At 62.4% G+C, this 115,343-nt stretch carries 100 protein-coding genes, 2 tRNA genes and 1 pseudogene (2 of these 103 cut by a window edge); 47 read left to right on the top strand and 56 right to left on the bottom strand.

Annotated features, from left to right (window positions below):
• The 7 genes from ACTU46_RS08865 to ACTU46_RS08835 form a co-directional block, all read left to right on the top strand.
• On the top strand, positions 1–542 hold the final stretch of the coding sequence (locus ACTU46_RS08865; protein ID WP_443381005.1) for an FtsW/RodA/SpoVE family cell cycle protein. The gene continues 889 nt to the left of window position 1, outside the view; the window shows 542 of its 1,431 coding nt (coding positions 890–1,431); its start codon lies beyond the left edge, outside the window; it ends in the stop codon at positions 540–542.
• Positions 543–1,997 carry a penicillin-binding transpeptidase domain-containing protein gene (locus tag ACTU46_RS08860; RefSeq protein ID WP_443381003.1) on the top strand — a complete coding sequence of 485 codons (1,455 nt, stop codon included), beginning with the start codon at positions 543–545 and terminating at the stop codon, positions 1,995–1,997.
• Between the two features lie 8 nt (positions 1,998–2,005).
• Entirely contained in the window at positions 2,006–3,613 is a 1,608-nt protein-coding gene (locus ACTU46_RS08855) for a protein kinase domain-containing protein (protein WP_443381276.1), read from the top strand.
• Positions 3,610–5,613 carry a Stk1 family PASTA domain-containing Ser/Thr kinase gene (gene pknB / locus ACTU46_RS08850; RefSeq protein WP_443381001.1) on the top strand — a complete coding sequence of 668 codons (2,004 nt, stop codon included), beginning with the start codon at positions 3,610–3,612 and terminating at the stop codon, positions 5,611–5,613. The genes ACTU46_RS08855 and pknB overlap by 4 nt, the downstream gene beginning before the upstream one ends.
• 316 nt (positions 5,614–5,929) lie before the next feature.
• The gene (gene crgA / locus ACTU46_RS08845) at positions 5,930–6,199 is read left to right on the top strand and encodes a cell division protein CrgA (RefSeq protein ID WP_443380999.1); all 270 of its coding nucleotides are present in this window, start codon (positions 5,930–5,932) and stop codon (positions 6,197–6,199) included.
• A 507-nt stretch (positions 6,200–6,706) separates the two neighbouring features.
• Positions 6,707–7,066: a WhiB family transcriptional regulator gene (locus ACTU46_RS08840; protein WP_443380997.1), complete on the top strand. Its 360-nt coding sequence runs from the start codon at positions 6,707–6,709 to the stop codon at positions 7,064–7,066.
• A 372-nt stretch (positions 7,067–7,438) separates the two neighbouring features.
• Positions 7,439–8,188 (top strand): phosphate signaling complex PhoU family protein, encoded by a 750-nt coding sequence (locus ACTU46_RS08835; protein ID WP_443380995.1) that lies wholly within the window; start codon positions 7,439–7,441, stop codon positions 8,186–8,188.
• Between the two features lie 927 nt (positions 8,189–9,115).
• Here ACTU46_RS08835 and ACTU46_RS08830 read toward each other — a convergent pair.
• The 4 genes from ACTU46_RS08830 to ACTU46_RS08815 all read right to left on the bottom strand — a co-directional run bounded on the left by ACTU46_RS08830 (position 9,116) and on the right by ACTU46_RS08815 (position 14,085).
• Positions 9,116–9,802: a rhomboid family intramembrane serine protease gene (locus tag ACTU46_RS08830; RefSeq protein ID WP_443380994.1), complete on the bottom strand. Its 687-nt coding sequence runs from the start codon at positions 9,800–9,802 to the stop codon at positions 9,116–9,118.
• 138 nt (positions 9,803–9,940) lie between these two features.
• Positions 9,941–10,465: a peptidylprolyl isomerase gene (locus ACTU46_RS08825; protein ID WP_443380993.1), complete on the bottom strand. Its 525-nt coding sequence runs from the start codon at positions 10,463–10,465 to the stop codon at positions 9,941–9,943.
• Positions 10,466–10,589: 124 nt separating this feature from the next.
• Positions 10,590–12,929, bottom strand: a complete 2,340-nt coding sequence (gene metE / locus ACTU46_RS08820) for a 5-methyltetrahydropteroyltriglutamate--homocysteine S-methyltransferase (RefSeq protein ID WP_443380991.1) — start codon at positions 12,927–12,929, stop codon at positions 10,590–10,592.
• Positions 12,930–13,050: 121 nt separating this feature from the next.
• A complete protein-coding gene (locus ACTU46_RS08815; protein ID WP_443381274.1) occupies positions 13,051–14,085 on the bottom strand; it encodes a methylenetetrahydrofolate reductase in 1,035 nt (344 codons plus the stop codon).
• Between the two features lie 514 nt (positions 14,086–14,599).
• Here ACTU46_RS08815 and ACTU46_RS08810 point away from each other — a divergent pair.
• On the top strand, positions 14,600–15,421 hold the full coding sequence (locus ACTU46_RS08810; RefSeq protein ID WP_443380989.1) for a hypothetical protein: 822 nt from the start codon (positions 14,600–14,602) through the stop codon (positions 15,419–15,421).
• A gap of 104 nt (positions 15,422–15,525) precedes the next feature.
• On the opposite strand, the gene ACTU46_RS08805 is transcribed toward ACTU46_RS08810, so the two are convergent.
• Positions 15,526–17,385, bottom strand: a complete 1,860-nt coding sequence (locus ACTU46_RS08805) for an FAD-dependent oxidoreductase (RefSeq protein WP_443380987.1) — start codon at positions 17,383–17,385, stop codon at positions 15,526–15,528.
• A 258-nt stretch (positions 17,386–17,643) separates the two neighbouring features.
• Positions 17,644–18,657 (bottom strand): helix-turn-helix domain-containing protein, encoded by a 1,014-nt coding sequence (locus ACTU46_RS08800; RefSeq protein WP_443380985.1) that lies wholly within the window; start codon positions 18,655–18,657, stop codon positions 17,644–17,646.
• A 214-nt stretch (positions 18,658–18,871) separates the two neighbouring features.
• Between ACTU46_RS08800 and ACTU46_RS08795 the strand changes: the two genes are divergently transcribed.
• Positions 18,872–19,921 (top strand): hypothetical protein, encoded by a 1,050-nt coding sequence (locus ACTU46_RS08795; protein ID WP_443380983.1) that lies wholly within the window; start codon positions 18,872–18,874, stop codon positions 19,919–19,921.
• Between the two features lie 114 nt (positions 19,922–20,035).
• Here ACTU46_RS08795 and ACTU46_RS08790 read toward each other — a convergent pair.
• The 3 genes from ACTU46_RS08790 to ACTU46_RS08780 all read right to left on the bottom strand — a co-directional run bounded on the left by ACTU46_RS08790 (position 20,036) and on the right by ACTU46_RS08780 (position 21,720).
• Positions 20,036–20,108, bottom strand: a tRNA-Ala gene (locus tag ACTU46_RS08790).
• A gap of 7 nt (positions 20,109–20,115) precedes the next feature.
• Positions 20,116–20,192 (bottom strand) — tRNA-Ile (locus tag ACTU46_RS08785).
• Between the two features lie 127 nt (positions 20,193–20,319).
• Positions 20,320–21,720 carry an aldehyde dehydrogenase family protein gene (locus tag ACTU46_RS08780; protein ID WP_443380981.1) on the bottom strand — a complete coding sequence of 467 codons (1,401 nt, stop codon included), beginning with the start codon at positions 21,718–21,720 and terminating at the stop codon, positions 20,320–20,322.
• A gap of 201 nt (positions 21,721–21,921) precedes the next feature.
• Here ACTU46_RS08780 and ACTU46_RS08775 point away from each other — a divergent pair, with 201 nt between their 5' ends.
• Positions 21,922–22,857 (top strand): AraC-like ligand-binding domain-containing protein, encoded by a 936-nt coding sequence (locus ACTU46_RS08775; protein WP_443380979.1) that lies wholly within the window; start codon positions 21,922–21,924, stop codon positions 22,855–22,857.
• Positions 22,858–22,872: 15 nt separating this feature from the next.
• Here ACTU46_RS08775 and ACTU46_RS08770 read toward each other — a convergent pair whose 3' ends face one another.
• From ACTU46_RS08770 to gyrA, 5 genes are all read right to left on the bottom strand, one after another.
• The gene (locus ACTU46_RS08770) at positions 22,873–24,183 is read right to left on the bottom strand and encodes a flavin monoamine oxidase family protein (RefSeq protein WP_443380977.1); all 1,311 of its coding nucleotides are present in this window, start codon (positions 24,181–24,183) and stop codon (positions 22,873–22,875) included.
• 31 nt (positions 24,184–24,214) lie between these two features.
• Positions 24,215–25,702, bottom strand: coding sequence for an APC family permease (locus tag ACTU46_RS08765; RefSeq protein ID WP_443380975.1), 1,488 nt, complete (start codon positions 25,700–25,702; stop codon positions 24,215–24,217).
• Positions 25,703–25,970: 268 nt separating this feature from the next.
• Positions 25,971–27,944 (bottom strand): bifunctional metallophosphatase/5'-nucleotidase, encoded by a 1,974-nt coding sequence (locus ACTU46_RS08760; protein WP_443380973.1) that lies wholly within the window; start codon positions 27,942–27,944, stop codon positions 25,971–25,973.
• Positions 27,945–28,193: 249 nt separating this feature from the next.
• Complete coding sequence (locus tag ACTU46_RS08755; RefSeq protein WP_443380972.1) at positions 28,194–28,544, bottom strand: DUF3566 domain-containing protein; 351 nt, start codon at positions 28,542–28,544, stop codon at positions 28,194–28,196.
• A 2-nt stretch (positions 28,545–28,546) separates the two neighbouring features.
• Entirely contained in the window at positions 28,547–31,150 is a 2,604-nt protein-coding gene (gyrA, locus tag ACTU46_RS08750) for a DNA gyrase subunit A (RefSeq protein ID WP_443380970.1), read from the bottom strand.
• A gap of 133 nt (positions 31,151–31,283) precedes the next feature.
• On the opposite strand from gyrA, the gene ACTU46_RS08745 reads away from it, so the two are divergent.
• From ACTU46_RS08745 to ACTU46_RS08730, 4 genes are all read left to right on the top strand, one after another.
• The gene (locus ACTU46_RS08745) at positions 31,284–31,520 is read left to right on the top strand and encodes a CopG family transcriptional regulator (protein WP_443380968.1); all 237 of its coding nucleotides are present in this window, start codon (positions 31,284–31,286) and stop codon (positions 31,518–31,520) included.
• Positions 31,517–31,807 carry a TetR family transcriptional regulator gene (locus ACTU46_RS08740; RefSeq protein ID WP_443380966.1) on the top strand — a complete coding sequence of 97 codons (291 nt, stop codon included), beginning with the start codon at positions 31,517–31,519 and terminating at the stop codon, positions 31,805–31,807. The genes ACTU46_RS08745 and ACTU46_RS08740 overlap by 4 nt, the downstream gene beginning before the upstream one ends.
• Positions 31,808–32,144: 337 nt before the next feature.
• Positions 32,145–32,609, top strand: coding sequence for a DUF6918 family protein (locus ACTU46_RS08735; RefSeq protein WP_443380964.1), 465 nt, complete (start codon positions 32,145–32,147; stop codon positions 32,607–32,609).
• Between the two features lie 12 nt (positions 32,610–32,621).
• Complete coding sequence (locus ACTU46_RS08730) at positions 32,622–32,774, top strand: hypothetical protein (protein WP_443380963.1); 153 nt, start codon at positions 32,622–32,624, stop codon at positions 32,772–32,774.
• On the opposite strand, the gene ACTU46_RS08725 is transcribed toward ACTU46_RS08730, so the two are convergent.
• The 6 genes from ACTU46_RS08725 to dnaA all read right to left on the bottom strand — a co-directional run bounded on the left by ACTU46_RS08725 (position 32,771) and on the right by dnaA (position 41,591).
• Positions 32,771–33,640, bottom strand: coding sequence for an alpha/beta fold hydrolase (locus tag ACTU46_RS08725; protein ID WP_443381271.1), 870 nt, complete (start codon positions 33,638–33,640; stop codon positions 32,771–32,773). The two genes, ACTU46_RS08730 and ACTU46_RS08725, sit on opposite strands and share 4 nt — an antisense overlap.
• 87 nt (positions 33,641–33,727) lie before the next feature.
• Positions 33,728–35,773 carry a DNA topoisomerase (ATP-hydrolyzing) subunit B gene (gene gyrB / locus ACTU46_RS08720; RefSeq protein ID WP_443380961.1) on the bottom strand — a complete coding sequence of 682 codons (2,046 nt, stop codon included), beginning with the start codon at positions 35,771–35,773 and terminating at the stop codon, positions 33,728–33,730.
• Positions 35,774–35,999: 226 nt separating this feature from the next.
• On the bottom strand, positions 36,000–36,647 hold the full coding sequence (locus tag ACTU46_RS08715; RefSeq protein ID WP_443380959.1) for a DciA family protein: 648 nt from the start codon (positions 36,645–36,647) through the stop codon (positions 36,000–36,002).
• A complete protein-coding gene (gene recF, locus ACTU46_RS08710; RefSeq protein ID WP_443380957.1) occupies positions 36,619–37,839 on the bottom strand; it encodes a DNA replication/repair protein RecF in 1,221 nt (406 codons plus the stop codon). Before recF ends, ACTU46_RS08715 begins: the two co-directional genes overlap by 29 nt.
• A gap of 84 nt (positions 37,840–37,923) precedes the next feature.
• Positions 37,924–39,126, bottom strand: a complete 1,203-nt coding sequence (gene dnaN, locus ACTU46_RS08705) for a DNA polymerase III subunit beta (protein ID WP_443380955.1) — start codon at positions 39,124–39,126, stop codon at positions 37,924–37,926.
• 734 nt (positions 39,127–39,860) lie between these two features.
• Positions 39,861–41,591 (bottom strand): chromosomal replication initiator protein DnaA, encoded by a 1,731-nt coding sequence (dnaA, locus tag ACTU46_RS08700; protein WP_443380953.1) that lies wholly within the window; start codon positions 41,589–41,591, stop codon positions 39,861–39,863.
• An 895-nt stretch (positions 41,592–42,486) separates the two neighbouring features.
• Between dnaA and rpmH the strand changes: the two genes are divergently transcribed.
• The 9 genes from rpmH (at position 42,487) to ACTU46_RS08655 (ending at position 48,461) form a co-directional block, all read left to right on the top strand.
• On the top strand, positions 42,487–42,630 hold the full coding sequence (gene rpmH / locus ACTU46_RS08695; protein WP_443380952.1) for a 50S ribosomal protein L34: 144 nt from the start codon (positions 42,487–42,489) through the stop codon (positions 42,628–42,630).
• Between the two features lie 27 nt (positions 42,631–42,657).
• On the top strand, positions 42,658–43,026 hold the full coding sequence (rnpA, locus tag ACTU46_RS08690) for a ribonuclease P protein component (protein WP_443380950.1): 369 nt from the start codon (positions 42,658–42,660) through the stop codon (positions 43,024–43,026).
• Between the two features lie 49 nt (positions 43,027–43,075).
• Positions 43,076–43,288 carry a membrane protein insertion efficiency factor YidD gene (yidD, locus tag ACTU46_RS08685; protein ID WP_443380948.1) on the top strand — a complete coding sequence of 71 codons (213 nt, stop codon included), beginning with the start codon at positions 43,076–43,078 and terminating at the stop codon, positions 43,286–43,288.
• A 75-nt stretch (positions 43,289–43,363) separates the two neighbouring features.
• Positions 43,364–44,347 (top strand): membrane protein insertase YidC, encoded by a 984-nt coding sequence (gene yidC, locus ACTU46_RS08680; RefSeq protein ID WP_443380946.1) that lies wholly within the window; start codon positions 43,364–43,366, stop codon positions 44,345–44,347.
• 139 nt (positions 44,348–44,486) lie between these two features.
• Complete coding sequence (rsmG, locus tag ACTU46_RS08675; protein WP_443380944.1) at positions 44,487–45,152, top strand: 16S rRNA (guanine(527)-N(7))-methyltransferase RsmG; 666 nt, start codon at positions 44,487–44,489, stop codon at positions 45,150–45,152.
• 147 nt (positions 45,153–45,299) lie between these two features.
• The gene (locus tag ACTU46_RS08670) at positions 45,300–46,340 is read left to right on the top strand and encodes a ParA family protein (RefSeq protein WP_443380942.1); all 1,041 of its coding nucleotides are present in this window, start codon (positions 45,300–45,302) and stop codon (positions 46,338–46,340) included.
• A 32-nt stretch (positions 46,341–46,372) separates the two neighbouring features.
• Positions 46,373–47,584, top strand: a complete 1,212-nt coding sequence (locus ACTU46_RS08665; protein WP_443380940.1) for a ParB/RepB/Spo0J family partition protein — start codon at positions 46,373–46,375, stop codon at positions 47,582–47,584.
• A gap of 16 nt (positions 47,585–47,600) precedes the next feature.
• Entirely contained in the window at positions 47,601–48,272 is a 672-nt protein-coding gene (locus tag ACTU46_RS08660) for a hypothetical protein (protein ID WP_443380938.1), read from the top strand.
• A gap of 24 nt (positions 48,273–48,296) precedes the next feature.
• Entirely contained in the window at positions 48,297–48,461 is a 165-nt protein-coding gene (locus tag ACTU46_RS08655) for a VOC family protein (protein ID WP_443380936.1), read from the top strand.
• A gap of 19 nt (positions 48,462–48,480) precedes the next feature.
• Here the strand turns inward: ACTU46_RS08655 and ACTU46_RS08650 are convergent, their stop codons facing one another.
• The 7 genes from ACTU46_RS08650 to ACTU46_RS08620 all read right to left on the bottom strand — a co-directional run bounded on the left by ACTU46_RS08650 (position 48,481) and on the right by ACTU46_RS08620 (position 59,229).
• On the bottom strand, positions 48,481–49,662 hold the full coding sequence (locus ACTU46_RS08650) for an N-acetylmuramoyl-L-alanine amidase (RefSeq protein ID WP_443380934.1): 1,182 nt from the start codon (positions 49,660–49,662) through the stop codon (positions 48,481–48,483).
• Positions 49,663–49,754: 92 nt separating this feature from the next.
• A complete protein-coding gene (trxA, locus tag ACTU46_RS08645; protein ID WP_443380932.1) occupies positions 49,755–50,078 on the bottom strand; it encodes a thioredoxin in 324 nt (107 codons plus the stop codon).
• A 51-nt stretch (positions 50,079–50,129) separates the two neighbouring features.
• Positions 50,130–51,071: a thioredoxin-disulfide reductase gene (gene trxB, locus ACTU46_RS08640; RefSeq protein ID WP_443380930.1), complete on the bottom strand. Its 942-nt coding sequence runs from the start codon at positions 51,069–51,071 to the stop codon at positions 50,130–50,132.
• Positions 51,072–51,212: 141 nt separating this feature from the next.
• Positions 51,213–51,779, bottom strand: coding sequence for a sigma-70 family RNA polymerase sigma factor (locus ACTU46_RS08635; RefSeq protein WP_443380928.1), 567 nt, complete (start codon positions 51,777–51,779; stop codon positions 51,213–51,215).
• Positions 51,780–51,894: 115 nt separating this feature from the next.
• Entirely contained in the window at positions 51,895–55,344 is a 3,450-nt protein-coding gene (gene murJ / locus ACTU46_RS08630) for a murein biosynthesis integral membrane protein MurJ (RefSeq protein ID WP_443380926.1), read from the bottom strand.
• 85 nt (positions 55,345–55,429) lie between these two features.
• Complete coding sequence (locus ACTU46_RS08625) at positions 55,430–58,222, bottom strand: hypothetical protein (RefSeq protein ID WP_443380924.1); 2,793 nt, start codon at positions 58,220–58,222, stop codon at positions 55,430–55,432.
• Entirely contained in the window at positions 58,219–59,229 is a 1,011-nt protein-coding gene (locus ACTU46_RS08620) for an NUDIX hydrolase (RefSeq protein ID WP_443380922.1), read from the bottom strand. Before ACTU46_RS08620 ends, ACTU46_RS08625 begins: the two co-directional genes overlap by 4 nt.
• A 158-nt stretch (positions 59,230–59,387) precedes the next feature.
• Here ACTU46_RS08620 and ACTU46_RS08615 point away from each other — a divergent pair, with 158 nt between their 5' ends.
• From ACTU46_RS08615 to ACTU46_RS08595, 5 genes are all read left to right on the top strand, one after another.
• A complete protein-coding gene (locus ACTU46_RS08615; protein ID WP_443380920.1) occupies positions 59,388–60,872 on the top strand; it encodes a CCA tRNA nucleotidyltransferase in 1,485 nt (494 codons plus the stop codon).
• A gap of 30 nt (positions 60,873–60,902) precedes the next feature.
• Positions 60,903–61,508: a YqgE/AlgH family protein gene (locus tag ACTU46_RS08610; RefSeq protein ID WP_443380918.1), complete on the top strand. Its 606-nt coding sequence runs from the start codon at positions 60,903–60,905 to the stop codon at positions 61,506–61,508.
• A complete protein-coding gene (locus ACTU46_RS08605; RefSeq protein ID WP_443380916.1) occupies positions 61,508–62,242 on the top strand; it encodes an AzlC family ABC transporter permease in 735 nt (244 codons plus the stop codon). Before ACTU46_RS08610 ends, ACTU46_RS08605 begins: the two co-directional genes overlap by 1 nt.
• A 5-nt stretch (positions 62,243–62,247) precedes the next feature.
• Positions 62,248–62,595, top strand: coding sequence for a branched-chain amino acid transporter permease (locus tag ACTU46_RS08600; protein WP_443381268.1), 348 nt, complete (start codon positions 62,248–62,250; stop codon positions 62,593–62,595).
• Between the two features lie 62 nt (positions 62,596–62,657).
• A complete protein-coding gene (locus ACTU46_RS08595; RefSeq protein ID WP_443380914.1) occupies positions 62,658–63,050 on the top strand; it encodes an META domain-containing protein in 393 nt (130 codons plus the stop codon).
• Between the two features lie 31 nt (positions 63,051–63,081).
• Here the strand turns inward: ACTU46_RS08595 and ACTU46_RS08590 are convergent, their stop codons facing one another.
• The 6 genes from ACTU46_RS08590 to ACTU46_RS08565 form a co-directional block, all read right to left on the bottom strand.
• The gene (locus ACTU46_RS08590; RefSeq protein WP_443380913.1) at positions 63,082–63,402 is read right to left on the bottom strand and encodes a hypothetical protein; all 321 of its coding nucleotides are present in this window, start codon (positions 63,400–63,402) and stop codon (positions 63,082–63,084) included.
• Between the two features lie 94 nt (positions 63,403–63,496).
• Positions 63,497–64,495: a bile acid:sodium symporter family protein gene (locus ACTU46_RS08585; RefSeq protein WP_443380911.1), complete on the bottom strand. Its 999-nt coding sequence runs from the start codon at positions 64,493–64,495 to the stop codon at positions 63,497–63,499.
• Positions 64,496–64,564: 69 nt separating this feature from the next.
• A complete protein-coding gene (locus tag ACTU46_RS08580; protein WP_443380909.1) occupies positions 64,565–66,097 on the bottom strand; it encodes a tripartite tricarboxylate transporter permease in 1,533 nt (510 codons plus the stop codon).
• The gene (locus ACTU46_RS08575) at positions 66,097–66,660 is read right to left on the bottom strand and encodes a tripartite tricarboxylate transporter TctB family protein (RefSeq protein ID WP_443380907.1); all 564 of its coding nucleotides are present in this window, start codon (positions 66,658–66,660) and stop codon (positions 66,097–66,099) included. The genes ACTU46_RS08580 and ACTU46_RS08575 overlap by 1 nt, the downstream gene beginning before the upstream one ends.
• Positions 66,661–66,691: 31 nt before the next feature.
• Positions 66,692–67,705, bottom strand: coding sequence for a tripartite tricarboxylate transporter substrate binding protein (locus tag ACTU46_RS08570; protein WP_443380905.1), 1,014 nt, complete (start codon positions 67,703–67,705; stop codon positions 66,692–66,694).
• A gap of 255 nt (positions 67,706–67,960) precedes the next feature.
• Positions 67,961–68,641 carry a GntR family transcriptional regulator gene (locus ACTU46_RS08565; protein WP_443380903.1) on the bottom strand — a complete coding sequence of 227 codons (681 nt, stop codon included), beginning with the start codon at positions 68,639–68,641 and terminating at the stop codon, positions 67,961–67,963.
• 182 nt (positions 68,642–68,823) lie between these two features.
• On the opposite strand from ACTU46_RS08565, the gene acnA reads away from it, so the two are divergent.
• The 3 genes from acnA to ACTU46_RS08550 all read left to right on the top strand — a co-directional run bounded on the left by acnA (position 68,824) and on the right by ACTU46_RS08550 (position 73,791).
• Positions 68,824–71,430 carry an aconitate hydratase AcnA gene (gene acnA, locus ACTU46_RS08560; protein ID WP_443380902.1) on the top strand — a complete coding sequence of 869 codons (2,607 nt, stop codon included), beginning with the start codon at positions 68,824–68,826 and terminating at the stop codon, positions 71,428–71,430.
• Between the two features lie 93 nt (positions 71,431–71,523).
• A complete protein-coding gene (gene rraA, locus ACTU46_RS08555; protein WP_443380900.1) occupies positions 71,524–71,985 on the top strand; it encodes a ribonuclease E activity regulator RraA in 462 nt (153 codons plus the stop codon).
• A 480-nt stretch (positions 71,986–72,465) separates the two neighbouring features.
• Positions 72,466–73,791: an HNH endonuclease signature motif containing protein gene (locus ACTU46_RS08550; RefSeq protein ID WP_443380898.1), complete on the top strand. Its 1,326-nt coding sequence runs from the start codon at positions 72,466–72,468 to the stop codon at positions 73,789–73,791.
• 10 nt (positions 73,792–73,801) lie between these two features.
• Here ACTU46_RS08550 and ACTU46_RS08545 read toward each other — a convergent pair whose 3' ends face one another.
• The 9 genes from ACTU46_RS08545 to ACTU46_RS08505 form a co-directional block, all read right to left on the bottom strand.
• Complete coding sequence (locus ACTU46_RS08545; RefSeq protein WP_443380896.1) at positions 73,802–74,149, bottom strand: Rieske (2Fe-2S) protein; 348 nt, start codon at positions 74,147–74,149, stop codon at positions 73,802–73,804.
• Between the two features lie 315 nt (positions 74,150–74,464).
• The gene (locus tag ACTU46_RS08540) at positions 74,465–75,058 is read right to left on the bottom strand and encodes a hypothetical protein (RefSeq protein WP_443380894.1); all 594 of its coding nucleotides are present in this window, start codon (positions 75,056–75,058) and stop codon (positions 74,465–74,467) included.
• 179 nt (positions 75,059–75,237) lie between these two features.
• On the bottom strand, positions 75,238–76,077 hold the full coding sequence (trpA, locus tag ACTU46_RS08535) for a tryptophan synthase subunit alpha (RefSeq protein ID WP_443380893.1): 840 nt from the start codon (positions 76,075–76,077) through the stop codon (positions 75,238–75,240).
• 3 nt (positions 76,078–76,080) lie between these two features.
• Positions 76,081–77,343, bottom strand: a complete 1,263-nt coding sequence (gene trpB, locus ACTU46_RS08530; protein WP_443380891.1) for a tryptophan synthase subunit beta — start codon at positions 77,341–77,343, stop codon at positions 76,081–76,083.
• Positions 77,344–77,350: 7 nt separating this feature from the next.
• A complete protein-coding gene (gene trpCF / locus ACTU46_RS08525; protein ID WP_443380890.1) occupies positions 77,351–78,811 on the bottom strand; it encodes a bifunctional indole-3-glycerol-phosphate synthase TrpC/phosphoribosylanthranilate isomerase TrpF in 1,461 nt (486 codons plus the stop codon).
• Entirely contained in the window at positions 78,801–79,829 is a 1,029-nt protein-coding gene (gene trpD, locus ACTU46_RS08520) for an anthranilate phosphoribosyltransferase (protein WP_443380888.1), read from the bottom strand. Before trpD ends, trpCF begins: the two co-directional genes overlap by 11 nt.
• Positions 79,830–79,835: 6 nt before the next feature.
• Complete coding sequence (locus tag ACTU46_RS08515) at positions 79,836–80,483, bottom strand: anthranilate synthase component II (RefSeq protein ID WP_443380887.1); 648 nt, start codon at positions 80,481–80,483, stop codon at positions 79,836–79,838.
• Positions 80,480–82,069 (bottom strand): anthranilate synthase component 1, encoded by a 1,590-nt coding sequence (locus ACTU46_RS08510; RefSeq protein ID WP_443380885.1) that lies wholly within the window; start codon positions 82,067–82,069, stop codon positions 80,480–80,482. The genes ACTU46_RS08515 and ACTU46_RS08510 overlap by 4 nt, the downstream gene beginning before the upstream one ends.
• Positions 82,070–82,409: 340 nt before the next feature.
• On the bottom strand, positions 82,410–82,889 hold the full coding sequence (locus tag ACTU46_RS08505; protein ID WP_443380883.1) for an SdpI family protein: 480 nt from the start codon (positions 82,887–82,889) through the stop codon (positions 82,410–82,412).
• 346 nt (positions 82,890–83,235) lie between these two features.
• On the opposite strand from ACTU46_RS08505, the gene ACTU46_RS08500 reads away from it, so the two are divergent.
• The gene (locus ACTU46_RS08500; RefSeq protein ID WP_443380882.1) at positions 83,236–84,537 is read left to right on the top strand and encodes a dicarboxylate/amino acid:cation symporter; all 1,302 of its coding nucleotides are present in this window, start codon (positions 83,236–83,238) and stop codon (positions 84,535–84,537) included.
• A 74-nt stretch (positions 84,538–84,611) separates the two neighbouring features.
• On the opposite strand, the gene ACTU46_RS08495 is transcribed toward ACTU46_RS08500, so the two are convergent.
• Positions 84,612–84,839: a hypothetical protein gene (locus ACTU46_RS08495; protein WP_443380880.1), complete on the bottom strand. Its 228-nt coding sequence runs from the start codon at positions 84,837–84,839 to the stop codon at positions 84,612–84,614.
• Between ACTU46_RS08495 and ACTU46_RS08490 the strand changes: the two are divergent.
• The 6 genes and pseudogenes from ACTU46_RS08490 to ACTU46_RS08465 all read left to right on the top strand — a co-directional run.
• A pseudogene (locus tag ACTU46_RS08490) lies at positions 84,815–84,985 on the top strand (2-oxo-hepta-3-ene-1,7-dioate hydratase); the annotation flags it as partial. The gene ACTU46_RS08495 and the pseudogene ACTU46_RS08490 sit on opposite strands and share 25 nt — an antisense overlap.
• The gene (locus tag ACTU46_RS08485) at positions 84,970–85,368 is read left to right on the top strand and encodes an aldolase/citrate lyase family protein (protein WP_443380879.1); all 399 of its coding nucleotides are present in this window, start codon (positions 84,970–84,972) and stop codon (positions 85,366–85,368) included. The pseudogene ACTU46_RS08490 and the gene ACTU46_RS08485, both read left to right, overlap by 16 nt.
• Positions 85,337–85,576 (top strand): hypothetical protein, encoded by a 240-nt coding sequence (locus ACTU46_RS08480; protein ID WP_443380877.1) that lies wholly within the window; start codon positions 85,337–85,339, stop codon positions 85,574–85,576. The genes ACTU46_RS08485 and ACTU46_RS08480 overlap by 32 nt, the downstream gene beginning before the upstream one ends.
• A gap of 3 nt (positions 85,577–85,579) precedes the next feature.
• Entirely contained in the window at positions 85,580–87,055 is a 1,476-nt protein-coding gene (locus ACTU46_RS08475; protein ID WP_443380875.1) for an NAD-dependent succinate-semialdehyde dehydrogenase, read from the top strand.
• A 146-nt stretch (positions 87,056–87,201) separates the two neighbouring features.
• Positions 87,202–88,620 carry an aldehyde dehydrogenase family protein gene (locus ACTU46_RS08470; protein ID WP_443380873.1) on the top strand — a complete coding sequence of 473 codons (1,419 nt, stop codon included), beginning with the start codon at positions 87,202–87,204 and terminating at the stop codon, positions 88,618–88,620.
• Between the two features lie 274 nt (positions 88,621–88,894).
• Positions 88,895–90,118: an NAD(P)/FAD-dependent oxidoreductase gene (locus ACTU46_RS08465; protein ID WP_443380871.1), complete on the top strand. Its 1,224-nt coding sequence runs from the start codon at positions 88,895–88,897 to the stop codon at positions 90,116–90,118.
• 23 nt (positions 90,119–90,141) lie between these two features.
• Here the strand turns inward: ACTU46_RS08465 and ACTU46_RS08460 are convergent, their stop codons facing one another.
• Positions 90,142–90,744 carry a TetR/AcrR family transcriptional regulator gene (locus ACTU46_RS08460; RefSeq protein ID WP_443380869.1) on the bottom strand — a complete coding sequence of 201 codons (603 nt, stop codon included), beginning with the start codon at positions 90,742–90,744 and terminating at the stop codon, positions 90,142–90,144.
• 98 nt (positions 90,745–90,842) lie between these two features.
• Here ACTU46_RS08460 and ACTU46_RS08455 point away from each other — a divergent pair, with 98 nt between their 5' ends.
• Both ACTU46_RS08455 and ACTU46_RS08450 read left to right on the top strand, forming a co-directional pair.
• The gene (locus ACTU46_RS08455; RefSeq protein WP_443380867.1) at positions 90,843–91,280 is read left to right on the top strand and encodes a DUF1772 domain-containing protein; all 438 of its coding nucleotides are present in this window, start codon (positions 90,843–90,845) and stop codon (positions 91,278–91,280) included.
• A gap of 31 nt (positions 91,281–91,311) precedes the next feature.
• Positions 91,312–91,746: a hypothetical protein gene (locus ACTU46_RS08450; protein WP_443380865.1), complete on the top strand. Its 435-nt coding sequence runs from the start codon at positions 91,312–91,314 to the stop codon at positions 91,744–91,746.
• Here ACTU46_RS08450 and ACTU46_RS08445 read toward each other — a convergent pair.
• Positions 91,743–92,126: a YbaN family protein gene (locus ACTU46_RS08445; RefSeq protein WP_443380863.1), complete on the bottom strand. Its 384-nt coding sequence runs from the start codon at positions 92,124–92,126 to the stop codon at positions 91,743–91,745. The genes ACTU46_RS08450 and ACTU46_RS08445 overlap by 4 nt on opposite strands.
• Before the next feature lie 120 nt (positions 92,127–92,246).
• On the opposite strand from ACTU46_RS08445, the gene ACTU46_RS08440 reads away from it, so the two are divergent.
• Positions 92,247–94,043 (top strand): SulP family inorganic anion transporter, encoded by a 1,797-nt coding sequence (locus ACTU46_RS08440; RefSeq protein WP_443380861.1) that lies wholly within the window; start codon positions 92,247–92,249, stop codon positions 94,041–94,043.
• Positions 94,044–94,082: 39 nt separating this feature from the next.
• Positions 94,083–94,280 carry a DUF4177 domain-containing protein gene (locus ACTU46_RS08435; RefSeq protein ID WP_443381265.1) on the top strand — a complete coding sequence of 66 codons (198 nt, stop codon included), beginning with the start codon at positions 94,083–94,085 and terminating at the stop codon, positions 94,278–94,280.
• On the opposite strand, the gene ACTU46_RS08430 is transcribed toward ACTU46_RS08435, so the two are convergent.
• Positions 94,281–95,615, bottom strand: coding sequence for a dihydrolipoyl dehydrogenase family protein (locus ACTU46_RS08430; RefSeq protein ID WP_443380859.1), 1,335 nt, complete (start codon positions 95,613–95,615; stop codon positions 94,281–94,283).
• Between the two features lie 130 nt (positions 95,616–95,745).
• Here ACTU46_RS08430 and ACTU46_RS08425 point away from each other — a divergent pair, with 130 nt between their 5' ends.
• Complete coding sequence (locus tag ACTU46_RS08425; protein ID WP_443380858.1) at positions 95,746–96,069, top strand: Rieske (2Fe-2S) protein; 324 nt, start codon at positions 95,746–95,748, stop codon at positions 96,067–96,069.
• Positions 96,070–96,664: 595 nt separating this feature from the next.
• On the opposite strand, the gene ACTU46_RS08420 is transcribed toward ACTU46_RS08425, so the two are convergent.
• Positions 96,665–98,356: an RNA-binding domain-containing protein gene (locus tag ACTU46_RS08420; protein ID WP_443380856.1), complete on the bottom strand. Its 1,692-nt coding sequence runs from the start codon at positions 98,354–98,356 to the stop codon at positions 96,665–96,667.
• Between the two features lie 229 nt (positions 98,357–98,585).
• Here ACTU46_RS08420 and leuS point away from each other — a divergent pair, with 229 nt between their 5' ends.
• Both leuS and ACTU46_RS08410 read left to right on the top strand, forming a co-directional pair.
• Positions 98,586–101,465 carry a leucine--tRNA ligase gene (leuS, locus tag ACTU46_RS08415; protein ID WP_443380855.1) on the top strand — a complete coding sequence of 960 codons (2,880 nt, stop codon included), beginning with the start codon at positions 98,586–98,588 and terminating at the stop codon, positions 101,463–101,465.
• A 175-nt stretch (positions 101,466–101,640) separates the two neighbouring features.
• A complete protein-coding gene (locus tag ACTU46_RS08410; RefSeq protein ID WP_443380853.1) occupies positions 101,641–102,201 on the top strand; it encodes a VanZ family protein in 561 nt (186 codons plus the stop codon).
• A gap of 73 nt (positions 102,202–102,274) precedes the next feature.
• Here ACTU46_RS08410 and ACTU46_RS08405 read toward each other — a convergent pair whose 3' ends face one another.
• The 5 genes from ACTU46_RS08405 to ACTU46_RS08385 form a co-directional block, all read right to left on the bottom strand.
• On the bottom strand, positions 102,275–103,213 hold the full coding sequence (locus ACTU46_RS08405) for a hypothetical protein (protein WP_443380852.1): 939 nt from the start codon (positions 103,211–103,213) through the stop codon (positions 102,275–102,277).
• Between the two features lie 117 nt (positions 103,214–103,330).
• Positions 103,331–104,206, bottom strand: coding sequence for a DUF5808 domain-containing protein (locus ACTU46_RS08400; protein WP_443380850.1), 876 nt, complete (start codon positions 104,204–104,206; stop codon positions 103,331–103,333).
• Positions 104,207–104,242: 36 nt separating this feature from the next.
• A complete protein-coding gene (locus ACTU46_RS08395; protein WP_443380848.1) occupies positions 104,243–104,578 on the bottom strand; it encodes a PadR family transcriptional regulator in 336 nt (111 codons plus the stop codon).
• Positions 104,579–104,769: 191 nt separating this feature from the next.
• Positions 104,770–106,287, bottom strand: coding sequence for a SulP family inorganic anion transporter (locus tag ACTU46_RS08390; RefSeq protein ID WP_443380846.1), 1,518 nt, complete (start codon positions 106,285–106,287; stop codon positions 104,770–104,772).
• Positions 106,288–106,438: 151 nt separating this feature from the next.
• Positions 106,439–107,887 (bottom strand): IS1096 element passenger TnpR family protein, encoded by a 1,449-nt coding sequence (locus ACTU46_RS08385; protein ID WP_443380844.1) that lies wholly within the window; start codon positions 107,885–107,887, stop codon positions 106,439–106,441.
• Positions 107,888–108,062: 175 nt separating this feature from the next.
• On the opposite strand from ACTU46_RS08385, the gene ACTU46_RS08380 reads away from it, so the two are divergent.
• Positions 108,063–109,571, top strand: coding sequence for a gluconokinase (locus ACTU46_RS08380; RefSeq protein WP_443380843.1), 1,509 nt, complete (start codon positions 108,063–108,065; stop codon positions 109,569–109,571).
• Positions 109,572–110,030: 459 nt separating this feature from the next.
• Here ACTU46_RS08380 and ACTU46_RS08375 read toward each other — a convergent pair whose 3' ends face one another.
• Both ACTU46_RS08375 and ACTU46_RS08370 read right to left on the bottom strand, forming a co-directional pair.
• Positions 110,031–111,854: an RNA-binding domain-containing protein gene (locus ACTU46_RS08375; protein WP_443380841.1), complete on the bottom strand. Its 1,824-nt coding sequence runs from the start codon at positions 111,852–111,854 to the stop codon at positions 110,031–110,033.
• A gap of 197 nt (positions 111,855–112,051) precedes the next feature.
• Positions 112,052–113,176 carry an MFS transporter gene (locus ACTU46_RS08370; protein WP_443381262.1) on the bottom strand — a complete coding sequence of 375 codons (1,125 nt, stop codon included), beginning with the start codon at positions 113,174–113,176 and terminating at the stop codon, positions 112,052–112,054.
• 262 nt (positions 113,177–113,438) lie between these two features.
• Between ACTU46_RS08370 and ACTU46_RS08365 the strand changes: the two genes are divergently transcribed.
• Positions 113,439–113,798: a cupin gene (locus tag ACTU46_RS08365; protein ID WP_443380840.1), complete on the top strand. Its 360-nt coding sequence runs from the start codon at positions 113,439–113,441 to the stop codon at positions 113,796–113,798.
• A gap of 139 nt (positions 113,799–113,937) precedes the next feature.
• Here the strand turns inward: ACTU46_RS08365 and ACTU46_RS08360 are convergent, their stop codons facing one another.
• Together ACTU46_RS08360 and ACTU46_RS08355 are read right to left on the bottom strand one after the other, a co-directional pair.
• On the bottom strand, positions 113,938–114,942 hold the full coding sequence (locus ACTU46_RS08360) for an ArsO family NAD(P)H-dependent flavin-containing monooxygenase (protein ID WP_443380839.1): 1,005 nt from the start codon (positions 114,940–114,942) through the stop codon (positions 113,938–113,940).
• 66 nt (positions 114,943–115,008) lie between these two features.
• Positions 115,009–115,343, bottom strand: the 3' portion of a protein-coding gene (locus tag ACTU46_RS08355; protein ID WP_443380837.1) for a response regulator. It continues 271 nt past the right edge of the window; 335 of the gene's 606 nt are visible here — the last part of the coding sequence; its start codon lies off the right edge, out of view — the gene reads right to left on this strand; it ends in the stop codon at positions 115,009–115,011.

The raw sequence follows: 115,343 nt of genomic DNA, 5'->3' as shown, positions 1-115,343 counted from the left end.
AGGCGCTATTCGGGATGTCCTGGGGCGGGGTCACCGGTACCGGTCTGGGGCAGGGTTATCCGGAGCAGGTACCGGTCGCACACTCGGATTTCATCCTCGCCGCCGTCGGTGAGGAGCTGGGTCTGATCGGCCTGGCTGCGGTCCTGATTCTTTTTGCGCTCCTGGTCTCCCGTGGTTTCCGCACCGCCCTGACGGTGAAGGATTCCTATGGCAAGCTGCTGGCTTCCGGTCTCTCGCTGACGGTTTCGATCCAGGTGTTCGTGGTCGTCGCCGGTGTCACTGCGTTGATGCCGATGACCGGTCTGACCACGCCCTTCATGTCGCAGGGTGGTTCTTCCCTGATGGCGAACTACATCCTGGTGGGACTGCTGCTGCGGATCTCGCATTCGGCCAGGCGTCCCGCTGATGAGGTGCCACCGCCGCCGAGCCTGGTTGGCAACGCCGCCCTGGTATCCGGTGAGCCAGAGACCGGACTCTTCCAACAGGTGCCGGCTAATCCGAATGGCAGTCCGAATAATCAACCGAGAGGACAGGTGAGTTAGGTGAATCGTTCGATTCGTTTCGTCACCTTTTTCTCGCTCCTCCTGACCCTGATTCTGCTGGTGAACGTCACCGTGGTGCAGGCCTTCCGCGAGGATGAGTACGCCGATAACGCCCTGAACCACCGTGGCTTCCTGGAGATGAAGACCCAGCCGCGCGGTCAGCTCACCGCCGGTGGTGAGGTGTTGGCTTCCTCCTGGTCGGATGAGGAGGGGATCTTCCACCGCACCTATGATGCGAACCATCCCACCGCTTGGGGCCCGATCACGGGCTATCTCTCGGATATCTACGGGGCCTCCGGTCTTGAGGCCAGCCAGAATGATTTGCTCAATGGCACGGATTCCTCCCTGGCCACTACCAAGTGGCTGGACACCCTCACGGGTAAGGAGAACACCGGTGCCAATGTGGAAACGACGCTGATCCCAGCGGTCCAGGAAGCCGCCTATAATGCGCTGACGGAGAATGGTTACCAGGGCGCGGTGGTTGCCATGCAGCCCTCCACCGGCGCGATCCTCGGGATGGCGTCCACCCCGGGCTATGACCCGAATAAGATCATCAACCCGGCGACCGCGGAGAGCGCTTGGTCGGAGCTCAACAGTGATCCGAATAATCCGCTGCTCAATAACGCGACCCAGGAGACCCTACCGCCGGGCTCGATCTTCAAGATCATCACCACTGCGGCCGGGTTGCAGCATGGCTACACCCCGGATTCCTCCTTGACCGGGGCCGCCTCCATCACGCTGCCAAACACCACCACTGAGCTGACGAACTACGCCGCGCAGAGCTGTGCCGGTGGTGGTCAGGTGACCCTGCAGACCGCTTTCGCGCTGTCCTGCAACACCGCTTTCGCGGAGATGTCGGTGGATATCGGGGCGGATGCGCTGCGTGAGGCAGCCGCTGCCTTCGGTGTCGGTGAGCAATATGATATCGGGCTGCCCACCTCCCCGGGTTCGCTCGGTGAGATTGCCGATGATGCCTCGCTGGCACAGTCCTCCATCGGTCAGCGCGATGTGACCATGTCCGCGCTGCAGGCCGCGGTGATGGCCTCGGTGGTGGCCAATGACGGTGTCCGGATGGCACCTCACCTGGTGTCCCGGATCACCGGTTCGGATCTACAGGAGCTGCGCTCCATTGATCCGGAGGAGCTGAACCAGGCGCTCGATGAGGGCACCGCGAATACTCTGAAGGATCTGATGCTCGCTTCGGAGCGCAACACCTCCGGTTTCACCGGGCAGGACATCGCCTCCAAGACCGGAACCGCCGAGCACGGCGGGGAGGGCACCCCGCCGCACACCTGGTACGTGGCCTTCGGCCCGAGCGAGGATGCCGACGTCGCGGTCGCGGTCGTCGTTAAGAATGGTGGCGGCATGGGTTCCAGCGCCACCGGCGGCGCCGTGGCCTCCCCCATCGGACGCGAGGTCCTCAATGTCGCCTTGAGGAATCTTCCCGGGGAATGAGCGAATCAATGAACAATGACAACCCCGAAAATCTCGGAGCGGACACCACCGGCCGAGACCGTCTCCAGCGACTGATCGGCGAGGATTACCAGCTGCAGTGGATCATCGGTCACGGCGGCATGTCCACGGTCTGGCTGGCCGATGATGTGGTCAATGAGCGCGAGGTCGCCATCAAGGTGCTGCGCCCGGAGTTCTCCGATAACCGGGAATTCCTCGTCCGCTTCCGCAATGAGGCGATCGCCGCGGAATCCATCAAGTCCGAGAATGTGGTGCGCACCTATGACTTCCGGGAGATCCCGGATCCGGCGGGCCACACCTTCTGTTTCATCGCGATGGAATACGTCCGCGGCGAGTCGCTGGCGGACCTGCTCTCCCGCGAGGGCACGCTGCATGAGGCCCTGGCCCTGGATGTGATGGAGCAGGCCGCGCACGGCCTTTCGGTGATCCACCGGATGGGTCTGGTGCACCGCGACATCAAGCCGGGCAATCTGATGGTCACCCAGAACGGTCAGGTCAAGATCACCGACTTCGGCATCGCCAAGGCGGCGGCCGCGGTGCCGCTGACCCGGACCGGCATGGTGGTGGGTACGGCGCAGTACGTCTCCCCGGAGCAGGCGCAGGGCCAGACCGTCAGTGCCTCCTCGGATGTGTACTCCCTCGGGGTGGTCGGCTACGAGATGCTCTCCGGCACCCGTCCCTTCACCGGTGACTCCTCGGTCTCGGTGGTGATCGCGCATATCAATCAGGCCCCGCCCGCGCTGGCGACCTCGGTCACCGCGCAGGCCCGGGAACTGATCGGCATCTCGCTGCGGAAGGACCCGAACACCCGCTTCGCGGATGGCAATGAGCTGGCGCTGGCGGTGGCAGCGGTGCGCAACGGCAACCGGCCGCCGCAGCCGAAATCCGCAGCGATGACGCAGCGCGCCCCGGAGCCCTCCCCCAGCGCCTCGACGGTCGCGCTGGGCCATGTCGCCCAGCCGACGATGGTGGGTGCCGCGGCCATGGCTGGCCCCCGGCAGGCGGCCCCGGCGGCCATCCCGCCGAAGCAGCCCACGAAGAAACCGGGCGGTGGCGGCGGCTTCCTCACCGGTGTGCTCATCGCGGCAGGACTGTCGGCGGCCGCGGCCGGGGGAATCTACCTCGCCTCCAACGGTGCCTTCAGCCGGGATGATCAGCCCGAGCCGACCCCCTCCCCGGAGATCGTGACGGAATATGTCACCCCGACCGAGGAACCAGATCCCGCCACCCTGCCGGACTGGAACCCCCTCCCCGAGACGAGGAGCACTGAGCGGCCGCCGAACACGACCACGGAAACCACCCCGGGCAGCAGCCCCACAGAGCCGAGTACCCCGGGGAGTTCCTCAGGCAGTTCCTCAGATGTTCCCCCGCCTTCCCTTGAAACCCTGACCCCTTCAACCGCGCCGCCGCCCGCCACCCCCGGTAACGGAACCGGTGGTGGCAACGACGAACCCCCAGGTGCCGGCACTCCGGAGCCACCACAGAGCGCCCCGGAAATTCCGGCCCCTACTTTCTCGCCCAATGAACCGGGCTTGACCACTCCCGACCCGGATCTTCTCGGCGGGTTGACTGATACGACGGAAGGCGGTGCACTGTGAGCATGACCATCGGTGACCGTTATGAACTGGGCGAGAACATCGGCAACGGTGGCATGTCCCAGGTATACGCCGCACACGATACGTTGATCGGTCGCGGCGTGGCGGTGAAGATGCTGCGCGTGGAACTCGCCCGGGACACCAACTTCCGGGAACGTTTCCGCCGTGAGGCCCAGAACTCGGGTCGGCTGAATCACCCCACGATCGTCGCGGTCTATGACACCGGTGAAACCCAGATCGATGACATCGCGGTGCCCTTCATCGTCATGGAACGCGTCCATGGCCGCACGCTTCGCGACGTCGTGCGCGAGGACGGCCCGCTCAGCCCGGCCGATGCGGCCGCGATACTCAGCCCGGTCTGTGACGCCCTGCAGACCTCTCATAATGCGGGCATCATCCACCGCGACATCAAGCCCGCGAACATCATGATCACCAACACCGGTGCGGTGAAGGTGATGGACTTCGGTATCGCCCGCGCCCTGGATGACAACACCTCGGCGATGACCCAGACCTCCGCGGTGATCGGTACCGCCCAGTACCTCTCTCCCGAGCAGGCACGGGGTAAACCCGCCGATGCCCGTTCAGATATTTATGCGCTGGGTTGTGTGCTCTACGAGATCATCACCGGACGCCCGCCCTTCGAGGGGGAAACCCCCTTCGCGGTGGCCTACCAGCACGTCCAGGAGGATCCGACCCCGCCCTCCGAGCTGATCAGCGGACTCAACCCCACCGAGTCGATCAATGTTGATGCAGTGGTGCTCACCGCCATGGCCAAGCACCCGGCCGACCGTTATCAGGACGCCACCGAAATGGGTGCGGACCTGGAACTGCTCAGCCGCAATGCGGTGACCAAGGCGGCGCGCACCCATCTGTCCCCGGATGCCGGTGGCACCGCCACGGATCTCCCTGCCACCCGTGCCTCGGTGGAAGAACATCCCACCATCGTTGCCCCGGTGGCCGGCGCGGTGGCTGCCGGGGGGCGTCGTCAAGCGCCCGAGGGCCGGCAGGACCCCGTGAAGCGCAAGAACCGCTGGCTGGCGACGGTTGCGGCCCTGCTGACCGTGGTCTCGCTCAGCCTCGTCGCCGCCTTCACTTGGGACGCCTTCCGCCCCACGGATAGCAACGGCAGCACCTCTGTGGAATCGAATCTGGTCACCGTCCCCGATGTGATCAACCAACCCGAGGACAATGCCACCTCCGTCATCGAGGAACTCGGACTCGTCGTTGACGTGGTCGAGGAACCCAGCCCCGAGATCGTGGCGGGCAATGTCATCCGGGTGAACCCGGCCGTCGGCTCCCAACTGCAGACCGGCACCCACGTCATGCTCGTGGTCTCCACCGGCGAGGAAATGACCACCGTTCCCGATATCACCGGGCTGACCACCGAAGCCGCCGCCCAGACGCTTGCTGATTCCGGCCTCGAACTCGACCCCACCGTGCGGGAAGATACCAGCGACACCATCGCCACCGGCCTGGTCATCGAGCAAAACCCGCCGATCGGTACGGAACTGTCCAAGGGATCCAGGGTCTCGATCACCGTCTCCACCGGTGCCGAGCAGATCCGGATACCTTCCCTGTCCGGCATGCAATGGACCCAGGCGGAACAGACCCTGACCTCCCTCGGCTTCACCCCGCAAGCCGAGTACCTCGACTCTGAGGAAGCCGAAGGCACCGTGCTCAGCGTCAACGGGGAAGGCAGCGAACTGCCCCGCGGCTCTGTCATCACCGTTCAGGTGTCCAACGGCCAGCTGATCGACATGCCCGACATCACCCGCCTGGATCAGACCGCCGCGCTCAGTGCCCTGCGCGCTGCCGGCTGGGAGGCCCCCGAGTCTTCCCTGGTCGCTGGTGAGCCGGTTTCCACCGGTGCGCTGGTGGACCGTGGGTTGGTCGCGGTGAGTGAGCCGACGGAGAACCAAACCATCCGCAAGGACCAGATGATCAATGTCCGCTACTACGAGTTCGATCTCAATGTCCTCAACCCGATTCGTGACATTCCTTGAAGCGTGCCTTTCGAGGTACCGCCTGAGTTAAGGCTCTGAGTTGGAGAGTTAAAGCGGCCAGCGCCGGAAAGTTTCCGGGGCTGGCCGCTTTTTCTTCGGCCCGGCGGGTGACCCCGGTGCTGGGTGAGCTGGGGAACAATCCCCCGGGGAGACGCTGCACCGGGGGCATGAGCTGCTAGGATTTGGTCAGGAAAGTGTGCACTACCCTCGCCCTCAGCTGGGCGCAGCTCCTCCTTCCCTGGTGTCATGGGGAAGAGTTGCAGTTGAGGAAGGTGCACCCAGCACAGACCGATCCAGATCCACGAAGGTGTGAACAATGCCCAAGGCGAAAATCTCCAAGAACTCGGTGCCCCAAGCCTCGAGTGGAACGGCTAACCGCACCCCGGTCAAGATCAACACCGGTGGTACCCCGATGTGGTACAAGGTGATCATGTTCGGCCTGATCCTGCTGGGCCTGGTCTGGCTGATCGTCAACTACCTCGCCGGCGAGCAGATCCAGTTCATGCTGGAGCTCGGCGCCTGGAACTACGGTATCGGTTTCGGACTGTTCATCATCGGCCTGCTGATGACCATGGGCTGGCGCTAGTTTTTAGTGCTGGTGCAGCATGAGCGGATCCCGGGGCAGGTGCCCTGGGATCCGCTCATTTCTGCTTCACACCTTCGTCGACGCGGTGGTGCCTCCGCTCAGTCCCCATCCTGGGTCCTGCTTATCGACGGATCGCGGTTGACCAGGCTAGGTTGACCAGGCTCGGATGGTGCCCCTGGCGAGCTGATGCTCGAGCATGATCGGCAGCGGTCCAGTGGTGGGCTGATCACGGCTGAAGGTGCCTAGGGCCTGATCCAGCGGGTAGTGGCCGTCGAAGCAGGCGGAGCACGGCTCTTCCGGTGATTGCTCGGTGGCGTCGAGATCTCCCAGGTCGGCCCATGCTACCGCTCAAGAACACCACGATTTCGCCTCACCGGCGCACCTTCTCACTCCGAAACATGTGACCCCTTTTGGGTGGCTTAGGTTAGTTTATGCAAAATTTATGGATATACTTAATTCTTTGCATGGCAAAAGCATCTTGAAATTGATCACTGCGAGGAGGATCAGATGACAACGTCACTACATCGTGTCAGCCAGAGCACCGCCCCCCTGCCGAAGAAGTCGGCACAGTCAGACGGTCAGAACATTTCCCACAGCCGAGAGGACTGGATCACCAAGGCCAAGTGCCGCCAAGGCGATCCCGATGCACTTTTTGTACGTGGAGCACAGCAGCGCAAGGCTGCAGCGCTCTGCCGGCACTGCCCGGCATTGGATCAATGTCGGGCCATCGCCCTGGATAACCGAGAGGAATTCGGCGTCTGGGGCGGCATGACCGAGCGGCAACGACGTGCCCTACTGCGGAAAAATAGGCACATCGACAACTGGGCAAACTACTTCGCCGACGGAGGCCAGATCACCGGCATCTAAGCCCCACCGTGTCTATGAATCCAGGAGCTACCGGATGGGAACCTGAGGGTTCCTCGATGCGGGTCCCGCACAGTCCCCATGGGAGCGAGCCGATTCAAGTCCATCGGAAGCAACTCTCAACTCAGGATCAAGCAGCCTGATCGACCAGTAAATTACCCTCGGAAAATCCAGGGAATAGCAGGGTTTACCCAGTTCAGGCCGGCTACGCGCGCCCGATCAACACGCCGGGACCCTTGCCCACCGGGGACCCCCGGAACCTAACCCCACCACATGGTCGAACCACTGAAACCATCAGGAATCAATCATCTAGTACGGGTGTGTTAAAGATTACTTACCCAGCGGAATAGGCGTACCGTTCCTATAGTCGGTTCTATGCGTGCCACCTATCACGAACAACTTGACGACTTTGCCCACGACCTCATCATCATGTCTGATCTGGTCCGCAGCATCATGGCCAAAGCCTCTGATGCCCTCCTGCGCGGATCCCTGGAGTCCGCCGAAACTGCCCTTTCCCTCTCCGAGAAACTCCCCGCCATCCGCACCCGCTGCGATCAGCGTGCAGTCGACCTCTTCGCCCTGGAAAGCCCGCTGGGCCGGGACCTGCGCCAGGTCATCTCCTCCATCTATATCGTCGAAAATCTCGATCGCATGGCAGCGCTGGCGATGCATATCGCAGAGTCTGCCCGTCGACGTCACCCAGACATAGCAATTCCGGACGCCTTGACCGGTTATTTCGAGGAGTTCACCCGTCTGACCCAGGACATGGCGGATAAAATTCATGACCTCCTGATTGCTCCGGACGCCGATATTGCGATCGCACTTTCCTTGGACGATGACGCAGTCGATGATCTCGACGCACACCTGATGACCTTGCTGACCCAACGCAGCTGGCCACACACCACCCGTCAGGCGGTGGACACCGCTCTCCTGGTCCGGTTCTACGAACGTTATGCCGACCATTGCGTCAGCGTAGCCACCCGCCTCGTTTACCTGACCACGGGACTTCAGCCCGAGGAGTACCTGGCCAGACGTGAACAGGCTCAGGCCGAAGCTGACGTCCAGGCCCGTTTCAAGATATTGGAACAACAGTTCTACCGCGGCAAGCCCAGCTTCGAGCAGTAGAATCCACCCTCCAATCCAATCTACGAACTAAAAATGCTCCCCTTTCGGGGAGCATTTTTTTACACCCATCACGATCTATCCGCAGAACCGGCACTACGCCTCAGAAATAGGCGCGCAGACCCGATCTCACAACTGTCGGGGCCAAAAGAAATATTGGGGAACCGCGGGTCAGCGGTCAGCGTATTTGGCCCCTGAAGTGATGAATCATCTTTTCGATCATCGCCGCCTCATCGACCGCAACATGAGAATGATCGTCATCGCCAGACTGCACACCGGCACGGATCAGCCCAGACACCCATGAGCAGGAATGACATGAATTCATGTCATTCGGGCACCAACTGCTCCCCCGGTTACCGGTTTCCCCACCTATTTGATAGTGCTTCTCCCCTAAGTGCTTCCAGATTTATCCACAGCCAAAACGTCTCCAGAAGCTACTGCTGTGAACTTTCCAGGGCACGCGAAGCACCCCTGCCCCGGCTCTGTCACCCGCTTCCCACCGATTCCCACTCAAGACTCGACTATTTCCACCTGCTCCCACTGATTCCCACATCACAGACCCGCAAGTTATCCACAGGCTGTGGAGAAGTCTGTGAATGGTTCTCTTTTGGGCGAGTTTTCCACAGTCTCCACAGGCTGTGGATAACTCTGTGCACAACTTTTGGATTTGGCACAAATGTTCTATTCGCTCTACATAGTGCCTGTTATTTGTCATTTGCTTCGAAGGTGGCTGGGAAAGGGCCGGTAAATTACAAGTTTGTAATTATCCACAGTGTGGACAACTTCTGTGGACAACTCTTCGCCGGCGTCAACGGTGGAGAACCGGTGGACAACACGCCGAGGTTATCCCCAGGCTCTTTCATAGTGTGAGGTAGACCGCAAAAAGGCCGGGCTTCCGCCCGGCCACTGTAAATGCTGTAAAGCTCCTTCTTAGACCTGGAAGGGGACTCCGCCAATCATGATTCCCTTCCATCCCATCACCAGTCCGATCACCAGGAAGAGCACTCCGGCGATACCGAGCTGTTGCACCCGATGCGAGCGGGACAACAGAATCACGGCCATCACCACCCCCGTGAGTAAGCCACCGAGGTGCCCCCAAAAAGATACCGAGGTGGCGACGAAGGTGTAGCCGACATTGACCAGGATCATGACGATCGGGGCACGCAGGTCCACTCCCCGTCGGATGCACACCGTGACAAAGACCGCCATCAGGGCATAGAGCGCACCGGAAGCCCCGGCGGTGGGGCTGAGCGGATCCAGCCAGAGGATCGCCGCCGCCGCCCCGATGCCTCCGGCGAACAGGATCGTGGCATAGAGCCCCCGTCCGAAGAAGCCCTCCACTTCCCTGCCCATGAGCACGAGCAAAAAGAGATTGACAAAGAGGTGTCCGAGGTCGAGGTGGAGGAGCATCGAGCCCACGGCACGCAGCGGGCCCAGGTTCTCGCTGAGCACCGATGGTCCCCAGAGGATCCAGGAATTCCCCAGGGATGAGTCAGCGAGACTATTGAGCAGCGAGCGCGATTGGAGGGCGGTCGCCGCATAAACCAGCAGGATGATCAGGGTGAACAGAGATGTCACCGGGGCTTGCCGGGTATAGCGGGTCAACCAGTCGCTCACAGGTCTTCGGTCCTTTCTCAAGAGGTGCCCACCCCGGAGATGATAGGAATGAGGCATGAAAATGGCCCACGTCCCGGGTCGAAGTTCATGTGAACTTCGCCGGGCCCGTGGGCCAGAATTACAGGGAGTTGTGGGAGATTACTCCGAGATCGTCACGGACTCGATGATGACCGGCTCAACCGGACGGTCCATGCGGTCGGTGCCGGCGAGGCCGATGGCGTCGACAACCTTGCGGGACTCCGCGTCAGTGACCTCACCGAAGATGGTGTGGGCATTGTTCAGGTGCGGGGTCGGGCCCAGGGTGATGAAGAACTGGGAACCGTTGGTGCCCGGGCCGGCGTTAGCCATAGCCATCTTGTAGGGGGCGTCGAAGCGCAGCTCCGGGTGGAACTCATCGGCGAACATGTAGCCCGGGCCGCCACGGCCGGTGCCGGTGGGGTCGCCGCCCTGGAGCATGAAGCCGCTGATCACGCGGTGGAAGACAGCGCCGTCGTAGAACGGGCCTTCGTTGCCGCCCTTGGCGTTCTCGGTCTTGTACTCCTTGGAGCCGTCGGCCAGGCCGACGAAGTTCTCCACGGTCTTGGGTGCGTGGTTACCGAAGAGCTCGATGATGATGTCACCACGGTTGGTGTGCAGAGTCGCAGTTGCGGTCTTCAAAGTCATACGTTCCATAGTAGTTAAGTCCCACCGATACCGCTGCAGGACCACCACACAACCTGGCGGGGGCACCAGAATCTGAGGTTCTGGTGCCCCCCTTGAACGGAGTGCTCCTTAGATATTGGAGGCCTTAGTTGTAGACAGCTTCCTTCAGCGGCACATTCTCCAGGACATGGTCACGGGCGATCACCAGGTTACGCAGAGAGGCCTCAACCTCCTCATAGCCACGGGTCTTCAGGCCACAATCCGGGTTCACCCAGAGGCGTTCGGCCGGGACATGCTGGGCGGCTGCGGTGAGCAGCTCCACCAGTTCGGTGACCTCCGGGACTCGCGGGGAGTGGATGTCATAGATGCCGGGGCCGATGCCGGAGGTGAACTTCTCCTCAATATCGCCGAGCAGTTCCATCTTGGAACGGGCGGCCTCGATGGAGGTGACATCGGCATCGAGGTCGTTGATGGCCTCGATGATCTGGCCGAATTCGGAGTAGCACAGGTGGGTGTGAATCTGGGTCTCCGGCTGGGCGTCGACGGCCAGCAGCCGGAAGGATCGCACGGCCCAGTCCAGGTAGGACTGGCGGTTCTCGGCGCGCAGCGGCAGCAGCTCCCGCAGGGCGGGCTCATCGATCTGGATGATCTTGATGCCGGCTTCCTCGAGGTCACGGACCTCATCGGCCAGGGCGACGCCGAGCTGGTCGGCGGAGGTGGACAGCGGGACGTCGTCACGCACGAAGGACCAGGCCAGGATGGTCACCGGGCCGGTGAGCATCCCCTTGACCGGCTTCTCGCTCAGGGAGTCGGCGAACTGGGTCCATTCGACGGTCATCGCCGCCGGGCGGGAGACATCACCGAAGAGCACCGGCGGGCGGGTGCACCGGGAGCCGTAGGACTGAACCCAACCGTTCTCGGTGACCACGAAGCCGTCGAGTAGCTCCGCGAAGTACTGGACCATGTCGTTGCGCTCGGGTTCACCGTGCACGAGTACATCGAAGCCGAGGCGTTCCTGTAGGTCAATGACCTTGCGGATCTCATCCTTGAGGGATTCATTGTAGGCGGCCTCATCGATGCGACCGGCGGTGAAGTCCGCCCGGGATTTGCGCACCTCCTGGGTCTGTGGGAAGGAACCGATGGTGGTGGTCGGTAGCTTCGGCAGGTTCAGGGACTTCTGGGCCGCAACGCGCTCGGGGAAGGCGGGCTGACGGGTGACCTGGCCCTCCGGCAGTGCGGCGGTGCGCTTTTCGACGGCCGCGTTATGCACGCGGGTCGACTCGGTGCGGGTGCGCACGGCGCGGTCGGAGCGGGCGAAGGCCTCACCGGCGGCGGTGGTGCCCTGGCGCAGTGCGGTGTTCAACGCGACCACCTCGCCGATCTTCTCATCGGCGAAGGAGAGCCAACCCGCGACATCGACCGGGAGCTTGGTTTCGGCGGCGACGGTATGCGGCACGTGCAGCAGGGACACCGAGGAGGATACCGAGACCTCGAGATCAGCGTGGTTGATCTGCTCCAGTACTGTCAGCCGATCTCGCAGATCAGCGGCCCAGATATTGCGGCCATCGATGACACCTGCGACCACGCGGGTGCCCGGGTTCACGGCTGCGATGATGCGCTCAAGGTAGTCCGGGGCATCCTTGAGGGTCTGCGGTGCCAGGTCCACGCCGAGTGCCTCGGGGCGGACATCGGCCAGCGCCTGCAGGCCGGCATTGAGGGAACCGTAGGGTGCGGAGAGGAAGACCGCAGGACGCTCGGCATCGCCGTCCAGCAGGGTGGTATAGGTCTGTCGGGCCAGCTCAGCCAGCTCTTCGTCGGTGGCTACCCCGAGATCGGCCACCAGCGCCGGCTCCTCGATCTGAACCCACTCGATACCGGCCTCAGCCAGGGCCTTGAGGATCTCCGCATAGACCTTGGTCAGGGCCGGAAGGTGATCCAACGGCACGGTGGTGGCGCCCTCCGCCTGCTTGGACAGGGCAAGCAGGGTGACCGGGCCGACCAGGAAGGGGCGGACCTTATGGCCAGCTTCGGCGGCCTCGTTGAACAGATCCAGCAGTCGCTGCGGCCGGGCGAGGTAGTCCTCGTCATCGCCGACCTCAGGCACCAGGTAGTGGTAGTTGGTGTCGAACCACTTGGTCATTTCCAGCGGGGCGCGCGTGGAGTTCCCACGGGCGAGGGTGAAGTACTCATCCAGCTCAACCTCGGCGACATCGCCGCCGAGCAGGCCGACGGTGACTGCGGTCTCGAGCACGTGGTCATAGGGGGCGGCATCCGCGGGGATGGCGTAATCCTCATTCAGTCCCAGGTCAGCGAGGCGGCCCCAGTTGTTCAGCCGCAGGCTGTGGGCGGCCGAGGTGAAGGTCTCGGCGTCGATACGGCCCTTCCACAAAGACTCCAGCGCCTTCTTCAGCTCGCGGTCCGGCCCGACGCGCGGGTAGCCCTCGATGGTGGCCTTCGGGAATTGGACGTGCTTGATTGTAGACATGACAGATGTGCCCTTTCGCAAAATGTAGGTTCAGTCGCGGCTTTGGTACAGCCGTGATAAAAGTCGATTGTCGACTGTGAACTGCTTTTCGCGGGGGCTCCCGGTACTTGGTTCAGCTTCGCTACCGGCGCTTGGCGCGCGGGGCGATTCCTATCCGGTCCAGCAGTTCTACGGTGATATCTGGCCGGTTGAAGGTGTAGAGGTGCAGACTCTCGGTATCGGCCGAGAGCAGTGTTCTCGCCAGGTCAGCGGTTGCCTGCATGCCGATTTCATACTCGCCCTCCGGGGTATCGGCGGCCGCCAGTCGAGACATCAGTCGCTGGGGCACATTCAGTCCGGAGAGCCCGCTCATTCGGCGCAACCGCTGCACGCTCGTGATCGGGACGATCCCGGGGATCAGTGGAATACTCACCCCGGCCAACCTGGCCCGTTCCCGGAACCGGATGAAGTCCTCGGCCTCGAAGAAGAGCTGGGTGATGGCGAAATCTGCGCCGCAGCGCTGCTTGGCCAGCAACACATCGATGTCTTCGTCGTGGCTGTGGGATTCAGCGTGCCCCGAGGGGTACGCCGCCACCCCTACCGCAAGTCGGCCAGCGCCGAAGCGGGCGGCCTGACGCTTCTCCACATCGCGGATCAGGCGGACCAGCTCATTGGCGTAGCCCAGATGACCGGGATCGGGCCCGGTCTGCCCTGCCGGGTAATCACCGCGCAGGGCCAGGAAACCCCGGACTCCGGCGTCGACCAGATTGTTGATCCAGCCGACGAGCTCCTGGGTGGGGCCGGCAGTGCAGGTCAGGTGTGCCAGCGGGCGCATCCGGGTGGTCTGGTCGATCTGGGAGATGAAGTTGGCGGTGCCCGCCAGCCAGCTGGAACGCTGGGAGCTGGTCACGGCCAGGTAGTCCGGGTTGTAGGACTCGAGGGTGGTGAGCAGGGTGTCGATCTTGGCCTGATCCGCGCCATCACGCGGGGGCATGACCTCAAAGGAGAGCGAGGTGCGGTGCCGGGCACCGGGTTCGCGGCCGAGCAGGTCAGTGGGATCGAGGGCGGGAATATGGTGCCCGGAATCTTCGCTGAGGGTGAAGAGCTCATCATCCAACGGGGCCGACGCGGAAACACGGGTGGTGCGGGTGAAGGAGATTTTTTCCTCACCCAGCATGGATGCGCGACTCTGGTCTGTAATGGGATTCAGCGTCGGGACGTAGCTGCTCATCGGTGCCTCCTCAAGGGTTTCTCGCGTCTTTGGGCTTGACTCCCGAGGGGTTCGGGGCAAGTGACTGCAAGGGCGTTGAGGAGGCTTCCTGTGCCGCAGTTGATTGAAATTGAATCTAGCAACCTGAGGGGGCAGCCCCGCAAGACCCTGCAAAAATATGACCTAAATATAAATGGCTTGAGCTGGTATTTTTAAGTGCCCGATAGGTGAATATAATTCGAATATCTAGGGTCTTAGATAGTGAAAAATGGACCAAGCTGTTCACTATTTTCTGTCAACATTGTGAACCCTCTGGAAACCTCTCCTGCACCACATTCGCCCGCCTGCCCGGATGCTTTTCAGACCTCAAAGACAACTCCCAGGAAGTCGCCAGCAATATTCCCTCGCGTTCTTCGCTCAAATGGCTAATCTGGAAGGCACGCCCGAATAATGAAGATTCGCCGACACCCTAGGGAGAGTCATGAACACCAGCACGCTCAAGGTTGCCCTGTCCGCCGCCGACACCGCATGGAACCAGTTCAAGAAATACCGCGACGAGAAGGCCCTGGAAACCTACGACCGCCTCTCTACCGCAGCTGAGTCCGTCGGCGGCATCGACGGTCTCCGCGAACGCGGCAGCGAGCTTCTCGACGACTCCCGCCGCGAAGCCGGCAACGTGACCAAGGCCGCCCGCAGCCGCCTGGAGAAGGCCCTCGCCGAGGCCACCGAGAAGGGCCAGGAGCTCAGCTCGGATGCCCGCCAGGCACGCACCGCAGGCCAGAAGAAGGCCGGGCAGGTGACCAAGAAGGCCCGCAAACAGGCCGAGCAGCGCGCCGCCACGCTCAAGGCCAAAGCGGCGAAGGCCGCCGGCAAGAAGGAGAAGGGCGGGAACAAGTTCCTGATCTTCGGCCTGCTCACCACACTGCTCGCCGCCGCTGGTGGAGCTGCCTTCTGGTACCTGCGCAAGAACAAGGAAACCCCGGGCACCAACCCCCCGGAGGTCAAGGAATACGTTCTCAAGACCAAGCCCGAGGCCACCTTGGTCTACTCCACCGAGACCCCGGAGGGCGAGGAGCCGGCCAGCGGCAAGCTGCTCTCCGAGGAGGAGCTGCTGGCTTCCCTCGATGACCAGCTCTCCAAGCACCGCATCGACGAGGACGCTGATGAGGCAGAAGATGTCGAGGAAGCAGCCGAGGAGATCACCGAAGCCACCGCTGCAGATGATCTCCCGGAGAAGGGCGAGGAGCTGCAGGCCGAGTACGACAAGAAGAATGCCCCGCAGCGCGATCAGGGCGAGAAGTAACCGCTCCAGCTGACGTAGAAAAGCACACCCCGGCAATGTTGCCGGGGTGTGCTTTCGTTGTGGCATAACCGTGTTAGCGGGGTACTGGGCCAGACCAGTGCTAGCTACTTGAGCAATACGGCGGTGTTGCTCAGCTCCGCCAGTTGCGCCTCAGTGAGCTTCTCCTCGGCACCACGGCTGAGAATTGAGGTCAGTACCGCAGCCAGAGCCTGTTTCGGCTCTGCAACCAGGTGGTGGGCACGCCAGCCGATGTGCTTGTCCGGGCGGACCAGGATCACACCATCCTCGCCGACCTCACGCTGGCGCAGCCAGTCACCGTAGAGGTCCTGGTGTTGCTCGCCTTCGCCGATGACCACCGCCTTGAGTTCAATGCCGAGCTCGGTGGCGAGTTCCACTGCCGCCTCCGCCCAGGGGCGTCCGGTGATGCCGGTGAAGACCGTGAATCCGGTTCCGGTGGCGATGTCGTGGGTGGACTGCTTGTGCCGGGCGTCGCCGATCCAGGCGTGCGGCAGGCGCAGACCCGGGTAGGTCGACTTCTGGTGGTGCAGCTGCGGATCCTCACTCAGAGCCGGGCGGCCACCGCCGTCGCAGACCACCGCGGTGGAGTCATAGAACTGGCCGATCTCGGTGCCCTGGGCATTGAACTCGTGGTCCTTGTTGTCCAGCGCCTGGCGCAGCGCGAGGCGTCGCGCAGCACCCTCCGGGGTCGGCTCCTTGCGCAACTTGAGCAGCTCAGTGAATTCCTCATCGGTCTTTGCCTCGGTGACACCGAGGGCATCAAAGATCGGCTTGTACTCGCGGCTGGAGCCGTTGGCACGAGCGACAATCTGCTTCGCGATGGGTGCCCGCTCGGTGGAGTAGGTCTCCAGCAGCTCCTGACCGGCCTGCCCCTTGATCACCGCTGCCAGCTTCCAGCTCAGGTTGTAGGCGTCCTGGATGGAGGTGTTGGACCCCAGGCCGTGGCTCGGCGGATGGCGGTGGGCGGCGTCGCCGGCAATGAAGACCCGGCCGTTCTGCATGTAGGTCGCCCACATCTCATTGTTGCCCCACAGCGAGTATCCGGTGATCTCCAGCTCCAGGTCAGGGATACCGATCAGGTTGCGCACGATTGACTTGGCCTCTGCATCATCAAGCACCGGCTCGGGGCCGTTGATATCGAAGCCCCAGCACACCAACCACTCACTCCACGGCTTCACACAGCGGACCAGGCCGGCGCCAAGTCCGCCGATATTGGAACCCGGGTGGAAGACCCAGTAGAGGATCGAGGGACGGTGGGCAACCAGGTGTGCCAGATCAGCCTTGAAGGTGATGTTCATCGAACCACCGATGTCCATCTTCCCTTCGAAGGGGATGTTGATATCCTCCGCGATCTGCGAGCGGGCACCATCGGCACCGATCAGGTACTTGGCCCGGATGGTGTACTCATGGCCGCTCAGGCGGTTGCGAACCTGCACGCTGACACCCTCATCATCCTGGGTGTGGGAGAGGTACTCGGTGGAGAACTGGGTCTGGGTGCCGCGCTTGGTGGCATTTTCCAGCATGATCGGCTCGAGCAGGGTCTGCGGGATATCGCAGGGCATGGCCGGGGAGGCCAGCTCATAATCGGCACGACGGTCCGGGCGCAGTCCCCAGGTGGGTCGGCGACCAATCTCCTCACCGGCGACGGACTCACAGTAGACGGTGTCACCCATCAGCTCGTGCGGGGTGGCCTCGGCCAGGACCTGCTCCTCAATGCCGGCATCACGCAGGATCTCCATGGTGCGCTGGTTGGTGATGTGCGCCCGCGGGGTGTTCGCGGTCCAGCGGTACTTGGTGATCATGATGTTGTCCACCCCCTGGTTGGACAGGAAGAGTGCCGCGGAAGCACCCGCCGGGCCGGAACCGACGATCAGTACATCGGTGGTGACAACCTCATTGTCCTTCGGTGCTTCGGTGGCGGTAATTCCGTCATTGAAAACAGGCATGATGTGCTCCCCTTGATCTTTGAGCGGCATGGCTGCTGCTCAGTGGATAATTATCGATGTCCTACTGCCGGTTCCGGTGGGCTTCGGTGGCCTTGTCCGTTTCGGCGTTGACATGAAGGTATCCGGGATCACAATGTTTTTGAGTCCTGGGTCACAATCTTGTCCGGCGCAGGCAAAAAGGCGTCCGGCTGGGGATAGAACAGTGGAATCAGCACGTTTTCACACCGGATCCACGGGGGATTTCCGGTCCGTCATGGCCTATCCGCCGAGGTGCTGACGCTGGGATTCCTTGCGCCACTGCAGCGGGGTCAGGCTATAACGCTCCCGGAAGGTCCGGCTGAAATGGCTGGGAGAGACAAAGCCGAAGCGGTGTCCGATCTCCGCCACCGAGAGCCCGTCCTGCTCCACCGAGGACAGCGCACGGTGTGCCAGTTCCAGCCGTTTGCCCAGAATATAGCGGCCCACAGTGGTTCCGGCCTCGGAAAAGATCCGGCTCAGCTGCCTTTCACTGATACCCACCGCAGCTGCGATCTGGGCGGGGCTGAGGTCGCGGTCATTGAGATTGAACTCAATATGGTTGCGCGCAGCAGCGATCAGACCACTTTCACTGCTGGCGGACTCCCCCAGAATCAGCCGCACCAGCCCCAATGCCTCCTCCTCGACACCGGGCAGCGACGTTGCCGCGGGTGCGGTATGCGTCAGGTGTTGTGGTTTTCCCGCCGCAATACCATCAAGGGTGCTCTGGACCAGCTGTGCCAGAGCCTGCTCCCCCTGACCACCACCAGGGCTGAAATCGAACACCGCCGGAAGCTCCGGGCCCTTCCCCTCGACCATCTCGGCATAGCGGGCCTTGGGAATGGTGAGCACCAGTTCCCGGAAGCCATGGTTGAAGCCACGGAGAAACGGGCGGTCAGCGTCATAGACCAGCGCTTGTCCAGGCTTGAGGGAGATATGTCCCCCACGGTGGAAGAAGAAGGCCTCCCCCTCGGTGGCAAAGAAGATCGCGATCACGCCGGTGGGATGGTCCCCGATGAAGGCTTCGGTGCGTTCCACGATCTGCGAGGAACCGAAGACACTGGCCATCCGCACCGAGGGTAGATGGAGATTCGTCTCCTCCGCCTGCATCGGGCGTTCATCAATGGTCCGGATATCCAGGGGGATCAGGGCCCGGGCATTGTGCCCCTCCCACAGTTGGACCCGACTATCGGGCACGATCCCGCGGGTGGTGAACCGCAGGATCTTCGCGGGGTCAATTTCCGGCTGCTTGGACATGGTGAAACCACCCTAGTTCCTCCGGCACAGAGATCACATCTCCGCTACAGAATTGCTTCGGGTGATAGGTAATCGGGCCGCCACAACATTGATTAGGTAACTTTATTGCGGTACGCCCATCGGATTCTTTTATCTGGACATTACAAAACCCTGTTCCCGGGAATTCCCGATGGACCCTGATTCCTCAGGGCCCACCTGAAAGGACCAGTTCTGCATGAGACGCCGGATCCCCGCTCTACTCGGAGCGAGCCTGTTGTTAACCGGTTGCGCCACAGAACAGTCCCGCAACAGCGATGATGAGGCCCAGGCCACCAACACGCTTAACGACGCCGCGGGGGTCACCGCCGCGGCGGAACTCGCCCTCGGCACCTGGGCACCCGCTGACTGTCCGGCCGACCAACCCTGCGATGTGGAATTCCGGGTCACCGACATCCTCGTTGCCGAGACCTGCGAGTTCGGTCTCAAACCCGATGCCGAACCACTCCCCGACAACACCTGGGTGATCACCGTCTACACCGAAGCCAAGGCCGGGCTCACCTTCGACGGTAAACCGCACATGTTCCCCAGCCCGGAAGTGATCGATACCTCCGGGAAGGTCCAGCCAGCCTCCTATGACCAGCCCTGCGCGGACAATCCCGCTCACGCCGGCTTCGATTACCTGCTGACCGGCATCGACGAGAACTCCGAGGGCAAGTACGCCGATATCCTCGCCATCCCCGCGCATTCCGAGGCCCTACTCTTTGAGGGACACCGGATCACCCTGCCCGGCGCTGGCGAGTCCAGTGGCATGGCAACTCCGGCGGAGCCTTCGAGTGAGGGTTCTTCCGTCAGCGGTGATTCCGTTCCTGCGGAGGGCCCCGGGGCCGCTGCCGGGGGTTCCTCAGCGGGTGACCCCTATGCCGTCGGTGAATGTGCCGCTGATGGCACCGCCTTATTCAGCGATGGCCAACGACGCGCTGTGGCCGGTTGCGCTTCCGGCTCCGTTCCCAGTGCCGGATCCGGGGAGGATCTCCCCTACCGTTGTGCGGATTCCGGACGCCAAGTTGAGGATCCCGCTGACTGCTCAACGACGCCCTCCACCACGAACACCCCCAGGCCGCCGCAGACCACCACTACCGCACCGGCACCGACCACCATCGCCCCATCGAACCCGGGACGCTTCCCCAGCGAGTTCGAGAAGGAACTCTGGACCGCCTGTGCCAATGGTGAAGTCACCGACAAGTTGGTGTGCGACACCATGTACCAGCAGTACGGGCGGCCTTAAGAGGCACAGATCAGCCCGCTGGGGTTGGTGCACCGTTTGCACACCATTTGACCCCGGAAACCACAAAGGCCGGTTACCTCGCACAGTGTTTGTGCTGGTAACCGGCCTAAATTGTGGAGCATAGGAGAATCGAACTCCTGACCTCCTGCTTGCAAAGCAGGTGCTCTACCAATTGAGCTAATGCCCCATGTTCCTGGTGGGCCTAGCAAGAATCGAACTTGCGACCTCATCGTTATCAGCGATGCGCTCTAACCGACTGAGCTATAGGCCCTGGGAACGAGATAGAATATTACCCAGTACTCGACATCTTAAGCAAATCGCCTGCTAAAAGCACGTTTTTTGCGCTCCTTAAACCGCTTTGGATCATCTGCCGTTCATCTTGCGCCGGGACAACTGAATCAGCCGTTGTAGACCTTGGGCACGGCCACAGCTTTGAGCCCTTCAACGCCGAATTCCAGACCATATCCGGACTGTTTGATACCGCCGAAGGGAATGCGCGGATCCGGGACTGCATGGCTGTTGATCCACACGGTGCCTGCCTTGACTCGCTTGGCTACGTCAAGCGCCCGCTCGCGGTCTGCGGACCACACTGAGGCACCGAGTCCTACATCCAGCGAGTTCGCCCACTCCACGGCCTCATCAAGTTCGCGGTAGCGGATGATCGGTAGTGCGGGACCGAACTGTTCCTCCACCACCAGAACGTTTTGAGGATCAATATCCGCGACGATGGTGGCTGGGTAGAAGTTGCCCGGGCCATCGGTAGGGTCACCCCCGGTGAGGATGCGTGCTCCACTGTCTCGCGCGGCGTCGACAAGCCGGGTGACAATGTCATACTGCTGCCGGTTCTGCAGCGGACCCAGGACGTTGTTCTCGTCTGTTCCCTGTCCCATCGGCGTGTTCCGGGCGATCTCTGCGAGTGCCTGGCTGACTTCCTCGTAGATGTTGTCTGCCACGTAGACACGTTTGATGGCTGCACAGGTCTGGCCGGTGTTGATGAATGCTCCCCAGAACAGATCCTCAGCGATGGCCTTGGGATCGCAGTCATCAAGCACGATCGCGGCGTCGTTCCCGCCCAGCTCAAGGGTCAGGCGCTTCAGGGTTCCTGAACTGGCTGCTGCGATGGCCTGACCGGTGCGGGTGGAACCGGTGAACATGATCTTTCCGATGTCCTCATGCTCACTGATCCGGGCCCCAATCTCACGACCGCCGGACACCACCTGGAGTACCCCTTCGGGGAGCACCGTATTGAGAATGTGGCCCAGCGCCAACACGCTCAAGGGGGTGTATTCAGAAGGTTTGACCACCACGGTATTTCCCATCCGAAGCGAGGGAGCAACCTGCCAAATTGTGATCATCAGCGGCCAGTTCCACGGTCCGATCGCCCCGACCACCCCAATGGGTTCATAGGAGAGGGTGGCGTGCGTTTTCCCATCATCAACCAGCGTCTCCTGAGGTGTCTTCAAACCAGCGGTGGCGCGCAGCCAGTCACTGCTCTGGGATACCTCCAGCCGGGCATTTGGTCCGTTGAGGGGCTTTCCGGATTCCCGGCTGAGCAACAACGCCAGGGCTTCGGCATTCTCATCTAGTACATCGGCGGCAGCGTTGAGCAGCCGGGATCGCTCCTCATGCCCCCGATCTGCCCAAGCCTGTTGAACGGCGAGGGCCTTGGCCACCGCAGCATCGAGATCCATGTCATTCTGCGCTGGGGCGTAACCAATAGTCTCATCTGTCGCGGGGTCCGTGATGGCTCGTCCAGTCGGGTCCGTGGCGCCGATTGACTCGAGAAGGTGCTGGTACATGGTGAAGAACTCCTTGTCAGATTATTGCTCCCGAAGCTATCGCGGCGCCGAGATTAACTTCATCGTGTCAGCTGGAGGGTGTAAGTAATTGCTTTAGCGCGCGGCCTAGTTGTTCCCCAGTGTGCGGTGGATCACCTATGGTGAGGGGGCTTTCAGTTCCACCTCCGCCTCAGTAACCCAGCGCATCAGTAGGAGTCCACGATGGAATCCGGGCAGGCATACAACTTCACCGAATGGCGTCGATTGGTCTCGGCCAGTTTCAGTAACGTCCGGGCGGTGTACCCCGCACCGAATTTCCGCGGCATGGCACGCCATCAGCAGCTCGGTGAAGTTGAACTTTTCGACATGGATTCAGATGCCCACACAGTGATCCATTCCGAGAACATCCTGCCGGATTCCCAGGCCTCCAGGTGCAAGCTGAGTCTCCAGTTGGCGGGTACAGCCACCCTCCTCCAAGACGGACGATCCTGCGAAATGAACCCCGGTGACCTGGCGCTCTACACCGTGGAACGACCCTATAGCCTGGTGTTCAAGGAGCCTCAGCGCAGCTTGGTGGTCTACTTTCCACGGAGGTTCCTGCACCTGCGCGATGATCAACTCGACCTGGTGACCGCCATTCCGGTGTCCCGGTATGAAGGGCTCGGCAAGGTGGCGGTCCCCCTCTTTGAACAGCTCGCCGGAAACCTCGATGAATTGCAGGGGCAGCACGCGGAGTCGCTGATGCAGACCTCCTTCGACCTTCTGGTCACCGTTCTCGCCGACCATATCCAGCGGATGGGGAAAGAGTCGGCGGAGGCCTCACCGCTTTTCCGACAGGCCAGCAACTACATCGAGATTAATCTCGATGACCCGGATCTTTCCCCGAGCTCCATCGCCGATGCCCTCTATGTATCGGTGCGGAGCCTACACACCCATTTCTCTGCTATGGGCACCACCGTGTCCACCTACATCAGGACCTGCCGACTGACCGCCATTCACGCGGACCTGGCTAACCCCACGATGAAAGATGTCCCGGTTCATGTGATTAGCACCCGGCACGGACTTCTGGATGCTTCTCATGTATCCAAGGCGTTCCGCGCCGAGTACGGGGAATCCCCACGGTCATTCCGGGCCCGGCGTACCGCGGAGAAGCGCTGAGCCCGGCGCGCTGGCCTATGCCAGATCCCGGACCAGGCCACGGGCCGTGGTCATCCCCATTTCGATGGCTCCGTCCACGCATACCCCACGCCAACCGTTGGCCAAGTCTGAGCTCGCGAAGCGGAGTCTGGTTCCGGTGTCCCGGAAGTGATGCCAGCCATCAGTGAACTGGCCTTTCTTCAGGGTGGCCCAGGCTTGACCGCTCCAGACGTCGCTGACCCAGTCATGCCCGGTGCAATCGATCACCTCCAGATCATCACGCCACTGATTCATAATGCGCTGGCCGCACGCCGGGTCATCGAAGTCGAACCTGTCATGCTGTGCACCGAATCCGACAATGATGGTGGAATCGTCTTCAGTGAACACCTCCGATTTGAGCACGCTGACGGTGGCCGGCTGCGGTGCCATGGCGGTGAAACTGTGATGGCCGTTGACTTTGATCCAGATTTTTCCACCTGTGGAGTTCCACTTCTGCTCGATCACCCGACGCATCGGCTCCGGTAGCGGCGGATCGCACTCGATATTTCCCAGGGCCCCGACCGGGACCGTCAGCACAACGGCATCGGCCTGCAACTTCTCCCCGTTCGCCAGCGAAACCTCCGCAGCGGTGTCGGTATGTTTAATGGCGGTGACCGGGGTGGATAGCCGGATCGGGCACGTCAGGTCTGCGGCGATGCTCTCATAGAGCCCCTTCATGCCGTTGACCAGTTTGAACTGCAGCGTCTGGGAATCAACCGCCTCCATCCGGTGATCACAGAGCGCGGCCCACTGTTTTGCCATGAGTGAGGATCCTTGATGAGGGTCACCGATATATCCGCCGGACCAGTAGGCCTCGCAGAGTTCTCTCTCCTCCTGCGAGAAATCACCGCCGGCCAGCTCATCCAGCGGCGAGCGGTGGTCGGCGGCGATGAAGGCTTCCCGCACTGCCGGATCCGCCAGCGCGGAGAGCGGTTCATAGGGGTTGGGGAAGAATTCTCTCGAGCCTTGGTAGATTTTTTCCATCGCGCGCGCCCGACGGCCGTCCATCTCGGCCTCCGAGCCCCGGTGCACCTGGCCCCCACTCACCCAGAAGGCCTCCGCCGGGGCCGGGCTCTCATAGATCTTCTGCCCGTAGCGGGTGATCTCGGACCAGACGTGCGGTTGGTGCCAGTGGACCCAGGTCGCACCCATCTCAAGTTTGGTCCCCATCCGATGATCGGTCCAGGCCCGGCCCCCGATGCGATCCCGTGCCTCCACGATCTCCACGTCGATGCCTGCCAGCTGCAGTTCACGGGCGGCTACAAGTCCGGCGAAACCGGCTCCGATGACGATGACCTTCTTGCTCATGTATCTCTCCTTTGTGTGGTGTTCAGGGTCTCTAGCGAATGATCGAGGTGGCGGATGCGGGGGTCGGTTCCGCTTCTGCGGCAGCTCTGTCCTCATCGCCCGGGATGGTGTGAATGTCGGTGTACCGGTCAAAACGCAGGGACCACAGGGCTCCCAGGACACCGCTGCCGATGATGATGCCCGGCATGATGAACACCATGGCCCGGGGTGATTCCTCACCGATCATGAGATCGAAGTTGAAGAGGATGAGTACGGCGACACCAACCAAGGACACGGCGGCCAGGGAGGGTGCGATGATCCTGGTAAATACACTGAATCCGTGGTGGTTCTTCCGGAACCAGACCAGCACGGCAATCGAGGTCACCGCCATGAGGAAGACCAGGCCAAAGGCCGCTGCGGTGGAGAACCAGGTGAACAGGGTGATCACCGGGTAGAGCTCCCCGAGTTCGGAGTTGACACCGGCCAGGGCGAATACCACCACGACCATCACCCCGACCACGGACTGTGCGATCGAGCCGCCGACCGGGGCACCGTTGTTGCCGAGTCTGCCCAGAATCCCCGGCAGCACCTTCGCTCGCCCCAGCGCGAAGAAGTAGCGGGCGGAGGCATTGTGGAACGCCACCAGGGCCGCGAAGATACTGGTGACGAACAGCAGGTGCGCTACATCAGAGAGCATCGGCGAATATCCGGACAACCACACGAATACCAGGTCAGGGCCATAGGTTCGGGCTTCATCAATGATCACTGAGGGTCCGACGCCCATGGCCAACGCCCAGGTGGACACGCCGTAGAAGACCGCGATGATCGCCACCGCGATATAGGTGGCACGGGCCACGGTGTGCTTGGGGTCCTTGGTCTCCTCGGAGTAGATCGCCCCGGACTCGAAGCCCATGAAGGCCGCGATGGAGAAGGCCAGTAGGACGCCGACGCCGGGGGCCATGAAATCTTCCGGACGCAGCGATGCAGTGCTGATCCCCTCTGGGGCGTTGAGGAGCGCTATCACCATCACCACGATGACCACGAGGAACTCCAGGGAGACGAGCACGCCAAGGATCTTGGCGGAGAAATCGACATTCTTCACCCCGAGCAGTGCCACCAGGAGCCAGCCGATCGCCCCCATCAGCCACCAGGGCAACTGCACGGAGGTCCAGGTGAAGATCGCCGCAGACAGCGAAAATCCGAAGAGTCCGTAGAGACCGGCCTGCAGCATGTTATAGGTGACCAGCGCCAGGAGCGCGGCAGCGATCCCCTGCCGTGGTCCCAGTCCCTGGGAGATGTAGGCGTAGAAGGCACCGGCATTATGGATGCGGGAACTCATCGCTGCATAGCCGACCGCGAAGAGAATGAGAATGACACCGAGCACCAGGTAGCTCAGCGGCAGGCCCAGCAGCCCGGAGACCGCGAAGTTGGTCGGTGCGCCGCCAGCCAACACCGTCAATGGTGCGGAAGCCGCAATGATCATGAAAACGAGAGCTGTGGTTCCAAGCTGCCAGCGTTTCAAGGTTGTCCGGTCACTCATGGGGAAACCTCCGTGTGAATTGTCAGAAATACCAACTGCAGCCCAGTATGACCTAGAACACAGTTGGATACTTTGCCTGCAGCGCAGCTGACTTGGTGGTGCGGGTGTTACCCACCTTTTTCCCCGCCGGTGACCGCGCACCAGGGCCCGGCGCGGCGTCGATAAGCGGTGTCCTGGCAGGAAAAATCCCCGGTTCAGCACGCTGCTGAACCGGGGAGGGGTGAAGAGAATCAGGTTTTCTGTCCGGGGTCTCCCGGGCGGAAATACCTTAGATCAGGCCGATGATCCGGTCCTGCAGCTGGCGCAGGATGGCCGGGTCGAGCCAGGAGACCAGGCCGAGGGCACCGACGATCCCGGCGATGACACCGAGGACCCCGCTGAGGGCCGAAGCACCCACCACCGAGGAACCAGCCACCGGCTGCTCAACACTGGTGACGGTGACGGGCATGGAGATGTCGGTGCCAGCGTCGGTGGTGACCACCAGCTCCTGCTCCCCGGAGAGACCGGCCGGAACGTTGAGGGTGACCGTGGCGGTGCCGGCCTCACCGAACCCGGGTGCACCGAGGGTCGGGTCGATGGCAGCGGTGGCCATCTCATCCCCGAGGGAGACGGTGACGGTGGTGGCGGTATCGCCCTGGGTGAACCTCAGGCCAGCCAGTTCCAGGGTGATCGCCTCCCCGGCGCGGTACTCGCCGGAGGGGGTGATCGAGATATGGGCCTGGCCGGTGCGCGGGGTGATCTCAGTGTTGGCCAGGTAGCCGATGGTGGACTGGACATCAATGAGGCCGGTCTGGGCGGGAGCGGTGCCCCGGGTCAGTGCGGTCATCCCCTCGTTGCCGGAGAGCAGGTAGAGCGAGGCCGCGACGACGTAATCCTTGGCTGGGTCGAGCGGTGCGCCGTCAATGGTCACGGAGGTGATGCGATCACCGATCTCGCGGTTGATGTCATAGGTGTAGGAGACGTTGTCCGACACACCCAGCCCGGCGACCGGCCGGTCCGCGTTGTCCTTCCACTGCTGCTCCAGCGCATCCTTGAAATCCGCGCCCTTGAGGGTGACGTAGGAATCCTCCCCGGCGAAGGGCTGGATCTCGAAAGCCTCGGCATAGGTGACCTCACCGGCTGCCAGGTCCCCGCGCAGGCCACCGACGTTCATCAGGCCGATGTCGGCGGTCACCGAGGTGTTGTTGCTGATGGACCAGCGCACTGCTTCAGCGACCAGGTTGGCCAGCTGGGCCTCCGCACCGTAGTTGGTGCCGGACTCGGTGCCCTCGTCCTTGCCGCGGTAGAAGTCCGTCGGGATGGTGGCCACGACCTCCTTGCCCGCTTCGCCGGCGGCGAGCTCGGCTGCGGCGACGATCTCAGCGATGACCGGGTCCGGGTTATCGCAGGCGTTGATGCCAGCTACGTCGAGAACCTTGGCCTCGTCGACGGTCAGTTCGCCGGTGCTGTGGTTGAAGCTGAGATCCACATCGGAGAGCGCGTGGCCGTAGAAGCCGGACTGCATGATCAGCGGACCGGTATCGCTGCTGGGTTCACGGACCAGGTGGGTGTGGCCGGCGAAGACCACGTCGACATTCTCCGACCATTCCACGTCACCGGCGACCCCCTCGTGGAAGAGCGCGACCACGACATCCGCAGTGCCCTCTTCGACGAGCTGATCAGCCAGTTCGTTGGTCGTGGCCACCGGATCAGCGAAGGTGATTCCCTCGATACCTTCGGTGTTGACCAGCATCGGGGTCTCCGGGGAGACGGTGCCGATGAAGGCGACCTTCACGCCGTCGAGCTCGCTGATCCCGTAGGGCGCCAGGGCCGGGGTCCCGCCTTCGACATTGGCACCCAGGTACTCGAAGTCGGCCTTCTCGGCCACCCGGCCGGTGAGGTCCGCATACCCCTTATCGAACTCGTGGTTGCCCACCGCGGAGAAGTCCAGGCCCATCTGGTTCAGGGCCTCGAGGGTCGGCTCATCACCCAGGATCGAAGAGGCGAAGGGAGTGCCGCCGATGTTGTCGCCGGAGGAGACGAAGGACTGCGGCCGGTCACCGGCGGCGGCGTCGACGGCGCACTTGAGCATGGCCGCTCCGGGGTGTGCCCCAGAAGGAGAGATGTAGCCGTGGAAATCGGTGATATTGGTGATGTTGAACTGGGCGAGGTCTTCCTGCGCGTGGGCGAGGGACACCCCGAACACACTGACGGCGGCGACAGTGGCGGCAGCGACGGAACGCCGCAAACCAAGAACGGACACAAAAGCTCCTAAGATAAGTATTACTACTGACTGGCGCTTCTTGGTTTACCCTGGTTAGCCGGGTTCCGCTCGGCTGGTCATCATAAGTTCACCTGGGGTTCCGCCACTGAAACTAACGACGCCCCGGCGAGCGCGGAAGAACACGGCGCGGCGTCGAAAAGCAGCACTCCCTGGCCCCCGGAATGCCAACGGGCCCCGGGGAAGCTTTCATGCTTCCCTGGGGCCCGCCGGCCGTGCTCAAGAGGTGTATTACTCCTCGTCTACACCCTCCTGGAGGGTGACGGTGATCCCGCCGAAGAGATCGACGAGGCCGTTGTAGATGATGGCGACCAACGGGGCGAGCACCGAGATCATGATGGCGCCGATGGCGCCGACCAGTGCTGCGATGGAGATGACCATGCCGAAGCCGATGGCCTGATCACCGCCGACACCTGCGACCACTGAGTTCAGCTGATCCCAGATGCCGAAGGCCTGCATTCCGAAGAAGAGGATGGCAACACAGAGGATCCACGCCACCAGTCCGACGAGGGACATGGCTAATGCGACCCGGAAGGCCGAAAGTGCGGATACCCGGGTGATGGCGACTTCTCGTGTTGCCATGTTTAGCTCTCCTCGTCCTCGGTGACAGTCTCGTTGGAGTCTAGTTCAGTCGGCGCATTGTCACCGGTCTTCTTGGCGGCGCGTTCCGCGGGGCCGTCAAGATCGCCCTTGGCCACTGCCTCAGCAGTCTCCTCGCCCTCCCCTTCGACATTCTTGTCGATGGCGAGCACCTGGACGTCCTTCTCCAGGTTGACCAGACGCACACCCATGGTTGCCCGCGAAGACGGGCGGATCTGGTTGACCTCGGTGCGGATGACACCGCCGGCGGAGGTGATGGCGAAGATCTCGTCATCATCGTCCACCGCGAGGGCACCGATGAGCTTGCCGCGCTTCGGGGTGTACTTGAAGGTGACCACGCCCATGCCACCACGGCCCTGGGCGTTGTACTCCTCCATGGAGGTGCGCTTGCCGTAGCCGCCGGAGGTGGCCACGAGCAGGTACTCGCCGTCACGGACCACACACATGGCCAGCAACTGGTCCTCCTCGCGGAAGCGCATTCCCTTCACACCGGCGGTGGCGCGGCCCATCGGGCGGAGCTGATCATCGCTGGCGGTGAAACGGATCGACTGGCCTTCTTCAGAGACCAGCAGCAGATCATCATCATCGCTGCAGAGTGCGGCGCCGATGAGGCGGTCGCCCTCGTTGAGGTTGATGGCGATGAGCCCGGCCGAACGGGCGGACTCGTAGTCGGTCAGACGCGACTTCTTCACCCGGCCCTGCTGGGTGGCCAGCACCAGGTAGGGGGCATCCTCATAGGACTGGATCTGGATGACCTGCGCGATGCGCTCCTCCGGCTGGAACTCCAGCAGGTTGGCCACGTGCTGGCCGCGGGCGGTGCGGGAGGCCTCGGGCAGCTCAAAGGCCTTGAGGCGGTAGACCCGGCCGAAGTTGGTGAAGAAGAGGATCCAGTCGTGGGTGGAGCTGACGAAGAAGTGGCGGACCACGTCGTCCTGCTTCAGCTCAGCACCGCGGACGCCCTTGCCGCCGCGCTTCTGCGAGCGGTAGGCATCGACCTTGGTGCGCTTGGCGTAGCCGGTGGAGGTGATGGTCACCACCACGTTCTCACGGGCGATGAGGTCCTCCTCAGAGACATCGCCGGTGGCGTGGATCAGCTGGGTGAGACGCTCATCGCCGAACTTCTCCACGATCACGGTGAGCTCATCGTGGACGATCTTGCGCTGGCGCTCGGGGCGGGCGAGGATGTCCTTCAGGTCAGCGATCTTGAGCTCGATCTCGGCGAGCTCATCGACGATCTTCTGGCGCTCCAGGGCCGCCAGGCGGCGCAGCTGCATGGCCAGGACCGCATCGGCCTGGATCTCATCGACGTCGAGAAGCGTCATCAATCCGGTCTGGGCATCCTCCACCTTGGAGGAACGACGGATCAGGGCAATGACCTCATCGAGCATGTCCAGGGCCTTCACCAGGCCGCGGAGGATGTGGGCGCGCTTCTCGGCCTCATCCAGGCGGTACTGGGTACGACGGACGATAACCTCGATCTGGTGCGCCACATAGTGACGCAGCATCTGGTCCAGCCGCAAGGTACGCGGCACCCCATCAACGATGGAGAGCATGTTCGCGCCGAAGTTGGTCTGCAGCTGGGAGTGCTTGTAGAGGTTGTTGAGCACCACCCGCGGCACGGCATCACGCTTGAGGGTGACCACGATGCGCATGCCAACACGGTCGGAGGACTCGTCCTCGATCTTGGAGATGCCGGCGAGCTTGCCGTTGGTGACCTGCTCGGCGATATTGGCGATGAGATTATCCGGGTTGACCTGGTAGGGCAGCTCGGTGATCACGATGGTCTGGCGGCTGCCCTGTTCTTCAATGGCGGTCACCCCGCGCATCCGGATGGAGCCGCGGCCGGTGGTGTAGGCATCGCGGATGCCCTGGTCACCGACGATGAGGCCGGAGGTCGGGAAGTCCGGGCCCTTAACGAAGCTCATGCAGGCCTCGAGGGCCTCCTTCTCATCCGCGTTCGGGTTCGCCAGCAGCCAGAAGATGGCGTCGGAGAGCTCACGAAGGTTATGCGGCGGGATATTGGTGGCCATACCGACGGCGATGCCGCTGGAGCCGTTCATCAGCAGGTTGGGCACGCGCGAGGGCAACACATCCGGCTCAAGGGTCTTGCCATCGTAGTTCGGCGAGAAATTGACGGCATTCTCGCGGATGTCACGGACCATTTCCATGGCGATCGGAGTCAGACGGCACTCCGTATAACGCATGGCGGCGGGGCCATCATTACCGCGGGAACCGAAGTTACCCTGTCCCTCAATCAGTGGGTAACGCATATTCCACGGCTGCGCCAGACGCACTAGGGTGTCATAGATGGCGGAGTCGCCGTGCGGGTGGAACTGACCCATGGTGTCGGCCACCGGGCGGGAGCTCTTCACGAAGCTGCGCTCAGGGCGGTAGCCGGAATCGTACATCGCGTAGACGATGCGGCGGTGGACCGGCTTCATGCCGTCACGGACCTCCGGCAGGGCGCGACCCACGATCACCGACATCGCATAGTCGATGTAGCTGGTCTGCATCTCCTCATTGATGTCAATGGGGAAAATGCGGTCGAAGAGGTCGCCGCCGCCACCTTCGTTATTGTCGTCGCTCATAATTACCTTTTCCTCAGTTGAAGCGGGCCTAGATTGCCCCCATCCTACTCCCCCAACGCCAGAAACAAGGCCCTGAGGGCTATAAGGCCGCGCCCACCCGAGAAATAGGTATCAGAGTGATACCATCTCGCCCATGGCTATGACACTCAGACTGACCCCGGAACAGGATCGCGCCCTGACCCTGCTTGCCCAGGCCCAGGGAAGCAGCAAACAGGAGGCCGCGATCCGCGCCATTCTCAGTGCTGCCACCCGCACGCTTGCCGACGCCGAGGTCGAGGATCTGGCCCGCCAGATCCTGCCCGACTACGCTGCGGCACAACGCCGGGTACGCACCACCAGAGCCCTGTACGGCACGCGGGAGCAGCAATGAGCCCACAGCTCCGGCTGCGCGGCTTCAGCGCGACCCAACTCTTGGCGGTAGCCGACCAGGTGGCGGCGGAGTTTGGCACACATGTAATAGACCTGGCGGCCTTGGCCGCCGCTGCTGCCACCACCACCGCGGACATCTCCGGGGTCCGGATCCATCAGAGCCTCGAGGGGGCTGGCCAGTCCCTGCACCGCAGCATTCTGGCGCTTGAACCACTGGCCTCCCACAACCGGGAACTGGCTGAGGTGGCCTGCCTGGTGCTCACTGAACTGAATCGGGATGAGCGCTAGCCAGCGATCCCACCCGAGCATCCATCGGCGTTTCCCCTTGGCCGACTCCCCTAGGGTGTGTAACATTTGTGGTTGTTGTGACTGCAGTGAATGAGTGAGATTGTTTTCTGCGGTGGAAGAGTCACAACCGGGTATACCCCATTGTTGAGTTCACCAGCCATATTGGTGTGCCCGACAATGGGGTTCCTGCCTCGAGATGGCTCTCCGCACCAGCATGGGGACAGCACCTCGGCAGTAGCCTCCACTAGACTCAGATCGAATCGGCGTGCCCCTCGACATCGAATGGTGGCCGCGCTGCAATTTCTGCGATACCGCCCGATCTGAAAGGCCCCATCCCATGAGCAACCTCTCTTCTTCACTGACCGGCGCCAACCGCGAAGCCGTGGTCAAGGACCTGGCCGAATTCACCGAGCGCACCATCAGCGAACAATCCGGCGTGACCGGAATCGCTGTCAAGGGTGCTTATGCCGGTGTCCAGAAAATCCGCCCGGATGTCCTCACCAAGGCGCTCGACCGTTTCCTCCCGGATCTGGCGGAGTCACTGCAGCCGCACTGGGATGACTACACCACCGCTGGAGGTGGCCAGTCCGGGACCACCGGAACCTTTGGTGTCTTCCTGGAGAATCGCCGCGATGATGTCGCCGATTCCCTGTTGACCTCCGCCGACCGCAACGCCGACAAGCTCGACAACGGCGCCCTGGTCAAGGCCTACCGCGCCGTCCGCGGCCGCGGCGAGAAGATCCTGGCCAAGAATGTCGCCGGCCTGGGCACCGTCATTGAGAAGCACGCCACCGGGAATTAAGCCAGCCTGTCATTGCAGCTGATCATCGGCATGATGCGGGAACAGCACGATGGTCCGGGAAATCTCCGGATCCAGCGGGCAGAGCGCAATATCCTGCGCAATGCCGCCTGCCAGGTCGCCCTGCATGAGCTGTGGGGTGATCCGCTGGGGACCCTGAACCACTAGAGCTTCTCGGCCACGAACCGCTCAAATCGCGCAGCCACGATCTGCGGCTGTCGGGCCCACCGGTTATGCCCCAGGTCCCCGGCCAATTCCTCGATGAGCAGGTCCGCTGAGGGCAGCTGCTCCGCCAGGGCTTGGGCCGAGGGCCGCGGGCAGTCCAGATCATTGCGAAAATAGCACAGCTGTATCGGAGCCGTGACCTGAGCCAGGGCGGCCGGGTAGTCCAGATCTGCACCGGTGAGTCCGGCGAAGGTGTTTCGATGCGCCAGCTGACGCCACTCCCACATATGGGTGCCGGACTGTCGGCCGTAGCCCACCGGATCCCAGCCCAGGACCTTTCCGGGCCAGAATCCCAGGAATCCGCCCACCGTGCCCAACAACACCGTGCCCAGCCAGAGTCGCCGCCGCATCGGCTTCGGGAACGCCACCAGCTGGGGTGAGCCACTACCCACCCCGAACATGCCGCGGACATTGAGCTCGGTAGCCTCCGGACGAGAGAGGAAGAGCGCGCCGATCTGGCCGCCCATGGAATGCGTGAGTAGCACGGTCGGATGATCCATCGGCAGGCCCAGGGAGGTCTTGGCGGCCCGGATGGCCCGCGGATAATCCACCGCAGCCAGGTCGTGATAGCCCCAGGCGGCGCTTCTCGACGCCCGGGCGGTGCTGGCCCCCTGGCCGCGCAGCTCCCCGACAGCCACCGGAAAACCACGGGCGGCCAGTTCACCGGCGATGGGACGGTAATAGCGGGCACCCATGCCAAAACCCGGCCAGAGCATCACCAGCGGCCGATCAGCTCCCGGGTGAAGCAGTACCGGACTGGTGGCCCCTGCCGGCAGTCCCACCTCAACGACCATGACCTCGTCCTTCATCGGCACAAGCACTCCTCGTTGTCGTTCTCAACCACAGCGACGCCCGTCCCCTGCGGCAGGGGACGGGCGTCGATAAGCACAGGCGTACTAGATGTCTAGGAAGCGGACATCCTTGGCCTTGCGGGTGATGAAGCTGCGGCGGGCCGCAACATCATCGCCCATGAGCACGGAGAAGAGCTCATCGGCACGCTGGGCATCGACCAGGTCCACCCGGCGCAGGATGCGGGTGCTGGGGTCCAGGGTGGTCTCCCAGAGCTCATTAGCGTTCATCTCACCGAGACCCTTGTAGCGCTGGATGCCGTCTTCGGTGTTGATCTTCCAGCCCTTCGCCAGGCCTTCCTTGAGCTCCTCATCACGCTCGGCATCGGAGTAGGCGAAGCCCGGAGTCCGCTTGGACCACTTGAGCTTGTACAGCGGCGGGTTCGCCAGGAAGACATGGCCTTCCTCAACCAGGTCCGGCATGAAGCGGAAGAGCAGGGTCAGCAGCAGGGTCGCAATGTGCTGGCCATCGACATCGGCATCGGCCATCAGCACAATCTTGTGATAGCGCAGCTTCTTGAGGTCGAACTCATCATGAATACCGGTACCCAGGGCCGTGATGATGGCCTGGACCTCGGCGTTTTTCAGCGCACGGTCCAGCCGGACCTTCTCCACGTTGAGGATCTTGCCGCGCAGCGGAAGAATCGCCTGGTACATGGAGTCACGGCCGCCCTTGGCCGAACCACCGGCGGAGTCACCCTCCACGATGTAGAGCTCGGACTTCACCGGGTCCTTGGAACGGCAGTCGGCGAGCTTGCCGGGCAGCCCACCCATATCGGTGGCGGACTTGCGTCGCACCAGGTCACGGGCCTTACGCGCGGCGATACGAGCCTGGGAGGAGGAGACCGCCTTGGAGATGATGGTCTTTGCCTCGGCCGGGTTTGCCTCCAGCCAGTGGCCGACATGCTCATAGGCGGACTTCTGCACGAAGGAGCGGATCTCGGTGTTGCCCAGCTTGGTCTTGGTCTGACCCTCGAACTGCGGATCACCGACGCGTACCGAGATCACCGCGGACAGCCCCTCACGGCAGTCATCGCCGGTGAGGTTGGTGTCCTTGTCCTTGAGGAGCTTGTGATCGCGGGCGTACTTGTTCATCAGGGAGGTCAGCGCGGAACGGAAACCCTCCTCGTGCGTACCACCCTCGATGGTGTTGATGGTGTTCGCGAAGGTGTGGACGGACTCCTTATAGCCGGAGTTCCACTGCATCGCGATCTCCACCTCATGATCCTCTCCCTTGACGTCCAGCGAGACGATCGAGGGGTGAATCACTGACTTGGTCTTGTTGAGGTGATTGACATAATCCTCAAGACCATTCGGATAGTGGAAGACCAGCTTCTTCTCACGCTTCTTCGGGGCCTTGGGGGCCTCGACGACGGACTCCGCGGAATCATCGAAGGAAAGACTGGTGATGTCCTCGGCGGTGTCGCCCTCTTCGGCGATCGCCTCGAGTTCGAGTTCCTCCTCGGTGACGCGCTCATCCTTGACGGTGATGGTCAGGCCCTTGTTCAGGAAGGCCATTTCCTGCAGACGACGCGAGATCGTGTCGAAATCGAACTTCACGGTCTCGAAGATCTCTTCATCCGGCCAGAAGCGGATGGTGGTACCGGTACCGCGGGCGTTACCGCCCTCAACCAGCGGCTCCGGAACAGAGTTGTTGAAGTTCTGGAGCCAGTGCTTTCCGCCGAGCTTGATATCCGCCTCGACCTTGGTGGACAGGGCGTTAACCACGGAGATACCCACGCCGTGAAGGCCGCCGGACACCGCGTAGGAATCGGAGTCAAACTTACCGCCGGCGTGCAGCTGGGTCATCACGACCTGGATGGTGGGCATGCCCGAGGCATGCATCGCCACCGGGATGCCACGGCCGTCATCGACGACCTGGACACCGCCATCCGCCATCAGGGTGACATCGACCTTGGAGGCATATCCTGCCATCGCTTCATCGACGGAGTTATCAACGACCTCCCACACCAGGTGGTGGAGGCCGCGAGCGCTGGTGGAGCCGATATACATGCCCGGGCGCTTGCGCACCGCCTCAAGTCCTTCAAGGACCGTGATCGATGAGGCATCATAATTATGTTCAGTGGTAGCCACGTGAAACGAGCACTCCTCGCTAAATTCGTTAATAGACTGTTTCATTCTACACGCTTAGTGGCCCCCTACCTACCTTGAAGCTAAACCCGCCAAATAAGCGCTCAGGTGCCGAAAAATGAAAATCCCCTGTTCAGCTTCCCCGGACACTCAGGGAAACCCATAAGCCAATCCCTATGCCGCAGATAGCTCAAGGCCTATTTAGCACATCAGTGCTGATCAGGACAGCCTATCCGTAAGTATCGCGCGGTCCACGGCCTTTCACATGCAGTGGACCCTTCCGCCAGCTCGGTGCCTTCGGACCGTAGATCTTCAGCTCCGAAATCACATCCGGGCCGACCTTCGCGGCGATTGCCTGGAGGATCTGCCGCTGCATCATCCGGAGATTTGTCGCCCACGCGGTCGAATCACAGGTAATGAACAATGCCTTATCCTTGAGCATCTCCACCGTGGTGTGCTGCGCGATCTTCTCACCGACAAGCTCCTCCCAGTGGGATTGCACCCACCCGCCGGCCAGCTCCCGACGCCACCCACGGCGCACGATCTCAGTACCCAGCACGGCACCGAAATTATCCAGGTTGGGCCGCTTGGGAAGACGCCGACCATCGGGGCCGGTGGGTTTTCCCCGCGGCACGCGGCGCTTATCGACGCCCGCCTTCGCCGCCTCTCCGGCGCCTCCCAGCCCGGGCACTCCAGGCACGAGTCCCTGATCGGCGCCGCGTTGCCGGGGAAGCTGGTTCCGCCCCTGTTTGGACAGATCAGGGGCTTTACCGGAACGTTGCTGTGCTGCCGCCCGCAGTTGTGCGAAGGCCGCACCCACAGAATCAGCCGGTGGTTCGGAAGGCTGATCAGTGTTCTTCGGGGTTTCCGATGTCACTGTTGTCCTCCAATTCCGAGAAGCGCCCGGCCTCAGTGGTTTTCATGGTGATCTGGTGCCGCTGCACCACATCATCGAGATTACCCGGCAGATCACCATCGACTGCCGCCGTGATCAGCACCTGCTCGGCTTCCAGGGCGATCGCCACCAACTTCTCCCGGCGCTGGCGATCCAGCTCCGCGAACACATCATCAAGGATGAGGATGGGATCCGTGCCATCGCTCCGCAGCAGAGAAAACTCCGCGAGGCGCAGGGCCAGCGCAAATGACCAGGATTCGCCGTGGCTGGCGAACCCCTTCGCCGGTTGATCGCCGAGGATCAGGTCCAGATCATCGCGGTGCGGGCCCACCAATGACATGCCCCGCTCAATTTCCCGCTGGCGTTTCTTCCCCAGCTCAGCGAGCATCGCCGCCTCGATGACCTGCGGATCTAGGCCATCGGCGGTGTCACCGACCAATTCCTTCAAGGTGTCATCGACGGTGGATTTATAGTGCAGTCGGGCCGGCCGGGATTCCGGGGCGATACCGGCATAGGCCTGATGGACCTGCTCCGAGAGCTCGACCAGCAGTTTCTTCCGGGCGGCGATGACCTGGGAGCCGAATCCCGCCAACTGGGAGTCCCAGACATCCAGGGTGGCCAGGGCGCTGGCGCCCTCATCATGGTGATATCCCCGGCGAAGTGCCACCGTAGCGGACTTGAGCAGGGCGTTTCTTTGCTTGAGCACCCGGTCATAATCGGCCTTGACCCCCGCCAACCGTGGTTGACGGGTGGCGATGATGTCATCGAGATAGCGGCGCCGCTCGGCGGGTTCACCGCGGACCAGGGACAGATCCTCCGGGGCGAACAGCACTGTCTTGACCACCCCGAGTAGCTCCCGGGGGGAGGCCAGCCGGGTGCGGTTGAGCTGGGCCTGGTTGGCTGCATGGGCTTTGATCAACAGGTGGGTGTTCAACTCCCGGCCCTGGTTGACCGCGATCGTCGAGACCCGTGCGTTGGCCGCCCCGGCACGCACCAGTGGGGAGTCATGGCTGACCCGGTGGGAAGACAGGTGCGCGGTATAGCCGATCGCCTCGACGATATTGGTTTTCCCGAAACCGTTCCGGCCGATGAAGACCGTGACACCCGGCTCAAGATCGAGGTTGAGCTCCTGCCAGGACCGAAAATCACGCAGCTGCAGTTGACGGATATGCACTCAACTCACCTGCTCCTCACACACTCGCTGATCTCAAAAACACAATTCTTCCCCGGACTCAGCAGAGCCGGGGAAGGGGAGCTATCAGCCCGGCAGGCGCACCGGCATCAGCAGGTAGGTGAAATTGGTCTCCGGGGTGGGGAAACTGCCATCTGCCTCCGGCTCCGGCATGCCGTTCTCCTTGAAGGAATCCGGCTCCGGGAGGAGGATCGCCGAGCGGGAGGGCTCAGTGAATCCGAAGACCACCTTCTCCGTGGGAACCACCGCAAGGCCGTCCTTGAGATAACCCGGGTTGAAGGCGATGACGAGCTCATCGCGGCCCACGAAATCACAGAGGATGGTCTCCTCGGCGTGCCCGGAATCAGTACCTCCGGCGGAGAGAATCACCTGGCCAGGAGAGAACTGCATGCGGATCTGGGCATTGCGTTCGGTGACCAGGCTGACGCGTCGGATGGCTTCCTGCAGCGGAGCGATCGGGATGCAGGCCATCGAGGTGTGCACCTTCGGCAGCAGCGGGTGAATATTCGGGAAATCGGCATCGAGCATGCGGGTGGTGGTTTCCCGGGCTTCGGAGTGAACCCCAAAAAGTCCCTCCCGACCGATCTGCTCACCGGTGCCCACCGCGATCTGCACCGGCTGCGCCTGGTTCTGATCCAGGGTGCGGGCATTGTCGAGCAGGGTTTTGGCGGGGAGCAGCAGGCGAGCCTCGACGTCAGGGAAGAGCGGGTTCCACTCGAAGGTGCGCAGTGCCAACCGGAAACGGTCGGTGGCGGCCATCTGGACTTGGTTACCGTGAATCTCAACATTGACACCGGTCAGCATCGGCAAGGTGTCATCTCGGCCAGCGGCGGCGGCCACCTGGGTGATGGCCTCGGTGAATAGCTGGGCATTGATGGTGCCGGTGGTCTCTGGCAGCTCAGGCAGCTGGGGGTAATCATCCAGCGGAATCAGCGGCAGCTCGAAGCGGGAGGAACCACAGGTCAGGAGGACTTTGGTGCCCTCAACCTTCAGCTCGACCGGCTTATTCGGCAGGGTGTTGGTGATCTCGGCGATCAGCTTGCCAGCGACGGCGAAGCGGCCGGGTTCAATGACCTCTGCCGAGATACGGACCTTGGTGGACACCTCGTAGTCGAAGCCCGCGAGCTCGAGCCCGTTGTCATCGGCGGTGATCAGCATGGCGCGCAGCACCGGCTGGGTGACCTTGCTCGGCAGGTTACGTGCGACCCAGGCAACTGCATTGGCCAAATCATCCTTGGCCACCCGGAAAGACACGGCTTGAGACTCCATGGCTGCTCGGCTCCTTGTGGTTTTCTGTGCGGAAAAATCTACTAATGACTAAGAAATTCATGTCATTCCGGGAGTACCGGAACGGCATGCGAATTACACGTTCAGTGCGCAGCGAACTGAGCACCTTGGGGAATTACAAACTCACGGTACCCGCGATTGCGGTTAGGTCCGAACTTGTAATTCGCTGATCTGACCCCGGAGCTTCGCATTCCGGGACCTCATCACCGAGTTCTCCCCACACCCTCTTTCTTCTTTATTAATCTCTAGTTAAAAGACAGTAACAACAGTAAGTCCTGTGCACTCTGTGAATTGAGGGCTGAACTACAAGCTAGTGGATGGAATCCGGGGTGTGTGCCAGCTTGTGGAAATCCTGTGGATAACTCGGGCCGATTGTGGATAACTTCCAGACCCTCGAAACTGTCCACAATCCTTCCACACCTGTGGGCGAATGCTGCACAGCTGGAGGGTAGTTGTGCACAGGGCCAGCGGTCCGAGGATCTCTTCAGAAATGTGATGAGGATCACCTAATTACAAATGTGTAATTACACAGGTGTGAATAACTCTGTGGATAGTTTTCCGGTGCTGCGCACCGGAACGCGGCCGCCGCGCAAAACCCCAGCTCAACGCGATCCGGGGGAATCAGGGCGTCGATAAGCGAGGGTGGGAATGACAAAACCTGCCCGACCCCGGGAGGGCGGACAGGTTTTGTGGTTCAGCCGGAGCGTGAAGAGCGATCAGCCCCGGCTACGGTTCTTGATCAACTGGGTCAGCGACTGAATTTCGTCATAGGTATCGCGCTTCTCCTTCATCTCCTTGCGGATCTTCCGGTCGGCGTACATCACCGTCGTGTGGTCCTTACCGCCGAACTGATCGCCGATCTTCGGCAGCGAGAGATCGGTGAGTTCACGACAGAGGTACATCGCCAGCTGACGGGCATGCGCCACCGCCCGGGTCTTCCCGGCACCACGCAGGGTATCCAGGGAGATGTCGAAGTATTCTGCCGCGACCTCCATGATCGCCGCCGCAGTGATCACCACATCGGCATCCTCGGGGAGGATATCCCGCAGGGCGATCTCCGCCATCTTCATATCGATGGGCTGGTTGATCAGCGAAGAATAAGCCGAAACACGGATCAGGGCGCCCTCGAGCTCCCGGATCGAGGACTCGAAACGGGAGGCGATCATCTCCAGGACATCACGGTCCACCCGGGTGCCATCCGCCTGCGCCTTCTTCATCAGAATGGCGATGCGCGTCTCCAGATCCGGGGGCTGGACATCGGTGATCAGGCCACCCTCGAAACGGGTGCGCAGGCGATCCTCCAGGGTGGTCAGCTGCTTGGGCGGCCGGTCCGAGGAAAGAATGATCTGCTTATCTGCCTGGTGCAGGGCATTGAAGGTGTGGAAGAACTCCTCCTGGGTACCTTCCTTGCCCTCCAGGAACTGGATGTCATCCACCATGAGAATGTCGAGGTTGCGGTAACGGCGCTTGAAGGATTCCTGCCGGTCATCACGCACGGAGTTGATGTAGTCGTTGGTGAATTCCTCACTCGAAACATACTTGATCCGCAGCCCCGGCTGCAGGACCAGCGCGTAGTTTCCGGCCGCATGCAAGAGGTGGGTCTTACCCAGGCCTGAGCCACCCCAGATGAACAGTGGGTTATAGGCCTTGGCGGGGTTCTCCGCCACCGCGACCGCCGCGCCATTGGCGAAACGGTTCGAGGAACCGATCACGAAGGACTCGAAGGTGTACTTCGGGTTCAGGGAACGTTCCCGGTTCGGGTTGTGTGCAGGCTTTTCCCGCGGCAGCCGCCGGCCATAATTATTGGGCTGCTGGTTGGACTGCTGCTGCCGACCGGTATTGGCATCATATTGCTGTGCCGGGGCATGACTGGGCTGCCAGCCTCCACCGGAGTAGTCCTGCGGATTCCCGGGATCAGGGTAATTCTGACCCTGATAGTTGGAATCCGGGAAACCCTGCTGTGGTGGCTGATTCTGCGGGTGGTTCTGCTGAGGGTTCTGACCCTGGAAATTCTGACCCGGCCCCTGCGGCTGATTCTGCGGCATCGGCTGTTGATCGGCCTGGTTCGGGGCCTGCTGGCCGGGGAGCTGCGCCGGATCCTCCCAGAGGGTGCCCGGGGCGGTGGGGATCTCCCGGGAAGCTTCCTCCGCGGCGAGGGCACTCGGCTCGATGCTGACCGCCAGACTGCAGGGGTGCCCCATTTGCTTGGACAACACCTTGGAGATGTATTCTCCCAGGTCATTTTCCACCACATGCTTGGCCATGCTGTGGGGGGTGGCGAGAACGGCGTAGCCCTGAACCAGAACGATGGGACGTGCCAGCTTCAGATAAGCCTTCTGCTGGTGGGTCAGTGTCGGAATTTCGGAATCATGTCTTTCAGATTCCTGCAGCAGTTCTGCGACCACCTGTTGCCATGTTTCGGCAAGAGAAGATGAGTTCTCCGTCACGCTTTCCTCGTTCTTTAGTCATTGGCGCCGGGGTAGGGCGTAGTGGGGAGAAGCCGCCACAGGAGGTTCTCCCTGGGTCAGCTTTTGCCTCGGTTGGGTTGTTTCGGCGCGGTGAGGTTTGAATAAATGACAGAAGTTGTTCACCGCGCCTTTCACAGACCGAAAGTCGCTCCAACCTCGTCTTCCACAAGTTTATCCACACCTGTGGATAACTCTGCTGTGAATGCTTGTCCACAGCTTAGCGCATCAGCTGTGGATAACGTGAAGTGTGAGTTTCAGGCCATTGACCAGCGCAAATGCCTTAGTGTGCTGAATATCTCAACTATTAATTCAAAGTTATCCACAGATCTATAAAATCACAGGGTGTGAATTGTGGGGAATGGCTCCATTGTTACTCCCTGGTGGTCCGCAGTGTCTAGATGAACAAAAGGTTTCGCCCCCTTAAGCAACTCGGCCGTTGACCGGGTTCCCGGCCGTTATCCCGGCTCGGGCGCAGCTGACACCGCAAAACGGCACCTGAGCAGTTGGAAATGACAGTTTTGTAATTTCAGGTGCCCCCGTTGCCAGCTGCCGAAACAAGAGTGGTGTCGATTTGTTCTGGCTCGGGAAAGTCACGTAGTCTGACATGGTCTGTCACACCACGGAGGGTGCAAACCCGCCGGTTCGTGTGCTTTGAGAGCAGTTCCGGCACTGAAGCCGGGCCGCGAGGGATCCTCTGGATTTCTCAGCGAGTCTGTGCGGGACTGCGCATGGCAGCCTGATCCTTTCCTGGGTCATGGCCGCCGTATCTCAGCAACCATCATCCGATTTTCGGATGGTCCACCCGGCAGAGGTTATTGTGCAATCCCGCACGCCCTCTGAAGTGGCCATCACACATACTTTTAGGAGAATTACCGTGGCAAAGGGCAAGCGGACGTTCCAGCCGAACAATCGTCGTCGCGCACGCGTGCACGGCTTCCGTACCCGGATGCACACCCGTGCCGGGCGCGCAATCGTGGCTGCACGTCGTCGTAAGGGCCGCGAGAAGCTGACCGCTTAATAAGCGCCTTCTCCCCAGGTCTATAAGGTGCTTCCCCGGCAATACAAGTTCACTTCTCCGGTCCAGTTCGATCGGACGATTAAGCGTGGACGTCGTGCTGGAAGTCGCACACTTGTAGTACATATCTGGGAGGCTCCAGCCGAAGCGGAACCCGTCATTATTGGCGGGCCCCGCTTCGGTCTGATCATTTCCAAAGCCGTCGGGAATGCAGTGGTCCGCCACCGCACCGCCCGGCGGCTTCGGCATGTCTGTGCCACGTTGGCGCAGGAACTGCCGAGCAACCATCACCTGGTGATTCGGGCACTGCCACGTTCCGCGGAGGCCACCTCGGCGGAATTGGAACGCGACCTGCGCCGGACGGTGGAGAAATTGAAGACCCGTGTGCCACCACGATGATCCGGCACCGGATCTGACCGGAGCTGAGGTCCCTGCGCCGCGGGGCCTCTTGGCCCGGGTTCTTTTTTCTTCGGTGCGTTTTTACCAAAACTACATTTCCGCCCTTAAGATGGGGCCCACCTGCCGTTTCGAGCCGAGCTGCAGCAGATATGCACTTGAGGCTGTTTCCAGACATGGGGCGCTCAAGGGGGTAGTGCTGACTCTGGTGAGGCTTTCCAAGTGTGGACCCTGGCATCCGGGTGGATTTGATCCGGTGTCTTGACAGAGACGTCGGGTGTGGCTTGCGGACCTGCGGCCCCACTCCAATCCATTTATCACCAAGGAGTTCTGACTTAGAGTGCTCAACTTCGTTTATTGGCCGATCTCGGCCATCCTGTGGTTCTGGCACAAGGCGTTCAGCTTTGTGCTGGACCCGGGTGCCGGCCTCACCTGGGTGCTGTCGATTGTCTTCCTGACCTTCACCGTCCGTCTCCTGCTGGTGCGGCCGATGATCAAGCAGATGCGTTCCTCCCGCAAGATGCAGGAGATGCAGCCGAAGATGTCGGCCATCCGTGAGAAGTACAAGAACAATCAGCAGAAGATGGCGGAGGAGACGCGGAAGCTCCAGAAGGAGATGGGCGTCAACCCGATTGCCGGCTGTCTTCCGATGCTGGTGCAGATCCCGGTCTTCTTCGGTCTCTTCCACGTGCTGCGTTCCTTCAACCGCACCGGTGAAGGTGTCGGTCAGCTGGGTCTGTCAGTCGAAGAGAACTACAACACCCCGAACTACATCTTCTCGGTGGAGGATGTGCAGTCCTTCATGGATGCGACCTTCTTCGGAGTCCCACTCTCGGCATATATCTCCATGCCGCAGGACATGTATGCGGCATTCCCCAATGTCGAGTTCTCTCGTTTAGACATCATCCTGGTCGCCGCGCCGATTATCTTGATCATCGCGGCCGCCACGCACTTCAACGCCAAGATCTCCATCACCCGGCAGAAGTCCCGCCTGGCCTCTGGTAAGCAGCAGGCCGTCGGTGGTGAGATGATGCAGTCACAGATGCAGATGATGAACAAGATGATGCTGTGGTTCATGCCGCTGACGATTCTGTTCACCGGCTTCCTGTGGCACATCGGACTGCTCTTCTACATGGTCACCAATAACATCTGGACCTTCCTGCAGTCTCGCTACATCTTCAACAAGATGGACCGCGAGGAGGAAGCCGAGGAGGAGGCCAAGAAGGCTCTCGCCCGGACGACCGCGCCGAAGCCCGGTGCCAAGCCCGTTACCGCGCCGAAGCCCGGTGCCAAGCCGAATCAGTCCAAGAAGAAGAAAAAATAGCAGCTCGGTTCCGCAACCGCGAAGCTTTTCAGCCGTCGTCTCCCACCTTGGAGGCGGCGGCTGTTCTACTTTTCAGGGCAGTGAACTAATCTGGGGAGAGTTCATCAGTGGCCCCTCAAAATGAAAGTGAAGGTTTCACGTGAAACCAAGCGATTCCGACCAGCAGCCGGATCTGGTCGATGTCCCGGACGTCGCCGCCCAGGTCTTCGGTGACAATCTGGACAAGGCGATCGCCTACCACCTCTCCCTGGCTACGGTCGGCTCGGAGCGGGGCTTCATCGGCCCGCGCGAGGTGCCCCGCCTCTGGGACCGGCACATCCTCAATTGCGCTGTCATCGGTGAGGCCATGCCGGTGGGCGCGACTGTGGCTGATGTCGGTTCCGGTGCTGGCCTGCCCGGTATTCCGCTGGCGTTGGCACGTCCGGATCTGAAGATCACCCTGATTGAGCCACTGCTCAAGCGATCGGTCTATCTGGCTGAGATCAAGGCGGAACTCGGTCTGGACAATGTCACGGTGATCCGTGGCCGCGCCGAGGAGAAGTCGGTGCGCAAAGATCTCGGCAAGGTCGATGTGGTGACCTCCCGTGCGGTGGCCCCGCTGGGACGGCTCGCCGGTTGGTCCCTGCCGTTGGCGCGCATCGGTGGCGCGATGATCGCCATGAAGGGTTCCTCGGTTGCCGAGGAGATCGAGCGGGATGCCGCGGAGATCAAGCGTGCTGGTGGTGGGGCCAGTGAGGTCATCAGGGTCGGTGAGGCACTCCTCAGCGAGCCGACCACCCTGATCCGCATTCCCCGCGTCAGATAGCAGTCAGATAGGCTCTAGTCCTATCCGGGGAGGTCGACCGCGCCCCGAAGACATCAGGCTGTGGTGGGAGTCTGCCACACGCACTACTGTGGATATAGTGCCCATCGGCACCGGTTTCAGCATGAGGAAGAGGGGCATTAAGAGTCCATGGATGATCAGCAGTGGGATGATACACCGATCGCCGAGGCGGCTCGCCGTGCGGCGCAGGTGCTCACTCCGAATTCCCTGAAACTGCCCAAGCCGGACTCTCCGCGACTGATTACGATCGCGAATCAGAAGGGTGGCGTGGGCAAGACCACCTCCTCGGTGAACCTCGCCGCAGGACTGGCACTGCATGGACTGAAGGTACTGGTCATTGACCTGGACCCGCAGGGCAATGCCTCCACCGCGCTCGGTGTGGAACATCGGGCCGGCACCCTGTCCAGCTATGAGATGCTGATCGGCGAGTGCACGCCCGAGGAGGCGCTGCAGAAGTCTCCCGAGATGGAGAACCTCTACTGCATCCCCGCCACCATTGATCTGGCCGGCGCGGAGATCGAACTGGTCAGCCTGGTCCGACGCGAGTACCGCCTCTATGACTCGGTGCGCGGTGATTTTCTGACCAGCCATGGTTTTGACTACGTGATCATCGACTGCCCGCCTTCACTGGGGCTGTTGACGATCAACGCCATGGCCCTGGTTGATGAGGTCCTGATCCCGATCCAGTGCGAGTACTACGCCCTGGAGGGTGTGGGGCAGCTGCTCAACAACATCACCATGATCCGGGAGCACCTGAACCCTGCGCTGCATATCTCGGGCATTCTGCTGACCATGTATGACGCCCGCACCAAGCTGGCTGATCAGGTGGCCACCGAGGTACGTGAGCATTTCGGTGATGTTGTGCTGGGCACCATCATCCCGCGCTCGATCAAGGTCTCAGAGGCCCCGGGTTATGGGCTGACGGTGATCCAGTATGACCCGGGATCACGGGGCGCCGGTGCCTACCTCGAGGCGGCGAAGGAATTCGCCACCCGGGGGGATTATCAGCCCACGGCGGGCACTGGCGCCATCGGTGTCAGCCCGGCCACGGCCGCTGAGATTGAGGAAGCCTCCCGCCGGGCGGAATCCGAGGAAGAAGCGGGTGTCGACGCCGTGGAAACAGCATCCGATGCCCAGTTCGCCGAATCATCGCAGAGCAACGAGGAATGACGGACCTGCGGTCCGAGAAAGGCGCCTGAATAATGTCCCAGGAAACACGTAAGGGTGGCCTCGGCCGCGGCTTGGCCGCTCTGATCCCCAGCGCCGCCAGCTCCGCTCCCCGGCTCGGTGAGTCCGCCGCGGACATTGTCCTCGGCGGCACTCGCGGCGCCAAAGGCGAGCGCGACCGTCGCGAAGCGGAGGAGGTGAAGAAGTCCCGGATCGCCAAAGCTTTCCAGGATGCCCCGGCAGCGACTGAGGTGGAGGATGAAACCTCCAGCAGCTCCCCCGCCACCCCTTTTAAAGCCCCCGAGGGTGCCCCGAGCGGTCTCCCGATGACCGGCAATCCGCGGGAAGTTAATCCGTTGATCGTCAAGGCTGCCGCGGCTGACTCCCCCGTCCCGGATCCGCCTGCTGCCCCGGAACCGGTGGTCCCGCAGACGGTCGCCGAGATCGGCGCCAGCTACCGCGAGATCCCGCTGGATGACATCACCCCGAATCCGAAACAGCCGCGGCACGTCTTTGAGGAAGAGCCGCTCGATGAGCTGGTCCACTCGATCCGCGAGTTCGGTCTCATGCAGCCCATCGTGGTCCGACCCAAGGCCACCGGTGGCTTTGAGCTCATCATGGGTGAGCGCCGTTGGCGTGCCTCCCGTGAGGCCGGACTCGATGTCATTCCGGCCATCGTCCGGGAAACCGAGGATGGCTCCATGCTGCGCGACGCGCTGCTGGAGAACATCCACAGGGTACAACTGAACCCACTGGAAGAGGCTTCCGCCTACCAGCAGCTGCTGGAGGAATTCGATGTCACCCAGGCCGAACTGGCGCAGCGGCTGGGCCGTTCCCGCCCGGTGATCACCAATATGATCCGCCTGCTGGCACTACCGGTGAGCGTGCAGCGCAAGGTCGCCGCCGGAGTGCTCTCCGCCGGTCATGCCCGTGCACTGCTGGGCATCAAGGATGGCGATGGGGCCCGCGAGCAGCTGGCCGACCGCATCATCGCCGAGGGAATGTCGGTGCGTGCCACCGAAGAAGCCGTCACCCTGCTCAACCGTGGTGATGATCTGCCGGAGAAGAAGCCGAAGGAGCCGGCCCCGCAGCCGGAATTCCTCACCCGTGCGGCTGACCGTCTCGCCGATGGCCTGGATACCCAGGTCTCGGTCATGATGGGAAAGCGCAAGGGCAAGATCGTCGTGGAGTTCGGCGACCGTGATGATTTTGAACGGATCATGGCGCTGATCGACCGCGAGCGGTAGCGGTAGGACCACACAGATGGGCGCCCGGCTCTACCCCATCGATGCGCAACATCTGGGTCTGATGCACCCCCGTGCGGCCCGTTCGGTGTTCTGGGAATGCGACCCCGAGACCGCAGTGAAGGTCTGCGGCTCCGGGGACCCGATCTTTGAGAAGGAGGCCTGGCTGGCCACCACCACCCATAATTACGGGTGCTGCGGATTCAGCATTTCCGGTCCGAGTCCGCTTGATCCGGTCTCGCTGGAGCGGGTCGTCGGTACCGTATTCTACTGCAGCCCAGGGGACGCGCCGGGCGCTGAACAGCTGCCCACCGCCCCGGTCTCCGAGGACGCAGAAATCATCACCTCCCTCTTCCTCGATCTGGGTCGGGCTGGGGAAGGCCTGGAATCGGTGCTTCTCGACGCCGCGATCATGGAACTCGTCACCAAGGATGCCTCCGCTGTGGAGGCCTTTGGGCTTCGGGAGGACTATATCGAAGACCCTGGACATCCCATGTCGCCGACAGTTGCCGAGATCGTGGCCCGGGCCGGGGAGATTGGGCTGATCGGGGTGTCCTATCTGGAGTCGGCGGGTTTCCAGGTCATCCGGGAACACCCGGTGCTCCCCCGCCTCCGGCTGGAGATTCCACCGCCGATGGATCTGCGCGCCATCGAGGGCGTTGCCCAGCGGCTGGAGCAGGTGGAGGTCTAGGTTTTCGCTCTCAGCGACAGGAGGATGCCTTTCTTCTTAAACGAGACCGAGGAGCTCAAGGCGACTTGCCGACGCTGGCGGGACAAGGGCATCAGGATCGTGAAGGAACCCTATGATGAGGTCTTTGGCCGCACCTTCGTGGCAGCGGACCCGGATGGCAACCTCATCCGCGTGGCGCCCCGGGATTAGCCCCGGAGAGATCAGGAACTCAGCTCAGCTCTGCCTGGAGTAGTTCACTGAACTTGTAGGTGCCGGTCGGCTGCTGTTCCTGGTCGATCAGGTAGAGCCGCTTCACGGAGACGACGATGGCCTCGGCGATGGCATCCCGGCCCTCCGGGCTGGTCAGCACCGCCACGTCCCCGGGGTTGGAGAGGTAGCCGGTGGCGACCTCGACAGTGGGCATCTTGGTCAGTCGCAGCAGATCCCAGGTGCGGGCGTGGTTGCCACAGCTGATCAGCTCCGTGCGGGCGGCGATCTCGCGCTGGATATAGCCGCTGAGGGTCTCTCCGGTCAGGGAGTTCCGGCCCAGTTGGCTACCGAAGTAGAAGGTGGACACACCATTGGCCTTCTCATTCGGGTAGCTATCGCATTTCAGACTGAGCATCAGATCCGCACCGAAGGCATTGGCGATATCGGCCCGCTTCTTGGGGGAGGAATCATCCATCCGGGGGCGGGAGATGATGGTCTCCATGCCGGCGGCGATCATCCGGCCTTCGATACGGGTGGCTAGGTCCCAGAGGATTTCCTCCTCGGAGATCTCACCATAACGGCCCTGGACGATCAGGCCCTTGTTGACGCCGCCGAGAGCGGGGTCAATGACCACACGCTTACCGGCCAGTTTCGGACCGGCATTACGGACGTGTTCACGTTCCCGGATGGCCTGCGGAGAGCCTCCGGTGATACGACGGCCGAGCAGTCCGAGGGAGCGGACTGTCTCGGGTCCGCAGACCCCATCGTTCTGTAACCCGGAGTTGAGCTGGTAGGTGCTGGTGGCCAGGTGGGTGGCCTCCCCGAAGTGACCGTCGACCCGGTGGGAGTAGAAGCCCAGTTCCTGCAGGTGATCCTGCAGTTGGGCGACATCATCACCGATCATCTGATTGCCGGGGATGAAGGACAGGACGCGGGCACCGAGCTTGTAGGAGGCGTGTCGGAGTTCCCGCAGCGTGGTGTCATCAATATCGCCGGTGGGGATGATGCCGCGGGCCTGCTGAAAGGCCTTGAGCACCTCGGCCAGCGCGGGATCGAATGTCATGTCCGAGTCGCTGAACTGGTTCGCCTGCCTACCGGCCACTTCGCCGGTGTAGCCCTGCAGAAGACCGAGGCGGGCGAGGGTCGTCCGAGTTTCCGCAACTCGGGGGCTGCGGTCTCCGACCCGTTGAACGTCTGCCACGACTCTCCTTCCTTTAGCGCTGAGTGATGTTGACTGTCCTCCGGGACCGGTGGCACCGGCTCAGAGGCTGAATTCCTGAGTCAGCGTACCAGCTAAAGGTGGGCGTTCAGCATAGCGACAATCTCGGATTTCGGGCGCAGTCCAACGAACTCATCGACCTTCTCACCGTTCTTGAAAACCAGAACTGAAGGGATCGACATGATCTGGAACATGGCTCCCAGGGTGCGCTCAGAATCGACGTCAATCTTGGCCACGGTGATCTTGTCGCCGAATTCTTCGGCGATTTCCTCGATCATCGGGCTGAGCTTCTTGCAGGGGCCGCACCATTCCGCCCAGAAGTCCACGATGACCGGCTTCTCGGAATCGATGACGGTGGAGCGGAAGGTGTCCTGAGTGACATCAATGACATTGCCCATGATTTTTTTACTCCTTAGTGTTCCGGTGTTTCCGCCGGTGATGGGTACAGCTTACTTGTCGCCGAGGGCGGCGAGGTAGTGCTCGGCGTCGATGGCGGCGCGGCAGCCGGAACCGGCGGCGGTGATGGCCTGCTGATAGTGATCATCGACGAGGTCGCCACAGGCGAAGACACCCGGGAGGTTGGTGCGGGTGGAGGGCTCCTCGACGCGGACGTAGCCGGAGTCGTCGAGTTCGACCTGGCCGCCCAGGAACTCCGAGCGCGGGTCGTGGCCGATGGCGACGAACATGGCGGTGACATCCAGGTTGGAGACCTCACCGGTGACGGTGTCCTGGATTTCCAGTCCGGAGACCTTGCCCTCACCGAGGACCCGGTTGACGGTGGTGTTGGTCAGGAACCTGATCTTCTCATTCGCCTTGGCGCGGTCGAGCATGATGGCGGAGGCGCGGAAGCCCTCGCGGCGGTGGATGATGGTCACCGACTCCGCGAACTTGGTCAGGAAGGTGGCCTCCTCCATGGCGGAGTCGCCGCCACCGACGACGGCGATGTGCTGGCCCTTGAAGAAGAAACCATCGCAGGTGGCGCAGGTGGATACCCCGCGGCCGGTCAGGGTCTGCTCGCCCTCGATGCCGAGCTGACGCGGGGCGGAACCGGTGGAGAGGATGACGCTGCGGGCGAAGTATTCCTGGCCATCAGCCACGATGCGCTTGATATCACCGCTGAGATCAACTTCCTCGGCCATCTCCATGCGCAGGTCGGTGCCGAAACGCTCCGCCTGGGAGCGCATCTCGGCCATGAGGTCCGGGCCCATGATGCCCTGGGCGAAGCCCGGGAAGTTCTCCACATCGGTGGTGTTCATCAGGGATCCCCCGTACTCATAGCCCTCGAAGACGATCGGCTTCAGCTCGGAACGAGCCGCGTAAACTGCGGCGGTGTAGCCCGCCGGGCCGGAGCCGATGATGGCGACGTCGTGGACCTGAGCTGCCTCTGTCATGGATGCCTCTTTCTGGTTGTGAATCAAAGCGTGTGGTTCGGGTGATACAACGCTCCAAGTGTATCGGGGTCCATGGTGGACCCCTGAGTCTGCGTGAGTTTCAACAGCTCAGCCACCCTGGAAAATTCCCCGCCCAGGTGCTCAGGAGAAACTCGGTGTCAGGATTTCCCGCAGGTTCTCCTTGGCCCGACAGCGCCGGGATTTGATGGTTCCCGGTTTCACCCCCTGCAGCGCTGCCACCTGGGCGATCCGGTAGCCGCCGAGGTCCACCAGCAATAAGGCCACACACTGGTCCGGCCGCAGGGTGAGTAGTGCCTCCCGGAGCAGCAGTGCCAGATCGACCCGGGGCACCGGGTCATAGCTGAGCCGGAGATTGAGTTCGTGTGGGGTGCTGTCATCGTCGAGCGTGGTTAATTCTCTGCGGCTGCGGTGGTGGGCAAAGTCATAGCCACTGTTCATCACAAGGCGATGCAACCAGGTGCTCAGGGTTGCTTCCGCGCGGAAGCTGTGGAGGTTGCGGGCGGCGTTGAGGAAGGCTTCCTGGAGGATATCGTGGGCGTCATCCTCGTTGAGGGCGTAGCGTCTGGCGACCCAGAGCAGGCGGGTGCCGTGGCGGTGGACGATCTCCGTGAAGGCGGACCTGTCCCCCGCCAGATGGTGTTGGACCAGTTCATGATCAGAGCGGTCGCCAAAAAGGTGGTTTCCCATTAATTCCCCCGAATTAGAGTTACACCACTCATTTCACAACAAAATCTCATAAAGTACTCAGCTCCCCTGCATAGTGCATTGTGCAGGGGAGCTGAGGGAATCTGGGGTCAGGCGACTAGGGTGCCGGATTGCGAGTCTGGCCGATGACCCCGATCTCGGTGATCTCGAGTTGGCTCTGCCCGGTGGGCAGGGCACTGAACCACAGGATCAGGCCATCGGTGTGGACCGCATCGGTGGCTGCCACCTCAATGGAGTTCCGGCCCTGGCTGAGGGTCTCAGCACCGAACTCTCGAGTCTGTTGCAGGGAGGTCACCGTTGCGGGGTCGGTCCCCACCGGCAGGGCGTGGACGGAAACCTGTGCCCCACCGCCATCCGTGTCGATCATCAGCTGCTGGATCTCACTGATATTTTCCAGTGCCAGGTAGATCCCCACTCCGCCGAAGTCCCCGGCGTAGCTCGGGGAGGTCCAAGAGGTGGCATCCTCGCCGTCGATGAGTTGCTCCAACTCTCCTGGGAGGGCAAGCGGCCAGCCGTGGGCGGCTTCAAGCGGCTGGATCACCGGCAGTGACCGGGGTGCGGTGCTGACCTGGGAACCCTGGATGGATTCCGGGCTGATCGGGGCCTGCTCGCTGTCGCCGCCGATGATACTGGCGAGGAAGGCGATCAGTGCAGCGGCGACCGTGACGATCAGGATCACCACCATCCCGATGGTGGCCACCATCTTCGGGGAGTAGCCCCGGGAACCGAAGCCCGGTCGGTCCTTGGGCTGCGGTGCCGGTTCCCGCTTGACGACGAGCGCGGTGTCAGCGACGTCGGTGGTATCAGCGGTGTCGGCCAGGCCGACCTCGCGCAGGCGCTGGGAACATTCCCGCGGATTCAGCGTCTCGGGCTGGTTCTCCCCCGCTTCTGCGGGCTCGCCCTGTTCCTGCCGTTTCTCAGCTGCCGCGGCACGACGGAGTTCATCCCGGGTCGCGAGCACCTCCGCCGGGGCGGAGGCCTCCTCGATCAGCAGGCTCAGCGCGGAGGCGATCGAGGCGAGATCGCGGGAGTAGGAGGCCTCGGTGAGCACCGCCGGGAAGGCCAGCACAGCTTCACCTTCGGTGTTGATGCGGATCCGGGCGTGGTTGTCCAGGCCCAGCGGGGTGGCGGACTGGCGGGCGGCCGCCGCGGCGTCGGCAAGCCCGGACAGGGCGTAGGTGGCGGCGCGGGGATCTGCCCCCTGATCGGCTACGGCCCGCAGGGAGGATCCGGGGACCCATTCGGTGATCACCAGGCAGCCGGAACGATAGGCCGCGACCTCGAGCACCTCGGCGATCGCGCCATGGTGGAGGTTGGCCAGCTTGCGGGTGCGGCGCACCACCTCAGCGGCGGCACCGGCGGCCGCTGCCGGGGTGGCCGGGGCCATCGGAGCGGACCCGGTGGTGTCGACGAAGACCAGGCCGACGGTGCGGCCGGTGGCCTGTTCCCGGGCCTGCCAGAAGCGGGCACCCGAGACGCTGCCATGATCAGCGAGCAGCCGGAAACGACCGTCGGACACCGGGGCGCCGGGTACCAGCCGCGGGCCACGGACCACACCGGCCGACATCGGCGGCGGCACCGGGGAGGCGTTGAAGGTATCCAGGCCCAGCAGCTGGGAGGAGACCTCCTGCACGGTGGGCTGCTCCACCTCGATCTGGCGGGTGGTGTCCGGGCGGATGAAACGACCCATGCCGGGCACCCGCTGCAGCGCGACACCGAGGTTCTGGACCTCAGGAAGACGGGAGAAGGACAGTGCGATGCCGGTGACGATCAGGAAGATAATGCCGGCGATGCCGACCTTGATCATCTCGAGGATACTGCCCGCCGGAGAGGGCAGATCGGGGGTCGCCAGGCTCAACAGGAAGTGGGCCACCAGGGCCACGGCGATACCAATGATCGAGGCTGCGGCCGCCCAACCGGTGGTGCGCATGATGTCCCGGAATCCCAGCGGACCCAGCTTGCGGCGCAGCAGGAAGGCACCAATGACGGCGCCGGCCACGAAGCCGAAACCATTCGCGGCACCCAGCAGGATCACCACACGTGAGGGGGAAGCCGCGACCAGTGGAGCCGCCATCGAGAGCACGATCTTGGTGGCGGTGATGCCGGCGATGATGAAGGTCGGGGTCCACGCCTCCTCTCGGGCGTAGAACACGCGCAGGTGCAGCAGCACCAGGGCATAGGGGATCAGCGTGAAGGCCGAGAAGCTCAGCGTCAGACCCAACAGGTTGGAGGATTCCAGATCGAAATTGCCGTAGTTGAACAGCGCGACCGCGATCTCCGGGCCGAAGGCGGTGAAGAAGATGACCACCGGGATCAGCGCGATGAAGGTCAGCTTGGTCGACATGGTCAGATCGCCCACCACCGCCTTGTCATCACCGCTGGCGGCGTTGCGGGACAGCCGTGGCATGATCGCCGTCAGCAGGGTGACACCGATGATGCCATAGGGCACCTGCAGCAGCAGCCAAGCCTGGGAGTAGATGATCGGAGCGGCGGCGTCCGCCCCGGCGGCAATATTGGTGGTGACGATCCAGCCGGCCTGGGAGATACCGACATAGACAACGATGGCCAGCGCCATGCCACCGAACTGTTTCAGCCGGTCATCCAGACCCCACAGCGGGCGTAGGTCGATACCGGCCTTCTTCAGCGGTGGCAGCATGATTAACGACTGCACCACCACACCGAGGGTGGTACCCAGACCCAGTAGCAGCACGTGGGGGTCCACGATTCCGGAGGACTCCGCCGGATTCAGCTGGCCGGGAATGAGCATGTAGATCGCGAGTACGGCGATGCTCACCACGTTGTTCGCCACGGGTGCCCAAGCACCGGGCTTGAAGATGCCCTTGGTGTTGAGCACCGCCATGAACATCGAGAAGATGCCATAGAAGAAGATCTGTGGCAGCAGCAGATAGGCGAAGGAGGTCGCCTGGCTGACGTTGACCTGACTGTCCGACCCGAGGATCAGCCGAGTCAGCAGCGGAGCGGTGAGCAGCGCGAGCGCGGTGATGACCACCAGCAGGGTCACCGCCAACGTAAACAACCGCCGGATGAAGGCCGCACCCTGGTCCGGGTCCTCTTTCTCCGCACGCACCAGCACCGGCACCACCAGGGAGGTCAGCACCGCGCCGAGCACGATCTCGGTGATCAGGTTCGGCAACGTATTGGCGGTGGTGAAGGCGGAAGCGACAGCCGGACCCAGTGAGGCACCGATCAGCGCGTTGCGCAGGAAGCCGGTGATGCGGGAGATCAGGGTCGCAATCGCCATCGAGCCGGTGGAGCGGACCACATCGGCATTCGAAGCGACCTCGTCCTCTTTTTCCGTCAGGACTGTACTACTCAAGGCCGCGACAGCCACCGGCTCGGTCGCGCCGGGGGCACGGTTGAGCCGGGAACGGTCCTCCGTCGGCGGTGCCGCGACCAGACGGTTGATGGCTCGGGGTTCCGGGACCGGGGCAGGTGGAGTGGGCGGCACGATGCGGCCACGTTGGCCGGCCGTCGGCACGCTTATCGGGGGGTGGGCATCACGGGATGCGGGGTCTTGAGAGCTCACGAGAGACCATTCTGATTGATGTCGTCCGTCTGATACAGGTGTAATAGATCAGTGGCGACGCCGTTAAGGCGCCGCCAGCGAAGAATCAGGACCTACCGGGAGGTTTGGGGGAACCGGAATTTTCATCGGCATGACCGCCTCCACGACGCGGAGTGACACGCCGCGCGGGACGCGCGGCATCCTCCCCCACGGTGGTGCCGGCGGTGTCCGCGGTGTCTTCGAGGCGTCGATGAGCGCTACGACGGCGGTGTGAACCCACCCGGAAGATCAGGGCCAGCGCCAGGGCGAGCACCAGGACCGCAGCCACACTGGAAGTGCCGAAGAAACCGGAACGGGTCTGCACACTGATCTCCACCGGATCCGAGATCGCCGCACCATCACTCGTCGAGAGCCCGAGGATGATATCGACGAAGTCCTGCCCATCAGGCAGGTCCGCGGTCATCTGCAGCGAGATCGAACCCTGCGCCGGGATCCGGATCTCTGCCGGGACATGCAGCGTTGCACCCGCTGGCGCCTGATAGGTGATCTTCGCCTGTGCCGGGAGTGGCAACCGGTTCTGCGCCACGATCAACAGCGGTGAGGATTCCGAGGTGCGGGTATAGACATTGCCCGGCGGGATCAGCGATACCGAGCTGCGCAGGGCCTGCAGCATCTCGCGGTTGCCGTTGAGCCGGTGGTCAGCGGCTTGGACGCTATCCCAGAAACTGCCATAGGAACGCCGCCCGGAGCCGGTCAGAGCGAGCAACAGATCACGGCGTAGTGGCGCGGTGAACTCATAGCGGGTCAGTGCGATCGCCGGATCATTGCCCATGATGCGGGTCAGGTCATCGGTGTAGTTCGCCTGCTGGGAGGCACGCAGCACTTCACCGTCGCTGAACACCGTCGGATCATCAAAGGGGGAGCCGAAGGCGGTGGCATCCGTCGTACTATTCGGTACCGCGGTGGCCAGACGTTCCTGTTGCTCCGGACTTGGGTTGAGGTAGTCCTCGAAACTCAACGGGGTCACCGCCTGTTCGCTGAGCAGTTCCCCGGCGGTGGCCAGCAGCGTGCCGGCGGTCTCTGGAGCAAGTTCAGTCGGCGGCATGAGGAAGAGCGGATCGGCGGTCAGTTCCCCCTGTTCATCAAAGGTGGCCTGCGAGCTGAGCTCTGCGGCAGCCAGCCGGATGTTTGCGGCGGCGGTGAGGTCCCGGGAGGTGGGTGAATCGATCCGGAAATCAAAACGGGTCTCTGGATTTGAGTAGCCCACGGTCTCCGGGAGTACACCGGTGGAAGCCAAGGTGGCAGCCAGGGAACCCTGGTAGCTCACGGAACGGATGCCTGGGGCGAGCTCCGCGAAACGATCCACCTCAGTGGATTTCCAGACGGAGTTCTCCGCCACCAGCACACTGACCGTGGTGGCCGGCGGGGCCGGTAACTTCACCGCCGAAGCATCCGGCGGGGTGGTGTCATCCAGGGTCGCCTCCAGTGGCTCCCCTTCGCTGCCGGGAACGTCATCGCTGAGTCCGAGGGCGGAATTCTCCCAGGCTTCCTGGAGGCCGGCGGTCTCATCAGTGTCGGCGGGGTCAACCGGCTCCGCAGCTTTCTGGGCCTGGATTCCGGTCTGCAGATCCGCCCAACCCAGGGCCGGTGCGGTGGCGGTACTGACATAGCCGCTGCCGGGGATCACCACATTGGTCACCGGGGTGACCCCTAAGATCCGACGGATCAGATAGGGGCCGCGTTCCAGTGCCTCCCGCATCAACCACTGATTACTGCTGGCGTGCACCGCATCAAGATCAGAATTTGCCCAGGGCAGCGCAATGATGCAACTTTCGGCGGCAATCTCCCTGAGCTTTTCCAGCCAGGCGGCGGCATCCGTCTGGCCGGTGCCCGGGGTGGCGGGGTCACGGTCTTCCTCATCGGTCCAGCTATCGCGCAGACGTTGGCTCTGCCGGATCTCCATCGGACGGGAGTCATCGACGAGATAGCCGCGGCTCATCCGGTCCACGGTGTCCAGCAGCGCCGGATCTACTGCCAGGCAGCTGGCGGCACGAAGCGCCGCGCCACTTTCCCGATCCAGCGCGGCCCGGTATTCCGCCAGCAGGCGGTCCAGGCGACCACCCTCGGCAAGTTCCTCGGCCAGCCGTTCGGAGCCCAGGATCAGCGGGGTATCGCCCGGGGAATCACCGGTTTCACCGGGGAGGATGTCAGTGTAGGAGGACAATGGGTAGAGCAAGGTCAATGAGGGAGCAGCGGTCGCTGCGGCATCAGCTGCCTCCGGGATGGCAGGACCCACCGGATCGCTGACGCTGAGCAGGAAACGCTCGGTGCTGAACCCGACATGATCTGCCCCGGCGCGTTGCCCGCGCAGTGCGAACAGCAGTGGATAGACCCCGGCGGCGGAGATGGACAAACCACCTGGCTCGGCTGGGTCGGTGGGGATGCTCACCTGCACTTCGCGGGACTCCCCCGGTGCCAGGGGTTCCAGTTGAATGGGTGCTCCGTAGTAGGGGTAGGCGCTGGCTTCATAGCCGATCAGCTGGCGGGCATGCGCGTTGGTCGCGGGCGGATCTGCCCGCTGTGGCTGCAGCTGCAGTTCCTCGGCTACCTCGTCGCTGTGATTGCTCAGCACGAAGGTCAGTTCGAGGGTGTCCCCCGGGGTCAGTACCTCCGGGGCGGCTGAAGTCAGCTGGAGGGAGACATTCTCATCGCTTTCCCCGGCGCGGAGCAAGGGGTTGATCCACTGCTGCGCCACCGCTGGATCCTGGGGATTCAGCGGTAGCGGCATGGCCTGCGCCGTCGGGCTGACGGGAAGTAGCAGCGCACTGCTCAACAGGGCCACCGCACCCAGTGACCCGACCCGGATCGGGGTGGTGCCGGTGTGAGCCTGCCGGGTCACCTCGGAGTTGCCCTTCCCGCTGACTTCTCCTTCCGTGCCAGTTCCGGCAGCAGATCATGGGCGATGCGGGCGAGTTTGCGTTCATCCGCGTAGGCGAGGTGCTCGATCAGCTCACTCACCGGAATCCAGGAGACCTCGGTGACCTCCGGGTCCTCATCATTGAGGTCGCCGTCAACATAACGCAGTAGGTGATGGTGCACGGTTTTGTGGATCCGGGATCCCTCGGAGACAAACCAGTAATCGATCACTCCGAGGTCGGCGAAGACTTCACCATGGATTCCGGTCTCCTCCCACACCTCACGCTCAGCGGTGGAATCCTGTGCCTCACCAGGCTCGACATGGCCCTTGGGCATGGACCACAGCAGTCGGCCCCGGCGGTCCAGACGGCCGATCAGGGCGACATAGATCCGGGAGAGATCAACATCATTGGTCTCATTGACGGCCTCAGCGAGACCGGAGACCACCAGGCCACCGGCGGAGGTTTCATCCCGGGTCTGCATGCGGGAGTGTGCCGCGCCACCACGTTGCTGGTTGCGGGCGGGACGACGTCCCGCGGCACCCTGGCCTGGTTGGTTGCGGCCGCCGGTACGACGGTTGCGGCCGCCGGTACCGCGACGTCGACCGCGGTTCTTGGACTCGGCGTCGCTTCGCTCGGTGGCGGTGGCAGTGGCGGTGGTGGTGTCCTCGGGTGGCTGGGTGCGGCCCTGTTTGTTGGCGCTGGACTTTGGGGAACCCGAACGGCGCCGGGAGCGACGCTTGGGCGGGGTCTCTCCGGTGCTGCTTTTCGCGGTGTTCGGCTCACCCTGGGAAGTGCTTTCAGCGGCACCTGGCTCGGTGCCGCTGCTCTGTCGCTGCGTGGTGCCGGATCCGGATCCGGATCCCCGGCGTCGGGAACGACGTCGGCGGCGCCGGCGTTTAGGCTCGCCGGAATCCGAGCCAGCGCCGGAGGGGTTTTGGGCGCCCGCGGAGTCTTGCCCGGAATCCCGGGGCCGAGTGTTGTCGTTCATCTCCGTCATCGTATCTGTTGCCGGGGACATTCGGAATTATTGAACCACCAGTGGTTTGGGGTGAGCTTGACCGCTTATTTCCTTTCCGGGTGCTCCCGGGTGCTTTGGGCTCCGCACCGGTGGGGTTGAATTAGGGTGTTCCAGGTAGAATCAGGTGGGTGAACACCGAGGATCTAGGCGTCGAGCCTGAAAATACGGACCCCACTTCAAGGGTGGAGCTGATAGCGCGTGCCGAGCGCTCTATCACTTCCCTCTCCCCCATCCTGCTGAATTTGGTGGCGGCTTTTCAGGACCGGGAAGAGTCCCTCTATCTGGTGGGGGGCTCGGTACGCGATGCCCTGCTCGGCCGGCTCGGCCATGACCTGGACTTCACTACCTCTGCTCGTCCGGAGGTCACCCGCGCAATTCTGGATGACTTCGCTGAGGTGGTCTGGGACACCGGAATAGATTTCGGTACCCTCTCGGCGGAGAAGCGCGGTCAGCAGATCGAGATCACCACGTTCCGCTCCGACACCTACGATGGCGAGTCCCGCAACCCCGAGGTGCTCTTCGGGGACTCTCTCGAGGGGGATCTGATCCGTCGGGATTTCAAGGTCAACGCCATGGCCGTGGAATTGCTTGTCGACGCCGCGGGGACGGGCATCGAGGGCCGCTTCCACGATCCGGTGGGCGGACTGGCCGACCTCGCCAGCCGTCGGTTGGACACTCCCGCGACCCCGGAGCAGTCCTTCAATGATGATCCGCTGCGCATGCTGCGCGCTGCCCGTTTCACCAGTCAGCTGGGTTTTGGCGTTGCGGAGCGCGTCAGTGCCGCGATGACCGCGATGGCCGGTGAGATCAAGCGCATCACCGTCGAGCGGGTGCAGGCCGAGCTGGACAAGCTGATGGCTGGCGACGCCCCGTGGACCGGGATGAACCTGCTGGTCAAAACAGGGATAGCTCAGTATGTTTTCCCGGAGATCCCCGGGATGAAGCTGACCCAGGATGAGCATCTCCAACACAAGGACGTCTACGCCCACTCCATGCAGGTACTGCGGCAGGCCATGGATCAGGAGGAGGGCGGCCCTGATCTCGTGCTGCGCTGGGCCGCGCTGCTCCACGACTGTGGCAAGCCTGCCACGCGGGAGTTCAAGCCCGATGGCGGCGGTGTCACCTTCTACCACCATGAGGTGGTGGGAGCGAAGCTGGTGCGCAAGCGGATGCGTTCGCTGAAGTACTCGAAACAGATGGTCGGCGAGGTTAGTCAACTGGTCTACCTCCACATGCGTTTTCACGGCTTCGGCGAGGGGCAGTGGACCGATTCTGCGGTGCGCCGCTATGCCACCGATGCGGGGGAACTGCTCCCCCGGTTGCACAAGCTGGTGCGGGCGGACTGCACCACCCGGAACCAACGGAAGGCGCAACGGCTCCAACGCACCTACGATCACTTGGAAGAAAGAATTTCTGAGATCGCCGAGAAGGAGGATCTCGCCAGAGTTCGGCCGGATCTGGATGGCAATGAGATCATGAAGATCTTGAACCTGTCCCCAGGTCCGGAGGTGGGGCAGGCGTGGTCCTTTCTCAAGGAACTCAGGCTGGAACGTGGTCCCCTGGATCGCGAGGAAGCGATTGCTGAATTGAAGGCCTGGTGGGCCGGACAGTAGTCAGACTAAAAGGAAAGGAATTGGGACACGATGGCTGATCTATACGCGGACCGGTTATTCAATGCCATGGAACGGATGGCACCAGAGCCTGGAATGCTGCTCGTGGCTGCCCCAGGGATGCTTTCCGGGGATTTCGCCCGCAGCGTGATCATGATTATCGAGCATTCTCCGCAGATGACCTTCGGGGTGAACCTCACCGCGCGCAGTGAACTGGCGGTGTTCAATGTCATGCCCGACTGGTTGCCCGCGGTAGTCAAACCCCAGGCCCTCTACATCGGAGGGCCGCTGAACCAGCAGTCGGTCGCTGGTCTCGCAGTGACCAAGAACGGGGTGAACATCGATGATTATCCGCAACTGAACCGGCTGGCTAACCGCCTGGCGCATGTGGATCTGCGTTCCAATCCTGAAGAGGTTGCGGAGCTTGTTGAGGGTATGCGGCTCTTTGCCGGCTATGCCGAATGGGCGCCGGGTCAGCTCGAAGAGGAAATCGAGTTCGGCGACTGGTTTGTCACGCCAGCCCTCCCCTCAGATGTCATCACCCCGGGCCGAGTGGACCTGTGGGGTGATGTCATGCGCCGTCAGCAGATGCCCTTACCCCTGTTCTCTACCTTCCCGGCTGACGTCGGTGAAAATTAATGGCGGATGTTTCACGTGAAACTATCGCCGAGATCAGGGCGGGACTGAAAGAGACCTGGGCCGTGGGCCTTGGTCTGGTTCCACTCGGTCTGGCCTTCGGGCTCTTGATGACGCAGTCCGGCTACGCCTGGTGGTGGACACCGATCTTCTCCATCGTCATCTACGCCGGGAGCATGGAATTTCTGGCACTGAACCTGGTGGCAGCCGGGGTGGGCCCCTTCACCGCCGCACTGACTGGATTCATGGTCAACTTCCGGCATGTCTTCTACGGACTGACCTTCCCCCGCGATGAGATCCGCTCCGCCCCGGGCAAGGCCTATTCCACCTATGCGCTGACCGATGAGTCCTATGCCATCGTTTCTGCCCGGCCGCCGGGCGCGATTTCCGGGGCTCGAGTGTTGACGATCCAGCTCTTCTGTCAATCCCTGTGGGTGCTACCGGGCATTATCGGTGCTCTGGTCGGTGAGCTCATCCCTTCCGGGCTGCAAGGCATGGAGTTTGCGTTGACCGCTCTGTTCGTCGTGCTGACCTGGGAGTCATTCAAAAACAACCAGGATTTCTCACTGCCCCTGCTGGCTATGCTCCTGGCGATCATCGCCGGAATCATCGCACCGGGCCAGATGCTGGTGATTGCTCTGATCGGCTATTTCCTCATCCTGGTGGCGCGTTTCCGCTTCCCGAACCTGGATCGTGCCATGGAGCTGCGTCGTCCGATCGAGAAGAAGAGGCGATGATAGTGCTGGCGGAAGCGGGACTGCCGGAGGGGATCTCCCTCACCATGGTCCTCGGGGTGTTGATCCCCGTCGCAGTGGTGACCATCGTGCTTCGGCAACTCCCCTTCTCCGCGCTGAAGTTGCTCAAGGGAAGTGAGCTCGTCGGGATGCTGGGCATCACTATGCCGGTGGGCGTGATGGCAGCGCTGGTGATCTACACCGTCCACGGACAATTGGAGTTCGCGGGCGGGCTGAGTGCCTCCCTGATCGCAGTGGCATCGACCGTAGCTTTGCATGCTTGGCGACGCTCCGCCGGACTGTCCATCGTCGGCGGCACGCTCTGCTACATGCTGCTGGTCAATCTCGTCTTCTGACCCCACAGAAGTCTCCCTTGGGCTATTCCCCCCGGCGGTGGGCGGTGGGTAGTGTCAGCATCATGAAGAGAATCCCCTTGAAAATGCTTGGTGGCCTGGTTCTGGCCACAGCGCTTCTCGGCGGCTGTTCCTCATCCTATGACTCGCCAGGATCTTCCGATTCCGCTGAAGGTTCCTGGGGTTCCAATGGGAGCGCCCAGCCGCAGTTGACTCTCGAAGCTGATGGAAAACTCCATGGCACCGATGGCTGCAACCGGATGATGGGTAGTTGGGAATACAGCGGTGAGGAGATCGCCCTCGGTGATATCGCCACCACCATGATGGCGTGCGAGGGGGTGGATACCTGGCTCTCCGCCGCCGGCTCCCTCAAGGTTGAGGGTGACACCCTGCATGTCTTCGATGCCGATGGTGAAGAGATCGGCACGTTACCGCGGATGGAAGCTTCCGCGGAGTAGAGGGATCTGAGCCCTCCCGGACCCCGCTCTTCTAGAGTTCCGGGAACAGTGCCCTGGCTTCGTTCCAGAGTCCTTCGAACTCGGCCTCGCTGAGGTGCGTGGCGCTGATATCCGGGAACTGGTGGTAAGTGTCCGGGTGCGGCACGAGCTCATTCGGCTGCTGTGATCCGCCTACGGACTTCCGCTGAGTCGCGGCACCGACAATGGCATCGCCCGGGCCGAGCTCGATCATCCGGTAGAGGCGGCAGAGGGTGTCGTCGAGGGTTTCCAGTTCAGCGATGTGGACGGCATCGCCGGCCCCAGGGATGGACATTTCGGTGCGGACATAAAGGAAAGGTTTCACGTGAAACATCTTCCTGAGGGTGTCGAATTAAAGCAACCCGAAGATATCCGGGAATGAAAAAACCGGCCGGAGAGTGAACCCACTCCCCGCCCGGCTCCGCAGATCAGCTGGGATCAGCCACGGTCTGAACTTTCTGCGGCTCCTCGCCATGCTGGGCGTAGCGGGAGGCGAGCCAGGAACAGATCATCAACTGAATCTGGTGGAAGAGCATCAGTGGCAGAATCAGCAGGCCGAGGTTCGCTCCCCCGAAGATCACCGCGGCCATCGGCAGCCCGGTCGCCAGAGACTTCTTGGTGCCGCAGAACTCGATGGCGATGGTGTCCGCCCGGTTGAAGCCGAGCTTCACAGCGACGAAGCGGGTCAGCCAGAGCATGAAGATCACCAGCACCACCGAGAAGACGATGAGGAAAATAATGTCCGCCACGGCGACACTCGACCACACCCCCGCAACCATGCCGGCGGAGAAGGCGGAGTAGACCACCATCGCGATGGAACCACGGTCGACGATTTTGGTGCCCTTGTTGGCGGCGACCTTGCCCACCCAGCGGCGGCAGATCTGGCCGAGGATGAAGGGCAGTAGCAGCTGCACGGAGATGCTGAGGAAGACCGAGGTATCCACGTGTACCCCACCGCCGGTGGACATCAGGAGCATGACGAGCAGTGGGGTGAGGAAGACCCCGGCGAGGTTGGAGGCGGAGGCTGAGACGATGGCGCCGGGGACATTGCCGCGTGCGATGGAGGTGAAGGCCACCGAGGACTGCACCGTCGAGGGCACCAGGGTGAGGAAAAGGATGCCCAGATAGAGTTCCTCGGAAATGAAGTGGGTTAGCGGTCGCAGCGCCACACCGATGATCGGGAACACCAGGAAGGTGAAGGCCAGGATCAGCAGATGCAGCTTCCAGTGTTTAAGGCCGTTGATGGCTTCCTGGGTGGACAGTCGTGCGCCATAGAGGAAGAAGAGAACGGCGATAGCGATCTGGGTGGCGAGCGAGAACCAATCGGCGAACTCCCCTCGCGCGGGGAGGATGATGGCCACAATGACGGCCGCGATGATCAAGATGATCAGCGGATCCGCCTTGGGCAGTTTCAGACGGGAGGACATAAATGCCTAGTCTACGATCCCGCCCCCGCCACCACAGTGCTTTCATCCGCGGGAAGCGGGGGTCTGGGTCTAGTGCTGAGGGAGCACCTCCATTTCAACGGTGCGGTGGCGGCGGGCATTGCTGTAGTGCTTGTAGCCGGCGGCCACCAGGACCACGAGCATCAGACCGTAGAGGGTCCAGGTGATCGGCGAGGTGATGAGGATGGCGTACTCGCCACCCGAGGACAGTAGTGCATTACGGAAGCTGGTCTCAGCCAGCGGGCCGAGGATCACGCCGATCATGACCGGGGCGAGCGGGATCTCGTAGCGGCGGAACAGGAAGCCGACAATTCCGATGCCGAGGACCAACAGCAGGTCGGTCACAGCGGCGGAGGTGGCGTAGACGCCGAGGGCACAGAAGAGTGCGATGCCGGCGTAGAGGTAGTGGCGCGGGATCAACAACAGCTTCGCCCACATCGGAGCTAGCGGCAGGTTCAGGATCAGCAACACCACCAGGCCGATGAATAGTGAAGCCAGCAGTGGCCAGACGAGGTCGGCGTTGCGCTCGAAGAGCAGCGGGCCGGGCTGGATACCGTACTGCTGGAAAGCGGCCAACATGATGGCGGCAGTCGCGGAGGTCGGCAGCCCCATGGCGAGCAGGGCACCCATGGCGGTACCAGCAGTAGCATTGCCGGCGGCCTCGGGAGCGGCGACACCACGGATGGCGCCGGTGCCGAACTTTGGAATCTTCCGGCGGGCATCGAGGCTGCGCTCGGTGGCGTAGGCCATGAAGGTCGGGACCTCGGCACCACCGACCGGGATAACACCGAAGGGCACACCGAAACCGGTGCCGCGGAGCCACGCAGGGAGGGCTTCCTTGAAGTCCGTGAAGTTCATGCGCGCGCTGCCGGTGATCTTGGCGTTCTGAATTGGCTTAGGGCGCTTGTGCTCGTAGATCTTGTAGAAGACCTCACCGAGGGCCAGGAGGCCGACGGTGACAGTGATGATGCTGATGCCGTCGAAAAGCTCTGGGACACCAGCGGTGAAACGCTGGGTGCCGGAGATGCCGTCGATGCCGACGGTGGCCACCAGCAAACCGAAGAGCAGTGAGACCAGGCCCTTGATGAGGGAATCGGAGACCACCGCGGAACAAGCGAGGAAGGCGAAGACCGCGAGTGCGAAGTACTCGGCGGGGCCGAAGAGAATGGCGAACTCGGCGAGCTTCGGAGCGAAGAAAACCACCAGGGTGGTGGCCACAATGCCACCGATAAAGGCACCGATCGCGGCGGTGGCCAAGGCCTGTGGCGCCCGGCCGGCGAGCGCCATTTTGTGGCCCTCAAAGGAAGTGGCGATCGCGGTGGAACCACCCGGCGTGTTCACCAGAATGGCCATGGTGGAGTCGCCGAAAAGTCCACCGAAGTAGACACCGGCGAACATGATGAAGGCGGCGGTCGGGTCAAGGCTGAACGTGATCGGCAGTAGCAGGGCCACCGCCATAGAGGAACCCATGCCGGGCAGCACGCCCACGGCAGTGCCGAGTAGCGCACCGATGAGCACCCACAGCAGGTTCATCGGGGTGAGTGCCGCGGAGAATCCTCCGAGGAGTAATTGCAGATTTTCCATTAGAACAGTCCTCCGAGAATTCCGGCGGGCAGGCTCAATCCGAGCCCCAGGGAGAAGGCCACCTGGATCGCCGAGGAGACGACCAGACCGACCGCGAGATTGAAGAATGGACGCTTGGCCCCGAGGGTCAGGGCGATGGCGCAGAAGAGCAGTGCAGCGGCGATGATCCAGCCGACTGGCTCAAGGATGAACGCGAAGATGAGGAAGGCGAGGATGCCCAAGGCGAGTGCCTTCTTATCGGTCTCCTTGACCGGGATCAGCGCCTCGCCGACACTCTCCCCCACCGGTGCGATATAGCGAGTCGGTGATTCCTCATCGGGGTTGCGGAGTGTGTCGATGGTCAGCGCCACGGTGAGGATTCCGGAGATGACCGCGAGCAGAGCGGGATAGAACTTCGGCCCCGGCGACTGCGCGCTCGCCGGAACGTCCATCGTGAGGATGCCGTAGACGATGTAGAGGGTGAATATGCCGAGCGCGGCGGCGACGAAAAGGGAGCCGCGTCCGTGCAGCAGCGGGCGGGGCTTTTCGACGCCCGCGTCGGACAGGGTGGGAATGGAGGTCATGATGGGGGTTACCTTCCGAAGGATGAGCGGGCTAGTAGCCCAGATCGGACCAGATGCCGTTGACGATGGCGGTTTCTTCCTTGAGGTTCTCGGCGAAGTCATCACCGATCAGTGAGGTGTCAGTCCACTGATTGCGCTGGAGGGTGTCCGCCCAGGTCTCAGTGGCGATCATCTCGGCGAAGATATCCTCGAGCTCCTGCCGTTCCGCATCAGTGATGCCGGGCGGGGCGACCACACCGCGCCAGTTGGTCAGCTCGACGTTGTACCCCTCCTCAATCAGGGTCGGGGCATCAATACCCTCGATACGCTCCGGGGCGGAGACTGCGAGCATTTTCAGCCGGCCGGCCTCAATCTGATCCTTGAAGTCGGCATAACCACTGACCGAGGCGGAGATGGTGCCGGAGAGCAGTGCCGTGGCCAGCTCGGCACCACCGGAGTGCGCCAGGTAGTTGACCGAGGTCGGATCGATCCCGGCCTCGGTGGCGATCTGGGCGATGATCATCTGGTCGAGACTGCCGAGGGAACCACCGCCGAAGGGAAAGTGGCTGGGATCTTTCTCCCACTCCGCCACCAGATCATCAATGCTGTTGAACGGGGAGTCCGCACTGACGACCACAACGTCATAGTCATCGGTGAGGCGGGCGATCGGGGTGACATCATCGATGGACACTCCCGAACCATTGATGTTGATTGCGCCGAGCATGGTGATACCCATGATCATCGCCGTGGTGGACTCCCCTTCCATCTCGGTCAACTGACTCAAGCCGATGGTGCCGCCCGCGCCGGGGATGTTCACCACCTGAGGGTTATTCACGATGCCCTCGGCCCGCAGGGTGGCCTGGGATTCACGGGCGGCACCATCCCAGCCGCCACCGGCGCCGGCCGGGGCGATCAAGGTGAGGCTGGAACGGGCGTTCGCACCTGAGGTGGATTGCGAGGCATCCACCACACCTGCGATCACCAACCCCAGGCCCACTAAAACGGCGATGACGGTGCCGATGATCTTGACTGGGGAACGGGTGGCGGCCCCGGGACTATCTGTCATGCTGCTGATCCTGTCTCTGGAATTTGTTGAGAGGCGGGGGTCAGTGCTCTGGTGCGCGTGCTCCTGAGGGAGGTGTCTGCGCAGTAGACCACCTGACAGTGTTACATCCTATAATCTGCAAGATGTGACTGTCAGCACAATTGGCAAAATTATAAGATTCTATTCACAATTCTTTGCGCGGGGCCGGCGGGGGGTGCCAAAGCGCAACCCCCGCGGCGTCGATAAGCAGCGGGGGTTGTGGCGGGTGGTGTGGGGTTAGGCTTCGGGAATTTCCAGGGGTTCGGCGGTGACGTCGCCGCCGAGGCTGCCACGGATATGGGCTTCCATCGCGAGGCGGGCGCGCGGTGGATCCTGTGCCCTGATCGATTCCACGAGTTCGTGATGTTCTCGCGCGACCCGGTCTGAGTCTGCGGGGGAATCGCCACGGTGGTGCAATCCGATCAACCGGTATCGGTCAGCCTTGTCCCAGAGTCTTTCGAGCATGTCGATCAGAGTGTCGTTATGGGAGGCGCGGTAGATGCGTCGGTGATACTCGCGGTGGGCCAGGAGGGCTTCGAGTCCGTCCCCCGCCGCCAACGGCCGCAGCTGACTTTCGGCTGCGATGATGCCTTCGAGTTCCTCTTCGCTGCGCTCGGCGGCCGCCAGCTCGGCGGCCAGGGGGTCCAGTTGTAGACGGATCCGGTAGAGGTCCGTCGCCTCCTGCTGGGTGACCTCGGATACCCGGGCATCGCGATGTGCGGCGAGGGTGACCAGTCCCTCGGCGGCCAGTCGGCGGATTGCCTCTCGCAGCGGCGTGGTGCTCACACCCATGTCGTTGGCGAGCTTGCCCTGCTGGAGGGGGGCACCCGGTTTGAGCTGTCCGGTGAGGATCAGGGTCCGGAGCTGCGCGTAGGCATAGTCGTTCTTCGTCAGATTCTGTGGGAAGGATGTGGTCACGGGCTACCTCTGTGGTTGGGGGCGATTCTCGCGTCGCGGTCACTCCCCTGAGTGGGTTTTTGTGGCTTGCTTCTGGCGCGGTCTGAAAGTGATTTAATCGTTCTAAATGAATTTTAGCACTATGCTCTGCACTCAATAGAATATACAATATAGATTATAAGATATAGAGAAGTGGAGATTGAATGTACCCGACCAAGCTGCTGAACAATCCGAAGATCGATATTGAAGGTGTCCCGCACCAGATCATCACCGCCGAAGACACCTTGGGAGCCGACTACCGCCGCTGGCCGATGGTGCTGCGGCTGCTGGCCGAGAATGTCGCCCGCCGTGCGGATCCCGCAGAAAAGGCGCAGATGCTCACCGCCCTGCGCGGCTGGATCAAAGAACACAGCAGCGAGGCGGAGATCCACTACTCCCCCGGACGACTGCTCATGCATGACACCACCTCCACGCCCGCATTGGTCGACATGGCCGCCATGCGCGATGCCATCGCTGAGATGGGCGTGGATCCCGAGGTGCTCAGTCCCAAGCTCCCGGTTGAGGTCTCCGTGGATCATTCTCTTGCCGTGGAAGCCTATGCAACCCCGGATGCTGCCTTCCTGAACATTCAGCTGGAGATCCGCCGTAATCGTGAACGCTACCGCTTTCTCAAGTGGGCCTCGGCGGCCATGGATAATATCCATATCAACCCGCCCGGCACCGGCATCATGCACACGATCAACCTGGAACAGTTGGCCACTGTTGTCACCACCGAGACCCGGGAGGGGCAGGCGTGGGTGGTGCCGGACATGATGCTCGGTACCGATAGCCACACCCCGATGATCAATGGCCTCGGGGTGCTCGGCTGGGGTGTCGGCGGTCTCGAGGCGGAGACCGTCATGTTCGGAATGCCGACCACTCTCAAGATCCCCGAAGTCGTGGGAGTTCGTCTGGTCGGACAACTCCGTGCCGGCGTCCTGGCCACCGACCTGGCACTGGTGATCACCCAGGAACTCCGCCGGATGGGGGTCACCGGAGAATTCGTGGAATTCTTCGGCCCGGGTGTCTCCGGACTGACGGTCGGTGACCGTTCCGTCATTGCGAACATGGCTCCCGAATACGGCGCCACCACCGGCTTCTTCCCCGTCGACGAAGCCGCCATTGACTACCTCGCGATGACCGGTCGCAGTCTCGCCCAGCAGAATCTGGTTCGGGAATACTGCCAGACCGCCGGCTACTGGTTCGAACCCGAGACAACCCCGGAGTACAGCCGGGTCCTCAGCATCGACCTCGCCACGCTGACCCCGGGTGCCGCAGGTCCACGCCGCCCGCAGGACCGGCTCCCCCTCGCTGAGATCCCCGCCGCCCTGCGGGCACAGGGAGGTGCTTCTCGACGCCCGGTGGATCTGCCGGAGTTCCCGGTGGCATTGGCCTCCATCACCAGTTGCACCAACACCTCAGACCCACGGCTGATCATCACCGCCGGACTCCTGGCCCGCCGGGCCCGGGAGTTCGGACTCACGCCAGCCCCTTGGGTAAAGACCTCCCTCGCCCCAGGCTCCCCGGCAGCGGTGTCCTATCTGGCACGCGCTGGACTCGATGAGGACCTCTCCGCTGTCGGTTTCGACATCGTCGGATTCGGCTGCGCCACCTGCATCGGCAACTCCGGCCCCCTCCCCGCCCTCATCGAGGAAGCTCGCCTGGCTGAGGTGGCCCGACCGGTGGCCATGCTCTCCGGCAACCGGAACTTCCCCGGCCGGGTCCACCCCGACCTGGAGTTCGGCTTCCTCATGAGCCCACCGCTCGTCATCGCTTATGCGCTGGCCGGCGATGCGAGCGTCAATCTGGATCAGGATCCGGTGGGGATCTCCCCGGAAGGCCGGGAGATTCACCTCGCTGATCTCTGGCCCAGCACGGAGGAGATCGACCGGGTGATGGCGGTGGCGATCGATCCCGCTGATTTTCGCCGTGATTTCCTGGCCTCCTCCCAGAACCAACTCTGGGATCAGATCGACGCCCCCAGCGGCCCCCTGTTCCCCTGGGACCCGGAGTCCACCATCCTGCGGCCACCGCCCTTCGCAGCTGCCGGAGGCGCCTCCCTGCTGGGCCGGATCGAGGCACACCCACTCCTCGTTCTCGGTGATGACATCACCACCGACCACATCTCCCCGGCGAGCGCCATCCCGCGGGGCAGCTTCGTGGCGGACTTCCTGGTCGAACGCGGCGAGGATCCGGAGGACCTGAATGTCTTCGCCTCCCGCCGGGGAAATTGGGAGGTCATGGCCCGTGGTGCCTACTACGCCAAATCGGTACGCAATGAACTAGCGCCCGATGCCGGTACCGCCATGACCACCCACGGACCCTCCGGCGAGGTGATGAGGATCTGGGATGCCGCCCAGCGCTATCTCGCGGCGGAACAGTCGGTGATCGTGATCGCCGGCGAACGCTACGGCATGGGATCCTCCCGGGACTGGGCGGCGAAGGTGCAGCAGCTACTCGGCGTGCGAGCCGTCCTGGCGGCCAGTTTTGAGCGCATCCACCGATCCAATCTGATCGGCATGGGAATCCTGCCGCTGGTGGTTCCTGACGAATTCCGTGATCGACTGCACGCGATCGGGGCCGACGCCGTGGTATCAATCAATGCAGATCCTGCCAGCCTGGTTCCCCGGGGCCTGGTCGGGGTCGTCGTCCGTGAGGCTGGAGGCACCTGGAGCTTCGAGGCTCAAGCTGGGATCGAAACCGGGATGGACGTGGAGCTGCTCCGCACGGGTGGAGTTATCCCCAAGATCCTCAGCAAGGTACTGAGCTGAATGTTGCCGCTGGTGTTGCGGCTGATATTGCAGCTGATGTTGCAGCACTCGCCCTGCAAGACCTGTTCTCCCTCCCGATGAAAGGATTCTGTCATGCGTACTTCCGATATCTACGATGATCGCGGCGAAGAGGTGAATTCCATCGCCCTGAACTTCCAGAACTTCGGCGGCAAGGAATTCTTCCAGGGACCCGCCCGAACTGTGAGTGTTTTTCAGGACAATGGTCTCCTCAAGGACATCATGCGGCGCCCCGGTGATGGGGCCGTCCTGGTGGTGGATGGCTTCGGCTCCCTCGCATGCACACTGCTGGGTGGCAATATGGCGAAGATCTTTTTGGAGAATGGTTGGGCGGGTGTGGTGATTAATGGTGCGATTCGGGATCGGGATGAACTGGCGGACATCCCCTTCGGCGTCCTTGCGCTGGGCAGTAATCCCAAGCGCAGCCGCAAGGCTGGTGTCGGGCAAGAAGGCCTGGTGTTGAGTGTGGGCGGGGCAAGTATTCGTCCTGGTGTCATGATTTACGCCGACTCGGATGGAGTGCTGGTGGAGTTCTGAGAGCCTCAATCGTCGCTATATTTCCGGCGATGTTTCACGTGAAACATCGCCGCACATTCCATTGCTCTTCGTAGGGGCCGTTCGTGAGGTGCTCCCAGGATCCACTCCCCTCTTGGTCCGCATCTCCGCAACCGATTGGCGGGAAGATATTGACTCCTGGACGGCTGGGCAGTCAGTGAGGCTCGCGGTACTCCTTAGGGGGGCCGACTGCCGCTGTCGGACTGATCGCTGAGCCGCAGTAGGTCGTGGATGTCATCCAGCAGGGATGTGCCGATGCCGTGTTGGTCGGACGTGAAGTGCTCCGGGATTCGAGCTGGGCTCATCGGGCGTCCCGGGAAGGTTGTTGCTGGTGGGGGTCCTGTAGCTAGTTGATTCACCCGGGGTTGCCCGCGGGGGTGGCCATGTCCGGTGGTCGGGTTAAGGTGAAATTCGAACACACTATCTAAAGGTTTTTCGCCCTTCAGGAGGTGAATACTCCCCGTGACCACCGACCATCCCACCGCTTTCTTTGCGGTCAACTCCCCGACCGATCCCCTGGCGCACTTGGGCCACCAGGCCCGTAAAGCCGATTACCTCACCTGGCGTACCGCGCTGCCCACGGAGGCTGAATATTCTTCCCGCGATTTCACTGAATACGCGGCGACCATTACCCGCTCCACTGGGGTCCATGCCGACTTCATCGCTCTCAACCTCTACGCCCTAAGCACCCTCGATCAGCTCCCCCGACTCCGCGTTCAGGTTGAACGACATTTCCACGTCGACATGCACCGTCTCCGAGGTATCGATCGGCAACTCACCGGAATCCACCCGGAGCTCCTCAATGATCCCGAGTTCTGGGACTGTATCGATGACCGTCTCACCGACCTTCTGACCGCCACCACCGCACATCAGCTGATGCCGAGTCCGCGCACCATCGCTCAGGCCATCAAGGTGGTCATCAAGGCTCTAACTCCGGCACCCGAGCCTGAGGAAGAAGCCGAGGAGGAGGCTGACGCAGACCAGGATACTGAAGTCGAGGAGTGCTCCCCATCGGTGGAAGAGCATCCTTTCACCAGTCGCCTCCACACCACCCCGCAGCCAGATGGCAGTGTGCTCCTCGAAGTTCGGCTCGACCAGGTCACCGCCACCAAGATTGAGGAGGCGGTACGCACCCATGCTGCCTCCCAGGCTATCTCCTTCTATCTAGCGTTTATCGAGATCTTCCTGATGAATATCTCGGTGGCCATTAACCTCAATCTCTACAAGGCCAAGGACCTGCCGGACTCCCCCGGTTTTCTGCAGCCCTACGGCCCCCTGGATCGCGAGGACACCGAGGCTTTGGCTGCGGCTGCGAAGCAGATCAGGGATGCCGATGCGGCCGGCGCGAAAAGAGCGAATTCCTACCAGCCAACCAAGGAGATTCGTGCAGCGGTTGAGGGGCGTGACGGAGTCTGTCGCTGGCCGGGTTGTAATCGTCCTGCCAGCCGCTGCCAGTTGGATCACCGGATCAATTATGAGGATGGTGGCCCGACCGGCGCAGACAACCTGCTCTCTCTTTGTCAGACCCACCATAACCGGAAGACAGATGGTCAGGTTCACTATCTGCTGGATCCCATCACTGGTGACGTGGTCTGGCTCTTTGCTGACGGCACCTATGTCATCGACTATGCGGAAGGTCCGCTGGCGCCGAGGAGCAAGCACTGGAATCAGTCTCTGGCACAGAAGGCTGAACGACGCCGCGAGCGTGCCTGGGCGCGGGAGAAAGAGGCGATCATTCGAAAGGAGACAGCTCGTGCAGATGTCTCAGAGGAGGAACCGCCCTTCTGAGATGCCAGAGTTAGTTACTGAGGCTGAGGGTTCCCGCTTCCCCATGTACCTGTGCGGCGGTCAGCGGCTCCCGGGAGGGGCCCTCAATCACGGCTCCATCGACGGTGGAGAATACCGAATTGTGTGCGGTGCAGCGGACATTTTCGCCCTCAACCTCAGTGATGGAGTTGTTCTGGTGTGGGCAGGTTGCGGAGTATGCCAGGAAGTTTCCGGCAGTAGGTTGTGCGACGATGAAGGAATCAATGATCACTGCACTGCCTACCGGTACTTCGGTGGCAGCGACCGCTGCGGTAGGGTTGGAGCCGCAGGCAGCGAGAAAAGCTCCGGCAAACGTGGTTGCGGTTCCGAGAAGGAACATGCGACGATCGCAGGAGAATGATCCTTGTGGGATTCGAGGAGACTGGGAAACCATAACTCCAGTATCCTCGGGAAACCGCAGGTTGTCACGTTATGGACATCACTATCATCGGGGGATGAAATGATGGGATATGTAGTTTATTTTATCTTCTACTGCGGAAAATGCTGATAATTGTGCGCACCCATCTTTTCAATGTCCATCACAGCGTTTTCCCATAATGATCTGGAAACTTCGGACCTCATGGTCCGTCCCTATCGGGTATCTCAGTGACTAAACCCTTTAAAGCACTGCCACCTCGCGGTCATTAAGATATCGTCACTGTGACGATCTGGGTTGGGGTAGCTGCTCCCCCACCGGCCGCTGTTCAAAGGCGGTGAGAATCTTCCGCCAGTGATCTTTCAGGGGTTCCCGAAGGTTTAGGTGACCGAGTGCATCATGCTCGATACTGAAGCACGCCTTCTTCGTCGCACTTTTGGAGGCATTGGAGACGTCGGAGCAGTTGATCGCAACGGTGGATCCATCGCTCAATTTTGCCTTCCAATAGCGCCACTTCTCGGTTTCGGAGATGACGGGCTCCGCCAGTAGCTCTCCGGGGAGGTCATCTCGGCGTGTGGCGAGGAAGGCTACAAAGTCTCTGAAGGTGGCGACCCATTCTCCCGGTATCGTTTTTGAGACGCTCACACTGACGGTGCCGGCTGAGGTTTCTCCCACCTGTCGTCGGCCGATATGGCGTTCAATTTCAACGGCGATCCCCTGGGCCCACCACGCGGAAGCGCCCAGTCCTTCCGCGGTCCGGGCGATCTCGCGGTGGCTCATCTCCTCGATTGGCCTACCGCCTGCCCCGATCTGTTCCATCCAATTGTCGAATGTTTTTCCGGTTCCGTTGAGAAATCGATCTTTAGCGCCCATGATCTTGAGTATGCCCAACCTCTCCGTGGGTTGCAGGCTCGAATGTCGAGAATGTTTCACGTGAAACATGCCAGGACTCAGGGGATGTAGAAATGAGAAAGGACCCGCTCCCCTCCCCCACCGCAAGGTGGGGAGCTGGGACGGGTCCTGATGGTAATCCAGTTAAGAAATCGCCGGAACTACTTCTTGGTGGCTGCCTTCATTGCGGAGATGAACTTCGAAAGCTCAGTGTGGAGCGCATCGGCGTCGACCACTCGGCCGGGTGAAGGGTGATCGCCTTCGATGTGGGAGTCGATGATGCGGGCGATCGCAGAACCGGTGATGGCTCCGGAAGCGCCCGCGGCGATGGCATCTGCCACGTGCTGCGGGGTGGAAATGCCGAAACCCAGCAGGATCGGGGCGCCACCGAAGCGTTGGATATTGGCCACCACATCGCTGAGGCCAGTGGTGGAGGATTCCCGTTCGGTGCCGGTGACGCCATCTCGGGAGACCGCGTAGATATAGCCCTTGGAACTTGCTGCCACACCGCTCAGGGTGGCTTCGGCGGCCTGTGCCGGGGCGATGAAGATCGGGGCGATACCGGCCTTCTCGGCGGCCTCGGAGAATTCCTTACCTTCACGGACCGGGACATCCGGAATCAGGATGGAGTCGGCGCCAGCATCCTTGAACTCCTGGTAGAACCGCTCTAGGCCACGGGTAAAGGGCACGTTGCCGTAGATGAGCATGCCGATCGGCAGCTCTTCCCAGGTCTCGCGGATCCGGCGGATCAACGCCAGAGCGCCGTCGACGGTGGCGCCGCCATCCAGTGCCCGGATATGGGACTTCTGGACAGTAGGGCCATCAGCCACCGGGTCAGAGAAGGGGACGCCGAGCTCGAGGGCGTCGGCACCCGCTTCCACGGCGGTGCGGATGATCTCGAAAGAGTCCTCCGGGTTGGGGTCGCCGAGCATCACGAAGGGTACAAATGCACCTTCGTCGGCAGCCGACAGACGGGCGAAGAGGGCTTCATAGCGGGTCATGTTCTAGTCCTCCTTCAGGACGAGCTCAGGGTTTTCCTCGAGGGTGCGGCGCACGTGCTCGACATCCTTGTCGCCGCGGCCGGAGAGGCAGACGAGGATGTTGAGCTTCTCCCCGTTTTCTTCGGCGGTGCGGGCACGCTTGAGGGCATAGGCCATGGCGTGGCTCGACTCAAGGGCGGGGATGATGCCCTCCTTGCGGGAGAGTAACTGGAAGGCTTCCAGGGCCTCGGCATCGGTGATGCCGACATAGGTAGCGCGACCGGAATCGTGGAGATAGGCGTGCTGCGGGCCGACGCCGGGGTAATCCAGGCCGGCGGAGATGGAGTAGGACTCCTCAACCTGGCCATCATCATTGCGCATCAGGTAGGAACGGGCACCGTGCAGGATGCCGATCTTGCCGTTGGTGATGGTCGCGCCGTGCTTGCCGGAATCGAGACCCTGGCCGCCGGGCTCAGCGCCGACCAGCTCTACGCTGGCTTCATCGATGAACTCGGCGAACATGCCGATGGCGTTGGAGCCACCACCGACGGAGGCGACCACCACATCCGGTAGGCCGCCGATGCGCTCCTTCATCTGCTCCTTGGCTTCCTGGGAGATAACCCGGTGGAACTCGCGGACGATCGTCGGGAAGGGGTGCGGACCTGCAGCGGTACCGAGCAGGTAGTGGGACTCGTGGAAGGTGGCGGTCCAATCGCGTAGTGCCTCATTCACGGCATCCTTGAGGGTGCCGGAGCCGGCATCCACGGGAATGACCTTCGCACCGTGAAGCTGCATGCGGTAGACATTGGGCTGCTGGCGCTCGACGTCCTTGGCGCCCATGTAGATCACACAGTCCAGGCCAAGCAAGGAGCAGGCCAGGGCGGTGGCGGTGCCGTGCTGGCCGGCACCGGTCTCGGCGATGATGCGGGTCTTGCCCATCCGCTTGGCCAGCAGTGCCTGACCGATCACCTGGTTGGTCTTGTGGGCGCCACCGTGGACCAGGTCCTCGCGCTTGAGGAAGATCCGGGCGAAGCCCTTGCCGGCACCCTCGGCCGGGAGGTTGGAGCACTCGGTGATCGGGGTCGGGCGACCGAGGTAATCGCGGAGGTAGGCGCGAAACTCGGCCTGGAACTCGGGGTCAGTGGTGGCGTCGACGAAGGCCTGCTCGAGCTGGTCGAGAGCCGGGATCAGGGACTCGGGGACGAACTGTCCGCCGAACTCGCCGAAGTAGGCCGGTAGCAATGTCTTGCCGCCGGAGCGGGAGGTGTCATCGGTGTTTTGGGTCATGGGTCTACTATGCCTTTCCCTGGGCGTTGGAAGTAGCGGGATACGTGAAGTTGCGGATCTCGCTGAAGATTCGACGCAGTGCTCCGGCGTCCTTGTGCTGGGCCCACTCCCCTGCCCCAGCGGGATATTCCACACCGGAGTTGAGGTCGAGTCCACCGCAGCCGATGGCCAGTGCCGCGGTGACATTGGCCAGGCCAATGCCGCCGGCAAGCAGGGCGTGCCCGCGAACCGATGCCGGGATGGTGGACCAATCGAAAGTGGTCCCGCTGCCACCGGAACCGGAGTCGAGCACCAATCGGTCCGCTGCACCGGCCTCAACCAGAGCCGCGGCCAATGAGGCACCCTGCGGGGCAGACATGGAGATGGCCCGCCAGATCTGGATTTCCGGGCCGACCTCCTCGCGCACCTGCGCCAACAGCGCCAGCTCTTCTGCGAGGGAATCCGACAGCGGTGCCTGCACCTGCACGGCCTCAATGCCCGGCTGGATCAGTTCGCCCCAGCCGGAGGCCTGGCGGGAAACGGCGACATAGCGCAACCCCGGCTCCGCCCCAATGATCGAAGCGGCGGTTTCACGTGAAACATTGCGTGGGGAGGCTTCCTCAAAGATGAGTCCGCCGAAGACTGCGCCAGCTGCCTTGGCTGCCTGCGCGGCGGCGGCGGTGCGCAGCCCACAGACCTTGTTGGCGCCGTAGACCAACTCGCGGGCGGCGGCATCCACATCCGGCTGACCGGTCAGTTGGGAGCCAACGAGAAAGCCGTTCGCATGTCCACCCAGCTGGCGCACGGTCTCATTGTCACGCACCCCGGACTCAGCGATGAGCACCACATCGGCGGGAATCAGCTCAGCGAGTCGAGCGGAACGGGACAGGTCGATGGAGAGATCGTGCAGGTTTCGGTGGTTGACGCCGATGATCTTGGCACCCAGCGCAATGGCGCGCGCCACTTCCTCTTCATCGATGACCTCGGTGAGGACGTCGAGTCCGAAGCGCTCGGCCTCGGCGGCGAGCGCCGTGTAGTCGGCGTCGTCAAGCACGGAGAGCATGAGCAGGATGGCGTCGGCACCGAAGTAGCGGGCAGCGTGGATCTGCACCGGGTCAACGATGAAGTCCTTGCACAACACCGGCAGGTGAGAACTCGAGGCGACCGTGGCCAGGTGGTTGTAGTCGCCGCCGAACTTGTCCGGCTCGCAGAGCACCGAGATACCTGCGGCATAGCGCGAGTAGATCGAGGCGAGCGCGCCCGGCTCGTAGTGCTCGCGGATCATGCCGAGGGAGGGTGAGGCGGATTTGCACTCCATGATGAAGCGGTTTAGGCCGCGCTCCCCTCCCCCGAGGGAATCGAAGAGGGAACGCTCGGAACGCGAGAGCTTTTCGACGTCCACATGGGCGATGCGGGCGCGGATCTCCGCCAGGTGCCCGCGACGGCCCTCGACGATATTTTCCAGGACGGTGGGAAGATTATGCGCCATAGTCAGTCTCCTCGTGCTTGGCGAGCCAATTGCGGACGGTGCCATCGGCGATCAGGGCGAGGGCCTTTTCAGTGCCCTCCTTGAAGGTGGTGACATCACCATTGAGATAGAACATCGCACCGGCACCTACGGCCAGGGCATCGCGGTGGGCTGCCGGGCCCTCACCATTGAAGGTGGCGCGCATGTGAGCGGCATTCTCTTCGCCGTCGCCACCGACCAGATCTGCAAGACTGTGGCGGGCAACGCCCAGATCCGCAGGTTCCAGGGAGTAGTGCTCGATGCTGCCGTCCTCCTTGAGCTCCCAGACCAGGCTGGTGCCGTGGACGGCAAGCTCATCGGTGCCGGCACCGTGGACGACCAGGGCGCGCTTGCGGCCGAGTTCGCGGAAGACCTCGGCGATCATCTGACCGGACTCCGGGCGGGCGACACCCATGATCTGCCTCTCCGGGCGGGCCGGGCTGAGCAGCGGACCCAGGGTGTTGAAGAGCGTGGGGAACTTCAGGGCCTTGCGCACCGGCTGCACATGGGCGATCGCCGGGTTATATGCCGGCGCGAAGAGGAAGGTGAAGTTGGAGGCCTGGAACCACTTCACGGCACGGTCCACATCCAGGCCCAGCGGAATGTTCAGCGCTTCGAGCACATCCGCGGAGCCGGACTTGGAGCTCACGGAACGGTTGCCACACTTGACCAGCTTCACGCCCCCGGATGCGGCGATGAGTGAGGCGCCGGTGGTGATGTTGATGGTGTTGGCGCCGTCGCCACCGGTACCGGCAGAGTCCATCAGGCCGGCACCGGTGATCGGGAAGGGACGCCCAGCGGCGATGAAGGCCTTGGCGGCACCGGCGATATCGGCGAAGGTCTCACCGCGGGTCTTGATCATCGTCAGCAAGGCGGCGATGTGGATCTCGTCGTAGTCACCGACGGTCAGCGGCGTGAAGACCTCGATGGCCTCCTCAAGCGTCGGGTTCTTGTTGTCCAGGTACGCCAGCAGGATGGAGAGAGTGTCAGGACTGGTCATCAGAGATTAGTTCCCTTCGGTGGAATTATTGAGGAGGTATTCGATGCTGCGGGTCAGGATCAGCGGACCGCTCGGGCTGAGTACTGACTCCGGGTGGAATTGCAGACCCAGGGCCTTCCCATCGGTGGTTTCCGCGGCCATGAGGACATCGCCGATCTCGGAACCGATGGTGGCCAGCGATTCAATTCCGGCGGGAGCGGTGGTGCAGCCGAGCGAGTGATAACGCGCCACCGGAATCTTTCGTCCCAGCACACCCGGCAGGTCCGGGCCGGCATCGACAGTCAGGCCATCAAAGACCGGGTGGGTGGCACCGCGATCGCTGAGATGCATCTTCTCGGAGATGCCATGCACCGGACCACAGGGCTCGACAGTGCCGCCATGATGCTGGAGCAGCGCCTGGAAACCGAGGCAGATGCCCAGGATCGGGATCCGGCCGAGCGCGGCGTCGAGAAGCGCCATCATCTCCCCTGCCTCACGAGGGTGACCCGGCCCCGGCGAAAGACAGATCAGATCCGGCTCCGCGGCGAGGATCTGCGCCACCGGGACGGTATTGCGGAAGACGGTGCATTCGTAGCCGGAGCTGGCGAAGGCATCCACCAGGTTGTAGACGAAGCTGTCATGGTTATCGATCAGGACAATCTTGGCAGAGCTCATCGGACAACCTCCAGGGTCGAGCCAGCGGCCAGCGCGAGGGCGTTGAGCACCGCGTAGGCCTTGTGCAGGGTTTCATCAGCCTCGGACTGCGGGTTCGAGTCGCGCACGACTCCGGCGCCCGCCTGCACCGCCGCCATGCCGTCCTGCACATAAGCGGAACGGATGATGATGCAGTTGTCCATGTCACCATTGCCCTTGAGGTAACCCACGGCGCCGCCATAGGAACCCCGGCGACGCTTCTCGACGCCGCGAAGGAGTTCCATGGCGCGCAGTTTCGGCGCCCCGGTCAGGGTGCCCATGTTCATGCAGGCGCGGTAGGCATCCAGAGCATCGAGCTCCGGGTCGAGCTCAGCGGTGACCCGGGAAACCAGATGCATGACGCGGGAGTAACGATCCACCTGCAGTAGATCCGCCACCCGCCGGGTCGCGGGGACCGCCACCCGGGCGAGATCATTGCGGGCCAGATCGACCAGCATGGTGTGCTCGGCGATCTCCTTAGCATCGGTCCGCAGCTCCAATTCAGCCCGGATATCAAGCTCATCATTGATGCTGCCATCGGGGTTCAGCCCGCGGGTCCGGGTACCGGCGATCGGGTACAGCTGGACCTCGCGGGTGGCGGCATCAAACTTCAGGTTCGATTCCGGGGAAGCACCGAACATCTCATAGGAGCGACCATCCGGGTTGATACCGCGGACGTAGAACATGTACGGACTCGGGTTGGTCTTGCGCAGCTGCCGGTAAGCGGCGAAGGAATCCCGGCAGGGCGCGGTGAAGGTGCGGGCCGGGACCACCTGATAGATATCGCCGTGGTAGATCGATTCCTTCAGATTTATCACCTGCTCGCGGAACTCCGCATCCGGAATATCTGCGGTGACGGTGAGGACATCGTCCTCATGTTCGGTGACACGGTAGGCATGCTCGGCGGAGGGCTCCGCGGCGTCGATAAGCGCGGCGATCTCCGCCAGCTCCTGCTGGAGCTGAACCAGAGCAGACTCCGAAGTAGCCACACCCTCGAGCATCGCGCTGCGATCCTCATGGTTGATGGTCAGCAGGATCTCGGCCAGCAGGAACTGATAATCCGGGTAGGTGTTCACCGACTCCCCCACCTCGGGCAGGGTCTCGAAGGTCTCCAGATAATCGAAGGCCATGCCGCCGGCCAGCATCGGCAGTGAGCCATTGGGGTCGGCATAACCAGACTCCAGCTGCAGCTTGCGCAGTACCGCAATGCTGGAGACGGCCTTCAGACGCTCGCGCTCATCCACTGCCGTCGAGAGTGGAAAACGGAAGGAAATGGCCTCCTCCGAAGTCGCCCCGGTACGGTACTGCGCCAGCTGCTCAGCGAGGCGGGCGTTGAAGTCCAAGCCCGAAGCACTCAGCGGCAGCGCGGTGACGGTGTCACCCTCGCAAGTGATGCGGAGCGAGCCGCGGAGGACCGCGACGGAGGATAGACCCGCCCGGGTAGTGATGTCCGCGCTCTCCAGCAGGACCGCGTCAGCTGCTGCGGTGCCACCCAAGTGAGCGAAAAGATCGGAGGCATCTTCGTGATAGCGCACCGGCAGGGAGATAACGGTGGGATTAAAGCTCATGGCTGCACTCCTGACTCAGAAGTGGTGAACCCTTCAGTGGTGGTCATGTCCTTGTAGGCCTCTCTTTATGAAACTTGAACAAGATCTGCGGTAGTTCGCTGCTTCGCTGTTCAAGCGGGGCCTGGTCTCAAGGAGGTTCCGGGGTGAAGAACCAGAAAAGGCCCGACGCTTGATGGAAGCGCGCGAGCCTGAAATAAATCGTGCTTTGTTATGCAACATCGTGGCTCGCTAATTAAGCGCGCCACCACCACTGGGTGCTTCTCATGAAAGATTCGTTGCTCACAAGGAAACACCTTAGCACCGGGGAATCACTTTCGCGTGCGATACCCCCAGCGGGTGATTAGTTCTCCGGGGAGTTGGTGATCTCTGCCGCGCGGCGCACTGCTGCCAGGTCCACGACCGGGGCGGGAGCCTCATTGTGGCCACCGCAGCCGCAGCCACCATCATTGGAGCAGCTGGCGCAACCGGCATCCTCATCCTGGTGCCGGGCATCGAGCAGGGTGGCGGTGCGGGCGCCGACATTCGCGCCCGAGGCCAGCGCCACGATGCCGACCACGAGGGTGACGGCCGGGAAGACCCAGAGCCAGCCGCTGGCGATGAAGGCGATCAGGCCACCGAAGGTCAGGGCTACACCGCCGAAGATCCAGAGCGGGCCGGCGACCGCGTGGGAGCCATCCCAGATCTCCTTGGACTTGCGAACCTCCGGCACCCGGAGACCGATGATCTTATTGCCCGGGAGGCGACGGCTCGTGGCCATCACTCCGGCAATGAGCAGCACCAGGGCCAGGACAAGGAGAACTACACCGATCAGCATGTTCATATCAACCAGCTTAGCCCCCGGATATTCCCGGGAAAAACCAGTTGGGCCGGATATCGTGGGCCCTTGGTCACTATTTTCGCAGTGACTAGATAAGTTGGGCCCGGATGTTTCACGTGAAACATCGGCCCTTCCGGAGCTCCTTGGGTGCGGCTATGTCATGCCAAAACTGTGTTGTAACGTCAATCACGTAGCCAGGGAAAATTCGTCGGATACATCTGCGGAGATTCACCTCTCCCCTCGGCACGCATGACATATACACCGGGCCTACGCCCACCTTTCATTGTCCGCGGTGGATTACTGGCTGGTGGGCAGATCCGGTTCCCTTCAGAGACATAGAAAGAGGATCATGGACATCAAACGTCTTACCTCCTCGCTGCTGGTCCGGATCGTCATTGCGATCATTCTGGGCATCATCTGCAGCTTGTTCTTCCCCGAGTGGCTGGCGCGCATCTTCGTCACCTTCAACGGGCTCTTCAGCAACTTCCTCAACTTCTTCGTTCCGGTGCTGATCTTCGCACTGATCACCCCGGCGATCGCCGGCCTGGGACGCGGTGCGAGCAAGTGGCTGGGCATTACCGCCGGCATCGCCTACGGTTCCACCATCCTCGCCGGCCTGCTGGCTTATGCGGTGTCTCGCAGTGTCTACCCGTGGATGCTCGGTGAGGGGGAAAACGTTGAGATCGCGGATATCGATGCCGGTGCGATGAGCGGATTTTTCAGTATCGAGATGCCGCCGCCCTTTGAGGTGATGACCGGCCTGCTGCTGGCTTTTTGTGCCGGCCTGGCCATGTCCGTGGTCAAGTCGGACACCCTCTACAAGGCCAGTCGTGACCTGGAGCGCGTGGTGATGAAGGTGATCAAGTCCTTCGTCATCCCGCTGCTACCGCTGTTCATCTTCGGCATGTTCCTCTCCCTGGGGATGAACGGCAACCTGCTGGCCACCATCAGTGCCTTCGCCAAGGTGCTGGTTCTCTCGGTCGTGATGACGCTGGTCTTCATTCTCATCCAGTACATCGTCGCCGGCGCGATCGCCAAGGAGAACCCCTTCAAGGCGCTGCGCAATATGTTGCCCGCCTACGCCACCGCCCTGGGTACCTCTTCTTCCGCGGCCACCATTCCGGTGACCTACGCCTCCTCTCTGAAGAACAAGATCGACCCGAACGTCGCGGGCTTCGTCATCCCGCTCTGCGCCACCATTCACCTGGCCGGCTCGATGACCAAGATCACGCTGTTCAGCTTCGCCATCGTCCACATGGCCGGCATCGAGGTTAGCCTGCCGCTGGCCATCGGATTCCTGCTGATGCTGGGTGTCACCATGATCGCCGCACCGGGCGTGCCCGGCGGTGCCATCATGGCTGCCGTGGGCCTGCTCTCCTCCATGCTGGGCTTCAACGATGATCAGGTCGCCCTGATGATCGCCGCCTACATCGCCATCGATTCCTTCGGCACCGCCGCCAACGTCACCGGTGACGGCGCGATCGCCATGGTGGTGAACAAGTTCGCCAAGGGCCGGATCCCCGCGATCCAGCCCGAGGATGAGGAAGACCGCGTGCTGCTGGATGTCTCCGGCCGTGACGCTGTCGAGCACAAGAGGCACGATGAGTTCGAGGCGCAGCACCCGCACGCGCACGACTACCCGAAGGACTAGCCCTCACTCCCCTCCCCCAAAAAAGAGCGCACCGATCACGGTGCGCTCTTTTTTCGGCCTGAGGGCCCGGGGCGTTACTGAACCTTCGCGGGCGCGAGCAGGTTCTGCTCGAAGAAGGCCTGCAGGGCCGCGGTGTCTGTCAGCGGGAGGACCGCCGCGACGTACTGATCCGGCCGGACCACGACGATCGCTCCCTCGCGGCTGATGCCGCGGGCCTCGAAGAAATCATCATCCTTCAGGGAGACCCAGACGTTCTCCCAGTTCTGCAGGCGATGCGGTGGACCTGCGCTGGGTCTCCGCACTGCTCTACCGCAACCACACCATCGAGGAAACCGGCGTGGCCTGGCTGGCTAATAAGCTCGCCAGCCACGGTGACTCGCTGTCCGCCGGCGACACCGTCCATGCCGACTTTGGCGAATTCGGAGATATCACATGCCGTTTCATCTAGAACTACCGGAAACCTTCAGCGAGCGCGTCAAGGGCGCTGCCCGCCCGCAGATCGGGATGTGGATCTGTTCCGGCTCCCCGGTGGCCGCTGAGATCCTCGCCGGGTCCGGTATGGACTGGCTGCTTATCGACGGCGAGCACTCCCCCTATGGTCTGGAGACCATCACTGACCTGCTGCACGCCACTGATGCCTACCCCGCCACCGCCGTGGTGCGGGTGCCGGCCCTGGCCCGGGCTTCGCGCTGGGGTGCGGTCCCGGATTACCTCGACAAGGCCGCTGAGACCATCAGCCTGACCATCCAGATTGAGTCCGCCGAAGCGGTGGAGAATGCCGTCGCCATCGCCGCGCTCGATGGGTATCCTTGGCCAGCAGACCCACCCTGACGTGGTTGCCGGGGTCAAGAAGTCCATCGCCGCCTTCGCCGCCGCCGGCAAGCCGGTCGGTGTCAACGCCTTCAACCTCGATCAGGCCCAGGATTACCTGGACTCCGGTGCCAACTTCGTCCTGGTTGGGGCAGATGTCCAGCAGCTCAACATCGCCGCCCGGGGCCTGGTGGATAAGTTCATCACCCCGCTAGAGGAAGGAAAGTAAATCATGTCCATCAACATTTCTGAGTTGCTTGCGAAGGTTCCCACTGGTTTGTTGATCGGTGATTCCTGGCGGGAGGCCTCCGATGGAGGGACCTTCACCGTGGAAAACCCCGCCACCGGGGAGATCATCGCCACCCTGGCCTCGGCCACGTCTGAGGATGCGATCGCTGCCCTGGATGCCGCCTGCGCGGTCCAGGCCGACTGGGCACGCACACCGGCGCGGGAGCGCTCGGAGATCCTGCGCCGAGGTTTCGAGCTGGTGGCGGAGCGCTCGGAGGAGTTTGCCACCCTGATGACCCTGGAGATGGGCAAGCCCCTGGCCGAGGCCCGTGGCGAGGTGACCTATGGCAATGAGTTCCTGCGCTGGTTCTCCGAGGAAGCGGTGCGCCTCTACGGCCGTTACGGTGCCACCCCGGAGGGTAACCTGCGGATGATCACCACCCGCAAGCCGGTGGGCCCGTGCCTGTTGATCACCCCGTGGAATTTCCCGTTGGCCATGGCCACCCGCAAGGTCGCCCCGGCGATCGCCGCCGGTTGTGTCATGGTGCTCAAGCCCGCCCGGCTGACTCCGTTGACCTCGCAGTATTTCGCGCAGACCATGCTGGATGCCGGGTTGCCGGCGGGTGTGCTCAATGTGGTCACGGGCAAGTCCGCGTCGGCGATCTCGAACCCGATCATGGAGGACCCGCGACTGCGGAAGGTCTCCTTTACCGGTTCCACCCCGGTGGGCCAGCAGTTGTTGAAGAAGGCCGCGGATAATGTGTTGCGCACCTCCATGGAACTCGGGGGTAATGCCCCCTTCCTGGTGTTTGAGGATGCGGATCTGGAGCTGGCGATCGAGGGCGCGATGGGGGCGAAGATGCGCAATATCGGTGAGGCCTGCACCGCGGCGAACCGTTTCCTGGTCCACGAGTCCGTGGCGGAGGAGTTCGGTCGGCGGTTTGCTGCCCGGATTGATCAGCTGGTGCTGGGCAATGGTCTGGAAGAAGGGGTGACGGTGGGCCCGTTGGTGGAGGCCAAGGCCCGGGATTCAGTGGCGGCACTGGTCGATGGTGCAGTCGCTGAGGGCGCGACGGTGCTCACCGGCGGTAAGGCCGGGGAGGGCGCGGGTTATTTTTACCAGCCCACGGTGTTGGCTGGGGTGGGCCATGATGCGGCGATCCTGGCTGAGGAGATTTTCGGCCCGGTGGCTCCGATTATCACTTTTTCTTCGGAGGAGGAGGCGATCCGGTTGGCTAATGCCACGGAGTATGGGTTGGCGTCTTATGTGTTTACCTCGGATATGTCGCGGATGTTCCGGGTCTCTGAGGGCTTGGAGTTTGGGTTGGTGGGGGTTAATTCCGGGGTGATTTCCAATGCTGCGGCCCCGTTTGGTGGGGTGAAGCAGTCGGGTATGGGTCGTGAGGGTGGTTTGGAGGGTATTGAGGAGTACACCTCGGTGCAGTACATCGGCATCAAAGACCCCTACGCGGGGCAGTAAATAGTTAGTTCCCGGCCGTCATGTTTCCCATGAAATATGGCGGCTTTCGCATACTCAGTGCCTGGACAAGTGCGCAAACTAGCGAACACATAACTGTGAACTAGGCAATAGCGGAATACAGTCCTACATTCAACCAAGGAGTAACCATGACCCAGACCCTCAACACCTACGCCAACCTCCTCGCCGCCATCGACACAGGTGAGGCTGGCCGCGAGATCCTTGATCCGGCTACCGGTGAAGTTGTCGGCCGTGCCCCACAACACACCGTTTCGGACCTGGACACCGCGGTTGAACGCGCCGTCGATAAGCAGCGGGACTGGGCGAAACTGAGCGATCAGGAGCGCTGTGAGTACCTGTCCCGGGCGGCCAACGCCGTGGAGGCGGCCAGCGAGGCATTGGCAGAGCTGGTCTCCCGGGAGCAGGGAAAGCCGCTCAGCGGTCCCGGTGCCCGTTTTGAGGCTGGCGCCTGTGCCACCTGGCTGCAGGTGACCTGCTCGCACGACCTCTCGGAGGAAACCGTCGTTGATGACGGGGAAACCAAAGCGGTGCTCAACTACCGTCCCATCGGAGTGGTCGGCGCGATCGGGCCATGGAACTGGCCGGCGATGATCACCATCTGGCAGATCGCCCCGGCGCTGCGGATGGGTAACGCCGTGGTGGTCAAGCCCTCCGAGTACACCCCGTTGAGCGTGCTCGGCCTGGTGGAGATCCTCAACACCGTGCTGCCCGAAGGCGTGCTCCAGGTGGTCTCCGGTGACGGCTCGGTGGGCGCGGCACTGTCCACGGATGAGCGGATCGGCAAGATCATGTTCACCGGCTCCACCGCCACCGGCCGTAAGATCGCGGAATCCGCCGCAGCCACCGTCAAGCGGCTGACCCTGGAACTCGGCGGCAATGACGCTGGCATCGTGCTCGAGGACGCTGATCCGGCCCTCATCGCGCAGGACCTGTTCTGGGGTGCTTTCATCAACACCGGCCAAACCTGCGCCGCCCTCAAGCGCCTCTACGTCCACGACTCCATCTACGAGCAGGTGTGTGAGGAGCTGACCAGGGTCGCCTCCCAGATGCCGATGGGTGTCGGCATGGATGAGAAGAATGTCCTCGGCCCGCTGCAGAACCAGATGCAGTTCGATATCGTGGACCGTCTGGTGACGGCCGCCAAGGACTCTGGTGCACGTGTACTACTCGGCGGCGACCCGGACTATGACGCGCCGGGCTACTTCTTCCCCACCACCCTGATCGCCGATATTGACCCGCAGAACCCACTGGTGATCGAGGAACAGTTCGGCCCGGCCCTGCCGATCGTGCGCTACACCGATCTGGAGGATGCGATCGCGCAGGCCAATGCGCTGGATGTGGGCCTCGGCGCCTCGGTGTGGTCGGCGGACCGCGAGAAGGCCCGTGCAGTTGCCGCCCGAATTGAGGCTGGCACGGTCTGGATCAACTCACACGGCGGTTTGGACCCGCGCGTCCCCTTCGGCGGCATCAAACAGTCCGGCTACGGGATTGAATTCGGTGCCGCTGGCCTCAAGGGCCTGGGTGTGCCGCAGGTGATCAACGGTTAACTGCGCCCGGTACCCCGCTCTGCGGCCGCCTGCGAAGTCTCATGGCCAAGGATCAATCTGGGGCGAGGAAGTGGCCCAGATCATCAAAAATGGCTGACACCGTAGATGGAGTGTGAGACACTCTCCCCCAAGTGATGCTCTTTAATCATTTGGGGCTTTTTCCTTAGAAGAGCGCATTTCTCCACATCAGAGGCATTTCGTGCTCAGCTACCCCGCAGCCACCCAAGCTGTATTGGGGGGTCAGGGCTCAGCTTTCCGTACCCAAGGAGGGTCAATGAAGAACGCAATCGTGATCGGTGCCGGAATGGTGGGGCTGGCCACCGCCTGGCACCTACAGGACCGTGGTTATGAGGTAACCGTCCTCGACCGTGAGGGAGTTGCCGCCGGTTCCTCCTGGGGCAACGCCGGCTGGTTGGCCCCGGCGAAAACTATCCCGCTCTCCGATCCGAGTCTCTGGGGTTATGGACCCAAAGCGTTGTTCGACCCCAATGCCGCGCTGAGTATGCCCTTCCGCATTGATCCGAAGCTGTGGTTGTTCCTGGCCCGTTTCATGATGCAGGCCAGCCAGCGCTCCTGGGACAAGACCATGGCATCGCTCACCCCGATCGATCAGGTGGCACTCGCCGCCTTCGATGAGTTCGAGCTCGGTGGTGTTGATGCACTGGTGCGCAAGGGGCCCTTCGTCATCGGTTTCGAGGAGGAATCTCAGGCGAAGGGGTTCGAACGTGAGATCGCCGGAGTGGTCCGCCATGGGCAGGTGGCGGAGATGACCCGGCTGGAAGATCCACAGGAGTTGGCACCGATGCTCTCGGATGAGGTGAAGATGGCCTACCGGCTGGAGGGGCAGCGATTCATTGAGCCGGGCCCTTATGTCGCGGCTCTGGCCAAGGCGGTCGAGCAACGTGGTGGCATCATCCGGAGCGGTGTGGAGGTCACCCATGTGGCCAAGGGCTCTCGACCGGCCGTGATTTTGGCTGATGCCTCCCGCCTGGAGACCGACAAGGTCGTGATCGCCACGGGTGCCTGGCTGTCCAAGCTCGCCCATGAGTTCGGGGTGCGCACTCCGGTGCAGGCGGGACGCGGATACTCTTTCACCGTGGAGACTGAGCAGCCTGCCGAACATGCGCTCTACCTGCCGCACCACCGCATGGCCTGCACCCCCTACCAGGGACGTTTTCGCATCGCCGGCACCATGGAGTTCCGGGGCCCCGATGAGCCGCTCTACCCGCGTCGTATCGAGGCGATCATCAACCAGGCACGCCGACTCATGCGCGGCATCAACTTTGAGGAGCGCCAGGATGAGTGGGTGGGCTCACGTCCCGTCACTCCGGACGGCATGCCGTTGATCGGGCAGGCCAAGGCGGAGAATGTCTTCGTCGCCGGTGGACATGGCATGTGGGGTGTGGTGCTGGGGCCGGCGACGGGCAAGTACCTGGCGCAGCTGATCGACACCGGGGAAACACACCCCGTGATCAAGCCCTTTGATCCACTGCGCTGAGACGCGCGGCGGAGCAAGGTGTTTCAGCGGTTCAGTCCCCGAACGGCGTTGGCCAGGGTTTCCTCCATCAGCTCGCGCTTATTTTCCGGGGTGAGTTTGCGCAGGGTGCCGGAGGAACAGAGCACCGAGATCCCGTGGGCGGCGGACCAGAGGGCGACAGCTGCGGCGAACTGTCTAGCACGGTCGGCGGCATCTGGCGTGGCGCCCAGATACTCTCCGACCAGGTCCCGCAACATCTCAAAGGGGTTTTCTCTACTGCTCTTCTCCGGGAGGGTGAAACCACTGGCCAGGCACTTGAACAGCAGTGGCTGATCCAGGGCGAAATTGAAGTAGCCGCGCCCGGCGGACAGAATCCGCTCGGCCGGGGCATTTTCCGGTGCCTGCTCGACCTCGGCTCGGATCGACCGGCCGAGCGCCTCGGCGGCGGCGGTGCGGACGGCCTCGATAAGCCCTTCCTTATCGGAGAAATGGCGATAGGCGGCAGCGGGGGACACCCCGGCCCGGCGGGCGGCTTCGCGCAGACTGACAGCCTCGGGTCCGCCCTCGGCGGCCAGTTCCACGCCGATGCGTACCATCTCCGCGCGTAGGTTGCCGTGGTGATAGGACTTGGTGTTGACAGTGTTCACATGAGCACGTTAGCATCACAGAATGTGAACGATGTTCACATCAATGGTGGGGATCAGCTCACCCGAGATCCCCACCCTATTTCTGTCAAGGAATTACCATGGATCTGCCACTGCTTTTCCTATTACTGACCACCGGTTTTGTGGGCTGCGCCGAGTTTGCCTCAGTGGCACTGGTCCATCCCGTTATCCGTCGCCTATCACTTCCAGAGCAGCTGATCATGGAAAAGGGGCTGCTGCGCACCTACGGCCGGGTGATGCCGATCGGGATGACTACCGCAGCCGTCCTGGCGGGCCTGGCAGCGTGGCGTGAGGGACCGGTGGCATTCCAAGCGGCAGCCTTCGTGCTCACCGTGGCCCTGATCGTGACCATCCTCGGCAACGTCCCCATCAACCGCTGGACCGGGCGACTCGGCAGCAACACCCCACCAGCTGAGTTCGAGATGATCCGGCGCCGCTGGGATCTCTTCCAGGCAATCCGGGGTTCACTCCAGCTGATCGGATTCATCCTCGTCTGCCTTGGCACTGCTTCACTCTGATACCTGATCTCCCGAACCCCCAGGAGCCTTCATGTTCACTCTGACCCGTCCCTCCCGAATCGCCGCCGGAATCCTCATCCTCACCATCCTCGGCATTGAAGCGGGCGGAGGATATGTCCTCCAGCTCACCCAGGGCAACCTCCCCGCCACCGAATTCCAACTCACCTTCGCCCGCGCCGGGCACGGCCACGCCGGAGTGCTCGTGATCCTCGGGCTGGTGTCGATCTTGCTGTGCGACGCCGCGAAGATCCGCGGCCTCCGCGGCCACATCTCCCGCTGGGCTGTTCCAGCTGCGGCGGTCCTCCTGCCCGCTGGATTCTTCCTCTCATCCATCGGGGCTGGCGCGACCGAACCGAATGCCCTCTACTTCCTCATCTTCCTCGGGGCGGCAACCCTTGCCATCGGCCTGCTGACACTCGGTGGCAGCCTGCTGTGGCAGGGCATCCGCAACACGGACCCTGCCTAGATCGCGGCGTCGATAGGCGCCTTCTCCGGCCGTGGTTGGAGCCGGATAATGTGGACTGAGACCAGTCCGGCGATGACCGGCAGGATGATCGCCGGGATGAGACTCCCGATCAGCCACACCGAGACGCAGATACCGAACCACAGGGCCGCGAGCGTGCGCGCCTTGTGCTTCGGTGTCATCGCATGGTGGTAGTAGTTGCTGAGGTAGACGCCGAAGACCCGGTGATTAACCAGGTAGTCGTGCAGCCGTTGGGAGCTGCGGGCGAAGCAGAAAGCCGCCAGTAGCAGGAAGGGGGTGGTCGGCAGAATCGGCAGGAAGATGCCGATGGCACCCAGCGCGAGGCTGAGGGAGCCGACCACCATGAGAATCCCCTTGAGCATGGCACCGAGTTTAGTCCCGGGTGCCGTGAAATGCCGAAAGGTTCATGGTGGATAACACTTCCGCACTGACCTCGCCAAAAGTATTCCGGACCTGGGGAAACTCAGGTAAACCTATAAGCTATGGATGTTAAATCCGGCAGCCGTTGGCGGCTGCCCACCCTGAGCGGGCTGCGTACCTCCTACCGCACCGACCTGATCGTGGGTCTGACCCTGGCGGCGATCGCACTCCCCGGGTCAATGGCTGCCGCCCAGCTCGTCGGCATCTCCCCCGCCCTGGGCCTACTTGCCTTCTGCATCGGTGCTCTGGTCTTCGCGCTCGCCGGTGGGCACCGGACACTTTCGGTGGGGCCGGATTCGACCATCGCCCCGATGCTCGCGGCCGGTGCCGCCGGATCAGTACTGGCAACACCGGGTGAAGCGCCAGCCGTGGAGCCGGGTTCCCTGATGCTGATCTCGCTGATGGTGGGCGCACTGCTCATCCTGATCGGTGTGATCCGGGGCGGCTGGATCACCCAGTTCCTCTCCCGGCCCGTCACCGTCGGCCTGCTGGCGGGTGTCGGGCTGAGCATTATCGTCTCCCAGCTCAGCACGGTGCTGGGCATGGATGTCTCGACCTCAGGTAATGTCCCCCAGCGACTGGCACAGCTGGCGGCAAACCTGGGTGAGATCAACCCCTGGGTGGCCGCCTTGAGTGGTGGCGTATTGGTGATCAGCATCGGTGCGGGACTGATCAATCACCGCCTCCCCGGCGCCTTGATCGGCCTGGCGTTGGCTGCGGTGGTGACTGCGGTCTTCGGATTGGCGGAGCATGGTGTGGCAAAGCTGGAGGCACCGGAATCAGTGTGGACGGTCCCGGCCTTCTCGGCGATCCCCTGGGCCTCGGCTCCGGACCTGCTCCCCGCGGCCTTGGTCATCGTCATTCTGGTGACAGTGCAGACCGGGGCCACGGAAGCGAGCACCAGACAGGGCCACGAAACTCTCGACCGGGATCTGGGGGCCATCGGTGTGGCTTCCCTGGCAGCCGCCGTAGCCGGATCCTTCGCGCTGAATGCTTCCCCACCCCGGACCCGGCTGGTCCAGCAGGCGAGGGGGCACACCCAGCTGGCGGCCTTAACCGCTGGCACAGTCGTACTAGTGGTGTTGCTCTTCGCCACCGGGCTGCTCGCGCTGCTCCCCGAAGCCGCCTTGGCAGCGGTGCTGCTGCACATCGCCGTCACCTTGATCCGCTTCCGGGAGCTACGGCGCATCGCCCGCTACAGCTGGAAGGAACTCGGGATGGCGGTGGGGACGACGATTCTGGTGTGCGTGTTCGGAATTGTGTCGGGAGTGGCGATCGCCGCCCTGGTCACTCTGCTCGACCGCACCCGCCGTGAGGCCCGCCCGCCGACCTACCGCAAGGGGCTGATCCCGCAGTCCAACCACTGGGTGCCAGTCAACGCCGGAGTGGAGACGGTGCAGGTCCCGGAGGTGCTGGTCTGGTCGGTCGAGGCACCCATCTGGTACGCCGATGCCGACTATGTGATCGAGCAGCTCCACGAGGCACTGGCGGAAGGCGACTACTCGGTGGTGGTGCTCGACGGTGCGGCGATCTCTGACCTGGACTACACCGGGGTGCTGGCCATGGGCACACTCATCGACCACCTGGTCGCTGAGGACATTCCGGTGCTGATCGCGCGTCCCACGCAGCCCACCCAGAACGCCCTGAAGAAGGCGGGACTGGCGGAGAAGGTGTCCATGCACCCCACCGTCTCTGACGCGGTGAAGGAGGGCACCACCCTGGCCGGGCTGGAGGCGGAATTCCGGGCCGCGCGCGGCAAGAAGAAGGACCTGGCCAAGCTTGCCGATGCGGGCCTGGACCGCGAGGAGCTTCTCGACGACGCGGAGGTTCCGGGACCTGAGGAGGATCGTGAGCACTGACGGCCGGGTACTCCGATACCTAGACTGGCGGGCATGAACATGGAATACAAGGTCGTGGAATTACGTGAGGGCTGGATCGGCGGCAAGATGTCCGGCGACAAGCTGGAGAAGCTGCTCAACAAGGAAGCCCGGGATGGCTGGCGTTATAAGTCGATGACCTCGGTCGACGTCAAAGGTCGCATCGGGCCCGGTGGGGTCGAGGGCATTCTGGTGGTGTTTGAACGGGAGGCTCAGTAGCTACTCCAACAGCTGGTTGAACACCTCAGAGGTGGAGGGGTGGGTGTAGATCCCCCGGCCGAGATCAGGCGCGGTGACACCATGTCGCATGGCGATAGCCACAGTATTGATCAACTCCTGGGAATCCGCACAGAACAGCGTGGCACCGAGGATCTCCTGGGAATCAGCGTTGATGATGAATTTCGCCATCCCCTCCGGCTGGCCAATAATCTTCGGCCGCGGGACGATCGGCATGTCCGCGATCAGCGCCTTCCTCACCTCGATATCGTGACCGAGATCCCGGGCCCGCTGCTCCCCCAACCCTATCGTCGAGAGCGGTGGCTCCAGGAAGGTGGTGGTGGGAATGATCCGGCCTTCGGTGGAGTGCAGTCCACTGCCGGCGATGTGGTCGAGAACGATGCGGTGATCGTCATAGGAGACATAGGTGAACTGCGGCCCGCCCTTCACATCTCCGACGGCGTAGACCCCCGGCACCGAGGTGCGCAGTTGATGGTCAACCTTGACCTCACCGCGCTCACCCAGCTCAATGCCGACCTCCTGGAGCCCCAGCCCAGCGGTGGCGGGGCGGCGGCCAATGGCGACCAACGCGGCGTCGGCAAGCACTTCCTGCTCAGCCTCGCCGCTGCGGTAGCGCACCGTGACCTGCTCGCCGTTGTCCTCGAAACCGGCAGCGCGGGCGTTATTGATGAAAGAGATGTTGCGCGCTTCGAGGAGTTCCGTGCCGAGTTGGGCGACATCCGCGTCGAAGTTCTTCAGCGGGCGTTCGGCGGAATCAATGATGGTGACTTCTGCGCCCTGGCCGGTGAACAAGGTGGCAAACTCCAGCCCGATCGGCCCGCCGCCGACGATCACCAGATGCCCCGGGGTCGGGGTGATGTGCTGGATGGTGGTGGAATCGTAGACCTTGGGGCCATTGATACCGGGCAGCTCCGGCCAGACCGGAGTGGCACCGGTGTTGATGACCATCGTCTTCGCGGCGAGGACCAGATCCTCGCTGTCCGGGGCGGTGACCGTGACCTCATGGCTGCCGCTGAACCGGGCCTCACCGTTAATTACCGTGACACCCTTGCTCTCGGCGAGTTTGAGGTTGGTGGCATTGAGCTGGCCGATCAAGGTGTCACGACCTGCCACAGCCTCGGGGAAGGGGATGCCCTTGGCGGTATCGCTGAGCAGTTTCTTGGTGGGTACGCAGCCGATGTTGATACAGGTACCGCCGTACATCGCTGGATCGCGTTCAATCAGCGCAACCCGGTCGCCCGCTGCTGAGCGCTTCATAGCAACGGTCTTACCGGCCTTGCCGAAACCGATGACGATGAGATCATAATTCTGGTTCACTGCGAGCCTCCTCCTCCGGGGAAAAACCTGCTGGGATCGCCAGCCTAGTCCCGCCATTCGGGGTGACGCGCAGTGAAAGGAATGGTCTTAGGCTCGGGGATTGATCCCTGCTCTGTCATAATCTGAATTCATGATTGAAGAACCCGTGAGAGTCGCCAGTGTCTCAGCGGTCGCGCCGGGAACCGCGGTGGTCATCGCGCCGGAGGTCTCCGGGCATGAGCAACCGATCGCACTTTTCCACACTGCGGCGGGCTTCCGGGCGATGGAGAATCTATGCACGCACCTCGGGGCCTCGCTGGCGAAGAGCAAGGTGCACAAGGGAGAAGTCGACTGCTGGCTGCATCATGGCCGCTTCTGCCTGGAAACCGGTGAGGCGACGCAGTATCCGGCCCGTGGTTCACTCGAGGTGTTCAAGGTCGAGGTGCGTGGCACTGAGCTGTGGTTGGTGCCTTGAGCAGTTCTTCCAATTGGCTGATGTCGGAGTGGGGACTGGATTCTAATTCTGATCGACCCAGAAGCAGCGCTAATCGACGCCGCGGCCAGGCCAGGTCGGCTGGGGTTGGGAGCGCTCCCCTGCCTTGGGAATCCATGGGGTTTGTAGTGAGGAATCCTCACTGCGAATCCTCACTGTGAAAATCTGGCCAGAATATGTGCCTCACTTTCACAATGAGGACCCTCACTGTGAAAGTCTCCATCTTTGCTACTGCGCTGAAGCTGGGGAAGATGGTGACCTAAGGCTAGGTCAAGGGCTGTTTCTTCATCTCATTCCAGGTTTCACAGTGTCATTCACACTGTGAATTCATCACTGTGAAAACCGCCGGAAAGTTGAATTGACGATTTGTAGTGTGAGGACCATAAATTTGGATCCGGTGAAAATTTCGGGACTTCCCATGCCTTCTTGCCGGGCGGTGGAGAGGGAAGCTAATGGAAGACGGTGGGCAATTGATTCAATCAAGGTTCGATTCGATTGAATCAAGCGAGCCGTTATACGAGCTTGTATGAATAGATTCAATCATTGATTGAATCCGGTCAGTCATGGCGTGAGCGACTTAGTCTCTAGGTGCTCCATCAACCGTCGTATAGTAGGTGCTTCGCGTAGTCCCGTGCTGCACGAGTTCACCAGCGTCAACGAGGGATTTGAGTAAACGGTACGCTGCTTGGCTATCCATTCCGCATAGATCTGCCACTTCCTTGCGGGTGACCTTGCCGTACTGCTGGACATAAGTGGTTACGAGTTGACCTGCACGGACTGAATCCAGTTCCTTGGAGCGGATGAAGTCGGCCGGACGTCCGACGGTGTTGAAGAACTCAGGTCCCAGACGAAATTCGCGAGAGTTTCTCCCACCGATGATCTCAACGAGGCCAATATCCTCAAGTTGGTTGAGGGTTGTCCGGATCTTCCGCTCTTTTTCGTGGAGAAGCTCGCTCAACTCATAAAGGGGCATGCGTTTGTGGTCATGAAGTAGTTGCAGCAGCCGCAGTTGCTGCAACTCGATATCGCCATGTCGCTGCTGCCAGGAGGTGACGAAGGTGGCGAACTCTCGGTTTGAGCCAGCGACCGCAAAACTGAGGATCACCTGGTTATCTGTCGTCGCCGAGTAGTCGGGTTCGTCCCTTCCAGCACTGAGTAAGATTCGGTACATCACCTGAATGCCTCGTCCCGCTCGGTCGACCAGGTTCGCACGTTTGAGGGATTCCGCCAGCGAGGGACTGCGGGGCTGGGAGGCAACCAGCAAAGACTCGAAGGTGACTCCCCGTGGAAATCCTCCGGGGTTTACCACGGTGAAGCTCTGGTTATCCAGGATGATCTGGACACCGCCGAGAGCTGTGTAATCCCGATGTACTAGGGCATTCGCAAGGGCTTCGCGGATGAGTCTTTCCGGCAGGTTCGGCAGTGAAACACGAAGAAGCCCGAGAGGGATTTCCTCTTCTTTGCGGTACACATCCAAACGCTCCGAAACTTCTTCTAGAGTTGCCAGGAGCGGGCCGGTAAATCGTCTATTGAGCAGGATATCTTCGCCATCTCGGACCTGAAGCAAAACTTCATGGTTCGGAACCCATCTGCTGATCGCTGAAGGTGTTCCGAAGAGGAGGATCCCTCCCAACTTGATGGGGTGGGAGGAGTCGTCCATGAACCCCAGCGCCCGGAGAATCTGTTCGTCCGCAAGCTCTTCCAGCGTATCTCCTCCGCGACCGCTCTTGATGAGTCGGCGAAACCGCTCAAATTCCTGCGGGTCCAGCTGATTCAGATGGGCCCCTCGGGCATCAAGCCGGGCCCAATCCCGCTGGTTGGCGGCGTTATAGGCACTGAAGAGATAGGTCGGATCCATGGCGATGCACTCAGGTGTGCCATCGAGCTTGAACGTGCGGCGCCGGTATATTCCTTTGCTTGTTCCCACCGGAGTTCCAGATTTTGGAACTTCAATCCACAGAACTTTCTGGGAGTCAACGGTGAGGGTTCCAGCTGTGGTGGTCAGTGGTGGCAGCGTGTGATGTGCAATGAGGGATTCGATGCTGACGGGGTTGGGGTCGGTCCGTCCCTTGCCCCAGGGTGCGCAGCCGGTGATGTGGCCATTATCTTCGACGCCGATGAAGAGAACGCCACCTTCACCGTTTGCCAGGCACGCTACAGCTGCGACGAGCTCCTGGTCGGATAGATCGTTTGCGTTGCGACGCCGCTTGAATTCGACATTGATCTTTTCTCCACCGTCGATCAGGGAGAGCAACTCTTCATCCGTCATAGCTCCAGATTAGCGATACTTGTATGAATGATTCAATCAAGAGATTCATTGCGCAAGAATGTATGAATAGATTCATACATTGATTGAATGTAGAGATTCAGCGGTTTGAGCTCCTCCCAACATGCCGGGCCGCCGCACCCACCCTGCTCTCGCGGCGTCGATAAGCGTCCCCACCGCAGGCCAGTGCCCACCTCAGCGATGTCTCCCCCACCTACTACACTGTCTAACCATGACGAATCCGAGCGAAGGCACCTCCACCCCGGAGCACCGGTACACCCCGGAGCTGGCCAATTCCCTTGAGCGCACCTGGCAGAACTATTGGACTGAGAACGGCACCTTTAACGCGCCGAACCCGGTCGGCGATCTTGCGCCAGCCGATGGTGCGGAGCTGCCGGAAGACAAGCTCTTCGTTCAGGACATGTTCCCCTACCCTTCCGGTGCTGGCCTGCACGTCGGTCACCCGCTGGGGTACATCGCCACCGATGTGTTCGCCCGCTACAACCGCATGCTGGGCAAAAATGTCCTGCACACCCTCGGTTATGACTCCTTCGGCCTGCCCGCCGAGCAGTACGCCATCCAGACCGGTACCCACCCGCGCACCACCACCATGGCCAATATCGAGAACATGAAGCGCCAGCTCGGTGCCCTGGGCCTCGGCCATGATCAGCGTCGATCCGTGGCCACCACGGACCCGGAGTTCTATAAGTGGACCCAGTGGATCTTCCTGCAGATCTTCAACTCCTGGTTCGATGTTGAGCAGCAGAAGGCCCGGCCGATCGCGGAGCTCTACCCGCTGTTGGAAGCCGGAGAGGTGGCTATCCCGGCCCAGCTCGTGGACAAGCACGGCAGTGATTTCGCGGCGCTGGACACGGTCGCGCGCGAGGAGATCATCGACGCCTTCCGCCTGGTCTACCGCTCCCACTCCACCGTGAACTGGTGCCCCGGCCTGGGTACCGTGCTGGCCAATGAGGAGGTCACCGGCGATGGCCGCTCCGAGCGCGGCAACTTCCCGGTCTTCCGCAAGAACCTCTCCCAGTGGATGATGCGGATCACCGCCTACTCAGATCGGCTTATCGACGACCTCGAGCTGCTGGACTGGCCGGACAAGGTCAAGGCCATGCAGCGCAACTGGATCGGCCGCTCCCGCGGCGCCGAGGTTGATTTTCAGGCCCAGGGCGAGAAGATCACCGTCTTCACCACCCGCCCGGACACGCTGTTCGGTGCCACCTACATGGTGCTGGCCCCTGAACATGAGCTGGTGGACACCCTGGTTGCCGGTGGTACCGGTTCCTATGAGGGCGTCGATGAGCGCTGGACCAACGGCCAGTCCTCCCCGGCGGAGGCTGTGGCCGCTTACCGCGCTTCCATTGCCGCCAAGTCTGACCTGGAGCGCCAGGAAAACAAGGAGAAGACCGGTGTCTTCCTCGGCGCCTATGCCACCAACCCGGTCAACGGTGAGCAGATCCCCGTGTTCATTGCCGACTATGTGCTCACCGGCTACGGCACCGGCGCCATCATGGCCGTCCCGGCCCATGACACCCGTGACTATGAATTCGCCACCGCCTTCGGGCTGCCGATCATCGAGGTGGTCGCCGGTGGCGATATCTCGGTCGAGGCCTATACCGATTCCGGTGAGTCCGTGAACTCCGCCAATGAATCCGGCCTGGACATCAACGGCCTGGCCAAGGTCGACGCCATCGCCAAGACCACCGCCTGGTTGGTCGCCGAAGGACTGGGTCAGGAAAAGATCCAGTACAAGCTGCGTGACTGGCTCTTCGCCCGCCAGCGCTACTGGGGCGAGCCCTTCCCCATCGTCTACGACGAAGATGGTGTGGCCCACGCCCTACCGGAATCCATGCTCCCCGTTGAGCTGCCCGAGGTCGAGGACTACAAGCCGGTCTCCTTCGACCCGAATGACGCTGACTCCGAGCCCTCCCCGCCGCTGGCGAAGGCCCGCGAGTGGGTCGAGGTCGAACTCGACCTGGGTGAAGGCAAGAAGAAGTACACCCGCGACACCAACGTCATGCCGCAGTGGGCCGGTTCCTCCTGGTACCAGCTGCGCTATATCGATCCCGCCAACAGTGATCAGTTCTGCAACCTGGAGAACGAGCGTTACTGGACCGGCCCGCGCCCCGAGAAGCACGGCGCTGGCGACCCCGGTGGCGTGGACCTCTACGTCGGTGGTGTGGAGCATGCGGTGCTACACCTGCTCTACTCCCGTTTCTGGCACAAGGTGCTCTTCGACCTCGGTCACGTCACCTCCAAGGAGCCCTACCGCCGCCTGTACAACCAGGGCTACATCCAGGCCTACGCCTACACCGATGCCCGGGGCGTCTATGTCCCGGCCGCCGAGGTCGAAGAGAAGGACGGCAAGTTCTTCTACCAGGGCGAGCAGGTTAACCAGGAGTACGGCAAGATGGGCAAGTCCCTGAAGAACGCCGTCGCCCCGGATGACATCGCCGAGAACTACGGCGCCGACACCCTGCGCGTCTACGAGATGTCCATGGGGCCGTTGGATACCTCCCGCCCCTGGGCCACCAAGGACGTCGTCGGTGCTCAGCGCTTCCTGCAGCGCCTGTGGCGCCTGATCGTCGATGAGAACACCGGTGAGGTCTTCGCGGGAGCAGGTGAGCTCAGTGACGCGGACAATAAGCAGCTGCACCGCACCATCGCCGGTGTCCGGGAGGATTACCTGCACCTGCGTGTGAACACCGTGGTGGCCAAGCTCATCGAGTACGTGAACTACCTGACCAAGACCTACCCGGCGCAGGTCCCGGCAGCTGCCGTGGAACCGCTGGTGGTCATGGTCTCCCCGGTTGCCCCGCATATCGCCGAAGAGCTGTGGCAGCGTCTCGGACACGATGAGACCGTCACCTTCGTGGACTTCCCCGGTTTCGAGGAGAAGTGGCTCAAGGATGATGAAATCGAGCTGCCGGTCCAGGTCAACGGCAAGGTCCGGGCCCGGATCACCGTGGCCGCCGACGCTGCTCAGGAGGATATCGTCGCCATCGCGGTGGCGGATGCCAACGTGGCCACGTACCTGGTGGGCAAGAACCTGATCAAGCAGATCGTGGTTCCAGGCCGCATGGTCAACCTGGTGGTGAAGTAATACAGCTGAACTAGATTCCCGGGCCGGCGTCGCCGTCTATCAGGGACCGTACCGGTTGCGCGTGGTGGTGCGCCCTGGAGTGGGCTGCAGTTGTGGGGAAACTACCTGTTGGAGTGCAGCGTTTTGGAGGCTGGATTCCAGCCAGTTTCCAGGTGGGAACGTTATCCTCTCAACCATGCTCTTGGTCTCTCCGAAAACTGACGCCCTGCAAGGGGCCGCCCGGCGGGCGGCCCCTTACCTGGGATTTCACGCGCTCACCCTGGGCGTGGTTGCCACGGTCATCGGGCTGCTGACCCTGTTCAAGAACCACTTCGTCATTGCCGGCCTCTGGGATGCGGCGGCACACAACCAGCGTTCCCTGGATCTACAACTATTAGATGGCTTCATCGGCCCACCGATCTGGTACGGCCCCTGGACAAACACCCTGGGTAATATTGCGCTCTTCCTGCCCCTGGGTTTTCTCCTCTATCTGCTGCTTTTCCATCGGTTGAGATACCCGATCCTGGGCACCTTCCTGATCGGCGCGGCCACCAGCCTCGGCATCGAGATCGCCCAGTTCATCTTTGCCGCCGGTTACTCCGATGTTGATGATCTGCTCACTAATAGTCTCGGGGCGCTGTTCGGCGCTTGGGTTGCCGCCCGAATGGGCGCGCGGAGCCAGCTGAAGACCTCTACCGTCATCTTGGTGATCAGCCTCGGGGTGCTGGCGGCTGCCTCGGCGGGGCAGGGATACTAATCCGCTGAGAATGAATCGAGGCGGGGACCCACCGGAGACGGTGGGTCCCTATTTTCTTGGCCTGCAGGGCTCCCTACTCCGCTTCTGCGGCGGGGAACTCCAACTCTTCGTTCAGTGCCTCCTCGAATTTCCGGGCAAGTTCTTCCGGCCGGTCATGCTGTTCGTGGAGCCGCTGGAGGGAGAGCCCGAGTCGGGAGGTTTCAGCGGCCGCCAGATCCAGGGGATGGCGTTGATAGCCCTCGTCATTGACCCGTGCTGGGTCGACGCAGGTGGCGTAGAAGGCGTAGAGGTCCGCATGCTTTTCATCGAGGGCGATGTACCAGCCCCACTTATCGGCCATCTGCAGGAGGAAGTGATGGGTCTGGGGGAGCAGCCAGGGATTCGAGGTCGGGCAATCATGGATCTTCAGCTCCAGGGAGCCGCGTCGGTAGGAGTTGTAGCTTTTGGGATGGATGGCGTCATGGTTCAGCTGCTCTCCGAAGGAGCACAACCCCGCCGGCACCACCCCGGTGGCGATGACTGACCAGGGCAGGCTCAGCTGCCAGTAGCCCAGCTGGTAGACATTGCCCTCGATGAGGTATTCGCCGACCTCATTGCGGTAGATCAGCTTAGTCAGGAAATGCTCATCGCTGTACACGTCCAAATAGGATCCACGGGCCTCCTGGAAGATGCGTAGCGCCGAGAGCGTGCGTTCGGTGTGGAAGACCTGATCCCAGAACAGGGTGTCCGGGGTGTAGAACTTGTCCAGGATCCGGAAGTGGCGCAGTGCCTCAAGGATATCTGCCACCGGAACCTGTGGGTGTTCCTTGGCCAACTCATGGTCCCTGGTCTCCAGGAACTCCGCGTTGGGCAGCTTTTCCAGTATCCCGGGCGGCATCGGCAGCCAGTTCTCCTCAAGCTCCAGGTATTCGTGGGTGGTTGCCCACTGGGCCTCGTTTTCCTCTGCCCAGATTTCTGGGTCTGCTTCCACGATTGCACGCACTGCATCCAGATCCCGGGGGAACTTGAACATGGGGACCGCCAACCTTTCCATGACCATCGATTTTGTCGGTGCCCATACTGCCAGGGTCCCCGGACCCGGTCAGCTGTCTGTTCGAGCGGGTATTCCCATTGCGGTGAGTGCGCCCAGCTACTTCACTCCCTCGCGTCGCCACACCTGGTTCAGCCCGGATCTGAAGGGGAGGATGAGTACGCCGCCGGCAGCGGCCACACCTACGCCGAGTGCCGCCGTGGAGAAGAGCCCCGGCCGTTTCGCACCGCGGGCACCAGCGACCGCTGATGCGGCGGTGCCCAGTGCGAGGGCGCCGATGAATGAACCCATGGAGCTCACCCGCAGGGCATCCTCCCGGTCGGTGCTTTTTGCGGGCAGGAAGGGCAGGACGGCGAAGACGGCTCCCAGTGCGGGCATCGACAGCAGCGAGGCCTTTGGAGACCGCTTTCCGTGTGGTGCACCGCTGAGGTGGTACTTCATCGGCAGGGTATCGGGCAGCTCACGCCAACCGGTGGCCAGGGTGAGCATGGTGGCCCCGGCCAGCGCCGCTGGAACTGCCTTGGCCGCGAGCAGCATTTTCTCGGGGATGGCCGCAACTACATCGGCATCGATGTCATCCGGGCGGATCCAGCCGAGCTTCACGGCCACGGCCCCGAAGTTGATGGTCCAGCCCAGTCCGAAGAGGCGTGGCTGGAGGATATGGGGATCCTGCGGGTTCCAGATCCGGCTACGGGCCTGTCGGCTGTACGGTCCGCGGAAGTCATAGGGCACGCCTGCCAGGGTTCCCTGCGGGCCGCTGGTGTCCTTCTGGCCCGGTGTGAATTCGGCAGCGGTGGCTGCGGCGTACTCCGTCGGTGAGCCGAGTTCAGTGTTGAGATCGGCATCGGTGGTCGCCAGTTCGGTGATCAGATCGCGGTGTTCGCCGAGCAGGTCCGCCACTTCCCCGGCGGTGAGTGAGGTGTTTTCGAGCTGAGTGCGGAGTGCGTGCAGGTAGTCGGTGGTGGAGTGTGGCATGGCTTTTCCTTTTCTAGAGGTGATGGGCTGGTGGATTCAGGCGGGATTTCCAAGGAGAGTCGTCATGGCGCTGTGGAGTTGCCGCCATTCCTCGGCGAGAGCCATGCGCTGGGCATGGCCGGTTTCGGTGAGTGAGTAGTACTTGCGGGGTGGCCCCACCGGGGATTCCTGCCAGCGGGTGGTTAGAGTTTCCGCCTTGGTCAGCCTGGTGAGCAGGGGGTAGACCGTGCCGGCGGGGGCGGCGAGGCCGGGGTGTCGGCTTAATCTTTCGACGAGTTCAGCGCCGTAGAGTTCCTCCTCGGCGAGCAGGGTGTAGATAGCGAGTTCGAGAACTCCCTTGCGTAGCTGGGTGGTGGTCGGTTGGGCGGCCATGGGCCAGACCTCTCAATCTGATTATGGTGTAGCCAGGTACCTTGTTTTACCAACTAGACTAGCATGCAATGCCAACTAGTGGGAAGGGTAATGTGATCGCACAGCAGAAGAGCGCAGCAAAAAGGACCCGTCCCCGCTGAATCACATGAATTCAACGGGGCCGGGTCCTTAGGGGTCGTTGGCAGCTCTCCCTATCCCAGCTTCCCGGAGAGCCGGTTGAGCCGGGCCTGGCTCGGCCCGTCCAGCCCGATGATCTCCACGGTCTTGCCCCGCTCCGCGAACTTCTGGATCACCGCATCGAGGGTCGCCACGGTGGAGGCATCCCAGATCTCGGCGGCACTGAGATCGATGACAATGTGTTCGGCTTCATCGTGATAATCGAATTGGTACACCAGATCATTGCTGGAAGCCCAGAACAGCTGACCGCGCACCTTGTAGGTGCGGATCTGTGCGGCATCATCCTGCTCCGAATCGAGCTTCTCGATGCTCACCACGTGGGCGACCCGGCGGGCGAACATGATCATTGCGGTGACCACGCCGAGCACCACCCCGATGGCGAGGTTGCTGGTGGCCAGGGTGGTGAGGACGGTAACCAGCATGACGGTGGTCTCGCTCAAGGGCATCACCCGCAGGGTGCGGGGGCGGATCGAGTGCCAATCGAAGGTGCCCACCACGACCATGAGCATGACCGCGACCAGGGCAGCCATCGGGATCAGCCCGACGATATCGCCGAGCACCACGACCAGGATCAGCAGGAAGATGCCGGACAGCAGGGTGGACAGCCGGGTCCGGGCGCGGGAAGTCTGCACATTGATCATGGTCTGCCCGATCATCGCGCAACCACCCATGCCACCGAAGAAACCGGTGACGATATTGGCGACACCCTGCCCCCAGGCCTCCCGGGTCTTATCGGAATGGACCTCGGTGATCTCATCGACCAACTTCGCGGTCATCAACGATTCCATCAGCCCGACCAGGGCCATCGAGAGCGCGAAGGGTGCGATGATCTGCAGCGTCTCCCAGGTCAGCGGGACATCGGGGAAGAACAGGGCCGGGAGGCTCTCTGGAAGTTCGCCCTGCTGCCCCACCGTGGGTACCTTCCAGTCCAGTGCCACCACCAGGATGGTGACCACCAGAACGGTGATCAGCGGCGAGGGGATGGCCTTGGTCAACCGCGGGAAAGCATAGAGGATGATCAGGCTGAGCGCCACCAGTGGGTACACCAGCCAGGGCACATCCCGCAGATGCGGGAGTTGCGCGAGAAAAATGGTGATGGCCAGGGCATTCAGGAAGCCGGTCATCACCGAGCGCGGGATGAAGCGCATCAGCTTGGCCACGCCCAATAGTGCCAGGATGATCTGGAAAACACCGCCCAGCAGCACGGTGGCGATGAGGTAGTCCAGGCCGTACTCTTTGGCCACCGGTCCGATGACCAGCGCCACCGCACCCGTGGCGGCCGAGATCATGGCGGGTCGACCACCGGTGAAAGCGATGGTCACGGACATGGTGAAGGCGGCGAAGAGCCCGATCCGGGGATCCACGCCGGCAAGGATCGAAAAGGAGATGGCTTCCGGGATCAGCGCCAGCGCGACAACGAGCCCACCGAGGACCTCGGTGCGCAGGCGGGACCACGAGGTGAAGGCATATCGGAAGGAGGCGAGTACACCGGTGGGGGCGTCAGAACCATCTGGTCGGGGGTTCTTCGGCACCTCATGAACTCTGATATTACTCAAAGGTGGATTCCAATCAGAAAGGCAGGATTGACCTGCAGGCTAATGCGAAAATCGACACAAAATTCAGCACCGTCACAGTAGCGGAAATCACCAGGTCCACACTATCGAGCGAACTGGTACGACTGTGCTACTGAGGGTGCTCCGTAGTCAATACCGCGGCGAGGAATACCCGCCCGGCCGGGGTATATCGGGGCCCTTCATCCCGGTGCAGCATTCGATTTTCGGTCCGGTCCAGCACGTTCATCCCGAGCAGGAGGAATCTGTTTCGGGCGTAGCTTTTCGGGAGATCAAATTCTAGTGACCTGGCGTGATACCACCTGGCGTAGAGCTCCCGCATCGGCAGGAGCTCCGTCGGTTCGGAGAGCAATGGCAGATATCCGGCGAGATGCCGTGCCAGGTCGAGTGGCCGCGACCGGAGCTCCCGGCCCTTTTGGGTGAGCGTCAGCGTGCGGCTGCGTACCTTGATCAGCCCCAGGTGTTCCAGGGTCTGCCGCATGATCAGCACCGGCGGAGTCTCAATCTCACGATTAAGTTTTCCGAGGTAATACTTCGCCACCTCCAGCTGGGCGGCGATCGCCACCACATCGGCGGGCTTGAGATATCCCGCCTGCGTGAGCTGCAGGCCGGGTTCCACATGTCGCAGAAACCAGCGGATGGATGCTGTGACCGTCGCGGCGGTGTCCTCCGTCAGCTCGGTGGGGTCCGCATTCTCCGGTGCCTCCGGCAGCAGGATCTCTGGAGCGAAGGTGATGTTGGGGAAGTCCTTGAGGGCATCCCGGATCTCGCGGATGGTCTCCGCCCCGAGCAGGTGGGTATCTCCCCCACCGTCCGGAAGTTGCTCCCGGACCTGGTGCGGGTCCGCAGGCTTCCGGTCCGGCTCGCTTATCGACGCCCCCGTCGGCTCCGTCGTCTCTGGAGCGAAGGCGTTCGGCCAGTCCTCCGGATTGGCGAGGGCATCCGTGGCGGTGCCATCACCATGGCTGGCTCCGACCGGACCCAATCCATCGACATAGCCGGGAAGAATGGCGAAGCATACCCGGCTGGCGATAGTGGCTGGATCGATATAGGTCAGTCGCTGCAGCACCTGGTGCGGATGCAGGCCGGGGAGATGATCGGCGATATGGTCCGCGGCTTCGAGATCCAGGTCGAGCGCGGCGATCGCGTGTACCGCCGCATCGCGCATCTGGGTCATTGACTGCGGCCCACCGCACCCTTCGATGATGTCGGGCCCCGTGGCGTCGATAAGCTTCGGCACGAGCATCCGCTCGGTGGGAAAGCCCAGGCTCTTGATGTGGACGACCCAAGACTCCTCGGTGCCGTAGTGGTACAGCGCGCTGCCGTAGGGATCGACCAAGAGGTTCGGCAGCACCGTGGTCGGCTCTTCCGCCGTCGACCACCCGGTCCGGGAGGAAGGGTGCGTGGCGCGGAAGTGGTGCTCCTGGTGGCCGGTGAATTCGAAGGCATTGCAGATCACCTCATGCAGGTCCGCGAGGGTGATCCGAGAGGAGAGGACGACGGTCCGGGTGATTTTCGGTTCCGAGCCCTCAATGGCGAAATGGAGAGTCACGCTAGGCATGCCTGCAGCATAGAACGAGCAGCGGACATCGGCGAAGAGTGAATTATCTGGGGCGCTGGATTCCTGACTCCCGGCAGCCAACTGGGAAATGGTGTGATGTTTTGTTTCGGGGGGTGTCGGTGGAAAACTCCCCATAAAGAAACTGATACCTACTGAGGAAAAACGAAGGACACCCATGGCAGTCGCCCCACCCACCCTGGAAATCTCACCCACGGAGGCTCTCGCCCCCTTCGTGGTTGCCCTCGACATCGGCTCCACCGCCTCCCGTGGAGGTCTCTATGACGCCACCGGACGCCCGGTAAAGGGCGCCAAACAGCGCCGCGCGCATGAATTCACCAAGGCCGCCGACGGCACCAGCACCATTGACGCTGACCAGGTCTACGAGGAATGCCGCAGCATCATCGAAGGCATCGTCGCCTTCGCGGAAACCACCGGTCTGGACACGGAGGTCCGCGGAGTCGCCCTCGATACCTTCGCTTCTTCCCTGGTGCTGACCGCCGCCAAAAATGGCAAGCAGCGGGCGCTGACCCCTTGTTTCACCTACGCAGATTCCCGCTCCCATACGCAGGTGGAACAGCTCCGTGCCGAGGTCGACGAACAGGAGTATCACGCCCGTACCGGAGTGCGCCTGCATACCTCCTACCTGCCCTCCCGAATTTCGTGGCTCCGCGAGACCCAGCCCGAGCTGCTTGAGCAGGCAGAGCACCTGATGAGCCTCGGTGAATACGTCTACTACCGGCTGGCCGGCATCCGCGGACTCGCCCGCTCCACCGCTGCCTGGGCAGGCATTCTCGATGCCCACACCGGCGAACTCGATCAGCCGATCCTTGAGCAGGTCCAGGCCCGCCCCGGTTGGTTCGCTGACCTGAAGGACCCCGATGAGCCCTCCCGCAGCACCAAGAAGAAGGTGGCCAAGAACTGGCCCTGCCTCGCTGCCGCCGACTGGTTCCACGCCATTCCCGATGGCTGGGCCTCGAATGTCGGCCCCGGTGCAGTGGATGCCCGCACCATCGCAGTCGCCGCGGCCACGTCCGGAGCCATGCGCGTAATCCTCGATGAGGTGCCCACAGAAATTCCCCGGGGACTCTGGTGCTACCGACTCTCGCGCAACTCCTGCATTCTCGGCGGCGCCCTCAACGATGTCGGCCGGGCCGTCAGCTGGCTCGAAGACACCATCGCCCCCGTGGATAACCTCCCCGAGGTGCTGCTCAAGGAACCGCAGGCGGGCATCCCGGTGGTGGTCCCCTTCTTCACCGGTGAACGTGCCACCGGTTGGGCGGCGCAGGCCACCGCCTCCTTCACCGGAGTCACCGCCTCCACCGGCCCCGCCCACCTCTGGCGGGGTGTGGTGGATGGTCTGGCTATCTCTTATGCCCGCATCTGGGAACAGCTCCGGGAGGCAGGCGCAACGCCTGAACGGGTCGTCGCCACCGGCAGTGTGACCACCGAACACCCGGAATGGTTGCAGTCCCTGGCCAATGCCCTGTGTACCCCGGTCATTCCGGTGGAGATCAAGCGTTCCACCCTGCGCGGCACCGCCCTGATCGCCCTGTCCGTGCTGGCCCCGGAGGCTTCAGCTTCAACACTGCCGTTGGGTGAGGCTTATGAAGAACTACCGGGAGTTTCGCTCTATTACGAAAAGCTGCGGGAAAAGTTCGAGGAGCAGTACAACTCGACGATTTAGGCAGCAGACGTCCAGCAGAGGTGAAACACCACGCTAGCTGAACACCTGTCAACCTGTTACACCTCATACATAATGCGAGGGCCATCGATGGATGAACATCGGTGGCCCTCATTAATGGTTAATGCCGAATGGCGATGCTCATACATACAGGACCGCACATTCATGCATGAAACATACATGATGGGAAGGGCATTCATGCATGGGGCATGAGTGATTGAATCACCTGCTCAGAAGCTATATTGCTCAACGAATCGCCATAGTCATGCATGCCTTGTATGTATGTGTAGTCCCTCCATGCATGGCACATGCATGCTGGCCGGAACACTGTTCATGTATGTGCTGGAAGTTTATGTGCCGCGCAGAAAAGGGGTTCATGCATAAATCATGCATGAACCCCTCGGTTTTATGCATGACGATCATGCATGGTGGATCGGTGCTGCTCAGTGAGGGTTATCGGGCCTACTCAACGAGTTGGTACCGCTGTCTCGTGGAACGAGGGGGCTCGGTGAAAGCGATGATGCCGCGTTCCCGGAGCTCGCTCAGGGTGGGATTGAGCTGTCCGATGGACAATCCGGTCAGCGAGGCGACATCGCTTCGGGGCATTGGGGAAGAAGCCTCCCGGAGAGTGCGGATGACCAGATTCTCCTTCTCCTCCTGGTTCAGTCGTCGACCCCGGTGCGCCGGAGAGACGACCGCCGTCAGCTGGGCGTCCTCGGCGGGGTCCTTCGCTGTGGTCTCCGGAACTGCTTCGCGCTGCGGAACTGCGGGCGCGGCGTCCTCACGCGGGCGGGGTGAGGGGGCGCGGCGCAGCTCAGTCTCGAGGAGCCGGTAGATCGGGCTTCCCTGCTGCTCTTCTTGGGTCACTAGGCCAAGGGCGACCAGGTGTGCCAGTTCGCCTCGGGCAGTTGCGGCAGCGGCCGGAGATTCGGCGCGGTAGGAGGCCTCGCTCAGAGGCTGGCCGTGGCGCATGAGTGCCAAGCCGTGGCGCTGCGCGGCGCTCAGGTTGCTGCTCCCGGGGACCCGCAACAGCCAGTCGCGATCCGCCTCGCTCAGCAGCGGGGTATTCGAGAGTCGTGCCTCAAAACGGGTGACACCGTCAAAGAAGCGGGGGCCAGGCAAACCGGCCTCGGCCAGGGACTTACGCATCTCTGGAATACCGGTGGCGGGATGCGGGATGACGCGGCGGCCGGCCTCCGTGGTGATGGTGCTGCACATCCGGTAGAGAATCGGATTCCGGGTGCGCGGGGATGAGCTCCCCAGCTGGCTGACCGTGACCCCCCATAGGCCACCGGGGCTGCTGACCTTCATCTCCCCGGGGCTTTTGAGCACTTCCACATAGAGGGAACGAGAGGGTGCGGAGAGATCCCGGTGCACCAGCGCATTCGCGAGTACCTCGTAGATCGCCTCGGTGGGCAATGCCAGGTTACTGCTCTGGCCGGAAACACTCGCGGACTGGAGGGCTGCCGCGGCCTCCCGCACCCATTGCAGGGACTGGTCGAGCAGATCCGGGACCGGACCATTGAACTCCCGCGAATTGATCGGCTCAGTGCCCACCGGTGCCTGATCAACGGGCAATGCCCGGGCCTTCACACTCAAGGTGGGCAGGAACTGCTGTGGATGGACCCCGAAGGCATAAAGCGCGGCGAGGGTGGGACTGCCGCTGGCGCTGTCGATGACATTGGTGCGGATCAGCTGCTGATCCCGGCTCATCGAGCGGATCCGGGGACTGCTGTTGAGCTCCTCCGTCAGGTACTGGTCCACCAGTTCGGCCACCAGATCCCGGTGAAGATCCGCCCCCGGGACGGGTTCACGTTCGTGGACCGGGATGCCCGGCTGGTGGTGCAGTGCCTGCACCTCGGTCTCGGAGAGCTCGTAGTCGCCGTCTCTACCGCGGATATAGGCCGCACCATTCTTATTGGTGCGGAATGGTCGTAGCTCCGCGGCCTGTGGCGGGATGATGCAGCAGACCACGAGCTTTCCCTCGATTTCCACCAGCTCGACATCGCCGAGCCGGACCGGCGGTGAGACGCGTTTTTCTGCGGTGAAGAGCAGCCCGTCCTGGGCGGCGTGGATGTCCCAGACTCCGACGATGTCGAAGGTGCTTGTGTCTCCCCGGACGCCGAGGATGAGAATGCCGCCTTCCGGCATGTTTGCGAAGGCGGAGATGGTCTCGTCGAGGTTGTCGGGCATGCCAGCTTCCGCAGCCTTGACCTCAATGTGGTGGGTGTCGGTGCCGGCGTCACGAAGCAAAGCGATGATCTCTGGGACATCAATGATGCTCATGGGGGCAGTCTACTGCATCATTTGGGCATATATGAGAGAAAGAGCAGGTCAACCACTATGAAGATGTGTGCTGAGCGGGGACTATAGCAGAAATAAAGGTCTCATATTGAGAACCATATATGAGGGGTTGGTTCGGGGTGAGCCCCGCGACCGGGGCATTTATGGTCCCTCAGCGGGATCTTGGGGGAAGCGAGAGCTCAACGCATCAGGGGCCGCGACCAAGCCGCCAGCACCGCGAGTCCGACCAGTGCGAGCGCACCCATGATCCACAGGGTCAGGTCCACCCGTCCGGCATCCACCACCGTTGCACCCACGGCAGCGCCGGCCGCGATGCCCACCTGATAGGTGACCACATAAAGCGAGGAGGCGGCGTCGGGGTTGGCGCGGCCGGCATGCATGAAGAAGGTGGTGGCCACCGTCGGCAGTGCGCCATAGGCGATGCCCCAGACCGTGACCGCCAGGAACACCACCACTGTGGCGGTGGCACCACTGAAGGCGAAGGCGAGTACGCCGAGCACCGCGGCCACCACCAGGCCGCCACTGGTCAGCAGCGTGGCACGGATCATGCGGGAGTCCACGAACCGGCTGGCCAGTGTCACTCCGATCAGCCCGAAGGCACCGAGCGCCGCCAGGCCCAAGGGAACCAGCGATTGTCCGGCGGTCTCCTCGAGGATCAGGCCCAGGTAGGTGTACCCGGCGAACACGGCGGTACAGGTCAGTAGCAGGAAGACCACCAGCGAAGGAAGACTCCAGTGGGAAGCCCGCTTATCGACGCCGCGTTCGGCCGCCGGCACCGGGGGCAGGGAGGGCAGGGTGGGCAGCAGGACCGCCACCGCGAGGACCGTCAGGGCGCCCAGGACCCAGGTGGCGATCCGCCAGCTGGTCAGTTCGCCGAACCAGGTGGCCAGCGGGGAACCCAGCACCAGGGCCATGGTCGAACCGATCGAGACCATGCCGATGGCCTTGCCGGTGGAGCCGGGCGGGGCCATTCGGGCGGCCATCGGAGCCACCAGGGCCCAGAACACCCCGTGGGTCAGCGCGGCGATGATCCGGGCCACCGCCAGCGTGGCATAGCTTCCCGCGAGCGCCTGGATGATGGTGCCGGCCAGTAGGAACCCGATGGTGATCAGGAAGAGTGGGCGTTTATTGACGCCGCGGAGCAGCCACATTGCCGGGAGGGTCACCACCGCCACCACGCCGGCATACACCGTCATCAGCAGCCCGATCTGGGATTCGGCGACCCCGAGATCATGGGCCATCGGCCGGATCAGGCCGACACTGAACATTTCGAAGGTGACGTAGACGAAGGCCGAGAAGGCCATCGCCAGCAACGAGATATAGGGGAAACTCCGGGTTTCGGTGGTGGTCAAGGATCAGATCCCCTTTGAGTAGGTCTGCACTGTTTCAGGACGGCAGGGAGTCTACGCCGGGGAACAAGTGTCCGGGCAGTGGGAGACCTGCCTGGTGGGAGGGTCGGCCAGGGCCAGCTGGGTGTGATGGGCCGCACAGCTGGGCGATGGCGTTGATAGGCTGGGAGGTGCGTTTGCTTCCCAGCCCGGAACTCAATCGAAGTAGAGGTGCCTCATGGCAACCATTGAATCCAAGTCCAACGCACTCCTTGAAAAAGCCTTGGCTGCCGAAAATGGCCGCCAGGCCAAGATATTGGCCAAGGATGGTCCGCTGCGGCAGAGCGTGATCGCGCTGCGCGCCGGGGTGACGCTGGCAGAGCACAACTCCCCGCCGGCTGCGACAATCTTCCTGCTCAAGGGCAAGCTGAGGATTTCTGGCCAGGATGAGGCCATCGTCTCGGAGGGTGAGCTGGATGTGCTCACCCACTTCCGCCATTCGGTGGAGGCGCTGGAGGATTCGGTCTTCCTGCTCACCACCGTCACCAGCGTGGCGGGGACAGACAGTCATGCTGAGCATGCGGTAGATGGGGAGTAGCGCCTGAGCTAAAACATGGCATCAATGGAACTATGGGGGACAAAATTCCAGCTCACCGGACATATCTCGGTGAGCTGGATGATTGAATCATGAGTTGATCGCCGGGGCGATGTTGTGAATGGGTATCAGTCCGGACGCGCTACTTCTCTTCGGCGATGCTTGCCGCAATATCCTGTGCCGCGGCCTTTGCATAGGGGCTGACCCCCAGGATTGTGGCGGAGCCTGGTCCGGTCCAGTCGCCATAACCCATCAGATACAGGCCCGGGTGCTTCGGAGTGCGGTTCTCGAGCACCTCCGCCAGGTGTCCTAGCGAGGGGTTGAAGCCGGTGCACCAGATCAGGTGGTCGGCGTCGATATCGTCCACGCTCTGAAACATCGGGGTGGCCTTGAGGCGGCCGGCGTCGCGGGCTTCGAGCACCTCGGGAACCATGACGATATTGCCGAGCTGAGAGTCCGCGCCGGGATCTGGCTCGCCGCGCTGGATGGCCAGGGCGCGGGCTGAATTGCGCTTGAAGAGCACACGGCCGTCCACGTCATCGGGCATCCACTGGGGTTCTTCACGGGTGTACCAGGTGACCTCGGCGACCTTGGTGAGTTCCGCGGCGATCTGCGCCCCGGAGTTGGCGCTACCGACCACGGCGACCTTGGAACCACGGAAGGTCTCCGGTCCGGGGTAGTTCGCGGCGTGCCAGAAGGTGCCGGTCAGGCTGCCTGGGTAAGAGGGGGTATGGGGCGCGGACCAGATTCCGGTGGCCGAGATGAGATGTGCTGTGGTCCAGGACTTCTCCCCCGCGTGAACGGTATAGGTACCGTTTTCCCAGGTCACGGAATCAACGGTGACCGGGCGCTCAATGTTGAACTGGTAGCGCTGCTCATATGCGCTGAAGTAGTCGACCACGTGGCTGGCGGGCGGGTACTCATCCTGGCCGAAGGTGGGCATCTGCATGCCGGGCAGGTTGGAGAAACCGGCGGTGGAGAAGAGCTTCAGGGTCGGCCAGTACTGTTGCCAGGCGCCTCCCGGGGAGAGCTGATTGTCCAGGAGCAGGAATTCCACGCCGGCCCGGCGCAGGTAGTAGGCGGTGGCCAGACCTGCCTGGCCACCGCCGATGATGATGGCCTCGTGGTGGGTGGATTTTCCGGACATGACTCCCCAATACTTTAGTTGACGTGGAAATTATATCGCTTTCCGGGATAAAACAAGCAGCCAACTTCAGATTAGTCTTCTCTCCCGGGCCACGTTGATGGCCGCCGTGCGGTTTTCCACCCCGAGCTTCTGGTAGATGTGCACCAGGTGGGTCTTCACCGTCGCCTCCGAGATGAACAGGGATTTCGCCAGCTCACGGTTGGAGGCGCCGGTGGACAGCGACTGCAGGATCTCTATCTCCCGGGCGGAGAGCGACTGCTGGGGTTTACCGACGCGCTCCATCAGCGCGGCGGCGACCTCCGGGGAAAGGGTGCGCCGCCCGGCGGCGGTGGCCAGGACGGCGTCGTGAAGCGCCTGCTCCGGCGCATCCTTGAGCAGATAACCCAGTGCCCCGGCCTCAA

The organism is Corynebacterium sp. A21, assembly GCF_052266655.1.
Taxonomy (GTDB): Bacteria; Actinomycetota; Actinomycetes; order Mycobacteriales; family Mycobacteriaceae; genus Corynebacterium.
This window is presented reverse-complemented; position numbering and strand designations above follow the sequence as displayed.

Excerpts from the sequence above, each read along its gene's own strand:
- trpA (WP_443380893.1), bottom strand. The coding sequence starts at position 76,077 with ATGACCCGCTATGAAGCCCTCTTCGCCCGTCTGTCGGCTGCCGACGAA.
- ACTU46_RS08585 (WP_443380911.1), bottom strand. The coding sequence starts at position 64,495 with ATGTCCTCCCGTCTGAAACTGCCCAAGGCGGATCCGCTGATCATCTTG.
- ACTU46_RS08450 (WP_443380865.1), top strand. The coding sequence starts at position 91,312 with ATGTTCACTCTGACCCGTCCCTCCCGAATCGCCGCCGGAATCCTCATC.
- crgA (WP_443380999.1), top strand. The coding sequence starts at position 5,930 with ATGCCCAAGGCGAAAATCTCCAAGAACTCGGTGCCCCAAGCCTCGAGT.
- ACTU46_RS08595 (WP_443380914.1), top strand. The coding sequence starts at position 62,658 with ATGAAGAGAATCCCCTTGAAAATGCTTGGTGGCCTGGTTCTGGCCACA.
- ACTU46_RS08780 (WP_443380981.1), bottom strand. The coding sequence starts at position 21,720 with ATGTACCAGCACCTTCTCGAGTCAATCGGCGCCACGGACCCGACTGGA.
- ACTU46_RS08465 (WP_443380871.1), top strand. The coding sequence starts at position 88,895 with ATGAAGAACGCAATCGTGATCGGTGCCGGAATGGTGGGGCTGGCCACC.
- ACTU46_RS08380 (WP_443380843.1), top strand. The coding sequence starts at position 108,063 with ATGGCAGTCGCCCCACCCACCCTGGAAATCTCACCCACGGAGGCTCTC.
- ACTU46_RS08620 (WP_443380922.1), bottom strand. The coding sequence starts at position 59,229 with ATGAACGACAACACTCGGCCCCGGGATTCCGGGCAAGACTCCGCGGGC.
- ACTU46_RS08800 (WP_443380985.1), bottom strand. The coding sequence starts at position 18,657 with ATGTCCAAGCAGCCGGAAATTGACCCCGCGAAGATCCTGCGGTTCACC.
- ACTU46_RS08605 (WP_443380916.1), top strand. The coding sequence starts at position 61,508 with ATGGCGGATGTTTCACGTGAAACTATCGCCGAGATCAGGGCGGGACTG.
- ACTU46_RS08840 (WP_443380997.1), top strand. The coding sequence starts at position 6,707 with ATGACAACGTCACTACATCGTGTCAGCCAGAGCACCGCCCCCCTGCCG.
- ACTU46_RS08470 (WP_443380873.1), top strand. The coding sequence starts at position 87,202 with ATGACCCAGACCCTCAACACCTACGCCAACCTCCTCGCCGCCATCGAC.
- ACTU46_RS08740 (WP_443380966.1), top strand. The coding sequence starts at position 31,517 with ATGAGCCCACAGCTCCGGCTGCGCGGCTTCAGCGCGACCCAACTCTTG.
- ACTU46_RS08575 (WP_443380907.1), bottom strand. The coding sequence starts at position 66,660 with ATGACCTCCATTCCCACCCTGTCCGACGCGGGCGTCGAAAAGCCCCGC.
- ACTU46_RS08815 (WP_443381274.1), bottom strand. The coding sequence starts at position 14,085 with ATGCTGGGTGAGGAAAAAATCTCCTTCACCCGCACCACCCGTGTTTCC.
- ACTU46_RS08510 (WP_443380885.1), bottom strand. The coding sequence starts at position 82,069 with ATGAGCTTTAATCCCACCGTTATCTCCCTGCCGGTGCGCTATCACGAA.
- ACTU46_RS08580 (WP_443380909.1), bottom strand. The coding sequence starts at position 66,097 with ATGGAAAATCTGCAATTACTCCTCGGAGGATTCTCCGCGGCACTCACC.
- ACTU46_RS08500 (WP_443380882.1), top strand. The coding sequence starts at position 83,236 with ATGGACATCAAACGTCTTACCTCCTCGCTGCTGGTCCGGATCGTCATT.
- ACTU46_RS08855 (WP_443381276.1), top strand. The coding sequence starts at position 2,006 with ATGAACAATGACAACCCCGAAAATCTCGGAGCGGACACCACCGGCCGA.
- trxA (WP_443380932.1), bottom strand. The coding sequence starts at position 50,078 with ATGGGCAATGTCATTGATGTCACTCAGGACACCTTCCGCTCCACCGTC.
- ACTU46_RS08360 (WP_443380839.1), bottom strand. The coding sequence starts at position 114,942 with ATGTCCGGAAAATCCACCCACCACGAGGCCATCATCATCGGCGGTGGC.
- ACTU46_RS08395 (WP_443380848.1), bottom strand. The coding sequence starts at position 104,578 with ATGGCCGCCCAACCGACCACCACCCAGCTACGCAAGGGAGTTCTCGAA.
- acnA (WP_443380902.1), top strand. The coding sequence starts at position 68,824 with ATGTACCCGACCAAGCTGCTGAACAATCCGAAGATCGATATTGAAGGT.
- ACTU46_RS08590 (WP_443380913.1), bottom strand. The coding sequence starts at position 63,402 with ATGTTTCACGTGAAACCTTTCCTTTATGTCCGCACCGAAATGTCCATC.
- ACTU46_RS08410 (WP_443380853.1), top strand. The coding sequence starts at position 101,641 with ATGCTCTTGGTCTCTCCGAAAACTGACGCCCTGCAAGGGGCCGCCCGG.
- ACTU46_RS08400 (WP_443380850.1), bottom strand. The coding sequence starts at position 104,206 with ATGCCACACTCCACCACCGACTACCTGCACGCACTCCGCACTCAGCTC.
- trpCF (WP_443380890.1), bottom strand. The coding sequence starts at position 78,811 with ATGGCGCATAATCTTCCCACCGTCCTGGAAAATATCGTCGAGGGCCGT.
- ACTU46_RS08765 (WP_443380975.1), bottom strand. The coding sequence starts at position 25,702 with ATGAGTGACCGGACAACCTTGAAACGCTGGCAGCTTGGAACCACAGCT.
- ACTU46_RS08480 (WP_443380877.1), top strand. The coding sequence starts at position 85,337 with ATGGGTATCCTTGGCCAGCAGACCCACCCTGACGTGGTTGCCGGGGTC.
- ACTU46_RS08755 (WP_443380972.1), bottom strand. The coding sequence starts at position 28,544 with ATGGCAACACGAGAAGTCGCCATCACCCGGGTATCCGCACTTTCGGCC.
- dnaN (WP_443380955.1), bottom strand. The coding sequence starts at position 39,126 with ATGGAGTCTCAAGCCGTGTCTTTCCGGGTGGCCAAGGATGATTTGGCC.
- ACTU46_RS08835 (WP_443380995.1), top strand. The coding sequence starts at position 7,439 with ATGCGTGCCACCTATCACGAACAACTTGACGACTTTGCCCACGACCTC.
- ACTU46_RS08445 (WP_443380863.1), bottom strand. The coding sequence starts at position 92,126 with ATGCTCAAGGGGATTCTCATGGTGGTCGGCTCCCTCAGCCTCGCGCTG.
- ACTU46_RS08540 (WP_443380894.1), bottom strand. The coding sequence starts at position 75,058 with ATGGGCGCTAAAGATCGATTTCTCAACGGAACCGGAAAAACATTCGAC.
- ACTU46_RS08375 (WP_443380841.1), bottom strand. The coding sequence starts at position 111,854 with ATGAGCATCATTGATGTCCCAGAGATCATCGCTTTGCTTCGTGACGCC.
- ACTU46_RS08545 (WP_443380896.1), bottom strand. The coding sequence starts at position 74,149 with ATGTTCCTTCTCGGAACCGCAACCACGTTTGCCGGAGCTTTTCTCGCT.
- ACTU46_RS08435 (WP_443381265.1), top strand. The coding sequence starts at position 94,083 with ATGGAATACAAGGTCGTGGAATTACGTGAGGGCTGGATCGGCGGCAAG.
- rraA (WP_443380900.1), top strand. The coding sequence starts at position 71,524 with ATGCGTACTTCCGATATCTACGATGATCGCGGCGAAGAGGTGAATTCC.
- trpB (WP_443380891.1), bottom strand. The coding sequence starts at position 77,343 with ATGACCCAAAACACCGATGACACCTCCCGCTCCGGCGGCAAGACATTG.
- ACTU46_RS08670 (WP_443380942.1), top strand. The coding sequence starts at position 45,300 with ATGGATGATCAGCAGTGGGATGATACACCGATCGCCGAGGCGGCTCGC.
- ACTU46_RS08405 (WP_443380852.1), bottom strand. The coding sequence starts at position 103,213 with ATGTTCAAGTTCCCCCGGGATCTGGATGCAGTGCGTGCAATCGTGGAA.
- ACTU46_RS08795 (WP_443380983.1), top strand. The coding sequence starts at position 18,872 with ATGAGACGCCGGATCCCCGCTCTACTCGGAGCGAGCCTGTTGTTAACC.
- ACTU46_RS08385 (WP_443380844.1), bottom strand. The coding sequence starts at position 107,887 with ATGCCTAGCGTGACTCTCCATTTCGCCATTGAGGGCTCGGAACCGAAA.
- ACTU46_RS08725 (WP_443381271.1), bottom strand. The coding sequence starts at position 33,640 with ATGAAGGACGAGGTCATGGTCGTTGAGGTGGGACTGCCGGCAGGGGCC.
- ACTU46_RS08475 (WP_443380875.1), top strand. The coding sequence starts at position 85,580 with ATGTCCATCAACATTTCTGAGTTGCTTGCGAAGGTTCCCACTGGTTTG.
- ACTU46_RS08770 (WP_443380977.1), bottom strand. The coding sequence starts at position 24,183 with ATGAGCAAGAAGGTCATCGTCATCGGAGCCGGTTTCGCCGGACTTGTA.
- ACTU46_RS08810 (WP_443380989.1), top strand. The coding sequence starts at position 14,600 with ATGAACACCAGCACGCTCAAGGTTGCCCTGTCCGCCGCCGACACCGCA.
- ACTU46_RS08440 (WP_443380861.1), top strand. The coding sequence starts at position 92,247 with ATGGATGTTAAATCCGGCAGCCGTTGGCGGCTGCCCACCCTGAGCGGG.
- metE (WP_443380991.1), bottom strand. The coding sequence starts at position 12,929 with ATGTCTACAATCAAGCACGTCCAATTCCCGAAGGCCACCATCGAGGGC.
- trxB (WP_443380930.1), bottom strand. The coding sequence starts at position 51,071 with ATGACAGAGGCAGCTCAGGTCCACGACGTCGCCATCATCGGCTCCGGC.
- ACTU46_RS08425 (WP_443380858.1), top strand. The coding sequence starts at position 95,746 with ATGATTGAAGAACCCGTGAGAGTCGCCAGTGTCTCAGCGGTCGCGCCG.
- ACTU46_RS08655 (WP_443380936.1), top strand. The coding sequence starts at position 48,297 with ATGCCTTTCTTCTTAAACGAGACCGAGGAGCTCAAGGCGACTTGCCGA.
- ACTU46_RS08420 (WP_443380856.1), bottom strand. The coding sequence starts at position 98,356 with ATGACGGATGAAGAGTTGCTCTCCCTGATCGACGGTGGAGAAAAGATC.
- leuS (WP_443380855.1), top strand. The coding sequence starts at position 98,586 with ATGACGAATCCGAGCGAAGGCACCTCCACCCCGGAGCACCGGTACACC.
- ACTU46_RS08805 (WP_443380987.1), bottom strand. The coding sequence starts at position 17,385 with ATGCCTGTTTTCAATGACGGAATTACCGCCACCGAAGCACCGAAGGAC.
- ACTU46_RS08515 (WP_443380887.1), bottom strand. The coding sequence starts at position 80,483 with ATGAGCTCTGCCAAGATTGTCCTGATCGATAACCATGACAGCTTCGTC.
- ACTU46_RS08570 (WP_443380905.1), bottom strand. The coding sequence starts at position 67,705 with ATGACAGATAGTCCCGGGGCCGCCACCCGTTCCCCAGTCAAGATCATC.
- ACTU46_RS08825 (WP_443380993.1), bottom strand. The coding sequence starts at position 10,465 with ATGACTTTGAAGACCGCAACTGCGACTCTGCACACCAACCGTGGTGAC.
- ACTU46_RS08370 (WP_443381262.1), bottom strand. The coding sequence starts at position 113,176 with ATGGCCTTCTCGGCCTTCGTCTACGTCACCTTCGAAATGTTCAGTGTC.
- ACTU46_RS08660 (WP_443380938.1), top strand. The coding sequence starts at position 47,601 with ATGGGCGCCCGGCTCTACCCCATCGATGCGCAACATCTGGGTCTGATG.
- ACTU46_RS08505 (WP_443380883.1), bottom strand. The coding sequence starts at position 82,889 with ATGAACATGCTGATCGGTGTAGTTCTCCTTGTCCTGGCCCTGGTGCTG.
- ACTU46_RS08775 (WP_443380979.1), top strand. The coding sequence starts at position 21,922 with ATGGAATCCGGGCAGGCATACAACTTCACCGAATGGCGTCGATTGGTC.
- ACTU46_RS08610 (WP_443380918.1), top strand. The coding sequence starts at position 60,903 with ATGGCTGATCTATACGCGGACCGGTTATTCAATGCCATGGAACGGATG.
- gyrA (WP_443380970.1), bottom strand. The coding sequence starts at position 31,150 with ATGAGCGACGACAATAACGAAGGTGGCGGCGGCGACCTCTTCGACCGC.
- ACTU46_RS08365 (WP_443380840.1), top strand. The coding sequence starts at position 113,439 with ATGGCAACCATTGAATCCAAGTCCAACGCACTCCTTGAAAAAGCCTTG.
- trpD (WP_443380888.1), bottom strand. The coding sequence starts at position 79,829 with ATGACCAGTCCTGACACTCTCTCCATCCTGCTGGCGTACCTGGACAAC.
- ACTU46_RS08485 (WP_443380879.1), top strand. The coding sequence starts at position 84,970 with ATGCCGTTTCATCTAGAACTACCGGAAACCTTCAGCGAGCGCGTCAAG.
- ACTU46_RS08455 (WP_443380867.1), top strand. The coding sequence starts at position 90,843 with ATGGATCTGCCACTGCTTTTCCTATTACTGACCACCGGTTTTGTGGGC.
- ACTU46_RS08665 (WP_443380940.1), top strand. The coding sequence starts at position 46,373 with ATGTCCCAGGAAACACGTAAGGGTGGCCTCGGCCGCGGCTTGGCCGCT.
- ACTU46_RS08735 (WP_443380964.1), top strand. The coding sequence starts at position 32,145 with ATGAGCAACCTCTCTTCTTCACTGACCGGCGCCAACCGCGAAGCCGTG.
- ACTU46_RS08635 (WP_443380928.1), bottom strand. The coding sequence starts at position 51,779 with ATGGGAAACCACCTTTTTGGCGACCGCTCTGATCATGAACTGGTCCAA.
- ACTU46_RS08745 (WP_443380968.1), top strand. The coding sequence starts at position 31,284 with ATGGCTATGACACTCAGACTGACCCCGGAACAGGATCGCGCCCTGACC.